General features: G+C 71.0%; 105 protein-coding genes, 7 tRNA genes and 4 pseudogenes (2 of these 116 running past the window's edge). 86 read left to right on the top strand and 30 right to left on the bottom strand.

Going from position 1 to position 113,742, the window contains the following annotated elements; genetic code table 11:
* Positions 1 to 268: the beginning of a serine/threonine-protein kinase gene (locus V2W30_RS06985; RefSeq protein ID WP_338703513.1), read on the bottom strand. The gene continues 1,028 nt to the left of window position 1, outside the view; the window shows 268 of its 1,296 coding nt (coding positions 1-268); its start codon is at positions 266 to 268; its stop codon lies beyond the left edge, outside the window.
* Positions 269 to 467: 199 nt separating this feature from the next.
* Here V2W30_RS06985 and V2W30_RS06980 point away from each other — a divergent pair, with 199 nt between their 5' ends.
* The 4 genes from V2W30_RS06980 (at position 468) to V2W30_RS06965 (ending at position 2,668) form a co-directional block, all read left to right on the top strand.
* Positions 468 to 740, top strand: coding sequence for a hypothetical protein (locus V2W30_RS06980; protein ID WP_255974475.1), 273 nt, complete (start codon positions 468 to 470; stop codon positions 738 to 740).
* Positions 741 to 959: 219 nt separating this feature from the next.
* A complete protein-coding gene (locus tag V2W30_RS06975; RefSeq protein ID WP_338694513.1) occupies positions 960 to 1,166 on the top strand; it encodes a hypothetical protein in 207 nt (68 codons plus the stop codon).
* Between the two features lie 194 nt (positions 1,167 to 1,360).
* Positions 1,361 to 2,311 (top strand): aminoglycoside phosphotransferase family protein, encoded by a 951-nt coding sequence (locus V2W30_RS06970; RefSeq protein WP_338694511.1) that lies wholly within the window; start codon positions 1,361 to 1,363, stop codon positions 2,309 to 2,311.
* 69 nt (positions 2,312 to 2,380) lie between these two features.
* The gene (locus V2W30_RS06965; RefSeq protein WP_338694509.1) at positions 2,381 to 2,668 is read left to right on the top strand and encodes a zf-TFIIB domain-containing protein; all 288 of its coding nucleotides are present in this window, start codon (positions 2,381 to 2,383) and stop codon (positions 2,666 to 2,668) included.
* A 55-nt stretch (positions 2,669 to 2,723) separates the two neighbouring features.
* On the opposite strand, the gene V2W30_RS06960 is transcribed toward V2W30_RS06965, so the two are convergent.
* The 5 genes from V2W30_RS06960 to V2W30_RS06940 form a co-directional block, all read right to left on the bottom strand.
* Positions 2,724 to 2,798 (bottom strand) — tRNA-Val (locus tag V2W30_RS06960).
* A gap of 63 nt (positions 2,799 to 2,861) precedes the next feature.
* Positions 2,862 to 2,933 (bottom strand) — tRNA-Val (locus tag V2W30_RS06955).
* A 40-nt stretch (positions 2,934 to 2,973) separates the two neighbouring features.
* Positions 2,974 to 3,045, bottom strand: a tRNA-Val gene (locus V2W30_RS06950).
* A gap of 1 nt (position 3,046) precedes the next feature.
* Positions 3,047 to 3,120: transfer RNA gene (locus V2W30_RS06945), tRNA-Cys, on the bottom strand.
* A 37-nt stretch (positions 3,121 to 3,157) separates the two neighbouring features.
* Positions 3,158 to 3,230: transfer RNA gene (locus V2W30_RS06940), tRNA-Gly, on the bottom strand.
* 178 nt (positions 3,231 to 3,408) lie between these two features.
* Here V2W30_RS06940 and V2W30_RS06935 point away from each other — a divergent pair.
* From V2W30_RS06935 to V2W30_RS06925, 3 genes are read left to right on the top strand one after another with little or no spacing between them, the layout of a single operon-like run.
* Positions 3,409 to 4,452, top strand: coding sequence for a chorismate-binding protein (locus tag V2W30_RS06935; protein WP_338694507.1), 1,044 nt, complete (start codon positions 3,409 to 3,411; stop codon positions 4,450 to 4,452).
* Between the two features lie 28 nt (positions 4,453 to 4,480).
* Positions 4,481 to 5,302: an aminodeoxychorismate lyase gene (locus V2W30_RS06930; protein ID WP_338703512.1), complete on the top strand. Its 822-nt coding sequence runs from the start codon at positions 4,481 to 4,483 to the stop codon at positions 5,300 to 5,302.
* A 52-nt stretch (positions 5,303 to 5,354) separates the two neighbouring features.
* The gene (locus tag V2W30_RS06925) at positions 5,355 to 6,179 is read left to right on the top strand and encodes a GNAT family N-acetyltransferase (RefSeq protein ID WP_338694505.1); all 825 of its coding nucleotides are present in this window, start codon (positions 5,355 to 5,357) and stop codon (positions 6,177 to 6,179) included.
* An 18-nt stretch (positions 6,180 to 6,197) separates the two neighbouring features.
* On the opposite strand, the gene V2W30_RS06920 is transcribed toward V2W30_RS06925, so the two are convergent.
* Positions 6,198 to 6,701, bottom strand: a complete 504-nt coding sequence (locus V2W30_RS06920) for a DsbA family protein (RefSeq protein ID WP_338694503.1) — start codon at positions 6,699 to 6,701, stop codon at positions 6,198 to 6,200.
* 176 nt (positions 6,702 to 6,877) lie between these two features.
* Between V2W30_RS06920 and V2W30_RS06915 the strand changes: the two genes are divergently transcribed.
* Positions 6,878 to 7,333, top strand: a complete 456-nt coding sequence (locus tag V2W30_RS06915) for a hypothetical protein (protein ID WP_338694501.1) — start codon at positions 6,878 to 6,880, stop codon at positions 7,331 to 7,333.
* A gap of 205 nt (positions 7,334 to 7,538) precedes the next feature.
* Complete coding sequence (locus V2W30_RS06910) at positions 7,539 to 7,748, top strand: hypothetical protein (protein ID WP_425244499.1); 210 nt, start codon at positions 7,539 to 7,541, stop codon at positions 7,746 to 7,748.
* A gap of 6 nt (positions 7,749 to 7,754) precedes the next feature.
* On the opposite strand, the gene V2W30_RS06905 is transcribed toward V2W30_RS06910, so the two are convergent.
* Both V2W30_RS06905 and V2W30_RS06900 read right to left on the bottom strand, forming a co-directional pair.
* Positions 7,755 to 8,315 (bottom strand): CGNR zinc finger domain-containing protein, encoded by a 561-nt coding sequence (locus V2W30_RS06905; protein ID WP_338694499.1) that lies wholly within the window; start codon positions 8,313 to 8,315, stop codon positions 7,755 to 7,757.
* Between the two features lie 285 nt (positions 8,316 to 8,600).
* Positions 8,601 to 9,014, bottom strand: coding sequence for an SsgA family sporulation/cell division regulator (locus V2W30_RS06900; protein WP_004002642.1), 414 nt, complete (start codon positions 9,012 to 9,014; stop codon positions 8,601 to 8,603).
* Between the two features lie 190 nt (positions 9,015 to 9,204).
* On the opposite strand from V2W30_RS06900, the gene V2W30_RS06895 reads away from it, so the two are divergent.
* The 9 genes and pseudogenes from V2W30_RS06895 to V2W30_RS06855 all read left to right on the top strand — a co-directional run bounded on the left by V2W30_RS06895 (position 9,205) and on the right by V2W30_RS06855 (position 17,188).
* The gene (locus tag V2W30_RS06895; RefSeq protein WP_338694497.1) at positions 9,205 to 9,639 is read left to right on the top strand and encodes a TIGR02611 family protein; all 435 of its coding nucleotides are present in this window, start codon (positions 9,205 to 9,207) and stop codon (positions 9,637 to 9,639) included.
* Positions 9,640 to 9,714: 75 nt separating this feature from the next.
* Positions 9,715 to 9,786: transfer RNA gene (locus V2W30_RS06890), tRNA-Val, on the top strand.
* A 212-nt stretch (positions 9,787 to 9,998) separates the two neighbouring features.
* Positions 9,999 to 11,321 (top strand): ABC transporter substrate-binding protein, encoded by a 1,323-nt coding sequence (locus V2W30_RS06885; protein ID WP_338694495.1) that lies wholly within the window; start codon positions 9,999 to 10,001, stop codon positions 11,319 to 11,321.
* Positions 11,322 to 11,353: 32 nt separating this feature from the next.
* A complete protein-coding gene (locus V2W30_RS06880; RefSeq protein WP_338694493.1) occupies positions 11,354 to 12,319 on the top strand; it encodes a sugar ABC transporter permease in 966 nt (321 codons plus the stop codon).
* Positions 12,316 to 13,188 carry a carbohydrate ABC transporter permease gene (locus tag V2W30_RS06875; RefSeq protein ID WP_338694491.1) on the top strand — a complete coding sequence of 291 codons (873 nt, stop codon included), beginning with the start codon at positions 12,316 to 12,318 and terminating at the stop codon, positions 13,186 to 13,188. Before V2W30_RS06880 ends, V2W30_RS06875 begins: the two co-directional genes overlap by 4 nt.
* Positions 13,188 to 13,762 (top strand): annotated as a pseudogene (locus V2W30_RS06870) (hypothetical protein). The gene V2W30_RS06875 and the pseudogene V2W30_RS06870 overlap by 1 nt, the downstream one beginning before the upstream one ends.
* Before the next feature lie 74 nt (positions 13,763 to 13,836).
* Positions 13,837 to 16,578 carry a Tat pathway signal sequence domain protein gene (locus tag V2W30_RS06865; RefSeq protein ID WP_338694489.1) on the top strand — a complete coding sequence of 914 codons (2,742 nt, stop codon included), beginning with the start codon at positions 13,837 to 13,839 and terminating at the stop codon, positions 16,576 to 16,578.
* 40 nt (positions 16,579 to 16,618) lie between these two features.
* Positions 16,619 to 17,077, top strand: coding sequence for an SRPBCC family protein (locus V2W30_RS06860; protein ID WP_338694488.1), 459 nt, complete (start codon positions 16,619 to 16,621; stop codon positions 17,075 to 17,077).
* A gap of 39 nt (positions 17,078 to 17,116) precedes the next feature.
* Positions 17,117 to 17,188 (top strand) — tRNA-Val (locus tag V2W30_RS06855).
* Between the two features lie 79 nt (positions 17,189 to 17,267).
* Here the strand turns inward: V2W30_RS06855 and V2W30_RS06850 are convergent.
* The gene (locus V2W30_RS06850) at positions 17,268 to 17,993 is read right to left on the bottom strand and encodes a 3'-5' exonuclease (protein WP_338694486.1); all 726 of its coding nucleotides are present in this window, start codon (positions 17,991 to 17,993) and stop codon (positions 17,268 to 17,270) included.
* Positions 17,994 to 18,207: 214 nt separating this feature from the next.
* On the opposite strand from V2W30_RS06850, the gene V2W30_RS06845 reads away from it, so the two are divergent.
* The 3 genes from V2W30_RS06845 to thrS all read left to right on the top strand — a co-directional run bounded on the left by V2W30_RS06845 (position 18,208) and on the right by thrS (position 22,180).
* Positions 18,208 to 18,774: a DUF4365 domain-containing protein gene (locus V2W30_RS06845; protein WP_338694485.1), complete on the top strand. Its 567-nt coding sequence runs from the start codon at positions 18,208 to 18,210 to the stop codon at positions 18,772 to 18,774.
* 36 nt (positions 18,775 to 18,810) lie between these two features.
* A complete protein-coding gene (locus tag V2W30_RS06840) occupies positions 18,811 to 20,043 on the top strand; it encodes a hypothetical protein (protein ID WP_338694483.1) in 1,233 nt (410 codons plus the stop codon).
* Positions 20,044 to 20,200: 157 nt separating this feature from the next.
* On the top strand, positions 20,201 to 22,180 hold the full coding sequence (thrS, locus tag V2W30_RS06835) for a threonine--tRNA ligase (protein ID WP_338694481.1): 1,980 nt from the start codon (positions 20,201 to 20,203) through the stop codon (positions 22,178 to 22,180).
* A gap of 5 nt (positions 22,181 to 22,185) precedes the next feature.
* Here thrS and V2W30_RS06830 read toward each other — a convergent pair whose 3' ends face one another.
* Positions 22,186 to 22,890 carry a potassium channel family protein gene (locus V2W30_RS06830; RefSeq protein WP_338694479.1) on the bottom strand — a complete coding sequence of 235 codons (705 nt, stop codon included), beginning with the start codon at positions 22,888 to 22,890 and terminating at the stop codon, positions 22,186 to 22,188.
* Positions 22,891 to 22,957: 67 nt separating this feature from the next.
* Between V2W30_RS06830 and V2W30_RS06825 the strand changes: the two genes are divergently transcribed.
* Positions 22,958 to 23,521: an HIT domain-containing protein gene (locus V2W30_RS06825; RefSeq protein WP_338694478.1), complete on the top strand. Its 564-nt coding sequence runs from the start codon at positions 22,958 to 22,960 to the stop codon at positions 23,519 to 23,521.
* 49 nt (positions 23,522 to 23,570) lie between these two features.
* Here V2W30_RS06825 and V2W30_RS06820 read toward each other — a convergent pair whose 3' ends face one another.
* A complete protein-coding gene (locus tag V2W30_RS06820) occupies positions 23,571 to 25,037 on the bottom strand; it encodes a PLP-dependent aminotransferase family protein (protein WP_338694476.1) in 1,467 nt (488 codons plus the stop codon).
* A gap of 144 nt (positions 25,038 to 25,181) precedes the next feature.
* Between V2W30_RS06820 and V2W30_RS06815 the strand changes: the two genes are divergently transcribed.
* Positions 25,182 to 25,913 carry a hypothetical protein gene (locus tag V2W30_RS06815; protein ID WP_338694474.1) on the top strand — a complete coding sequence of 244 codons (732 nt, stop codon included), beginning with the start codon at positions 25,182 to 25,184 and terminating at the stop codon, positions 25,911 to 25,913.
* Here the strand turns inward: V2W30_RS06815 and V2W30_RS06810 are convergent.
* Positions 25,858 to 27,603, bottom strand: a complete 1,746-nt coding sequence (locus tag V2W30_RS06810; RefSeq protein ID WP_338694472.1) for a hypothetical protein — start codon at positions 27,601 to 27,603, stop codon at positions 25,858 to 25,860. The two genes, V2W30_RS06815 and V2W30_RS06810, sit on opposite strands and share 56 nt — an antisense overlap.
* 179 nt (positions 27,604 to 27,782) lie before the next feature.
* Positions 27,783 to 29,978, bottom strand: a complete 2,196-nt coding sequence (locus V2W30_RS06805) for an elongation factor G-like protein EF-G2 (RefSeq protein ID WP_338694471.1) — start codon at positions 29,976 to 29,978, stop codon at positions 27,783 to 27,785.
* Positions 29,979 to 30,225: 247 nt separating this feature from the next.
* Here V2W30_RS06805 and pgsA point away from each other — a divergent pair, with 247 nt between their 5' ends.
* The 16 genes from pgsA (at position 30,226) to V2W30_RS06725 (ending at position 46,635) form a co-directional block, all read left to right on the top strand.
* Positions 30,226 to 30,894 carry a phosphatidylinositol phosphate synthase gene (gene pgsA / locus V2W30_RS06800; protein ID WP_338694469.1) on the top strand — a complete coding sequence of 223 codons (669 nt, stop codon included), beginning with the start codon at positions 30,226 to 30,228 and terminating at the stop codon, positions 30,892 to 30,894.
* A complete protein-coding gene (locus V2W30_RS06795) occupies positions 30,891 to 31,814 on the top strand; it encodes a phosphatidylinositol mannoside acyltransferase (RefSeq protein ID WP_338694468.1) in 924 nt (307 codons plus the stop codon). The genes pgsA and V2W30_RS06795 overlap by 4 nt, the downstream gene beginning before the upstream one ends.
* On the top strand, positions 31,811 to 32,971 hold the full coding sequence (locus tag V2W30_RS06790; protein WP_338694466.1) for a glycosyltransferase family 4 protein: 1,161 nt from the start codon (positions 31,811 to 31,813) through the stop codon (positions 32,969 to 32,971). The genes V2W30_RS06795 and V2W30_RS06790 overlap by 4 nt, the downstream gene beginning before the upstream one ends.
* A gap of 74 nt (positions 32,972 to 33,045) precedes the next feature.
* Positions 33,046 to 33,591 carry a hypothetical protein gene (locus tag V2W30_RS06785; RefSeq protein ID WP_338694464.1) on the top strand — a complete coding sequence of 182 codons (546 nt, stop codon included), beginning with the start codon at positions 33,046 to 33,048 and terminating at the stop codon, positions 33,589 to 33,591.
* Between the two features lie 101 nt (positions 33,592 to 33,692).
* Positions 33,693 to 34,649 carry an IS481 family transposase gene (locus tag V2W30_RS06780; protein ID WP_338694463.1) on the top strand — a complete coding sequence of 319 codons (957 nt, stop codon included), beginning with the start codon at positions 33,693 to 33,695 and terminating at the stop codon, positions 34,647 to 34,649.
* A gap of 203 nt (positions 34,650 to 34,852) precedes the next feature.
* Positions 34,853 to 35,767: a pyridoxal 5'-phosphate synthase lyase subunit PdxS gene (gene pdxS / locus V2W30_RS06775; protein ID WP_425244498.1), complete on the top strand. Its 915-nt coding sequence runs from the start codon at positions 34,853 to 34,855 to the stop codon at positions 35,765 to 35,767.
* Positions 35,768 to 35,775: 8 nt separating this feature from the next.
* Positions 35,776 to 36,384, top strand: coding sequence for a pyridoxal 5'-phosphate synthase glutaminase subunit PdxT (gene pdxT, locus V2W30_RS06770; RefSeq protein ID WP_338694461.1), 609 nt, complete (start codon positions 35,776 to 35,778; stop codon positions 36,382 to 36,384).
* A 76-nt stretch (positions 36,385 to 36,460) separates the two neighbouring features.
* Positions 36,461 to 37,213 (top strand): YebC/PmpR family DNA-binding transcriptional regulator, encoded by a 753-nt coding sequence (locus tag V2W30_RS06765; RefSeq protein WP_338694459.1) that lies wholly within the window; start codon positions 36,461 to 36,463, stop codon positions 37,211 to 37,213.
* A gap of 113 nt (positions 37,214 to 37,326) precedes the next feature.
* Positions 37,327 to 37,875 carry a crossover junction endodeoxyribonuclease RuvC gene (gene ruvC / locus V2W30_RS06760; RefSeq protein ID WP_338694458.1) on the top strand — a complete coding sequence of 183 codons (549 nt, stop codon included), beginning with the start codon at positions 37,327 to 37,329 and terminating at the stop codon, positions 37,873 to 37,875.
* Positions 37,872 to 38,483 carry a Holliday junction branch migration protein RuvA gene (ruvA, locus tag V2W30_RS06755; RefSeq protein ID WP_338694456.1) on the top strand — a complete coding sequence of 204 codons (612 nt, stop codon included), beginning with the start codon at positions 37,872 to 37,874 and terminating at the stop codon, positions 38,481 to 38,483. The genes ruvC and ruvA overlap by 4 nt, the downstream gene beginning before the upstream one ends.
* Before the next feature lie 45 nt (positions 38,484 to 38,528).
* Entirely contained in the window at positions 38,529 to 39,608 is a 1,080-nt protein-coding gene (gene ruvB, locus V2W30_RS06750) for a Holliday junction branch migration DNA helicase RuvB (protein ID WP_338694455.1), read from the top strand.
* A gap of 173 nt (positions 39,609 to 39,781) precedes the next feature.
* Positions 39,782 to 40,246: a preprotein translocase subunit YajC gene (gene yajC, locus V2W30_RS06745; protein WP_338694454.1), complete on the top strand. Its 465-nt coding sequence runs from the start codon at positions 39,782 to 39,784 to the stop codon at positions 40,244 to 40,246.
* Between the two features lie 136 nt (positions 40,247 to 40,382).
* Positions 40,383 to 42,140, top strand: coding sequence for a protein translocase subunit SecD (gene secD / locus V2W30_RS06740; protein ID WP_338703509.1), 1,758 nt, complete (start codon positions 40,383 to 40,385; stop codon positions 42,138 to 42,140).
* Position 42,141: 1 nt separating this feature from the next.
* Positions 42,142 to 43,263 (top strand): protein translocase subunit SecF, encoded by a 1,122-nt coding sequence (secF, locus tag V2W30_RS06735; RefSeq protein WP_338694452.1) that lies wholly within the window; start codon positions 42,142 to 42,144, stop codon positions 43,261 to 43,263.
* Between the two features lie 140 nt (positions 43,264 to 43,403).
* Positions 43,404 to 43,943 (top strand): adenine phosphoribosyltransferase, encoded by a 540-nt coding sequence (locus V2W30_RS06730; RefSeq protein WP_338694450.1) that lies wholly within the window; start codon positions 43,404 to 43,406, stop codon positions 43,941 to 43,943.
* 169 nt (positions 43,944 to 44,112) lie between these two features.
* Positions 44,113 to 46,635 (top strand): RelA/SpoT family protein, encoded by a 2,523-nt coding sequence (locus V2W30_RS06725; protein ID WP_338694448.1) that lies wholly within the window; start codon positions 44,113 to 44,115, stop codon positions 46,633 to 46,635.
* Positions 46,636 to 46,702: 67 nt separating this feature from the next.
* Here the strand turns inward: V2W30_RS06725 and V2W30_RS06720 are convergent, their stop codons facing one another.
* The gene (locus V2W30_RS06720; protein WP_338694446.1) at positions 46,703 to 47,935 is read right to left on the bottom strand and encodes a DUF349 domain-containing protein; all 1,233 of its coding nucleotides are present in this window, start codon (positions 47,933 to 47,935) and stop codon (positions 46,703 to 46,705) included.
* A gap of 135 nt (positions 47,936 to 48,070) precedes the next feature.
* Positions 48,071 to 48,868, bottom strand: a complete 798-nt coding sequence (locus V2W30_RS06715) for a peptidylprolyl isomerase (protein WP_338694444.1) — start codon at positions 48,866 to 48,868, stop codon at positions 48,071 to 48,073.
* Positions 48,869 to 49,016: 148 nt separating this feature from the next.
* Between V2W30_RS06715 and V2W30_RS06710 the strand changes: the two genes are divergently transcribed.
* The 6 genes from V2W30_RS06710 to rpsD all read left to right on the top strand — a co-directional run bounded on the left by V2W30_RS06710 (position 49,017) and on the right by rpsD (position 55,056).
* Positions 49,017 to 49,730 (top strand): MBL fold metallo-hydrolase, encoded by a 714-nt coding sequence (locus tag V2W30_RS06710; RefSeq protein WP_338694442.1) that lies wholly within the window; start codon positions 49,017 to 49,019, stop codon positions 49,728 to 49,730.
* Between the two features lie 13 nt (positions 49,731 to 49,743).
* Positions 49,744 to 51,006: a histidine--tRNA ligase gene (gene hisS, locus V2W30_RS06705; protein ID WP_338694440.1), complete on the top strand. Its 1,263-nt coding sequence runs from the start codon at positions 49,744 to 49,746 to the stop codon at positions 51,004 to 51,006.
* Between the two features lie 166 nt (positions 51,007 to 51,172).
* Positions 51,173 to 51,826 carry a vitamin K epoxide reductase family protein gene (locus tag V2W30_RS06700; RefSeq protein WP_338694438.1) on the top strand — a complete coding sequence of 218 codons (654 nt, stop codon included), beginning with the start codon at positions 51,173 to 51,175 and terminating at the stop codon, positions 51,824 to 51,826.
* A gap of 45 nt (positions 51,827 to 51,871) precedes the next feature.
* Entirely contained in the window at positions 51,872 to 53,230 is a 1,359-nt protein-coding gene (locus V2W30_RS06695) for a replication-associated recombination protein A (protein WP_338694436.1), read from the top strand.
* A gap of 155 nt (positions 53,231 to 53,385) precedes the next feature.
* Entirely contained in the window at positions 53,386 to 54,105 is a 720-nt protein-coding gene (locus V2W30_RS06690; RefSeq protein ID WP_338694434.1) for an HNH endonuclease family protein, read from the top strand.
* A 336-nt stretch (positions 54,106 to 54,441) separates the two neighbouring features.
* A complete protein-coding gene (gene rpsD / locus V2W30_RS06685) occupies positions 54,442 to 55,056 on the top strand; it encodes a 30S ribosomal protein S4 (protein WP_018534860.1) in 615 nt (204 codons plus the stop codon).
* A gap of 54 nt (positions 55,057 to 55,110) precedes the next feature.
* Here the strand turns inward: rpsD and V2W30_RS06680 are convergent, their stop codons facing one another.
* Positions 55,111 to 57,327, bottom strand: coding sequence for an ATP-binding protein (locus V2W30_RS06680; protein ID WP_338694431.1), 2,217 nt, complete (start codon positions 57,325 to 57,327; stop codon positions 55,111 to 55,113).
* 186 nt (positions 57,328 to 57,513) lie between these two features.
* On the opposite strand from V2W30_RS06680, the gene V2W30_RS06675 reads away from it, so the two are divergent.
* From V2W30_RS06675 to V2W30_RS06605, 15 genes and pseudogenes are all read left to right on the top strand, one after another.
* Positions 57,514 to 57,969 carry a DUF948 domain-containing protein gene (locus V2W30_RS06675; protein WP_338694429.1) on the top strand — a complete coding sequence of 152 codons (456 nt, stop codon included), beginning with the start codon at positions 57,514 to 57,516 and terminating at the stop codon, positions 57,967 to 57,969.
* An 8-nt stretch (positions 57,970 to 57,977) separates the two neighbouring features.
* Entirely contained in the window at positions 57,978 to 58,331 is a 354-nt protein-coding gene (locus tag V2W30_RS06670) for a DUF6167 family protein (protein WP_338694427.1), read from the top strand.
* Complete coding sequence (gene alaS / locus V2W30_RS06665; RefSeq protein ID WP_338694425.1) at positions 58,331 to 61,003, top strand: alanine--tRNA ligase; 2,673 nt, start codon at positions 58,331 to 58,333, stop codon at positions 61,001 to 61,003. The genes V2W30_RS06670 and alaS overlap by 1 nt, the downstream gene beginning before the upstream one ends.
* The gene (gene ruvX / locus V2W30_RS06660) at positions 61,003 to 61,467 is read left to right on the top strand and encodes a Holliday junction resolvase RuvX (protein WP_338694423.1); all 465 of its coding nucleotides are present in this window, start codon (positions 61,003 to 61,005) and stop codon (positions 61,465 to 61,467) included. The genes alaS and ruvX overlap by 1 nt, the downstream gene beginning before the upstream one ends.
* Positions 61,468 to 61,595: 128 nt before the next feature.
* Entirely contained in the window at positions 61,596 to 63,254 is a 1,659-nt protein-coding gene (gene mltG, locus V2W30_RS06655) for an endolytic transglycosylase MltG (protein WP_338694421.1), read from the top strand.
* Positions 63,254 to 64,075, top strand: coding sequence for a shikimate dehydrogenase (locus V2W30_RS06650; RefSeq protein ID WP_338694420.1), 822 nt, complete (start codon positions 63,254 to 63,256; stop codon positions 64,073 to 64,075). The genes mltG and V2W30_RS06650 overlap by 1 nt, the downstream gene beginning before the upstream one ends.
* Positions 64,076 to 64,239: 164 nt before the next feature.
* Positions 64,240 to 65,424: a chorismate synthase gene (gene aroC / locus V2W30_RS06645; RefSeq protein WP_338694419.1), complete on the top strand. Its 1,185-nt coding sequence runs from the start codon at positions 64,240 to 64,242 to the stop codon at positions 65,422 to 65,424.
* A complete protein-coding gene (locus V2W30_RS06640) occupies positions 65,421 to 65,939 on the top strand; it encodes a shikimate kinase (protein WP_338694417.1) in 519 nt (172 codons plus the stop codon). The genes aroC and V2W30_RS06640 overlap by 4 nt, the downstream gene beginning before the upstream one ends.
* Entirely contained in the window at positions 65,936 to 67,027 is a 1,092-nt protein-coding gene (aroB, locus tag V2W30_RS06635; RefSeq protein ID WP_338694416.1) for a 3-dehydroquinate synthase, read from the top strand. Before V2W30_RS06640 ends, aroB begins: the two co-directional genes overlap by 4 nt.
* Positions 67,028 to 67,161: 134 nt before the next feature.
* Positions 67,162 to 67,976 (top strand): annotated as a pseudogene (locus tag V2W30_RS06630) (Pro-rich N-terminal domain-containing protein).
* An 85-nt stretch (positions 67,977 to 68,061) separates the two neighbouring features.
* Positions 68,062 to 69,179 (top strand): annotated as a pseudogene (locus tag V2W30_RS06625) (aminopeptidase P family protein).
* A 60-nt stretch (positions 69,180 to 69,239) separates the two neighbouring features.
* The gene (gene efp, locus V2W30_RS06620; RefSeq protein ID WP_338694415.1) at positions 69,240 to 69,806 is read left to right on the top strand and encodes an elongation factor P; all 567 of its coding nucleotides are present in this window, start codon (positions 69,240 to 69,242) and stop codon (positions 69,804 to 69,806) included.
* Between the two features lie 2 nt (positions 69,807 to 69,808).
* The gene (gene nusB / locus V2W30_RS06615) at positions 69,809 to 70,243 is read left to right on the top strand and encodes a transcription antitermination factor NusB (RefSeq protein WP_338694413.1); all 435 of its coding nucleotides are present in this window, start codon (positions 69,809 to 69,811) and stop codon (positions 70,241 to 70,243) included.
* A 100-nt stretch (positions 70,244 to 70,343) separates the two neighbouring features.
* Positions 70,344 to 71,720, top strand: a complete 1,377-nt coding sequence (locus V2W30_RS06610; protein ID WP_338694412.1) for an MFS transporter — start codon at positions 70,344 to 70,346, stop codon at positions 71,718 to 71,720.
* On the top strand, positions 71,717 to 73,162 hold the full coding sequence (locus tag V2W30_RS06605) for a pyridoxal phosphate-dependent decarboxylase family protein (RefSeq protein ID WP_338694410.1): 1,446 nt from the start codon (positions 71,717 to 71,719) through the stop codon (positions 73,160 to 73,162). The genes V2W30_RS06610 and V2W30_RS06605 overlap by 4 nt, the downstream gene beginning before the upstream one ends.
* A gap of 81 nt (positions 73,163 to 73,243) precedes the next feature.
* On the opposite strand, the gene bldD is transcribed toward V2W30_RS06605, so the two are convergent.
* Positions 73,244 to 73,744, bottom strand: a complete 501-nt coding sequence (bldD, locus tag V2W30_RS06600) for a transcriptional regulator BldD (RefSeq protein WP_338694408.1) — start codon at positions 73,742 to 73,744, stop codon at positions 73,244 to 73,246.
* A 243-nt stretch (positions 73,745 to 73,987) separates the two neighbouring features.
* Between bldD and pyrR the strand changes: the two genes are divergently transcribed.
* The 14 genes and pseudogenes from pyrR (at position 73,988) to V2W30_RS06530 (ending at position 90,658) form a co-directional block, all read left to right on the top strand.
* Complete coding sequence (gene pyrR / locus V2W30_RS06595) at positions 73,988 to 74,560, top strand: bifunctional pyr operon transcriptional regulator/uracil phosphoribosyltransferase PyrR (RefSeq protein ID WP_338694406.1); 573 nt, start codon at positions 73,988 to 73,990, stop codon at positions 74,558 to 74,560.
* Between the two features lie 116 nt (positions 74,561 to 74,676).
* Positions 74,677 to 75,654: an aspartate carbamoyltransferase catalytic subunit gene (locus V2W30_RS06590; protein WP_338694404.1), complete on the top strand. Its 978-nt coding sequence runs from the start codon at positions 74,677 to 74,679 to the stop codon at positions 75,652 to 75,654.
* Between the two features lie 5 nt (positions 75,655 to 75,659).
* A complete protein-coding gene (locus V2W30_RS06585; protein ID WP_338694403.1) occupies positions 75,660 to 76,949 on the top strand; it encodes a dihydroorotase in 1,290 nt (429 codons plus the stop codon).
* Positions 76,946 to 77,515, top strand: a complete 570-nt coding sequence (locus V2W30_RS06580) for a hypothetical protein (protein ID WP_338694402.1) — start codon at positions 76,946 to 76,948, stop codon at positions 77,513 to 77,515. Before V2W30_RS06585 ends, V2W30_RS06580 begins: the two co-directional genes overlap by 4 nt.
* Positions 77,512 to 78,654 carry a glutamine-hydrolyzing carbamoyl-phosphate synthase small subunit gene (gene carA, locus V2W30_RS06575; RefSeq protein WP_338694400.1) on the top strand — a complete coding sequence of 381 codons (1,143 nt, stop codon included), beginning with the start codon at positions 77,512 to 77,514 and terminating at the stop codon, positions 78,652 to 78,654. Before V2W30_RS06580 ends, carA begins: the two co-directional genes overlap by 4 nt.
* Positions 78,647 to 81,955, top strand: a complete 3,309-nt coding sequence (carB, locus tag V2W30_RS06570) for a carbamoyl-phosphate synthase large subunit (RefSeq protein ID WP_338694398.1) — start codon at positions 78,647 to 78,649, stop codon at positions 81,953 to 81,955. The genes carA and carB overlap by 8 nt, the downstream gene beginning before the upstream one ends.
* 80 nt (positions 81,956 to 82,035) lie before the next feature.
* A complete protein-coding gene (locus V2W30_RS06565; protein WP_338694396.1) occupies positions 82,036 to 83,145 on the top strand; it encodes a quinone-dependent dihydroorotate dehydrogenase in 1,110 nt (369 codons plus the stop codon).
* Positions 83,142 to 84,008 carry an orotidine-5'-phosphate decarboxylase gene (pyrF, locus tag V2W30_RS06560; protein ID WP_338694395.1) on the top strand — a complete coding sequence of 289 codons (867 nt, stop codon included), beginning with the start codon at positions 83,142 to 83,144 and terminating at the stop codon, positions 84,006 to 84,008. Before V2W30_RS06565 ends, pyrF begins: the two co-directional genes overlap by 4 nt.
* Positions 84,009 to 84,348: 340 nt before the next feature.
* Complete coding sequence (locus V2W30_RS06555) at positions 84,349 to 84,672, top strand: integration host factor (protein ID WP_026246651.1); 324 nt, start codon at positions 84,349 to 84,351, stop codon at positions 84,670 to 84,672.
* A gap of 61 nt (positions 84,673 to 84,733) precedes the next feature.
* A complete protein-coding gene (gmk, locus tag V2W30_RS06550; RefSeq protein ID WP_338694390.1) occupies positions 84,734 to 85,291 on the top strand; it encodes a guanylate kinase in 558 nt (185 codons plus the stop codon).
* A gap of 53 nt (positions 85,292 to 85,344) precedes the next feature.
* Positions 85,345 to 85,617 (top strand): DNA-directed RNA polymerase subunit omega, encoded by a 273-nt coding sequence (gene rpoZ / locus V2W30_RS06545; protein WP_005319902.1) that lies wholly within the window; start codon positions 85,345 to 85,347, stop codon positions 85,615 to 85,617.
* A gap of 96 nt (positions 85,618 to 85,713) precedes the next feature.
* Complete coding sequence (gene coaBC / locus V2W30_RS06540; RefSeq protein WP_338694389.1) at positions 85,714 to 86,949, top strand: bifunctional phosphopantothenoylcysteine decarboxylase/phosphopantothenate--cysteine ligase CoaBC; 1,236 nt, start codon at positions 85,714 to 85,716, stop codon at positions 86,947 to 86,949.
* Positions 86,950 to 87,200: 251 nt separating this feature from the next.
* Positions 87,201 to 88,409, top strand: coding sequence for a methionine adenosyltransferase (gene metK, locus V2W30_RS06535; RefSeq protein WP_338694388.1), 1,209 nt, complete (start codon positions 87,201 to 87,203; stop codon positions 88,407 to 88,409).
* A gap of 104 nt (positions 88,410 to 88,513) precedes the next feature.
* A pseudogene (locus V2W30_RS06530) lies at positions 88,514 to 90,658 on the top strand (primosomal protein N').
* A 229-nt stretch (positions 90,659 to 90,887) separates the two neighbouring features.
* Here V2W30_RS06530 and V2W30_RS06525 read toward each other — a convergent pair.
* On the bottom strand, positions 90,888 to 91,454 hold the full coding sequence (locus tag V2W30_RS06525) for a hypothetical protein (protein ID WP_338694386.1): 567 nt from the start codon (positions 91,452 to 91,454) through the stop codon (positions 90,888 to 90,890).
* Between the two features lie 268 nt (positions 91,455 to 91,722).
* Between V2W30_RS06525 and fmt the strand changes: the two genes are divergently transcribed.
* Both fmt and V2W30_RS06515 read left to right on the top strand, forming a co-directional pair.
* The gene (gene fmt / locus V2W30_RS06520) at positions 91,723 to 92,652 is read left to right on the top strand and encodes a methionyl-tRNA formyltransferase (RefSeq protein WP_338694384.1); all 930 of its coding nucleotides are present in this window, start codon (positions 91,723 to 91,725) and stop codon (positions 92,650 to 92,652) included.
* 105 nt (positions 92,653 to 92,757) lie between these two features.
* The gene (locus tag V2W30_RS06515; protein ID WP_338694383.1) at positions 92,758 to 94,206 is read left to right on the top strand and encodes an RsmB/NOP family class I SAM-dependent RNA methyltransferase; all 1,449 of its coding nucleotides are present in this window, start codon (positions 92,758 to 92,760) and stop codon (positions 94,204 to 94,206) included.
* On the opposite strand, the gene V2W30_RS06510 is transcribed toward V2W30_RS06515, so the two are convergent.
* Positions 94,180 to 96,384: an MMPL family transporter gene (locus V2W30_RS06510; RefSeq protein ID WP_338694381.1), complete on the bottom strand. Its 2,205-nt coding sequence runs from the start codon at positions 96,382 to 96,384 to the stop codon at positions 94,180 to 94,182. The genes V2W30_RS06515 and V2W30_RS06510 overlap by 27 nt on opposite strands.
* A gap of 149 nt (positions 96,385 to 96,533) precedes the next feature.
* Between V2W30_RS06510 and rpe the strand changes: the two genes are divergently transcribed.
* The 4 genes from rpe to V2W30_RS06490 all read left to right on the top strand — a co-directional run bounded on the left by rpe (position 96,534) and on the right by V2W30_RS06490 (position 99,124).
* On the top strand, positions 96,534 to 97,220 hold the full coding sequence (gene rpe / locus V2W30_RS06505; protein WP_338694380.1) for a ribulose-phosphate 3-epimerase: 687 nt from the start codon (positions 96,534 to 96,536) through the stop codon (positions 97,218 to 97,220).
* A 157-nt stretch (positions 97,221 to 97,377) separates the two neighbouring features.
* The gene (locus V2W30_RS06500) at positions 97,378 to 98,358 is read left to right on the top strand and encodes a sugar-binding domain-containing protein (RefSeq protein ID WP_338703508.1); all 981 of its coding nucleotides are present in this window, start codon (positions 97,378 to 97,380) and stop codon (positions 98,356 to 98,358) included.
* Positions 98,359 to 98,429: 71 nt separating this feature from the next.
* Positions 98,430 to 98,783 (top strand): ribonuclease domain-containing protein, encoded by a 354-nt coding sequence (locus tag V2W30_RS06495; RefSeq protein WP_338694379.1) that lies wholly within the window; start codon positions 98,430 to 98,432, stop codon positions 98,781 to 98,783.
* A complete protein-coding gene (locus V2W30_RS06490; protein ID WP_338694377.1) occupies positions 98,780 to 99,124 on the top strand; it encodes a barstar family protein in 345 nt (114 codons plus the stop codon). Before V2W30_RS06495 ends, V2W30_RS06490 begins: the two co-directional genes overlap by 4 nt.
* Here the strand turns inward: V2W30_RS06490 and V2W30_RS06485 are convergent.
* Positions 99,117 to 99,854, bottom strand: coding sequence for a hypothetical protein (locus V2W30_RS06485; protein ID WP_338694375.1), 738 nt, complete (start codon positions 99,852 to 99,854; stop codon positions 99,117 to 99,119). The two genes, V2W30_RS06490 and V2W30_RS06485, sit on opposite strands and share 8 nt — an antisense overlap.
* Positions 99,855 to 100,071: 217 nt before the next feature.
* Between V2W30_RS06485 and V2W30_RS06480 the strand changes: the two genes are divergently transcribed.
* Complete coding sequence (locus V2W30_RS06480; protein ID WP_338694373.1) at positions 100,072 to 101,514, top strand: GuaB1 family IMP dehydrogenase-related protein; 1,443 nt, start codon at positions 100,072 to 100,074, stop codon at positions 101,512 to 101,514.
* A 318-nt stretch (positions 101,515 to 101,832) separates the two neighbouring features.
* Here V2W30_RS06480 and V2W30_RS06475 read toward each other — a convergent pair whose 3' ends face one another.
* The 7 genes from V2W30_RS06475 to V2W30_RS06445 form a co-directional block, all read right to left on the bottom strand.
* Entirely contained in the window at positions 101,833 to 102,198 is a 366-nt protein-coding gene (locus tag V2W30_RS06475) for an ATP-binding protein (protein WP_338694371.1), read from the bottom strand.
* Positions 102,199 to 102,207: 9 nt separating this feature from the next.
* Complete coding sequence (locus V2W30_RS06470) at positions 102,208 to 102,612, bottom strand: STAS domain-containing protein (protein ID WP_338694370.1); 405 nt, start codon at positions 102,610 to 102,612, stop codon at positions 102,208 to 102,210.
* Positions 102,609 to 103,874, bottom strand: coding sequence for a PP2C family protein-serine/threonine phosphatase (locus V2W30_RS06465; RefSeq protein ID WP_338694369.1), 1,266 nt, complete (start codon positions 103,872 to 103,874; stop codon positions 102,609 to 102,611). Before V2W30_RS06465 ends, V2W30_RS06470 begins: the two co-directional genes overlap by 4 nt.
* Positions 103,871 to 104,392 carry a SpoIIE family protein phosphatase gene (locus V2W30_RS06460; RefSeq protein WP_338694368.1) on the bottom strand — a complete coding sequence of 174 codons (522 nt, stop codon included), beginning with the start codon at positions 104,390 to 104,392 and terminating at the stop codon, positions 103,871 to 103,873. Before V2W30_RS06460 ends, V2W30_RS06465 begins: the two co-directional genes overlap by 4 nt.
* 487 nt (positions 104,393 to 104,879) lie before the next feature.
* Positions 104,880 to 105,338 (bottom strand): ATP-binding protein, encoded by a 459-nt coding sequence (locus tag V2W30_RS06455; RefSeq protein ID WP_425244497.1) that lies wholly within the window; start codon positions 105,336 to 105,338, stop codon positions 104,880 to 104,882.
* Entirely contained in the window at positions 105,322 to 105,723 is a 402-nt protein-coding gene (locus V2W30_RS06450; RefSeq protein WP_338694367.1) for an STAS domain-containing protein, read from the bottom strand. Before V2W30_RS06450 ends, V2W30_RS06455 begins: the two co-directional genes overlap by 17 nt.
* Complete coding sequence (locus tag V2W30_RS06445; RefSeq protein ID WP_338694366.1) at positions 105,720 to 106,604, bottom strand: STAS domain-containing protein; 885 nt, start codon at positions 106,602 to 106,604, stop codon at positions 105,720 to 105,722. The genes V2W30_RS06450 and V2W30_RS06445 overlap by 4 nt, the downstream gene beginning before the upstream one ends.
* 415 nt (positions 106,605 to 107,019) lie before the next feature.
* Here V2W30_RS06445 and V2W30_RS06440 point away from each other — a divergent pair, with 415 nt between their 5' ends.
* From V2W30_RS06440 to V2W30_RS06425, 4 genes are all read left to right on the top strand, one after another.
* Positions 107,020 to 108,501, top strand: coding sequence for an amino acid permease (locus V2W30_RS06440; protein WP_425244496.1), 1,482 nt, complete (start codon positions 107,020 to 107,022; stop codon positions 108,499 to 108,501).
* Between the two features lie 10 nt (positions 108,502 to 108,511).
* On the top strand, positions 108,512 to 108,964 hold the full coding sequence (locus V2W30_RS06435) for an Lrp/AsnC family transcriptional regulator (RefSeq protein WP_338694364.1): 453 nt from the start codon (positions 108,512 to 108,514) through the stop codon (positions 108,962 to 108,964).
* Positions 108,965 to 109,180: 216 nt separating this feature from the next.
* Positions 109,181 to 109,984, top strand: coding sequence for a carbon-nitrogen hydrolase family protein (locus V2W30_RS06430; protein WP_338694362.1), 804 nt, complete (start codon positions 109,181 to 109,183; stop codon positions 109,982 to 109,984).
* Between the two features lie 67 nt (positions 109,985 to 110,051).
* A complete protein-coding gene (locus tag V2W30_RS06425) occupies positions 110,052 to 111,746 on the top strand; it encodes an NAD(P)/FAD-dependent oxidoreductase (protein WP_338694361.1) in 1,695 nt (564 codons plus the stop codon).
* A 17-nt stretch (positions 111,747 to 111,763) separates the two neighbouring features.
* Here V2W30_RS06425 and V2W30_RS06420 read toward each other — a convergent pair whose 3' ends face one another.
* Complete coding sequence (locus V2W30_RS06420; protein ID WP_338694360.1) at positions 111,764 to 112,693, bottom strand: LLM class F420-dependent oxidoreductase; 930 nt, start codon at positions 112,691 to 112,693, stop codon at positions 111,764 to 111,766.
* 139 nt (positions 112,694 to 112,832) lie between these two features.
* Positions 112,833 to 113,549 carry a DUF5995 family protein gene (locus tag V2W30_RS06415; protein WP_338694359.1) on the bottom strand — a complete coding sequence of 239 codons (717 nt, stop codon included), beginning with the start codon at positions 113,547 to 113,549 and terminating at the stop codon, positions 112,833 to 112,835.
* 170 nt (positions 113,550 to 113,719) lie between these two features.
* Here V2W30_RS06415 and V2W30_RS06410 point away from each other — a divergent pair, with 170 nt between their 5' ends.
* Positions 113,720 to 113,742: the start of a glycoside hydrolase family 6 protein gene (locus V2W30_RS06410; RefSeq protein ID WP_338703505.1), read on the top strand. 1,099 nt of this gene lie beyond the right edge of the window; the window shows 23 of its 1,122 coding nt (coding positions 1-23); its start codon is at positions 113,720 to 113,722; the stop codon falls past the right edge of the window.

The raw sequence follows: 113,742 nt of genomic DNA, 5'->3' as shown, positions 1-113,742 counted from the left end.
GCTCCGCGTCCAGATCGGCGGCGACGAGCCGCGCGGTGCACCCGCCCCGGATCCGCCGCGCGGCGGACACCTCGCGCGCGAACCGCGACCTGAACTCCTGATCCTCCGCCAGGTCGGGCCTGATCACCTTGAGGGCGACCCGCTGCCCACGGCGGTCGGAACCGAGATAGACGACGCCCATCCCGCCGGCGCCCAGCCGTCTGTGAAGCCTGAACGAGCCGACGACGCGCGGGTCCTCGCGCCTCAGGCGCATCATCGCCATGTTCATCCCCGCTGCTGCCCGGTCCGTCTGACGAGCCACAGCTTACGTTTCCGCGCCCGGGTGCGCGCAGAGGCCGCGCCCTCTCGTCCCATTCGATTGTCAGTGCCGGGTGGGAAACTTGAAAGGTGGTCAGGGAGCGCGGAAACAGGGCGGCTTGAGGGCGCGCGCATCCTCAACCACCCGTCGCAGAAGGGGGATTGAGCCCATGAAGGGCGATCGGGTCGAGATAGTCGTGGACGCCGGTGACACGACGCGTACGTACGAGGTGGTGGCCAGCAGGGCGGGCCGCAGAGTGGAGACGGCGGTGCGCAGGGGAGTCGTGGAAGTGAGCGAAGTCACCCGCTCCGGCTCTGTGGTGCGCACCGCGCGCTTCATGGCGACGCGGGTCCTCGCACTGGTAGAGCAGCCCGTTCCGCGGGAGGAGGCGTCGGAGGCGGCGGAGAAGAGCCGCCCCCTCCGGGAAGACCCCGAGACCTAGGACCCCGTCTCCACCCAGGGGAGTACACGGCGTGGGAGCGCTCATCCTCGGGGAGGCCCGGCAATCGGTACGAGGGCATGACGACCCGGGTCGTCGCCGCCCATAGATTTGAGGTCAAGCGGCGGGTGCAGCACTCGTCCCCCGAGGTCAGGCACCCGCCGCTGCCACCAGATCAAGGACACAGACTTTAGAACTCAAGAGTTTGACCGGGAGAGGACCATGGCGGACACGGCATCGCGGACGACAGCGCTCCGCGCACGCATCGGCAGGGCCGACGCGTTCGGCAGCCCCGCGGCCGGCCGCCGTCACCCCTTGGTGGCCACGGCCATGGTCCTCCCCCTCGCGGCCCTTCTCGTCGTCGTCTTCGGCGGCTGGGACGCGATGGTCACACAAGCGTCGTCCGTGGGCGTGATGCTGGGGCGCTGAGCGGCGCCTCCAGGCCCGGAAGAGCGGTCCGGGCGGGGACATCCGGCCAGGAAACCCCGTGGGGACGGGGGTGCGGCGGACGGCACAAATGCCGCGTGCAGCTGGGGAGCTGCACGCGGCATTGCCTTTTCCCCCGGACGGCGGAGCCCGGCGCCGTAGGCTCGGCACGACCACGCATCACACCAGGGGACACTGTGACCACGCCCATCCTTCCCGCGCTCCGTGCCCGAGTGAGAGGCCAGGCCCACCCCACGGGCATCTCCTGCGTCTGCGGCGCCACCACCCTCGCCGACCGCGCCGACGCCACCGTGGTCCGGCACGGCGACACCGTCGCGAAGGCCCACGCCCCGGACACGGACCCCGCCGAACTCGCCCTGCGCGTCGCGGTGGCCGCCCACCCGGCCCTCTCCGGCGTCCTCCTGCCACCCCTGCGCCCCACGGCGTCGCCGCTCCACGACCGCCTGGTCACCTTCTGGCCCCACGGCACCCCCGTCGACCCGGACCACCCCGAGGACGCGCCCTGGGAAGCCGCCGCCACCCTCCTGGCCCGCCTCCACACCACCCCCACCGTCGAACTCCCGCACGCGCTGCCCCCGATGCGCGGCCCGGCGAAGGCGGCCCGCGCCCTCGCCCGCCTCCGCGCGACGGCCCCCGACCACCCGGCCGCGGACTCGATCCGCCGGGCCTGGCGCTCGCTGCCCGCCTGGGCCCGCGACGAGGCCCCGTACGACCACGCGCGGGCCCTGTGCCACGGCGATCTCCACCTGGGCCAGCTGGTCCGCCACCCGGCCGACTCCGCGCAGTGGCTCCTGATCGACGTCGACGACCTCGGGATCGGCGATCCCGCCTGGGACTTGGCCCGCCCGGCGGCCTGGTTCGCCTGCGGCCTGCTGCCCGCCGAGGACTGGACGCGCTTCCTCGGCGCGTACCGGCGCACGGGCGGCGCGAAGGAACTGGGCCTGCCCGACCCCTGGCCGGCCCTCGACGTCCCGGCCCGCGCCCTCACCGTCCAGACCGCCGCGCTCGCCGTGACGAAGGCCACCGAGGCGGACCGCGCGCTCGACGAGGTGGAGGAGGCCGTGATCGACGCCTGTGTCCGAATGGTCTCCGTACCGCCCCAGTTGGGACACGGCGACGCCAAGTAGGGTGCGGGAGACGGAAGCCGGGAAGTGTTCCGGCGAAGCAGTGCCGAACGGCGAGGAGTTGACCGGACCATGCAGTGCCCCAAGTGTCACGCACCGATGCACACGTACAACCGCAATGGCGTCCAGATCGAGCAGTGCAGCGGTTGCCGCGGGATATTCCTCGACTACGGCGAGCTGGAGTCGCTGACCCGCCTCGAGTCGCAGTGGCAGCAGCAGGCCCCGCCGGCCCCGCCCGCTCCACAGGCCTACCCGTCCGCCCCGGCCCCGGCGTGGGGAGCCCCGCACCAGGGCGGCCACTACGGACACCAGGGCCACCACCGCAACAAGGGCTTCGGCCGGATGCTCTTCTCCTCCTGAGCATCCCCGAGCATGAAGAAGCCCCCGGCCGCATCATCGACCGGGGGCTACTTGCTGGTGCGCGATACTGGGATTGAACCAGTGACCTCTTCCGTGTCAGGGAAGCGCTCTCCCGCTGAGCTAATCGCGCGGGAACAGGCCAGACTCTATCAGGCTCCGCGAGGGGTACTGCCAGGTACTACCAGGTGCTGCGTGCGCGATACTGGGATTGAACCAGTGACCTCTTCCGTGTCAGGGAAGCGCTCTCCCGCTGAGCTAATCGCGCGGGACGGATCTGTGGAACGAACCGGAGTCCGAAGATCCAGTGCGCGATACTGGGATTGAACCAGTGACCTCTTCCGTGTCAGGGAAGCGCTCTCCCGCTGAGCTAATCGCGCATGGAGGTGGAGACGGGATTTGAACCCGTGTAGACGGCTTTGCAGGCCGTTGCCTCGCCTCTCGGCCACTCCACCAGGAGCGTAGGGGTTCGGGAAGATCCCCCACATCCTGAGCGAACGACCGGGTTCGAACCGGCGACCTCAACCTTGGCAAGGTTGCGCTCTACCAACTGAGCTACGTTCGCGTGTCTTTCCGTTTCGCTTCCGCGTCCCGGCGACGTGTTGAACTCTAGCGGATTCCCGGGGGAGGTCCAAAACGCGTTTGCGCAGCGTGCTGCGGTGCGATCGTCGGCGTACGCACTCGATGACCTGCGCACCCGCACCCCAGGTCACCCTCCGGTCACCGGCCATAGACTCAAAACCGTGCACGGCTCCTCCGCTCTTCCTCCGCTCGCCCGCTTCGGCGACCTCCTCGCGACCGACCTCCGCGACGTGACCAGCGACCCCGCGGCCCTGGACTCCACCGGCTTCTGGGCGGTCTCCGCCGACTTCGAGGGCCGGCTGGTGTGCGCGCGCTTCGGCGACGTACGGGAGCGGCCCGTGCCCGCGCCCGTCCCCGGCGCCTGGCACGGGCCCGCGGCCGTGGACTGGGTGTCCTCGCTCGGCCACGCCGCGTACACGGACGGCGTGCGCCGTATACGGGACCGCATCGCGACCGGCGAGGTCTACCAGGCCAACCTCTGCCGGGTCCTCTCCGCGCCGGTCGCGGACGACGCCGACGTGGACGCCCTCACCGCTCTCCTCGCGCGCGGGAACCCGGCCCCCTTTGCGGGAACGATTCGGCTGCCCGAGCACGGCGTGGAGATCGCGACAGCTTCCCCCGAGCTGTTCCTGCGCCGACGGGGGAGGGTCGTCGAGTCGGGCCCCATCAAGGGCACCGGCCGCACCGAGGCGGACCTTCTGGAGAAGGACTACGCCGAGAACGTGATGATCGTCGACCTGGTCCGCAACGACCTGGGCCGCGTCTGCGCCACCGGCACGGTCACCGTGCCCGACCTGTGCGTGGTCGAGAAGCACCCGGGCCTCGTCCACCTCGTGTCGACGGTGCGCGGCGAGCTGCCCGAGCGGGCCGGCTGGGCCGAGCTGCTCGGCGCCGCCTTCCCGCCGGGCTCCGTCACCGGCGCACCCAAGTCCAGCGCCCTGCGCATCATCGACGAGCTGGAGACGGCGCCGCGCGGCCCGTACTGCGGCGGCATCGGCTGGGTCGACGCGGACCGGGGCACCGGGGAACTCGCCGTCGGCATCCGCACCTTCTGGATCGATCGCGGTGCGGGCGGGGCCTTCCTGCGGTTCGGGACCGGCGCCGGCATCACCTGGGGTTCCGACCCCGAGGGGGAGTGGCGGGAGACCGAGCTGAAGGCATCGCGGCTGTTGGCTGTAGCGTCGGGAACGTACAGGGACGCATAGTCCGCGCACGGTGGAGGGACTGACGGAAGTGAAGATCTGGCTCGACGGCGGGCTCCAGGACACCGAGACCGCCCGCGTCTCCGTCTTCGACCACGGGCTGACCGTGGGCGACGGCATCTTCGAGACCGTGAAGGCGGTCGACGGACGGCCCTTCGCCCTCACCCGTCACCTCGACCGGCTCGCCCGCTCGGCGCAGGGACTCGGCCTGCCCGCGCCCGACCTCGACGAGGTACGCCGCGCCTGCGCCGCCGTGCTCGACGCCAACCCGATGCCGCTCGGCCGGCTGCGCATCACCTACACCGGCGGCGTCTCCCCCCTCGGCTCCGACCGCGGCGACCAGGGCACCACGCTCGTCGTCGCCCTCGGCCAGGTCACCCGGCGGCCCGACACCACCGCCGTGATCACCGTCCCGTGGACCCGCAACGAGCGCGGCGCGCTCACCGGCCTGAAGACCACCTCGTACGCGGAGAACGTCGTCGCCCTCGCCCGCGCCCACGAACTCGGCGCGTCCGAGGCCCTGTTCGCGAACACGGTGGGGCAGCTGTGCGAGGGCACGGGCTCGAACGTCTTCGTCGTCCTGGACGGCGAGATCCACACCCCGCCGGTCGCCTCCGGCTGCCTCGCCGGGATCACGCGCGCCCTGGCCGTGGAGTGGACGGGCGCCAAGGAGACCGACCTGCCGCTGACCGTGCTCGCCGAGGCCGACGAGATCTTCCTGACGTCGACCCTGCGCGACGTCCAGGCCGTGCACCGGGTCGACGACCGCGACCTGGGCGACACCCCGGGACCCGTCACCGCCAAGGCGATGCGGGTGTGGGACGAGCGCGCCACGGACCACATCGACCCGTGAGTCCGGCGGATCGGCTGTCGTCCGCGGGGCGCGGGCGGGTAGAACACCCCTGATGACCACGACCCTGCGGCCGACCGAGCCGCTCCAGCGCACCACCGACGGTGCACGCTCGCGCCACTACGCGGTGTGCGTGAACAGCCGTCCCGTCGGCACGCTCCACCTCGCCACGCACCCGGTGTTCGGCCCGTCCGTGGCCCAGATACTGGACCTGTTCATCGACGAGCGGGACCGGGGGCGCGGCCGCGGCACGGTCGCCGCGCTCGCCGCCGAGGAGGTGGCCCGCGGCTGGAACTGCCGCCGCCTCGAGATCACCGTCCCCGCGCGGCAGCACGCGCTGCTGCGTCTCGCGGGCGCCCTCGGATACGTCGAGCGCAACCGGAACATGGCGAAGACGCTGCCCGCGCGGCCACCGGCGCTCCCCGCGGGCAGCGTGGGGCGGCGCATGACGGAGGCCGAGTTCGGGCCGTGGCTCGCGCATGCCAAGGAGCACTACGCGCGCTCCGTCGTCGAGCGCGGTGCCACCGAGGAGGACGCCCGCGCGAAGGCCGAGCGCGACCACGCGGCGCTGCTGCCCGACGGCATCGCGACCCCGGACGTCTACCTCGGCGTACTGGAGCACGACGGCGAACGCGTCGGGACGCTGTGGGTCGCCCAGCGCTCCGACGGCGCGTACGTCTACGACGTGGAGGTCGCGCCCGACCACCGGGGACAGGGGCACGGGCGCTCCCTGATGCTGCTCGCCGAGGCCGATGCCCTCGCCGGGGGCGCCACCCGGCTCGGCCTCAACGTCTTCGCGGACAACGTGCCCGCGCAGCGCCTGTACGAGTCGCTCGGTTACGAGCCGACCCTCCACCACCTCTACAAACCGCTGCTGTGAGCGGCGTGCGGCGGAGCGCTAGCCGGCCAGCAGCCGGTCCGCGATCTCCTCGATGCGCTCCCGCAGCCCGTCCTGGCTCTTGCCGCCGTCGAGGCGCTCGCCCCCGATGACGTAGGTCGGCGTGCCGGTCACGCCGATCGCCTTCCCCTCGGCCTGGTCGGCGTCGACGATCAGGATGTGCCGCCCGTCGACCAGCGCGGTGTCGAACTCCTCGGCGTCCAGGCCGAGTTCACGCGCCACCTCGACCAGGAACGGCTCGCCCGCCGCGTCGAACTCCTCGACCCGGCCGAGCACGGCCTCCACGTAGGGCCATCCCTTGCCCTGCTCGAACGCCTCCTCGGCGGCCTGTGCCCCGGCGAAGGAGTGCTTGTGCTTCTCCAGCGGGAAGTGGCGCAGGCGCAGCTCGAGACGATCGCCGTAGCGCTCACGCAGCGCGCGGACGTCGTCCAGGGCCGATCGGCAGTCGGGACACTGGAGCTCGCACCACACATCAAGGACGGGGGCCGGGTTCGGGGCGTTCATGGGGTCAGTCTCCCAGGCCCGGTCGCGGTGCCCAACCTGGACCTGCGGAGGAGGCGCGACCCCTAGATGTCCCTGAGGTCGGCCTCGGCCATGGCCCGTGGACCCCCGGGCGGTGCAGGATGGAAGGGGACGGACCGCCCGCCCGCGACCAGAACGCCCGAACCCAGGAGGACCGGATGATTGCCGAGACCGTCTGCTCCGCCGTGTCCGTGGCGGGCCTGGGCATCGCCGCCGTCACCGCGTACCGCAAGCGCTTCCTCGCGGCCGCCCGGCTGGCCGCCTACTCCCTGGTCCCGCTGGGCCTGGTGATGACCGGGGCGGTCGAGTGGGTCGTGGACACCGCGTTCAGCCCCACCGCCTGGGCCGGCTTCGGTGTGCTCGGCGCGGCCTGGCTGATCTTCATGGTGACCCGTGCCGTCGAGCGCCGTACCGGCGGCACCCGCAAGGAGCGCAGGGCGGCGAAGGCGGCCGCACGGCGCGAGGCCGTGGCCCCCGCCGCGTCCGCCCCCTCGCTCGGTCAGAGCACCCGCGCGACCCCCGCCCCCACCCCCGCCGCCCAGCCGAAGCCGAAGGCGGCGGCGAGCGAGGACTTCAGCGACATCGAGGCGATCCTGAAGAAGCACGGCATCTGACGTCACAAACGGGCCACCGGAGAAGGGCGGTGGACGAAGGGTGTCATGGAGCCCTTCCAACACCCTTTGTCAGTACGGGAGTTCGACGCGGGCCGGGAATTCGCGCAGATGCCCGTGCGCGGTGTCACGTAATCCGGCGAACTGCCGCTGTGGGCGGGCGTATTGAGGCTCCGTCACCTGGGGGCTGCGTAGTCTTCGGGGCGAGATGCTCGACACACCGCAGCTGGACGACCAGCTGGACGCCGAACAGGGGCAGGCGCCGTCGCCGTGCGAACCCGCGCCGCCCGCACCCGCACACTCCACCGAGCCGCGAGGCTGTCTCTTCGCGCTCTCCCAGCCACCGCTGATGATCTTCCTGGCGGTGATCGGCTGCCTGCTCATGATGGCGGCCCTGCACGACCTCCTGCTGCTGTGATCCGGCTCAGCCCGCGGCTTCCTTGCGGCGCGCCCGGTACGCGGCCACGTGCAGCCGGTTCCCGCACGTACGGCTGTCGCAGTAGCGGCGCGAGCGGTTGCGCGACAGATCCACGAACGCGTGCCGGCAGTCCGGAGCCTCACAGCGCCGCAGTCGCTCCTGTTCCCCGGCGACCACGAAGAACGCGAGGGCCATCCCGCAGTCGGCCGCCAGGTGGTCCGCGACGGACGCACCGGGCGCGAAGTAGTGCACGTGCCAGTCGTAGCCGTCGTGGTCCGTCAGACGGGGCGTGGTGCCCGCCGCGGCGATCAGTTCGTTGATCAGCGACGCGGCGCCGCGCGGATCCGGAGCCGCGAACACCTCGGCGAACCGGTCACGCACCGTGCGCACCCCGCGCAGGTCACGCTCCGTGAGAACGCCGACGTCACTGATGTCGTTCTTTCGTACGAAATCCTCCAGAGCCGCCACGCTCGCGAGCCCGTCGGCCGCGCCGTCGTCCTCCGGTGCGGTGTTCACCAGATCGACCACGGTGTCCAGCGCGCACCGGGTGTCGTGGGTGATCAGCACGATTCGCTCCCTGCCCTGGGGGGGTCGGGCCCTCGCCCGTCGATGCTGGCCGAGCCTAATGCCTGAGCGGCGCGGAGAAGGCCGGAGAGGGCCGGAGAAGGTCACGGAAGGGCACCGAGCGCGCATCGGCGCCGCCCCCGTGGAAAGTCCCACGGTGGCGGCGCCGGTGTATGCCGTATGCGGTTGTTGAACCTGGCTGACCCCGTGCCGTCTCCCCGAGTCGACGGCACGGGCGCTCTCGCCCTGCTCACGGCGGCTGGCTGCCGACGCGCGCCTCCTGCGCGGTTAGCTCTCCGCGAGGATGTGCGAGAGCTCCTGGTCGAGATCGAAGTGGCGATGCTCCGTGCCCGGGGGCACGGCGGCGTCGGTCCGCTTGAGGAACGACTCCAGGGCCCGTGCCGGGGCCTCCAGCAGAGCTTCGCCCTCTGGGGAGCTCAGGGCGATGCAGACAACGCCCTGACCGTGGCTCCGGGACGGCCAGACTCGGACGTCTCCGGTGCCCGTAGGCCGGTGAAGACCTTCGGCGAGGAGATCGCGGGCAAACACCCACTCGACCGTCTCCTCGGCTCCGGTGTGGAAGGTGGCGTGCACGGCATACGGATCGGCCGTGTCATACCGCAGTCCTGCGGGAACAGGCAGTGAGGACTCGCTCGACACAACGAGGCGCAGGTGCAGCTCGCAGCTGACCGTGGTGTTCATAAGCGCCAGGGCCTTTCGCTCAGTGTGCGCTCGGGGATTCGCACGTCGGCGAAATCGACATGCCACCTACGGTGCCGTTGTAAACCCCTCTGAGGGTTTTGGGCGTCTTTAGGTAGCTCGTACGGCGGAGTCTTTCTTGACGGGGAACGGCCATTCCGGTGACGCGAATCGTTCGGGTAGGTTTGGCTGTATGAATACGGGGAGTGACGGGGCGGCCGACGCGGTCGCCGACGCGGACGACGGGAAGACCGAGAAGCCGCTGGGCTCGCGAGCGCCGGAGTTCGTCCAGGCCCGCAGGGCCCTGCACCTGAGCTGGCAGGTGGGCGTCTTCGTCGTGGGGCTCGCGGTCGTCGGCGCGGGCGTGGTCATGCTGCCGCTGCCGGGGCCGGGCTGGCTGGTGATCTTCGGGGGCATGGCGATCTGGGCGACCGAGTTCGTCTGGGCGCAGCTGGTGCTGCGCTGGACGAAACGCAAGGTCACGGAGGCCACGCAGCGCGCCCTCGATCCGAAGGTGCGGCGCCGGAACATCATCCTGACGACGATCGGCCTGGTGATCATCGCGGTGCTCGTGGGGATCTACGTCTGGAAGTTCGGGCTCGAGATGCCGTGGAACATCAAGGAGTGATCCGGGGCGGCGCGGGAGGGTCCGCGGGATGGTCCCAGGCACCCGCTGACATGGGGTAATGTTCTTTCTGCGCCCGGGCGATTAGCTCAGTGGGAGAGCGCTTCGTTCACACCGAAGAGGTCACTGGTTCGAACCCAGTATCGCCCACCCGGAACCGAAGGCCCCGGAGACACCACGTCTCCGGGGCCTTCGGCGTTCCCGGTTCCTGTGTAACGGTTCAATCACTGCTCTGACCTGCGGGTTCGAAGCGCTTCGACCCAATTCTTGCCCGAACCGTTGACGCGCCCCCGCCCCGTCTCTACCTTGGCCCGGCAAGCGCTTTCCTAAAACGATTCAATGCGCAGGTGGAGGGGCGAACTGTGCCTACGAACAGGGATCTTGACCGGCGTGGCCTGCTGAAGGTCACGGGGGCGTCGCTCGCGACGGTCGGTCTGGCAGCAGCCGGCTGTGGCGGCGACGACGGAGGTTCGGGCGGGACGAACGCGGACGGTCCGGCGACGCTCCGGTTCGCCTGGTGGGGCGGCGAACCGCGCGCCGTGAAGATCAAGAAGGCGATCGCCCTCTTCGAGAAGAAGAACCCGAAGATCAAGATCAAGCCCGAATTCACCGACTACCAGGCGTTCTGGGAGAAGTTCCAGACGCAGGCCTCCGGAGGCAATCCGCCGGACGTATTCCTCAACTCCGTTGCATTTCTTGCGAAGTACGACAAGCGGGGTGTGCTGCTCGACCTCAAGTCCCAGATAGACGCGGGAAATCTGAGCCTCAAGAACTTCCGGGGCGGCGTCGAGTCCGCGGGTCAGGTCACCGGCGGCAAGCAGGTCGCGGTGCCGGTCGGCGCCAACACCATGTCGCTCGTCATCGACAAGAAGGCCTTCGCGAAGGCGGGCGTCGAGCCCAAGTTCGGCTGGACCTGGGACGAGTACTTCAAGACGCTCCAGACCATCCAGGACAAGCTCAAGATCTCCGGTGACACGGGCTACGCCGGGATCATGTACCTGTACGACCTGTATCTCCGTCAGAACGGAAAGGCGTTCTTCAAGGACGGCAAACTCGGTTTCACCGAGGACGACCTGACGCAGTGGTGGTCCGACTACTACAAGCGCGTGAAGTCCGGGATCGTCGCCGACCCCAAGAAGATCGAGCAGGTCAAGCCGAAGTCCGGGCTCTCCGCCGGGCTCGCCGCCGGCGAGTTCACCTGGGACAACTTCTCGGTGCGCTACGAGGGTGAGGGCGACTCGGACTACGGGCTCGCGCCGATCCCCACCACCGACGGCAAGGACACCGGCCAGTACCTCGGCTCGCTGATGCTGTCGATCTCCACCAAGTGCAAGGCCCAGGCGCAGGCCGCCAAGTTCATCGACTTCATGGTCCACGACCCCGAGGTCGGCAAGATCCTGGGCTACGACATGGGGGTGCTCGCCACCACCGACCAGTTCGACGCCTACAAGCCGGGCGAGGAGGCCGACAAGGCCGTCGCCGAGGCCAACGAGGGCATCGCCGCCTACGAGACCGCGGTCGACAAGGCCGGGGTCCTCGGCAAGATCACGCCGCACCCGTCCGGTGCGGACGTCGTCGAGGCCGCGTTCCTGCGCATCGCCGGCGACGTCGCGAACGCGAAGCAGAAGGTACCGGCCGCCGTGAAGCAGTTCTTCAGTGAGGCCGAGGCAGCCTTCCAGGGCTGACGCCCCCGACGTTTCCGAGGGGAAACAGCACCATGTCGCTCGTCAAGGACGCCACCGGCGCCACTTCCTTGGCCGACAAGAACACGTCCGTCCGCCCCGTCGCCCACCGGCGACGGGGCAGGCGCGACAACCTTGCCGGCTATCTGTTCATGTCACCCTGGCTGGCAGGGTTCCTGCTGCTCACGGCAGGGCCGATGATCGCGTCGCTCTACTACGCGTTCACGAACTACAACCTGTTCGCGCCGCCGCAGTGGGTCGGTTTCGACAACTTCACGGCCATGTTCGACGACCCGCGCTGGCAGAAGTCGGTGCAGGTCACGCTGAAGTACGTGGTCATCGGCACACCGCTGAAGCTCGCCCTCGCGCTCGCCGTCGCCCTGCTGCTCAACCAGAGCCGCCGCGGCCAGGGCCTGTACCGGGCCGCCTTCTACGCGCCGTCGCTGATCGGCGCCAGCGTCTCGGTCGGCTTCGTCTGGCGGGCGATCTTCTCGGACAACGCCGTCGTCGACAAGGGACTCGGCGCCCTGGGCCTGAACCTGGGGGGCTGGATCGGCGACCCCGACCTGATCCTCTACTCCCTCGTGGCGCTCACCGTCTGGCAGTTCGGCGCCCCGATGGTCATCTTCCTCGCGGGCCTCAAGCAGGTCCCGAAGGAGCTGTACGAGGCCGCCGCGGTAGACGGCGCGGGACCGCTGCGCCGCTTCTGGAACATCACCCTGCCGATGATCTCGCCGGTGCTCTTCTTCAACGTCCTGCTGGAATCGATCCACTCGTTCCAGATCTTCGGCTCGGCGTACGTCGTCTCCAACACCTTCTGCGGACCGGCCGACGCCACGCTCGTCTACACCTGCTACCTGTACCAGAAGGGCTTCCAGCAGTCGCAGATGGGCTTCGCCTCCGCGATGGCCTGGATGCTGCTGCTCGCCGTGGCCCTCGTCACCGCCGTCCTTTTCTGGTCCCAGAAGAAGTGGGTGCACTACGAGGAGGACGTCAAGTGACCACCGTGACCCCGCAAGTCAGCCAGAGCGCCGACCCGCGCAAGCGCACCGGATCGATCGTCTGGCACGTGTTCGCGATCGCCGTGCTCTGCGTCGTCCTCTACCCCGTCGTCTGGGTGATCGGCGCCGCCTTCAAGCCCGGCAAGACGATCGTCGGCTCGGCCCAGCTCTTCCCGACCTCGCCCATCATGGACAACATCAAGGGCCTGGGCGACGGCATCGCGGGCATCTCCATCAGCTCGTTCTTCCTCAACTCGCTGTTCTACGCGGGCATGGCCGTGGTCGGCGTCGTCATCTCCAGCTCGCTGACCGCGTACGCCTTCTCGAAGATCCCCTTCAAGGGCCGCAAGTTCTTCTTCGCGATGATGATCGGCACCCTGCTGCTGCCGTACCACGTACTGCTCATCCCGCAGTACGTGATGTTCCAGAAGCTGGACCTCATCAACACGTACGTGCCGCTGCTCGCCGGCAAGTTCCTGGCCACGGAGGCGTTCTTCGTCTTCCTGATGGTGCAGTTCATGCGCGGACTGCCCCGCGAGCTCGACGAGGCCGCCAAGCTCGACGGGTGCGGACACCTGCGCACCTACTGGTCGATCGTGCTGCCGCTGAGCCGGCCCGCCCTCATCACCAGCGCCATCTTCACGTTCATCAACGCCTGGAACGACTTCATGGGACCGCTGATCTACCTCAACGAGCCCTCCAAGTACACCGTCTCGCTCGGCCTGATGATGTTCCGCGACCAGCAGGGCATCTCCGACTACGGCGGCCAGATCGCCATGGCGATGGTCGCGCTCATCCCGGTCGTCGCGTTCTTCATGGCGTTCCAGCGCTACCTGATCGACGGCATGGCCACCTCGGGGCTCAAGTGATGAGCGCCCCGGTGGAGTCGCGACGACGGGTCGGGTTCGGCGTCTTCGCCGAATGCCTGCTGACCGGGGTGTGGATCGCCGTCCTGTCCGTGCCCGTCGTCACCGCTCCGGCCGCCTTCGCGGCCGGGGCCCGGCACCTGCGCCGGCACCTCCGCGGGCAGAGCGGTGGCTGGCGCGAGTGCTTCGCGGACTTCCGGCTCGCGGCGCGCCGCGGCTGGCTGGTCGGCACCGGCGGACTCGCCGGGTTCGTCGCCGTCCTGATCGACGTCCGGGTGGCCCGCGCCGGACTGCCCGGCGGTCAGCTCGCGGCGGCCATCGGCCTGCTCACACTGCTCGCGGCCGCCGTCGCCGTCCTGCGGGCCGCCACCGTGTGGACCCCGGCGCCTCCTGGCGGGCGCTGCTCACCGCCGCCGCCCTGCGCACCGTCCGCGCCCCCGCCGGGTCGCTGCTGCTCGTGTGCGGGCTCGCGCTCGTGGCGCTCACCGCCGAATTCCTGACGCCGCTCGCGGTCCCGGTCCTCGGCGTCCTCGCCGCCGCGGCCGTCGCCGTGGAGGAACGCGGCCGGGCCCGCTGAGGCCCCGCACCACCTCGACTTCCCCCGATCCCCTTCTCGTACAGCACGTTTGGCATGCACGGAAAGGAACAACGATGTCCCCCATTCCTCGCAGATCCCTCCTCAAGGCCGCCGCGGTCGCCGGCGCCGCCGCCCAGTTCAGCTGGGCCCTCGGCAGCAAGAACGCGCAGGCCGCGACCGGCGCCGACACCGCCGAGGCCACGCCCGTCACCCTGAGCTGGCTGGAGGACGGCGGCCTCGGCGCCGCCCCCGGCTCCACCGTCGGCGTGCCCTGGCCGAAGGGCGCGTACGACAAGGGCCAGGAGTTCGCCCTCACGGACGCCGACGGCAAGCAGGTCCCCGTGCAGACCTGGCCGCTGGCCCAGTGGCCCGACGGCTCGCTGAAGTGGACCGCGCACGCGGTCGGACCCGGCGCGGGCGACGGCAAGCTCACCTTGGCCGCCGGGAACGCCGCCGCGCCCCAGAAGAAGGTCAGCGTCTCCACCAGCGGTGGTGTCGTCACCGTCGACACCGGTGTCGTCGTCACCAAGCTCGGCAAGAGCGGATCGAGCCTGGTCAAGAGCGTCACCCGGGGCTCCACCGAGATCGCCAAGGACGGGCGGCTCGTGCTGCTGCGGCAGGCCGAGATCGAGGACGACGAGCAGGGCACCGTCAAGACGGAACGCTTCGAGTCCGTCATCGAGGAGACCACCGTCGAGCAGGACGGCCCGGTCCGCGCCGTCGTCAAGATCGACGGCAAGCACCGCAAGGGCAACCGCAGCTGGCTCCCCTTCTCCATCCGGTTCTACTTCTACGCCGGTGCCGACTCCTTCCGCATGGTGCACACCATCACCTATGACGGCACCCAGGACCCCGGCAAGGCGTCCGGCGACTTCATCCGCGGCCTCGGCGTGCGCTTCACCGTGCCGATGCGCGACGCCTCGTACGACCGTCACGTCCGCATCGGCGGCGAGGACACCGGCATGATCCGGGAGGCCGTCAAGGGCATCACCGGTCTGCGCCGCGACCCCGGCGCGTCCGTACAGGCCGCGCAGTTCGCGGGCGAGAAGCTCGCCGACCCCTCCACCTGGGACCAGCGCGTCACGACCCGCCTCCAGTACATCCCCGAGTGGGGCGACTACACCCTCTCCCAGCTCTCCGCTGACGGCTTCACGCTGCGCAAGCGCACGAAGGCCGGGCACGGATGGATCGCCGCGGGCGGCGGCAAGCGCGCCAGCGGCTTCGGCTACCTCGGCGGACCGAGCGGCGGATTCTCCTTCGGCCTGCGCGACTTCTGGGAGAAGCACCCCACCGGCCTCGACATCCGCGGCGCCCACACCGACGAGGCCGAGGTCACCCTCTGGCTCTGGTCGCCCGAGGCGCAACCCATGGACCTGCGCTTCTACCACGACGGCCTGGGCCAGGACACGTACCCGGAGCAGGCCGAGGGCATCCAGATCACCTACGAGGACTACGAGCCCGAGTTCGGCACCCCGTACGGCATCGCCCGCACCAGCGAGCTGATGTTCTGGGCCAACGGCTCGACGCCGAAGCCCGAGACGCTCGCCCAGCAGGTCGAGGCCGTGCGCGTGGCCCCGCAGCTGACCGCGCCGCCCAAGCAGCTCATCAAGGCCGGCGTCTTCGGCCCCGGCCTGTACTCCGAGCCGGACCGCTCCACCCCCGCCAAGGCCAAGATCGAGGACCACCTCGACTTCCTCTTCACCTATTACAAGGACCAGGTGGAGATGCGGCGTTGGTACGGCTTCTGGGACTACGGCGACGTCATGCACTCCTACGACCCGGCACGCCACCAGTGGCGCTACGACGTCGGAGGCTACGCCTGGGACAACTCGGAGCTGTCGCCCGACATCTGGCTGTGGATGGCCTACCTGCGCTCGGGCCGCTCCGACATCTTCCGGTTCGCCGAGGCCATGACCCGGCACACCGGCGAGGTCGACGTCTACCACCTCGGCAAGTGGGCCGGGCTCGGCACCCGGCACGGCGTCCAGCACTACGCGGACTCCGCCAAGCAGCAGCGCATCGCGAACACCACGTACCGCCGCTACTACTACTTCCTCACCGGTGACGAGCGCGTCGGCGACCTCATGCACGCCAACGTCGACTCCGACGAGACGTTCCTCGTGCTCGACCCGCTGCGCAAGATCCGCACCGAGCCGTACACCCCGGACCGCAACGCCCTGTCGATCGGCTTCGGCACCGACTGGAGCGGGCTCGTCTCCGCGTGGCTCACCGAGTGGGAGCGGCGCGGACCCAAGTGGGAGAAGGCGAAGGCCCGGGTCCTGTCGACCATGGAGACCATCGCCGCGCAGCCCAACGGATTCGTGCAGGGCAGCGGGCTCTACGACCTCGACACCGGCAAGTTCGCCATCGCCACGGAACCGGTCGTCGGCGTCTCCCACCTGTCGGCCGTCTTCGGCCTGAACGAACTGTGCGCCGAACTCATCGACATCGTCGACATGCCGAAGTTCGAGGAGGCGTACTACGACTACTGCCGCTACTTCAACGCCACCAAGGCGGAGCAGGCGGCACGCTACGGCTCCAACTTCGGCACCCTGCTCCTCTTCCAGGGCCACTCGCGTCTCGACGCGTACGCGGCGGTGCGCACCGGCGACGACAAGCTGGCGGCGCGCGCCTGGGCGAAGTTCTACAAGAGCGACGGCTACACCGAGTCCTCGCCGTGGAAGACGGAGAAGGTCAGCGGCCCGGTCACGCTCGTCGCGGGCACCGAGGCGAACTGGGTCTACACCAACGACACGGCCCTGTACGGACTCGCCGCCATCGAGAACCTGGCACTCGTCGGCGACAAGATGCCGTGACGTCCACCTGAACGTCATGTTCCGCGGGCAGACTCGGCCCATGGACCTCAGTGCCTGGAGTCACTACCGGTTCCGTAGCGTCTGGGACCTGCCCGCACCGCCCGCCGCGGTCTTCGCCGTCCTCGAACGGGCGGAGGAGTACCCGGCGTGGTGGCCGCAGGTACGCGCGGTGACGCCGCTGGACGACACCAGCGGCGTCGCCGTCTTCCGGTCCTTCCTGCCGTACGAGCTCACGGTCACGGCACGCGAGAAGCGCCGCGACCCGGCCGCCGGGATCCTGGAGGTCGAGATGAGCGGGGATCTCGACGGCTGGGCGCGCTGGACCCTGCGGCCCGTCCCGGGCGGCGGCACGCGCGCCGTCTACGACCAGGAGGTCGAGGTGCGCAAGGCCCTGATGCGGCGCTTCGCCGTGCCCGGTCGGCCGGTGTTCCTCGCCAACCACGCGTGGATGATGCGCGGCGGACGGCGCGGCCTCGCGGCCTCCCTGCAACCGGTTTGAACACAGGGCGCCACGACCTGTATTGTTCAACCCGTTCCCGGGCGATTAGCTCAGTGGGAGAGCGCTTCGTTCACACCGAAGAGGTCACTGGTTCGAACCCAGTATCGCCCACCCGGAGAATGACCGGTCCGCCAGACATGGCGGGCCGTTTTTTCGTTTCCGCCCGCACTGCCCCCCGGCGTCGCAACGATCAGGCGGCCGCCGGGAGTTCCGGGCGCAGCGGCCATGACTGATCCACTGTTTCCGGAGTGCCGCTGCGGGCGAACCAGGCCTGGAGGCCGCGGGCCTGCGCCGCGTGCCAGACCGCCTGGAGCGTGTGCAGCTCCGCCGGCGCGAGGCGCTCCAGACGCGTCGCGAAGCGGCGGCCGATCGCCCGGACCACGTCGAGGGACGCCTGCGCGTCCGCGCCCGCGTCGTGCGCGCCCGCCAGCTCCACCTCGTAGTGCGCGCACAGATCCGTCAGGGTGCGCCGGCCCTTGCGATAGCGGTCCAGGTGCTTGTCCAGGACCCGCGGGTCGAGGACGTTCAACGGCGAGGTCTCCAGATAGCGCGCCAGCGACGAGTTGCGGTGGCGCTTCAACTCGCGGTCCAGGAGCGTCAGATCGAAGGGAGCGTTCATCACGACCAGGGGGCGTCCCGCCGCCGCCTGCTCCGCGAGCTCGCGGCCTATCTCCTCCATGACGGGCGCGGGCCAGCGGCCGTTGCGCTGAAGATGTTCGTCGGTGAGCCCGTGGATCTCCGTGGCTCCGGCCGGTACCGGCACCCCCGGGTTCACCAGCCAGCGTGTCACCCGGGGGCGGGTGCCCGTGGCGTCCTGCACCACGATCGCCGCCGAGACGATGCGGTCGTTCTCCACGTCCACGCCCGTGGTCTCTGTGTCGAAGGCGGCCAGGGGGCCCTCGTACCAGCACGTCATGTCAATGCAACTCCTCGTTCACGCACGGCGGATGACGGCCCATCAGCCCTTGTGTCCCGCCCCGTTTCCGTGATACCCGGGCCGTTTGCGTCGTACGCCGAGCGGTGACAACACAGGTACGAGTCATGGCAGTTCAGCGGGGCGCCATTGACTCGGGGTTGATCAAAATCTTGATCTCCGCGGGGATTCACCGTTCCGAAAGGCCAGTTGCACCATGGCGCTCGCGCAGCCCGAACAGGGCGGGCTGCTGCCCGAGCGGTTCGCACCGTCGCGCGGCACACTCGCCACCACCGCCTGCATGGAGACCTTGCAGGTGGCCTATCTGCACGCCGTGGCCGCCGCCGCCGGCTGCTCGCTCTCGCAGCCCTTTCCCGACAACGGCATCGACTGGCACGTCAGCCACAGCGCCCCCGGGCACACGGTCGACGACGAGGTCACCATCAAGGTGCAGTTGAAGGCGACCTATCAGATACCGCCGAACCCGCCGGGCCCCTTCTTCTCCTTCACGCTCGACAACCCCCACCTGGAGAAGCTCGCCCGGTCCCCGGTCTCGGTGCACAAGATCCTTGTCGTGATGCTCGTGCCGCGCTCCCAGGACGACTGGCTGCGCGCCAGTCACGACCGGCTCGACCTGCGGCACTGCTGTTACTGGACCAACCTCGCCGGAGTCCCGGTCACCGGCCGGCGCAGGACCACCGTGCGCATCCCGACCTCGCGGATCTTCGACGACCGCGCACTGTGCGAGATCATGACCCGCGTCGGGACGGGCGGGCGGCCCTGACCCGTCGATCCGGCGGGCCCGGAAGGGAGTTACGTGATGCAGCAGCACCGCCCCGTCGGTGAGCCCGGACGCCCGTTCGGCGTGGCCCGCGCCCACCCCGTCGACCTCGAGGGACCCGACCCCGGACAGGTCGACCCGGCCGTCCTGAGCGCCCTGCTCGACCGGCACGGCTGGGAGCGCCGCGGCGGCGCCGCCGGCCGGTACGCCCGCTGGATCCTGCCGGGACCCGGCGCGCGGACGAGCCTGCTCGTGCCGGAGAGCCGGGCCTTTCCGGACAGCGAGGAACTGCTCGGCGAGGCGCTGACCGCACTCGAACGCAGCGGCACCGCCTCCGCGCGCGAGGTGCTCGTCTCGCTCGCCGTGCCCAGCGACGAGATCCGGTGGTGGCGGGACGTACCGGCCGGTCCCACCGGCGCCTCGACCTGGACCGCGGAGGAACAACTGCGGTCCGCCGCGCGGCGCGTCCTGCTCGCCGGGGCGCTCGCCGCGCGCGGCCGCGCCGGGTACTACGGTGCCCGGTTCCGGCGGCCCGCCGCCGCGGCCCTGGAGAACGTCCTCGTCCAGTCCGCGCCGGGCGGCCGCAGGCTCACCGCGTTCGTCCCGGTCGCGGGCGGCCGGGAGCTCGCCGTCCGGCTGCACCAGGCGCTGTACGCGGTCCGCGAGGCCGTCGACTACCGGCGGGCCACGGGCGGCATGGACGCGTTCGACGGCGCCGTCGAGGCGGGCGTCAGCCATGAACTCACCGAGGCGCTCGTCGCGTTGGTGCGCGGCACCGAGGGCGCCCGGATCGGCGTCGCGTGGGCACCGGCCGCCGGCGTGCCCGAGGAGTGCACCGACGGGGACGCGCCCGTCGAGTTCTCACCCGGCGACCTGGACGTGCTGCGCGAGGCCGGCGCCCGCTACCGGCACACCGAGCCCGCTGTCTCCGTCCGCGTCACCGGCACCGTCGTCCGGATGCGGCGCAGCGGACCGCGCGGCGAGGGCACGGTGCGGCTGCACGTCATCGCCGGCGCCGAGATCCCCCACGTACGCATGACGCTGGACGAGGAGGCGTACCGGACCGCCGGGCACGCGCACCTCGTCGGCCTGCCGATCCGGGTGCACGGGCGGCTGGAGAGCCGCGGCGGGTTCCGTCGGCTGACCGGGGCGTCCGGCGTCGTCCCCGTCCAGGTGGAGGAGGCCGAGCGGGACCGCCTGATGAAGTCGCTCCAGGAGAACCTGGACTTCTTCGAGGAGGCGTGCGCGGGGGAGGAGCAGCCGCCGCTGTGACCGGCACGGGCGCCGGGACCGGGGGACCCGGCCCGCGGCCGGCCGCGCGAGCTGCGCGACAATCGTTTCGCGAGCGGTCCCCGTGACTCGGTACGATCGCACTTGCGCGCGTCACAGGTAATGGCGCGGCGTTCCATCTTCAGGTAGGAGAAGACCGGTGTCTGACGTCCGTGTGATCATCCAACGCGATTCCGAGCGGGAAGAACGCGTGGTGGCGACGGGCACTACGGCCGCCGAGCTCTTCGCCGGGGAGCGCACCATCGTCGCCGCCCGCGTGGCCGGCGAGCTGAAGGACCTCGCGTACGCCGTCCAGGACGGCGAGGAGGTCGAGCCCGTCGAGATCTCGTCCGAGGACGGTCTCGACATCCTGCGGCACTCCACCGCGCACGTGATGGCGCAGGCCGTCCAGGAGCTGTTCCCGGACGCCAAGCTCGGCATCGGCCCGCCCATCAAGGACGGCTTCTACTACGACTTCGACGTCAAGGAGCCGTTCACCCCCGAGGACATCAAGCGCATCGAGAAGAAGATGCAGGAGATCCAGAAGCGGGGGCAGCGCTTCTCGCGCCGCGTGACCAGCGACGACGCCGCGCGCGTCGAGCTGGCCGACGAGCCGTACAAGCTGGAGCTCATCGGCCTCAAGGGCAACGCGGCGCAGGCCGCCGACGGCGCCGACGCCGAGGTCGGCGGCGGCGAGCTGACCATCTACGACAACCTCGACGCCAAGACCGGCGACCTGTGCTGGAAGGACCTCTGCCGAGGCCCGCACCTGCCCACCACCCGGAACATCCCGGCGTTCAAGCTGATGCGCTCCGCCGCCGCCTACTGGCGCGGCAGCGAGAAGAACCCGCAGCTCCAGCGCATCTACGGCACCGCGTGGCCGACCAAGGACGAGCTGAAGGCGTACCTCGACTTCCTCGTCGAGGCCGAGAAGCGCGACCACCGCAAGCTCGGCGCCGAGCTGGACCTGTTCTCCTTCCCGGAGGAGCTCGGCCCGGGTCTCGCCGTGTTCCACCCCAAGGGCGGCGTGGTCCGCAAGGTCATGGAGGACTACTCGCGGCGCCGCCACGAGGTCTCCGGCTACGAGTTCGTGAACACCCCGCACATCTCGAAGGAGCACCTCTTCGAGACCTCGGGCCACCTGCCGCACTACGCGGAGGGCATGTTCCCGCCCATCCAGTTCGACGAGCAGAACTACCGCCTCAAGGCGATGAACTGCCCGATGCACAACCTGATCTTCAAGTCCCGCGGGCGTTCCTACCGTGAGCTGCCCCTGCGGCTCTTCGAGTTCGGCACCGTGTACCGGTACGAGAAGTCCGGTGTCGTGCACGGCCTGACCCGCTCGCGCGGCTTCACCCAGGACGACTCGCACATCTACTGCACCAAGGAGCAGATGCCGCAGGAGCTCGACACGCTCCTGACCTTCGTGCTCGACCTGCTGCGCGACTACGGCCTGACCGAGTTCGAGCTGGAGCTGTCCACCCGCGACGACTCCGACAAGTTCATCGGCACGGACGAGGACTGGGCCGAGGCCACCGAGGCGCTGCGTCTCGCCGCCGAGAAGCAGAACCTGCCGCTGGTTCCGGACCCGGGCGGCGCCGCGTACTACGGCCCGAAGATCTCCGTCCAGGCCAAGGACGCCATCGGCCGGTCCTGGCAGATGTCGACCCTCCAGGTCGACTTCAACCAGCCCAAGCGGTTCGGTCTGGAGTACACCGCGGCGGACGGCTCGCGCCAGCAGCCGGTCATGCTGCACCGTGCCCTGTTCGGCTCGATCGAGCGGTTCTTCGGCGTGCTCCTGGAGCACTACGCGGGCGCGTTCCCGGCGTGGCTGGCCCCGGTCCAGGCCGTCGGCATCCCGATCGGCGACGCGCACATCCCGTACCTCCAGGAGTTCGCCGAGAAGGCGCGCGCCCAGGGTCTGCGGGTCGAGGTCGACGCGTCCTCGGACCGGATGCAGAAGAAGATCCGCAACCAGCAGAAGGCCAAGGTGCCCTTCATGGTCATCGCGGGCGACGAGGACATGAACGCGGGTTCGGTGTCCTTCCGCTACCGCGACGGCTCGCAGGAGAACGGCATCCCGGTCGACGAGGCCATCGCGAAGATCGTGAAGGTCGTGGCGGAGCGGTCGCAGGTCTGACCCGTTCAGTCCGTACGGTCACAGGCCCCCGGGGAGTTCCCCGGGGGCCTGTCGGCCTCCGGGGGGTAGGGGTTCTCGCCCTCCCGCGCGAACACTTGCAACATCCACGACGAGAACGAGCCGGTCACCGCGCCGAGCAGCGCCAGCCCGCACCCCATCAGGCCCACCGCCACCAGCCGTCCCACCGGGGTCACCGGCGCCATGTCCCCGTAGCCGACCGTCGACAGCGTGGTGCAGGCCCACCACACCGAGTCGCCGTACGTACGGATGCTCGCCCCGGGCGCCACGTGCTCGTACGCGTACACCGTGAGGGAGGCGGCGAAGCCGAGCAGAGCCGCGGACAGGCTCGCGTACGCGATCACCCGGGCGTGCAGCGACAGCCGCGGCTCGTCGCGGCGGCGCTGCACGTGCTCGTAGGTCTGCACGACGCGGACCGGGCGCAGCAGCGGCAGGATCAGGACAAGGGTGTCCAGCCAGTGGGTGCGCAGGAAGCGCAGCGGGCGCTGACGGCTCAGGCGCAGGCGGACCAGGTAGTCCACGAGGAACACGGCCCACGTCGCGAACGTCACCGCGAGGCACAGGTCGTGGAGGACACCGGGCAACCCGTTCGCGAGGACTCTGATCGCGTACGCGGCGAGGTACAGCAGGGAGGCGACCGCGAGAACGGTGCCGTTGCGGCGTTCCCAGCGGGCGAGGGGGCTGTCGGTCATCCCGACAGCATCACCCGAGCCGACCTGGGCCGGTACCCGCCGACACGCCATGCCGAGGTGACGCCATATGCTGCACTTCATGACGAGTGAGCCGGAGCAGCAGGTCGGTCCAGTGGGTGAGCCGGACGGATTCGGGCGTCTGTGGACCCCGCACCGCATCGCCTATATCCAGGGTGAGGGCAAACCGACGGGCCCCGGGGCCGACGACGGCTGTCCCTTCTGCACCGCTCCCGGCAAGTCCGACGAGGACGCGCTGATCGTGGCCCGCGGCGAGCACGTCTTCGCGATCCTGAACCTGTACCCGTACAACGGCGGTCACATGATGGTGCTGCCGTACCGGCACGTCGCCGACTACACCGACCTCGACGAGGCCGAGACCGCCGAGCTCGCGCTGTTCACCAAGCGCGCGATGACCGCGCTGCGGTCCGCGTCCGGGGCGCACGGCTTCAACATCGGCATGAACCAGGGTGCGGTCGCCGGCGCCGGGATCGCCGCCCACCTGCACCAGCACATCGTCCCGCGCTGGGGCGGCGACACCAACTTCATGCCGGTCGTCGGCCACACGAAGGTGCTGCCGCAGCTCCTCGGCGACACCCGCACGATCCTGGCGAAGGCGTGGCCGAGCGCCTGAGGAGTCGTCGGTACGTGTGCTCCGGCGCGCGTACGCCGATGATCGCGGCCTACGCGATCCAGTGCCGGCGCCGTGCCGACGGCGGGGTCGAGGCGTCCCCGCTCTCGGCGCGGGCCAGCCGCTGGACCGCCTCCGTGAGCGTCTGCGCGGGCAGTGTGTACGGCAGGCGCAGCCGGTGCTCGAACAGGCCGGGGTCCGTCGCGAAGTAGCCGCCGCCTTCCACGCGGACGCCGTGCTCCAGGCCGCGTTCCGCCAGCTCCGAGGCGTGCGGGCCGCCCAGGTCGACCCAGAGCGAGAGGCCGCCGGGCGGCAGCCGCCAGGACCAGTGCGGGACGTGGCGGGTCAGCGCCTCGGTGAGCGCGGCCCGACCCTCCCGCAGGGTGGTGAGGCGCTCCGCCGGCAGCCGGTCCGTGTCGGTCAGGAGCGTCAGCGCGAGGAGCTGGTCCACGACCGAGCCGCCCATGTCGGTCGCCACGCGCTGCGCCGCGAACTCCTCGACCAGCCGGGCCGGTGCGCGCAGCCAGCCGATGCGCAGGCCCGCCCAGTGCGTCTTGCTCATCGAGCCGAGCGTGACGACCCGCCCGGACTCGCCGTGCGCGGCGAACGGCTCCGGGGCGGGGACGTCCAGGGCGAGTTCGGTGAGCGTCTCGTCGACCACCAGCCAGGTGCCCGCACGCTGTACGGCGCGCAGCGTCCTGGCCCGCTCCGCCGGAGGCATCACCCCGCCCGTCGGATTGTGGAAGTCCGGGATCAGATGGGCGAGCCGGGGCACGGAGCGGCGCAGTGTCGACTCGATGATCTCGATGTCCCAGCCGCCGTCGTCCGTCACCGGTACGGACACGGGGCGCAGCCGGGCCCGCCGCATCGCCTCCAGGGCGTTCGGGTACGACGGGTTCTCGACCATGATCCGGTCGCCCGGCCCGGAGAGCAGGCCGAGGACCAGGTTCAGCGCGTGCTGGGCGCCGGCCGTCACCAGGATCTGCTCGGGGGTCGTCGCGAGGCCCCGCGCGGTGAAGCGGGCGGCGAGCAGCGACCTCAACTCCGGGAGCCCGTACGGGTGGTAGCCGGGGCTCGCGGAGTGCAGGGCCAGCCGCGGGGCCACCTCGGCGAGCGCGTCGGCGAGGACCTCCTGGGGCAGCGCGGGGGCCGCCCTGGCCAGGTCGATCGCGGTGTCGGCGGGGCCGAGCAGCCGGCTGACGCCCTTGGTGGCGCGGCTCGGCGGCAGGGAGGTCCAGGTGCCGGAGCCCTGGCGGCTGTGCGCGAAGCCGTCCTGGCGCAGCAGGTCGTACAGGGCCGTCACGGTCGTCCGGCTGGTGCCGAGGGCGGTGGCCAGCTCCCGCTCGGCGGGCAGTCGGACATGCAGGGCGAGACGGCCGTCGAGGATCAACTCGCCGATGGCGTGGGCGAGATGGCGGTACGCCGGACGGGCCAGGGCGGGGGAGGGGAGCATCGCGGCGAGCTGCTTGCTGCCCACGGTGCGGGGTGTCCGGTCGCGGTGACCGCCTGCGTCGACCACACCATTCTCCTCGGATTGGCCATGTAGTACGGGCCGATCAATCTACAGAGTGGCCGTATTGGCATCAAAGGCGGCCGACCGGACCGGTGGGCCGCCTGTCCCGGCGGGCCGTTCGTTCCGCCCGACCTCTGGAGACCGCATCTCGTGATCCTCACGTACGTCCCGCTGCGCGAACGCCCCGCCCGCCGTCTTCCGCAGCTCCTTCTCGGCCTCGCCCTGTACGGCTTCAGTCTCGGGCTGATGGTCCGCGCGGGCCTCGGTCTCAGCCCGTGGAGCGTCCTCAACGAGGGCCTCGCCCATCACGCCGCGCTCAGCTTCGGCACGCTCACCACGCTGGTCGGCGCGGGTGTGCTGCTGCTGTGGATCCCGCTGCGCCAGCGCCCGACGTTCGGCACGTTCGCCAACATCCTCACGGTGGGCTGGATGTCCGACCTCGGCCTGTGGCTCCTTCCGGCGCACCCCGGCCTGCCGCTGCGCGTCGCCCTGCTGCTCGGCGGCATCCTCCTCAACGGCGTCTCGATCGCCGTCTACGTGGGCGCCCGGTGCGGGCCAGGACCGCGCGACGGCCTGATGACCGGGCTCACGGCGGCATCGGGCCGCTCCCTGCGCCTGATCCGCACCGCCATCGAGCTCACGGTCCTGGCCGCGGGCTGGCTCCTGGGCGGCTCGGTCGGCCTCGGCACCCTCCTGTACGCCCTGACCGTGGGCACGATCACGCAGTACTGCCTGCCCCGGTGCGTGTACCGGGCGCGCGGTGACGGCGGCGCCGTGCCGGGCGATGGACCCGCGCGCGGGCGGGTGGCTCACCGCACCGGCCGGGCTACGCGTCGTACACGTCCGCCTGTCGCGGTGACGCGTCCTGGACGAGACCGCTGAGCACGCCGGAGCGGTTGCCGAACTTCTCCGTGTTCACGCCGTGGTCCTCCAGGACCCTCAGGGCCGACGCGTGGACCACGCGCAGCACCGGCGTCGCGGTGCGCAGCGCGTCGTCCGCCATGAAGCGGTGGCGCCAGGGCTTGTCCGCCCAGGCGTGCCGCAGGCCGAACGGCTCCGGCAGGACCAGCTTGCCGCCCAGGTAGTCGAGGACCGGCGGGTACCAGGTGAGGGGGGCGCGCACCGCCAGGCGGACGACCTCGTCGGACTCGATCAGCGGGAGCGTCTTCTCCGTGGTCTCCCAGAAGCGGATGCTCTTGGCGACCTCCTTGGTCTTCGGCTCCGGCTTCGACGTGAACAGGGAGTGCACCGGGCCGAGCGCGTGGCCGGTGACCTCGATGCGCAGCGTCTCGTGCAGCACGGTCACCGTGATGAGCATCGTGATCACCAACTGGCCGTCCCAGAGCGTGAACTGGACGCCGAGGTAGTGCCGGTTGCCCCCGCTGAACTGCTGTTCGTTGCAGATCCGCTGTATCTCGTGCGGCCTGATCTGGTAGGTGTCGACGTCCGCGCCGGTCGGCCGCGCCACCTTCTTCGCGTTCTCCCCGATGGGGGCGACGATCCAGTGCTTGATCGACGGCGTCGGGAAGCCGCCCGTGTGCAGCGGGCCCCGCTCCAGGAGCTTGAGCTGGTCGTGGATCGCCCGTATGACGTCCCAGCTGCGGAACGGGTGGATCTCCGCGCCCTCGTCGCGCGGCACGAGGTCCTCCGCGAGCTGCCAGCTGCCCCACCGCGTGCCCATGCCCAGGATGCCCTTGGGCCCCGCGTAGAAGACCGAGTTCGCCTGCTGTTCCGCGCTCAACTTGGCCAGGCCCTGGCGCAGTTGCTCGGCGGCGGTCTCGCCGGGGCTGCCGGGCACGGCCTCCGGGACCTTGGCGCCGATGCCGCCGCCGGACAGCAGTCCGTCCCACCGGTCCCGCAGGTCCTTCGCGGTGCCCTCGCAGATCCGCCGCGCCCAGAGTCCGCCGATGACGGGCGCGACGAACGAGGCCCGCAGGTACCAGGCCAGTACGCCGGTGAACGGCAGGCGGATCAGCAGGATCACGATGGCCACGCCGATGATCGCCATGATCGCCGTCGTCACGGCCGCCCGGCCGCGGGCCTCGCGCTCCTTCTTCTTCGCCTCGCGCTTCTCCTTGGACGACTTGCCCGCGGCTTCATTGACGTCCTTCTCGGCGTCCCTCACCTTGTTGTTGTTCGTCCGGCGGATCTGGAACGCGACCAGCCAGAGCAGGAACCCGGGCAGGAACAGGATGCCGAACACCGTCGTCACGATCGTCAGGAGCGCGTCGCGCTGCCGGCGGATCCGCGTGGCGGCGAGGCAGTGCTCCACGATGACCTGGGGCTCCGTGCCGAACGACTGGATGAGCGGGTTGCGCCCCCCGCCCAGCATCCGCACCTGCACGGCCCGCGAGAACGCCTCACCGAAATCCGGGGAGAAAAGGGACCAAAGCCCCTTCTTCATCTCGGACTTGTGCCACTCGCTGTTCGCCTCTTCGATCTTCGAGGCCGGGCCGTCCCGATAGGCGGCCGAGGCGATGGCGAACGTCGCCGCGGTCTGTCCCGCGGACCCCTGCAACGGGACCTGAGCCCCAGGACTGAAATCGAATCCGTCCGCCACTGCCGCCCCCATCGCCACACGTCATCGCTGCTGCGGCTTTTCCCGACTTCCCTGCCCCGCACACCTGTTGATCAGTTCATCGTCCTGATCCCGCTGATCGTCGACCAGCGTATCCGCCCCCACCGACATCCGTCCCGGGACGGCCGAAACCACCCGTCCCCAGGGACGGGCGGCCGACCGGTCCTCAACTCCTAGGCTTTCTGCGCCTGTTCGCGGATCCGCTCGCCGATCTGGGCCGGCATCGGCTCGTGCCGCGCGTACCTGCGGCTGAAACGCGCCGTACCGTGCGACAGCGACCGCAGGTCCACCGCGTACCGCCCGATCTCGATCTCCGGCACCTCCGCCCGTACGAGCGTGCGTTTGCCCGGCGCCTGTTCGGTGCCGACGACACGGCCGCGCCGCCCGGACAGATCGCTCATCACGGCGCCCACGTAGTCGTCGCCGACCAGCACCTGCACCTCGGCCACCGGCTCCAGGAGATGGATCCGGGCGTCCGCGGAGGCCTCCCGCAGCGCGAGCGCCCCCGCCGTCTGGAAGGCGGCGTCGGACGAGTCCACCGAGTGCGCCTTGCCGTCGAGGAGCGTCACGCGCACGTCGATGAGCGGATACCCGGCCGCGACCCCGCGCGCCGCCTGCGCCCGTACGCCCTTCTCCACGGACGGGATGAACTGCCGCGGCACCGCGCCGCCGACGACCTTGTCCACGAACTCGATGCCCGAACCCCCGGGCAACGGCTCCACCTCGATCTCGCAGATCGCGTACTGCCCGTGGCCCCCGGACTGCTTCACGTGCCGGCCGCGCCCCGCCGACTTCCCGGCGAACGTCTCCCGCAGGGAGACCTTGTGCGCCACGACGTCGACCTGCACCCCGTACCGGCTGCGCAGTCGCTCCAGGGCCACGTCCGCGTGGGCCTCGCCCAGACACCACAGCACCACCTGGTGGGTGTCCTGGTTCTGTTCGAGCCGCATCGTCGGGTCCTCGGCGACCAGCCGCGACAGGCCCTGCGACAGCTTGTCCTCGTCGGCCTTGCTGTGCGCCTGGATGGCCAGCGGGAGCAGCGGGTCCGGCATGTCCCAGGGCGCCATGAGGAGCGGGTCGTCCTTCGCGGAGAGGGTGTCACCGGTCTCCGCCCGGTTCAGCTTCGCCACGCACGCCAGATCACCAGCGATGCAGTGCGTCAGCGCCCGTTGCTGTTTGCCGAACGGGGCCGACAGCGCGCCGATCCGCTCGTCCACGTCGTGGTCCTCGTGCCCGCGGTCCGCGAGCCCGTGCCCCGACACGTGCACCGTCTCGTCGGGGCGCAGGGTGCCCGAGAAGACCCGTACGAGAGAGACGCGCCCGACATACGGGTCGGACGCGGTCTTCACCACCTCGGCCACGAGCGGGCCGTCCGGGTCGCAGGCGCTGATCGCGCGGGCCTTGCCGCCGGGCGTGCTCACGACCGGCGCCGCGCGCTCCAGCGGCGTGGGGAATCCGCCCGTGATCAGTTCGAGAAGCTCGACCGTGCCGATGCCCTGCCGTGCGCCCTCGGCGGCCGGGGCCGCGGCGAGGACCGGGTGGAAGACGCCGCGCGCGACCGCCCGTTCCAGGTCCTCGACGAGTGTCTTGACGTCGATGTCCTCGCCGCCGAGATAGCGGTCCATGAGGGTCTCGTCCTCGCTCTCCGCGATGATCCCCTCGATGAGCCGGTTGCGGGCGTCCTCGATCGACGGCAGCTGCTCGGCGCCCGGTTCGGACTCCTTGCGTTCGCCCGACGTGTAGTCGTACACGCGCTGCGAGAGCAGCCCCACCAACCCCGTGACGGGCGCGTGCCCGTCCGGACCCTGCTCGCCGCGCAGCGGCAGGTAGAGCGGGAGCACGGCGTCGGGGTCGTCGCCCCCGAAGGCCGCCGCGCAGGTCCGCGTCATGTCCTCGAAGTCGGACCTGGCCGCCTCCAGATGCGTGATCACGATGGCCCGCGGCATGCCGACCGCCGCGCACTCGTCCCACACCATGCGGGTCGCGCCGTCGATGCCGTCCGCCGCCGAGACGACGAAGAGGGCCGCGTCCGCCGCGCGCAGACCGGCCCTCAGTTCCCCGACGAAATCGGCGTAGCCGGGGGTGTCCAGGAGATTGATCTTGTAGCCGCCCCAGTCCACCGGGACGAGGGAGAGCTGGACCGAGCGCTGCTGGCGGTGCTCGATCTCGTCGTAGTCGGAGACGGAGGTCCCGTCCTCGACGCGGCCGGCCCGGTTCACCGCCCCCGCGGTCAGCGCGAGGGCCTCCACCAGAGTCGTCTTGCCCGATCCGCTGTGGCCGACCAGCACCACATTCCGTACGGACGCGGGATGGTCGGCCGCCGTTGCCCTGCCGGCGGCTCCGGGGTGTGTGTTCGCCTTGTCGCCCATGCCTGTGCCTCCCGGTTGATTGCTCGGTGAGGTCCTCGGGGGCGCGGACACGCGAATCCGCGTGCGGAGGCGGCTTCGGCGACGCCCGCGGTGTCTTCGAGCTTTCCACTCCGGTCACTGTGCGTCCATACGTCGTACGCGATCGCACGCGCGCGTGGTGGCCCGGCGGCCGATCCCGGGCGCGCGTGGCTACGATGGGCCAGCCGGTGGCCAGAGGGGCCGCGCGGCACCGACCCTCGGGAAGGCCATGCTGAACAAGTACGCGCGTGCATTCTTCACGCGTGTCCTCACACCGTTCGCCGCGTTTCTCATCCGTCGCGGGGTCAGCCCCGACACGGTCACGCTCCTGGGCACCGCGGGAGTCGTGGCGGGAGCGCTGGTCTTCTACCCGCGCGGAGAGTTCTTCTGGGGCACCGTCGTCATCACGCTGTTCGTCTTCTCGGACCTCGTCGACGGCAACATGGCGCGCCAGCTCGGCCGGACGAGCCGCTGGGGCGCGTTCCTCGACTCCACGCTCGACCGTGTCGCCGACAGTGCCATCTTCGGCGGCCTCGCCCTCTGGTACGCGGGCTCGGGGAACGACAACGTGCTCTGCGCCGTGTCGATCTTCTGCCTCGCCAGCGGCCAGGTCGTGTCGTACACGAAGGCACGTGGAGAATCGATCGGCCTGCCCGTCGCCGTGAACGGTCTCGTGGAGCGCGCCGAGCGGCTCGTCATCTCGCTGGTCGCCGCGGGCTTCGCCGGACTGCACAAGTTCGGCGTGCCGGGCATCCAGTACCTGCTGCCCGTCGCCCTGTGGATCGTCGCCGTCGGCAGCCTCGTCACGCTGATCCAGCGTGTGGTCACCGTGCGCCGCGAGTCCGCCGAGGCCGACGCGGCCGCGTCGGCCGGCGCCCAGGAGGAGGCCGCCTCGTGAGCGGCGCGCAGGAGAAGGTCAGCGACGCGCTCTACGGGCTCGGCTGGGCCACCGTCAAGAAGCTCCCCGAGCCGGTCGCGAACCGGCTGGGCCGCACCATCGCGGACATCGCGTGGAAGAAGCGCGGCAAGGGCGTGCTGCGCCTGGAGTCCAACCTCGCGCGCGTGGTGCCCGACGCCACGCCCGAGCGGCTCAAGGAGCTCTCCAAGGCGTGCATGCGCTCGTACCTGCGCTACTGGATGGAGTCCTTCCGGCTGCCCGCGTGGAGCAAGCAGCGCATCAAGGACGGCTTCACGCCCAAGGACCTCCACTACCTCACCGAGGGCCTGGACGCCGGCAAGGGCGTCGTCCTCGCCCTGCCCCACATGGGCAACTACGACCTCGCGGGCGCGTGGGTCACCACCAAGCTGGAGACCCCGTTCACGACGGTCGCCGAGCGGCTCAAGCCGGAGACCCTGTACGACCGTTTCGTCGCCTACCGGGAAGGGCTCGGCATGGAGGTGCTGCCCCACACGGGCGGCGTCGCCTTCGGGACCCTCGCGCGGCGGCTGCGGGCCGGCGGGCTCGTGTGCCTGGTCGCCGACCGCGACCTGTCCGCGTCGGGCGTCGAGGTGAAGTTCTTCGGCGAGGCCACGCGGATGCCGGCCGGACCTGCCATGCTCGCCCAGCAGACCGGCGCGCTGCTCCTTCCTGTCACCCTCTGGTACGACTCGTCCTCCATAATGCGAGGCCGGGTCCACCCGCCCGTCGACGTACCGGAGACAGGCACGCGGGCCGAGAAGACGTCTGTCATGACGCAGGCGCTGGCCGATGCCTTCGCCACGGGGATCGCGGACCATCCGGAGGACTGGCACATGCTGCAACGACTGTGGCTCGCGGACCTCGAGAAAGCACCGAACTTCGAGGAGCGGCCGGCGTGAGGATCGGAATCGTCTGCCCGTACTCGTGGGACGTGCCGGGCGGCGTCCAGTTCCACATCCGCGATCTGGCGGAGCACCTCATCGCCCTGGGGCACGAGGTCTCCGTCCTCGCCCCGGCGGACGACGAGACCCCGCTGCCGCCGTACGTGGTGTCGGCGGGCCGCGCGGTCCCGGTGCCCTACAACGGCTCGGTGGCGCGCCTCAACTTCGGCTTCCTGAGCGCCGCGCGTGTGCGGCGCTGGCTGCACGACGGCACGTTCGACGTGATCCACATCCACGAGCCGGCCTCCCCGTCGCTCGGCCTCCTGACGTGCTGGGCGGCGCAGGGCCCGATCGTGGCCACGTTCCACACGTCGAACCCGCGCTCGCGGGCCATGATCGCCGCGTACCCGATCCTCCAGCCCGCCCTGGAGAAGATCAGCGCGCGCATCGCGGTCAGCGAGTACGCCCGCCGTACGTTGGTCGAGCACCTGGGCGGCGACGCGGTCGTCATTCCGAACGGCGTCGACGTGGACTTCTTCGCGCGGGCCGAGCCCAAGCCCGAGTGGCAGGGAGAGACGCTCGGCTTCGTCGGGCGCATCGACGAGCCCCGCAAGGGCCTGCCGGTCCTCATGAAGGCGCTGCCGAAGATCCTCGCCGAGCGGCCGCGGACGCGGCTGCTCGTGGCGGGGCGCGGCGACGAGAAGGAGGCCGTCGCGTCGCTGCCGAAGGAGATGCGCGAGCGCGTCGAGTTCCTCGGCATGGTCAGCGACGAGGACAAGGCCCGCTTCCTCGCCAGCGTCGACGTGTACGTCGCCCCGAACACCGGCGGCGAGAGCTTCGGCATCATCCTGGTGGAGGCCATGTCCGCGGGCGCCCCGGTGCTCGCCTCGGACCTGGACGCCTTCACCCAGGTCCTCGACCAGGGCGGCGCGGGCGAGCTCTTCACGAACGAGGACGCGGACGCCCTCGCCACGGCCGCGATCCGCCTCCTCGGCGACCCCGAGCGCCGTGCGGAACTGCGCGAGCGCGGCAGCAAGCACGTACGCCGCTTCGACTGGTCGACCGTCGGCGCGGACATCCTGAGCGTGTACGAGACGGTGACGCAGGGCGCGGCAGCCGTGGCGGCGGACGAGCGGACGGGGCTGCGGGCCCGGTTCGGCCTCGCCCGCGACTGACACCGGCGCGGGACCGGCCGCGGCCCGCCACGGGCTGACCGGGGCGGGCCGCGCCGACGGTAGCCTTGCCGCCCGTGACCGTCACCCTCATCTGGATCGCCGTAGGCCTCTTCGCGATCGGGCTCTACCTGAGCTGGACCGCGGGCCGCCTCGACCGCCTGCACGCCCGCATCGACGCGGCCCGCGCCGCCCTCGACGCCCAACTCCTGCGCCGCGCCTCCGTCGCCCAGGAACTGGCCACGTCGGGCGTCCTCGACCCGGCCGCCTCGATCGTCCTGTACGAGGCCGCGCACGCCGCGCGGCAGACGGAGGAGGAGCAGCGCGAGGTCGCCGAGAGCGAGCTCAGCCAGGCGCTCAGGGCGGTCTTCAACGAGCCGGACCAGGTCGAGGCCGTCCGCGCGGCCCGCGGCGGCGAGGAGGCCGCCGAGGAACTGGCCCAGGCGGTGCGCCGGGTCCCCATGGCCCGCCGCTTCCACAACGACGCCGTCCGCGCGGCCCGCGCCCTGCGACGGCACCGCGCGGTGCGCTGGTTCCGGCTCGCCGGACACGCCCCGTTCCCGCTCGCCTTCGAGATGGACGACGAGCCGCCGACGGCCCTGGCCGACCGGCCCACGAGCTAGATGTATTGATCACGAGCGTTGTTGACACTGGCGGGTCTTGATCATGGCGAAGACCTCCGGTGTGGTGGAGCTGTCTAGGACTGCACCACACGGAGGTCTTCGTGTCCCACCGTAATGCCCGGCTGACCGTGCACGGCAGGCGCCTGCTGGTCGAACGTGTCGCGTCCGGCCGTCCCGTCGCCCATGTCGCCGCCGAGATGGGCATCTCGCGGGCGACCGCCCATAAATGGCTCCGGCGGTGGCGAGCCGAGGGCGGGGCGGGCCTGGCCGACCGCTCCAGCAGGCCTTTGACGACACCGCATCGGACCCCGGCGAGTATCGAGGCCGACGTCTGCCGGCTGCGGACCGACCGCAAGCTCGGGCCGGCCCGGATCGGCCCGATCCTGGGACTGCCCGCCTCGACCGTGCACCGCGTTCTGACCCGCCACCGGCTGAACCGGCTGTCCTGGATCGACCGGCCGACCGGCACCGTGATCCGCCGTTACGAACGCGACCGGCCCGGCGAACTGATCCACATCGACGTGAAGAAACTCGGCCGGATTCCCGACGGCGGCGGCCACAAGGCCCTGGGCCGCCAGGCCGGCCGCGTCACCCGCAACAACATGGGTTACGACTACATCCACTCGGCCGTCGACGACCACTCCCGCCTCGCCTACAGCGAGATCCACCCGGACGAGAAGGCCGCGACCTGCGCGGCCTTCCTCACCCGCGCGGCCGCGTTCTTCGCCGAGATGGGCATCACCCGCATCGAACGCGTGCTGACGGACAACGCCTGGGCCTACCGCAAGGGCCTGGCCTGGAAGAACGTCCTGGCCGAACTCGGCGCGAGTGGCAAGCTCACCCGCGCCTACCGGCCCCAGACCAACGGCAAGGTCGAACGCTTCAACCGCACCCTGCTCGAGGAATGGGCCTACCTGCGGCTCTACACCTCAAACGACGAACGCACCGCGGCCCTGGCAGACTTCCTGCACACCTACAACCACCACCGCAGCCACACCGCACTCGGCGGCCAGCCACCCATCACCCGCGTCAACAACCCTGCGGGTCAATACAGCTAGAGCGGGCCGGGCCGGGCCGGGTGGGGTCGGGCCTGGTCGGTTCGATCGGGGCAGGTCAGCACGCGGCAGGCTCAGGATCACAGGCCAAAAGGAGCCACCGCCTACCCATTGGCCCTTGTAGTGGCCTGGTGCACAGGCGTTTCCTCGGTGCAGTACCAAATGCTCTCCCCAGAGTTCACCGCGTTCACCGAGTGAGGTCACCCGTGTCCACCAGCACCCAGTCCACGTCCGCCGCTCCCGCCACCGGCACCGCCCGCGTCAAGCGAGGCATGGCCGAGCAGCTCAAGGGCGGCGTGATCATGGACGTCGTCAACGCCGAGCAGGCGAAGATCGCCGAGGACGCCGGCGCCGTCGCCGTCATGGCGCTGGAGCGGGTCCCCGCCGACATCCGCAAGGACGGCGGCGTGGCGCGCATGTCCGACCCGAACATGATCGAAGAGATCATCGGCGCCGTCTCGATCCCGGTCATGGCCAAGTCGCGCATCGGCCACTTCGTCGAGGCCCAGGTCCTCCAGTCGCTCGGTGTCGACTACATCGACGAGTCCGAGGTCCTCACCCCGGCCGACGAGGTCAACCACAGCGACAAGTTCGCGTTCACGACCCCGTTCGTCTGTGGCGCCACCAACCTGGGCGAGGCACTGCGCCGCATCGCCGAGGGCGCGGCCATGATCCGCTCCAAGGGCGAGGCCGGCACCGGCAACGTCGTGGAGGCCGTGCGCCACCTGCGCCAGATCAAGAACGAGATCGCCAGGCTGCGCGGCTTCGACAACAACGAGCTGTACGCCGCCGCCAAGGACCTGCGCGCCCCGTACGAGCTCGTCAAGGAGGTCTCCGAGCTGGGCAAGCTGCCGGTGGTCCTCTTCTCCGCCGGTGGTGTCGCCACCCCGGCCGACGCCGCGCTCATGCGCCAGCTCGGCGCCGAGGGCGTTTTCGTCGGCTCCGGCATCTTCAAGTCGGGCGACCCGGCCAAGCGCGCCGCGGCCATCGTGAAGGCCACCACCTTCTACGACGACCCCAAGATCATCGCGGACGCCTCCCGCAACCTCGGCGAGGCCATGGTCGGCATCAACTGCGACACCCTGCCCGAGGCCGAGCGCTACGCGAACCGGGGCTGGTGACCCGCTCCATGAGTGCCACCCCCGTCATCGGAGTCCTGGCGCTCCAGGGCGACGTACGGGAGCACCTCATCGCCCTGGCCACGGCCGACGCCGTGGCCAGGCCGGTGCGGCGCCCCGAAGAACTGGCCGAGGTCGACGGTCTGGTCATCCCCGGCGGCGAGTCGACCACGATCTCCAAGCTGGCCCACCTGTTCGGCCTGATGGAGCCGCTCCGCGCGCGCGTGCACGCCGGAATGCCCGTCTACGGGACATGCGCGGGACTGATCATGCTCGCCGACAAGATCCTCGACCCGCGCTCGGGTCAGGAGACCATCGGCGGCATCGACATGATCGTGCGCCGCAACGCCTTCGGCCGTCAGAACGAGTCCTTCGAAGCGGCGGTCGACGTAGCGGGCGTCGAGGGCGATCCTGTAGAGGGTGTCTTCATCCGCGCTCCCTGGGTGGAGTCCGTGGGCGCCTCCGTGGAGGTGCTCGCCGAGCACGGGGGACACATCGTCGCCGTACGGCAGGGAAGCGCCCTGGCGACGTCGTTCCACCCGGAACTCACGGGCGACCACCGGATCCACAGCCTGTTCGTGGACATGGTGCGGGCGAAGGCCGCGTCGGGATCCTTGTAGGATCTCGAGGGGTCCCCCCGCCCTTCAGGCAGGGGGAGTTCGTTCTAGAGGATGCTTACGCGAAGGAGACAGGCAGATGTCCGGCCACTCTAAATGGGCTACGACGAAGCACAAGAAGGCCGTGATCGACGCCAAGCGCGGCAAGCTCTTCGCGAAGATGATCAAGAACATCGAGGTCGCGGCCCGCACCGGCGGCGCCGACGTGTCCGGTAACCCGACGCTGTTCGACGCCATCCAGAAGGCGAAGAAGAGCTCGGTCCCGAACAAGAACATCGACTCCGCGGTCAAGCGTGGCGCCGGTCTCGAAGCCGGCGGCGCCGACTACGAGACGATCATGTACGAGGGCTACGGCCCGAACGGTGTCGCGGTGCTCATCGAGTGCCTCACCGACAACCGCAACCGCGCCGCCTCGGACGTGCGCGTCGCGATGACCCGCAACGGCGGCAACATGGCCGACCCGGGCTCCGTGTCGTACCTGTTCCACCGCAAGGGCGTCGTCGTCGTCCCCAAGGGCGAGCTGACCGAGGACGACGTCCTGGGCGCGGTGCTCGACGCCGGTGCCGAGGAGGTCAACGACCTGGGTGAGTCCTTCGAGGTGCTCTCCGAGGCCACCGACCTGGTCGCGGTCCGCACCGCGCTCCAGGAGGCCGGCATCGACTACGACTCGGCCGACGCCAACTTCGTCCCGACCATGCAGGTCGAGCTGGACGAGGAGGGCGCGCGCAAGATCTTCAAGCTGATCGACGCCCTCGAGGACAGCGACGACGTCCAGAACGTCTTCGCGAACTTCGACGTCTCCGACGAGGTCATGGAGAAGGTCGACGCCTGACGTCACCTCAGCGACGGGCCGACGGGACACACTCCGTCGGCCCGTCGCTTTGTCGGTTTGTCAGAGGTCCCCGATACCCTGCACAAACAGGTGAGCGAAGTTGGGGGCGAGGCGTGCGCGTACTGGGCGTGGACCCGGGTCTGACCCGGTGCGGTGTGGGCGTGGTCGAGGGGATCGCCGGCCGCCCCCTGACGATGCGCGGCGTCGGTGTCGTGCGGACCCCGCCGGACGCCGAGTTGGGCCACCGCCTCGTCGCGATCGAGCAGGGCATCGAGCAGTGGCTCGACGAGCACGACCCCGAAGTCCTCGCCGTGGAGCGGGTGTTCAGCCAGCACAACGTGAGCACGGTGATGGGCACCGCCCAGGCCAGTGCGGTCGCCATGCTGTGCGCGTCACGCCGCGGCATCCCCGTCGCCCTGCACACGCCCAGCGAGGTCAAGGCCGCCGTCACCGGCAGCGGACGCGCCGACAAGGCCCAGGTCGGCGCCATGGTGACCCGGCTCCTGCGGCTCGACGCGCCCCCCAAGCCGGCCGACGCCGCCGACGCGCTCGCCCTCGCCATCTGCCACATCTGGCGCGCCCCCGCGCAGAACAGACTCCAGCAGGCCGTGGCCCTGCACGCCGCTCAAGCATCCAAAGCACTGAAAGGCCGTACCGCATGATCGCCTTCGTCAGCGGCCCGATCGCCGCACTCGCACCCGACGCCGCGGTGGTCGAGGTCGGCGGTGTCGGCATGGCCGTCCAGTGCACGCCGAACACGCTCTCCACGCTCCGCCTCGGCCAGCAGGCCAAGCTCGCCACCTCCCTCGTCGTACGGGAGGACTCGCTCACCCTGTACGGCTTCGCGGACGACGACGAGAAGCAGACGTTCGAGCTGCTCCAGACCGCGAGCGGCGTCGGCCCGCGCCTGGCCCAGGCCATGCTCGCCGTGCACAGCCCCGACGCCCTGCGCCGCGCGGTCTCCACCGGTGACGAGAAGGCGCTCACCGCCGTCCCCGGCATCGGCAAGAAGGGCGCCCAGAAGCTCCTCCTCGAACTGAAGGACCGGCTCGGCGAGCCCCTCGGCACCGGCGGCCCCGCCATCGGCACCGCCGTCACCAGCGGCTGGCGCGAGCAGCTGCACGCCGCGCTCATCGGCCTGGGATACGCGACCCGAGAGGCCGACGAGGCCGTCTCCGCGGTCGCCCCGCAGGCCGAGGCCATGGAGGGCACCCCCCAGGTGGGCCCGCTCCTCAAGGCGGCCCTCCAGACCCTCAACCGCACCCGCTAGCCGCCGCCCCCCTCCCCTCCAGACCCGTAACGCGAGGCACACCACATGAACTGGGACGAGACGACCGACGAAGGCGCCCCCCAGGCCGCCGACCGGCTCGTCGGTGCGTCGGCCGACGGCGAGGACCAGGCCGTCGAGGCGGCCCTGCGCCCCAAGGACCTGGGCGAGTTCATCGGCCAGGAGAAGGTCAGGGAGCAGCTCGACCTCGTGCTGCGCGCCGCCCGCGCGCGTGGCGCCACCGCCGACCACGTCCTGCTCTCCGGCGCCCCCGGCCTCGGCAAGACCACCCTCTCCATGATCATCGCCGCGGAGATGGGTGCCCCGATCCGCATCACCAGCGGCCCGGCGATCCAGCACGCGGGCGACCTGGCCGCGATCCTCTCCTCCCTCCAGGAGGGCGAGGTCCTCTTCCTCGACGAGATCCACCGGATGTCGCGGCCCGCCGAGGAGATGCTCTACATGGCGATGGAGGACTTCCGCGTCGACGTCATCGTCGGCAAGGGCCCCGGCGCCACCGCCATCCCGCTCGAACTGCCCCCCTTCACCCTGGTCGGCGCCACCACGCGCGCGGGCCTGCTGCCGCCCCCGCTGCGCGACCGCTTCGGCTTCACCGCGCATATGGAGTTCTACGAGCCGGCCGAGCTGGAGCGGGTCATCCATCGCTCCGCGAGCCTGCTCGACGTGGAGATCGACACGGTGGGCGCGGCGGAGATCGCCGGGCGCTCCCGCGGCACGCCCCGTATCGCCAACCGACTGCTGCGCCGGGTGCGCGACTACGCCCAGGTCAAGGCCGAGGGCCGGATCGACCGCGACATCGCCTCCGCCGCGCTCGCCGTGTACGAGGTGGACGGCCGCGGCCTCGACCGCCTCGACCGGGCCGTCCTGGAAGCCCTGCTCAAGCTGTTCGGCGGGGGACCGGTGGGCCTGTCGACGCTCGCCGTGGCCGTGGGGGAGGAGCGCGAGACCGTCGAGGAGGTGGCCGAGCCCTTCCTCGTACGCGAGGGTCTGCTGGCCCGAACCCCCCGGGGCCGGGTCGCCACTCCGGCCGCCTGGGCCCACCTGGGGCTCACTCCGCCCCAGGGGAGAACGGGCGCAAGCGGACAACAGGACCTCTTCGGGGCGTGACGGCGCGGGTACTCGCGGGGCCTGGAACCCCGGTGCCATGCTGAGCGTTGTTCCCAGATGGCGGACTCGCTTAGACTCCGCCGACGTCGTCGTTACCGTTTACGGTCGACGGCCGCCCCCAGAACCCAACAAGGCCGCTCCCCGGCGCGGTCGTATGAAGGAAGTTCCCACCCGTGAGTCTCGTGACCCTCCTCCCGTTCATCGTGCTCATCGGGGCCATGTTCCTGATGACCCGGTCGGCCAAGAAGAAGCAGCAGCAGGCCGCCACGATGCGCAATGAAATGCAGCCCGGTTCCGGCGTCCGCACGATCGGGGGCATGTACGCGACGGTCAAGGAGGTCCACGACGACGCGGTCCTCCTCGACGCCGGCCCCGGCGTCCACCTCATGTTCGCGAAGAACGCGATCGGTGCCGTGCTCTCCGACGACGAGTACAACCGCATCGTGCACGGCGAGGAGGCCGGCGACGACGAGCTGACCGACGACGCCGTCGTTCCGGACGACGCGTCCTCCCTCACCGAGACCGACGAGACCGCCGCTGACGACTCGCGCATCGACCTCGGCAAGAAGGACGTCGAGGCCGAGAAGGCCGACGACGCCGAGGCGAAGAAGACCGACGGCGAGTCCGACGCGAAGTAGTCACGGCAGGAACCGCGGGCGACGCTCGTCCCCCCGCGGTTCCCGTTCGTGAGTGCCCCGCGCGGAGTGTCGACCATTTCATGGCCGTCCGAGCACGAATCCCGATGCCGGACGGATGGAGAGGGAGTACGAGAAGGTGGCCACACCTAAAAAGAGCCGAGGGGCAGGTGCCCCGAGCAAGCCGGGCCGTGCTCTGAGCCTCATCGTGATCATCATGGTGGCGCTCGTCGGTGGGATGTTCATCTCGGGGACGTTCACCCCGCGACTGGGCATCGACCTCGCGGGCGGCACCAGCATCACGCTGGAGGCCAAGAACGAGCCGGGCAAGCCCAACGCGATCAACAAGACCAACATGGACACGGCGGCGGACATCATCAACCGCCGTGTCAACGGCATGGGTGTCTCCGAGGCCGAGGTCCAGACGCAGGGCAACAACAACATCATCGTCAACATCCCCAAGGGCACGAACCAGAAGCAGGCGCGCGACCAGGTCGGTACGACCGCGCAGCTCTACTTCCGCCCGGTGTTGACGGTGGCCGCCGGCGCGCCCGCCGCGGACTCCTCCACGAGCCCGTCGCCGAGCGCCTCGTCGAGCAGCAAGGCGACCGACAAGGCCACGGACAAGGCGACCGACACGGCGTCCTCCTCGGCCACGCCGTCCGCCTCCGCCACCTCGCAGGGCCGCGCCGTCAGTGACGGCCTCAAGGCCGACTCCACGCCGAGCGCGTCCGCGAGCGCCGACGCCAAGGCGTCCGCGACGCCGTCCGCGAGCGCCTCCGCCGACCCGGCCACGGCCGCGCTGGAGAAGAAGTTCACGGCTCTGGACTGCACCGACTCCAAGGCCCGTACCGCGGTCAACGAGGGCGCCAAGGCGACCGACACCATCGTCGCCTGCGGCAAGGACTCGTCCGGCGCCTGGGAGAAGTACATCCTCGGCGCGTCCGAGGTGAACGGCAAGGACGTCAAGAAGGCCTCGGCGGGCATCAACCAGCAGTCCGGCCAGTGGGTCGTCAACATGGAGTTCACGGGCTCCGGCTCGAAGAAGTTCGCCACGACGACCAGCAAGCTCAAGGACCAGCAGTCGCCGATGAACCAGTTCGCCATCGTGCTCGACGGCGACGTGGTCTCCGCCCCCAGCGTCAGCTCCACCCTGAGCCAGAGCGCCGAGATCTCCGGCAGCTTCAACCAGGAGTCCGCCAAGGACCTGGCCAACGTGCTCTCGTACGGCGCCCTGCCGCTGACCTTCCACGAGCAGAGCGTCACCTCGGTGACCGCCACGCTCGGCGGTGAGCAGCTGGAAGCCGGTCTGATCGCCGGCGCCATCGGTCTCGCCCTGGTCGTCATCTACCTGGTGGTCTACTACCGCGGTCTGTCGGTCGTGGCCCTCGCCTCGCTGCTGACCTCCGGCATCCTCACGTACACGCTGATGACGCTGCTCGGCCCGACGATCGGCTTCGCGCTGAACCTGCCGGCCGTCTGCGGCGCGATCGTGGCCATCGGCATCACCGCGGACTCGTTCATCGTGTACTTCGAACGGATCCGGGACGAGATCCGGGAGGGCCGTTCCGTGCGGCCCGCCGTGGAGCGTGCCTGGCCGCGTGCCCGGCGCACCATCCTGGTCTCCGACTTCGTGTCGTTCCTCGCGGCCGCGGTGCTCTACGTCGTGACGGTCGGCAAGGTGCAGGGCTTCGCGTTCACGCTCGGCCTGACCACCCTGCTCGACGTGGTCGTGGTCTTCCTCTTCACGAAGCCGCTGATGACGGTCCTGGCCCGCACGAAGTTCTTCACGAGCGGCCACAAGTGGTCCGGCCTCGACCCCAAGCGCCTCGGCGTGCAGCCCCCGCTGCGCCGCACCCGCCGTGCCTCCGCTCCCGTCGACCCGAAGGAGGCGTGAGATGTCGAAGCTCGGCAATCTCGGCGCCAAGCTGTATCGCGGTGAGGTCGGCTACGACTTCATCGGCAAGCGCAAGATCTGGTACGGCGTCTCGATCCTGATCACCATCACGGCCATCCTCGGCTTGTCGGTGCGCGGCCTGAACATGGGCATCGAGTTCGAGGGCGGCGCGACCTTCACGACGCCCAAGACGAGCGTCTCCGCCTCGCAGGCGGAGGAGTACGCCACGGAGGCGTCCGGCCACGCCGCGACCGTGCAGGAGCTCGGCACGGGCGGTCTGCGCATCCAGGTCGCCGGCATCGACACCGGCGAGTCGGACAAGATCAAGGCCGAGCTGTCCAAGGACATGGGCATCCCCGCCGACAAGATCAACGCCGAACTGGTGGGTCCCAGCTGGGGACAGTCGATCGCCAACAAGGCATGGCAGGGCCTGGCCATCTTCATGGTCCTCGTCGTGATCTACCTGGCGATCGCCTTCGAGTGGCGGATGGCACTGGCGGCCCTGGTCGCGCTCATCCACGACATCACCATCACCGTCGGGATCTACGCCCTGGTGGGCTTCGAGGTCACGCAGGGCACGGTGATCGGTCTGCTGACGATCCTCGGTTACTCGCTCTACGACACGGTCGTCGTCTTCGACTCCCTCAAGGAGCAGACGAAGGACATCGAGAAGCAGACCCGCTGGACGTACAGCGACGTCGCCAACCGGTCGATCAACTCCACCCTGGTCCGCTCGATCAACACCACGGTCGTGGCGCTCCTGCCGGTGGCGGGCCTGCTGTTCATCGGCGGCGGCTTCCTCGGCGCCGGCATGCTGAACGACATCTCGCTGTCGCTCTTCGTCGGCCTCGCCGCCGGCGCGTACTCGTCGATCTTCATCGCCACTCCGCTGGTCGCCGACCTCAAGGAGCGCGACCCGAAGATGAAGGCGCTCAAGAAGCGGGTGCTCGCCAAGCGGGCCGCCGCTGCCGCCAAGGCCGACACGGCCGCCGTCGTCGGCCACCAGGCCGCCGGCGCGGAGCTGGACGAGCCGGACGACGACGCCGCCCCCGCGGGCGCGGGGCCGCGCAGCCAGCCGTCCCGCAACCGTGGTCGTGGCCGCCCCTCGGGCAAGCGCCGCTGACCCGGAACGACACGCGCGCGGGCGCCAGGAGCCGTCGAGGCCCTGGCGCCCGCGTCGTTGCGTCACCGGCCCTGCTGCTAGGGTTGACGACCGCGCAGGACCCCTCAAAATTTCACCGACACACACGCTGAGGTGCAGAAGTGACCGACATCAAGGAGCTGCTCCTCAGCCGCATCCGCGACGTGCAGGACTACCCGGAGCCCGGTGTCCTCTTCAAGGACATCACGCCGCTGCTCGCGGACCCGGCGGCCTTCACGGCCCTCACCGACACCCTCGCGGAGCTGTGTGTCCGGCACGGCGCCACCAAGGTCGTCGGCCTGGAGGCGCGCGGTTTCATCCTCGGCGCCCCCGTCGCGGTCCGCGCGGGCCTCGGCTTCATCCCCGTACGCAAGGCGGGCAAGCTCCCCGGGGCGACGCTCGCGCAGTCGTACGACCTGGAGTACGGGTCCGCCGAGATCGAGGTGCACGCCGAGGACCTCAGCGCCGACGACCGCGTCATGGTCATCGACGACGTGCTGGCCACCGGCGGCACCGCCGAGGCCGCCCTGCACCTGATCCGCCGGGCCGGCGCCCAGGTCGCGGGCGTGGCCGTTCTGATGGAGCTGGGCTTCCTGCCGGGCCGCGCACGCCTGGAGCCGGCGCTCCAGGACGCCCCGCTCGACGCCCTGCTCGTGGTGTAGAACACCAGCTCACAGCCGTATCGGCGGGCCCGGAGGAATCCGGCGCCCGCCTCTGGTGTTTCTTCCGTACGAAGGCGTCTCACCGGCCGAATGCGGTGGGTGGGCGCCGGATCGATACCATGGGCTCTCCGGGAACCGAACGGGGACCCGTCGCGCACGAGGAGCGCCGTTGCCAGACGAGGCCAAGCCACTCATCGCCGCCAAGCCCGACCAGCAGGCCGATCAGGCCGCGGCTCCCACCGGCACGCCCGCGAAGAAGGCGCAGCCGGCCTCGCCGAGCGGCCCGGCGGCCGAGCAGCCACGGCCCAAGCCCTCCGCCGAGAAGCCGGCGCCCGAGCCGTCGCGCGCCACACCCGCGCCGGCGATCCGCGCCGCGGCGAACCAGCCTGCGGCCCGCTCCGGCTCCTCCAACCGCGTCCGCGCCCGTCTCGCCCGTCTCGGCGTGCAGCGCTCGAACCCGTACAACCCGGTCCTCGAGCCGCTGCTGCGGATAGTGCGCAGCAACGACGCCAAGATCGAGACGTCGACGCTGCGCCAGATCGAGCGCGCCTACCAGGTCGCCGAGCGCTGGCACCGCGGTCAGAAGCGCAAGAGCGGCGACCCGTACATCACGCACCCGCTCGCCGTCACCACGATCCTCGCCGAGCTCGGCATGGACCCGGCGACGCTGATGGCCGGTCTGCTGCACGACACCGTCGAGGACACCGAGTACGGCCTGGACACCCTGCGCCGCGACTTCGGCGACCAGGTCGCCCTGCTCGTCGACGGCGTCACCAAGCTGGACAAGGTCAAGTTCGGCGAGGCCGCGCAGGCCGAGACCGTGCGCAAGATGGTCGTCGCCATGGCCAAGGACCCCCGCGTCCTGGTCATCAAGCTCGCCGACCGCCTGCACAACATGCGCACCATGCGGTACCTCAAGCGCGAGAAGCAGGAGAAGAAGGCGCGCGAGACCCTGGAGATCTACGCGCCGCTCGCCCACCGCCTGGGCATGAACACCATCAAGTGGGAGCTGGAGGACCTCGCGTTCGCGATCCTCTATCCCAAGATGTACGACGAGATCGTGCGGCTCGTGGCCGAGCGCGCGCCCAAGCGCGACGAGTACCTGGCCATAGTGACCGACGAGGTGCAGTCCGACCTGCGCGCGGCCCGCATCAAGGCGACCGTCACCGGCCGCCCGAAGCACTACTACAGCGTCTACCAGAAGATGATCGTCCGCGGCCGTGACTTCGCGGAGATCTACGACCTGGTGGGCATCCGTGTCCTCGTCGACACGGTCCGCGACTGCTACGCGGCCCTCGGCACCGTGCACGCGCGATGGAACCCGGTCCCCGGCCGGTTCAAGGACTACATCGCGATGCCGAAGTTCAACATGTACCAGTCGCTGCACACGACGGTCATCGGCCCCAACGGCAAGCCCGTCGAGCTCCAGATCCGTACGTTCGACATGCACCGCCGCGCCGAGTACGGCATCGCCGCGCACTGGAAGTACAAGCAGGAGGCCGTCGCCGGCGCCTCCAAGGTGCGCTCCGACGCGCCCAGGACGACCGGCAAGGACGACCACCTCAACGACATGGCGTGGCTGCGCCAGTTGCTCGACTGGCAGAAGGAGACCGAGGACCCGGGCGAGTTCCTGGAGTCCCTGCGCTTCGACCTGTCGCGCAACGAGGTCTTCGTGTTCACCCCGAAGGGCGACGTCATAGCGCTCCCGGCCGGGGCGACACCGGTGGACTTCTCGTACGCGGTCCACACGGAGGTCGGCCACCGGACCATAGGAGCACGCGTCAACGGACGCCTCGTGCCCCTCGAATCCACCCTGGACAACGGCGACCTGGTGGAGGTCTTCACCTCCAAGGCCGAGGGCGCGGGCCCGTCCCGCGACTGGCTCGGCTTCGTCAAGTCGCCCCGCGCCCGCAACAAGATCCGCGCCTGGTTCTCCAAGGAGCGCCGCGACGAGGCGATCGAGCAGGGCAAGGACGCCATCGTCCGCGCCATGCGCAAGCAGAACCTGCCGATCCAGCGGATCCTCACCGGCGACTCGCTCGTGACGCTCGCGCACGAGATGCGCTACCCCGACATCTCGTCGCTGTACGCCGCCATCGGCGAGGGCCATGTCACGGCGCAGTCCGTCGTGCAGAAGCTCGTCCAGGCGCTCGGCGGCGAAGAGGCCGCCAACGAGGACATCGCCGAGAGCACCCCGCCCTCGCGCGGCCGCTCCAAGCGGCGCTCCAGCGCCGACCCGGGCGTCGTCGTCAAGGGCGTCGACGACGTGTGGGTCAAGCTCGCGCGCTGCTGCACGCCCGTGCCCGGCGACCCGATCATCGGCTTCGTCACGCGCGGCAGCGGCGTATCGGTTCACCGCAGCGACTGCGTCAACGTGGACTCGCTGTCCCGTGAACCGGAGCGCATCCTCGAGGTCGAGTGGGCGCCCACCCAGTCCTCGGTCTTCCTGGTCGCCATCCAGGTCGAGGCCCTGGACCGCTCGCGGCTCCTGTCCGACGTGACCCGGGTCCTGTCGGACCAGCACGTGAACATCCTGTCCGCGGCCGTCCAGACGTCCCGCGACCGGGTGGCCACCTCGCGGTTCACCTTCGAGATGGGCGACCCGAAGCACCTCGGCCATGTGCTGAAGGCCGTGCGCGGCGTCGAGGGCGTCTACGACGTCTACCGCGTGACATCGGCCCGCAGGCCCTGACGGCTCACGTGCAGGAGGCCCCCGGCAGCATCTGCCGGGGGCCTCCTGCACGTACGGGAGAGGGCGGTCAGCCGCCGAACTCCTCCAGTCCCTTCAGCGCCGAGTCGAGCAGCGCCTGGCGGCCGTCCAGCTCGCGCTGGAGCTTGTCCGCCTTCGCGTTGTTGCCCTGCGCGCGGGCCTGCTCGATCTGGCCCTTGAGCTTGTCGACCGCGGCCTGCAACTGACCGGTCAGACCCGCGGCACGCGCGCGTGCCTCCGGGTTCGTCCGGCGCCACTCGGCCTCCTCGGACTCCTGGAGGGCGCGCTCCACGGCCTGCATCCGGCCCTCGACCTTGGGACGGGCGTCGCGCGGGACGTGGCCGATGGCCTCCCACCGCTCGTTGATCGAGCGGAAGGCGGCGCGGGCCGCCTTCAGGTCCCCGATCGGCAGGAGCTTCTCGGCCTCGTCGGCCAGCTCCTCCTTGAGCTTCAGGTTCTCGCCCTGCTCGGCGTCCCGCTCCGCGAAGACCGCGCTGCGCGCCGCGAAGAACACGTCCTGGGCGCCGCGGAAGCGGTTCCACAGGTCGTCCTCGAACTCGCGCTGGGCCCGGCCCGCCGCCTTCCAGTCCGTCATCAGCTCGCGGTACCGGGCCGCCGTGGCGCCCCAGTCCTGCGAGTTCGACAGCGCCTCGGCCTCGGCGACCAGCTTCTCCTTGGTCTTGCGGGCCTCCTCGCGCTGCGCGTCGAGGGACGCGAAGTGCGCCTTGCGGCGCTTGGAGAACGCCGAGCGGGCGTGCGAGAAGCGGTGCCACAACTCGTCGTCCGACTTGCGGTCGAGCCGCGGCAGGCCCTTCCAGGTGTCCACCAGGGCGCGCAGCCGCTCGCCGGCCGCCCGCCACTGCTCGGACTGGGCCAGCTCCTCCGCCTCGACGACCAGCGCCTCCTTGGAGTGCCGGGCCTCGTCGGACTGCTTGGCCTTCTGGACCTTGCGCTCCTCGCGCCGGGACTCGACGCTCTCCACCAGCTTGTCGAGCCGCTTGCCGAGCGCGTCCAGGTCACCGATGGCGTGCGCGTCGGTCACCTGGTCCCGCAGGTGCTCGATCGCGGTCATGGCGTCCTTGGACGACAGGTCGGTCGTCTGCACCCGGCGCTCGAGGAGCCCGATCTCGACGACCAGACCGTCGTACTTGCGCTTGAAGTAGGCAAGAGCCTCGTCGGGCGAACCAGCCTTCCACGAACCGACTTCACGCTCAGTGCCGTCGGCCGAACGCACGTACACGGTCCCCGTCTCGTCGACGCGGCCCCACGGGTCGCTGCTCACAGCGCCTCCTCCACATGATGCCTGCGGGCGGCTCGTGGCCCCCGGGCATCGTCCACAGTTTCGTCACCGCCAACATAGGCGACCGGCGGGGCGGCTGTCCGCATCCCGCGCGACCGAAGTTTGGCAGCAGGCAGGTCAGTTCTTGGTCACGGTCGCGGTCGTGACGTCGACGCCCTTCTTCGGGGCACCGTCGGACGCGCTCTGGCCACCGGCGGCCACACCCGACTTCGCGACGTCCTTGACCGCCGTGAGCCCGGCCGCGTCCAGCGTGCCGAACGGCGTGTACGACGGCGGGAGCTTGCTGTCCTTGTAGACGAGGAAGAACTGGCTGCCGCCGGTGTGCGCCTGGCCCGTGTTCGCCATCGCGACGGTCCCGGCCGGGTACGTCACCGAGCCGTCCTTGCCGGCCTTGCCGAGCGCCTTCAGGTTCTCGTCCGGGATCGTGTAGCCCGGACCGCCCGCGCCGGTGCCCTCGGGGTCGCCGCACTGGAGGACGTAGATGCCCTCGGTGGTGAGGCGGTGGCACTTCGTCTTGTCGAAGAAGCCCTTGTCGGCGAGGTACTTGAACGAGTTGACCGTGTGCGGCGTCTTGGCCGCGTCCATGGCGATCGCCATGGCGCCGCGGTTCGTCTTCAGCGTGAAGGTGTACTTCGCCTTCTTGTCGACGGTCATCTTCGGCTCGGGCTTCTCCGACGCGGAGGCGCTCGGGCTCGGGCTCGCGCTCGCGTCGGCGCCGGCCGTGCTCGACTTGTCGTCGCTCTTGAAGGCTCCGGCGGCATACGCGGCGCCCGACCCCAGGACGGCCACCGCGAGCACCGAGGCGATCACGATGTTGCGGGTGCGCGCCTTGCTGCGCGCGGCCTCGCGCCGCTGCTGCTGGCGCAGGAACTTCTCCCGGGCGAGCTGACGCTGCCGCTGATCCTTGCTGACCACCGGGTGTTCTCCTCGTACGTCTCGTGACCTTGTGTGCGGGCCGTCTGATGGTGCCCCGTACCGTATATGGGTTCGCTGTGGAATCGGCAGCGCCGGTAGGCTCTGATCTGCCGCATTCCCTTGTTACGACGACATACGAAGGACGATCGTGCTGATTGCCGGGTTCCCCGCAGGGGCCTGGGGCACCAATTGTTATCTGGTCGCCCCCGCCGCGGGTGAGGAGTGCGTGATCATCGACCCCGGCCACCAGGCCACCGAAGGCGTCGAGGAAGCGCTCAGGAAGCACCGGCTCAAGCCGGTCGCGGTCGTTCTCACGCACGGGCACATCGACCACGTCGCCTCGGTCGTCCCGGTCTGCGGAGCGCACGACGTGCCGGCGTGGATCCACCCCGAGGACCGCTACATGATGAGCGACCCGGAGAAGGCCCTCGGCCGCTCGATCGGGATGCCGCTCATGGGCGAGCTGACCGTGGGGGAGCCCGACGACGTACGGGAGCTGAGCGACGGCGCCGCGCTGAGGCTCGCCGGACTCGACTTCTCCGTCGCGCACGCGCCCGGCCATACCAAGGGGTCGGTGACGTTCCGGATGCCCGAGGCGTCGGACATCCCGTCCGTCTTCTTCTCGGGCGACCTGTTGTTCGCCGGCTCCATCGGACGCACCGACCTTCCCGGCGGCTCCATGGACGACATGCTCGAATCGCTGGCCCGCGTGTGCCTGCCGCTCGACGACTCGACCGTGGTCCTGTCCGGACACGGCTCCCAGACGACCATCGGCCAGGAGCGCGCCACCAACCCGTATCTGCGGCAGGTGGCCGCCACCGGCCAGGGGGACTCGCCCAAGGCCCCCCGACGAGGAATGTGAAGAGACAGTTTCCGTGAGCACCTTTCAGGCCCCCAAGGGCACGTACGACCTGCTGCCGCCGGTCTCCGCGACGTACCTCGCGGTGCGCGACGCGATCTCCACGCCGCTGCGCAACTCCGGCTACGGCTACGTCGAGACGCCCGGCTTCGAGAACGTCGAACTGTTCGCACGCGGTGTCGGTGAGTCCACCGACATCGTGACCAAGGAGATGTACGCGTTCGAGACCAAGGGCGGCGACAGGCTCGCCCTGCGCCCCGAGGGCACCGCCTCCGTGCTGCGCGCGGCTCTGGAGGCCAACCTGCACAAGGCGGGCAACCTCCCGGTCAAGCTCTGGTACTCGGGCTCGTACTACCGCTACGAGCGCCCCCAGAAGGGCCGCTACCGCCACTTCTCGCAGGTCGGTGCCGAGGCGATCGGTGCCGAGGACCCGGCCCTGGACGCCGAGTTGATCATCCTGGCCGACCAGGCGTACCGCTCGCTCGGCCTGCGCGACTTCCGCATCCTGCTGAACTCGCTGGGCGACAAGGAGTGCCGTCCCGTCTACCGGGCCGCGCTCCAGGAGTTCCTGCGCGGGCTCGACCTCGACGAGGAGACGCTGCGCCGCGCGGACATCAACCCGCTGCGCGTCCTCGACGACAAGCGGCCGGACGTCCAGAAGCAGCTCGTCGGCGCGCCCTCGCTGCGCGACTACCTGTGCGACGCGTGCAAGGCGTACCACGAGCAGGTGCGTGAACTGCTCGTCGCCGAGGGCGTTGTTTTCGAGGACGACGAGAAGCTGGTCCGCGGCCTCGACTACTACACCCGTACGACCTTCGAGTTCGTCCACGACGGTCTCGGTTCGCAGTCCGCGGTGGGCGGCGGTGGCCGCTACGACGGTCTCTCCGAGATGATCGGCGGCCCCTCGCTGCCGTCGGTCGGCTGGGCGCTCGGCGTGGACCGCACGGTCCTGGCCCTGGAGGCGGAGGGCGTGGAGCTTCGGCTCCCGTCCACCACGAGCGTGTTCGCGGTGCCGCTCGGCGACGAGGCGCGCCGAGTCCTGTTCTCCAAGGTGACCGAGCTGCGCCGGGCGGGCGTCTCCGCGGACTTCTCGTTCGGCGGCAAGGGCCTCAAGGGCGCCATGAAGAACGCCAACCGCAGCGGCGCGCGCTTCACGCTCGTCGCCGGTGAGCGGGATCTCGCCGAGGGGGTCGTGCAGCTCAAGGACATGGAGTCCGGCGAGCAGGTGGGCGTGCCGGTGGACGAGGTCGTCGAGGTGCTCCGCGCCAGGCTGGGCTGAGGCTCCGGCCGGTCGCGCGGCTCCCCGCACGGGGACGGAACCGCGCGACCGGCCGAACACCGCGGGGCCCGCGGGCGTACCTCCTTATGTCCATCGAACGGTGGACACCTGGGTGCGTACGGCAGAATGACCGTGCCCAAGGCCCCCTCAGCGACGGATCGGCGTGATGAGCAAGACGACGACAGCAAGCGACAGCCTGTCCCGCGACGCCGGGAGCGACGACAGCCCTCGGACCGTCGGCGGGAGCCGAGCGTTCGGGCTGCTGCTGGTGATCACCGGAGCGGCGGGGCTGCTCGCCGCGTGGGTCATCACGCTCGACAAGTTCAAGATCCTCGAATACAAGGTCGAGGGGAAGACCTTCACGCCGGGGTGCAGCATCAACCCGGTCATCTCCTGCGGCAGCATCATGGAGAGCAAGCAGGCCGCCGCCTTCGGCTTCCCGAACCCGATGCTCGGCCTCGTCTGCTACGGCATCGTGATCTGCGTCGGCATGAGCCTGCTGGCCCGCGCCCGCTTCCCGCGCTGGTACTGGCTCACCTTCAACGCGGGCTGCCTGTTCGGCGTCGGCTTCGTGACCTGGCTGATGTTCCAGTCCCTGTACCGGATCAACGCGCTGTGCCTGTGGTGCTGCCTGGCCTGGGTCGCCACGATCCTGATGTTCTGGTACGTCACGTCGTTCAACATCCGCAACGACTTCCTGCCGGTGCCCCGCCCCGTCAAGACGTTCTTCGAGGACTTCACCTGGGCGCTGCCGGTCGTGCACATCGGCATCATCGCCGTACTGATCTTCACGCGCTGGGGCGACGCCCTCTGGGCGTGACCTGCGCCCGCGGCGTTGTCAGTGGCGTGACTTAGGGTTTTGGGCGTGGAACCCGATCTGTTCACCGCCGCAGCCGAAGAACGCCAGGAGAAGGACCCGTCCGCGAGCCCCCTGGCCGTACGGATGCGCCCCCGCACCCTCGACGAGGTGGTGGGCCAGCAGCACCTCCTGAAGCCGGGAGCGCCGCTGCGCCGCCTCGTCGGCGAGGGCGCCTCCGGCCCGGCGGGTGTCTCGTCGGTGATCCTGTGGGGCCCGCCCGGCATCGGAAAGACGACTCTCGCCTACGTGGTCTCCAAGGCCACGAACAAGCGGTTCGTGGAGCTGTCCGCGATCACCGCGGGCGTCAAGGAAGTACGCGCCGTCATCGAGGGCGCCCGCCGCGCGCTTGGCGGTCACGGCAAGGACACCGTCCTCTTCCTCGACGAGATCCACCGCTTCAGCAAGGCCCAGCAGGACTCCCTGCTGCCCGCGGTGGAGAACCGCTGGGTGACGCTGATCGCGGCGACGACGGAGAACCCGTACTTCTCGGTGATCTCTCCGCTGCTGTCCCGCTCCCTGCTCCTCACCCTCGAACCGCTCACGGACGACGACCTGCGGAGCCTGCTCGCGCGGGCGCTCACCGAGGAGCGCGGCCTGGACGGCGCGCTGGGGCTCGACACGGACGCCGAGGAGCACCTGCTGCGGGTGGCCGGCGGCGACGCCCGCCGGGCCCTCACCGCCCTGGAGGCGGCGGCCGGAGCGGCCTTCGACAAGGGCGAGGAGTCCATCAGCCTCGAAAGCGTCGAGGAGTCGGTCAACCGCGCGGCGGTCACGTACGACCGTGACGGCGACCAGCACTACGACGTGGCGAGCGCCCTCATCAAGTCCATCCGGGGCTCGGACGTCGACGCGGCCCTGCACTACCTGGCCCGCATGATCGAGGCCGGTGAGGACCCGCGCTTCATCGCGCGCCGACTGATGATCTCCGCGAGCGAGGACATCGGCCTCGCCGACCCCACGGCCCTGCCCACGGCGGTCGCCGCCGCCCAGGCCGTCGCGATGATCGGCTTCCCGGAGGCCGCGCTGACCCTCAGCCACGCGACGATCGCCCTCGCCCTGGCCCCGAAGTCGAACGCGGCGACGACGGCGATCGGCGCCGCCATGGAGGACGTCCGCAAGGGCCTCGCCGGTGCGGTCCCGGCCCATCTGCGCGACGGCCACTACAAGGGCGCCGCCAAGCTCGGCCACGCGCAGGGGTACGTGTACCCGCACGACGTCCCCGGTGGCATCGCGGCGCAGCAGTACGCGCCGGACGCGATCGCCGGGCGCCGCTACTACGAGCCGACGCGGTACGGGGCGGAGGCGCGGTACGCGGATGTGGTGGAGCGGGTCCGCGAGCGGCTGCGCGGCGACGGGGGCGCGTGAGCGTCCGCCCGCCCCGCTGGTGTCTCGCCGGCGGCCGCGGGTCGCGTCGTGGCCGGTCGCGCAGTTCCCCGCGTCCCTGTGGGAGCGGCGCTCAGCCTTCGTCCGGCTCCGAGACTCGACGGGCGCTCCCCACGCCGCGGGCCTACGCTCACCGCATGGGCGCGCCGCACGCGACACACATCGCCGGGGCCCTGCTCGTCATGGCCGTCGCGGCGTGCACCCCGCCCCAGCTGGACCGCGCAGCGCCCCGGAGCACCGGCAGCACCGCGCCCCCGCGGGCCCTCGCCGGCAAGGGATTCCCGCCGGACGCCGCCACCGCCCGCGACCAGCTCGCCGCCCTCACCGTCGCCCGGGGCAAGAACTGGCAGACGTACCGGCGCAGCGCGTTCGGCGACGGATGGAGCGACGACGTGGACGCCCCGGGCGGGCGCAACGGCTGCGACACCCGGGACGACGTCCTGCGCCGCGACCTCAGCGACCTGCGCGAGGGCGACCGCAACCCGTGCGTGGTGATCTCCGGCACGCTCCACGACCCGTACACCGGCAAGGACCTGCCGTACTCCTACCGCCGCGCGTCGCAGATCCAGAGCGACCACGTCGTGGCCCTCGGCGCCGCCTGGCGCGCCGGGGCCTGGGCCTGGACACCTCGGAAGCGGCTCACGTACGCCAATGACCTGGACGTGCTGCTCGCCGCCGACAAGACGGCCAACTACGAGAAGAGCAGCTGGACGCCCGACCGGTGGAAGCCGCCGAACCGGGGCTTCTGGTGCGAGTACGGCCGCCGCTGGACCGGGATCAAGCACAAGTACGCGCTCACCGTCACGGCCCCCGAGAAACTGGCGCTCCAGGACCTGCTGGCGACCTGCCCCCGATAGATCCGGTAGACTTCCGCGAGTGCTGTGATCCGTGCCCGGTGTCCCGAAAGGGAGACAGGGCGTCACCAGAGCGGATCATTCAGCCGGATCCCCCGAACCGCAAGGCACAGGGGATCCAGGAGCGTCGCGCACCTTCGAAGGTGTCGCGGGCAGCCCACCACCCTCCCGGTTCCCGGGAATCGGTCGGTGGGCCACTCGCGTGCTGCACGTATGTGCCCAGATCCGGGAGCGGCTGCCTCTCCATCCTCGCGATGGACGGGTTTCCCGGGCTGCGGATGCGACCTCCCAAACCCTGGTGAAGCCGTATTCGCATCAGAAATATGAGGTGTTTGGTTCATGGCGAACCAGTCCCGCCCCAAGGTCAAGAAGTCGCGTGCCCTCGGCATCGCGCTGACCCCGAAGGCCGTCAAGTACTTCGAGGCCCGCCCCTACCCGCCGGGCGAGCACGGCCGTGGCCGCAAGCAGAACTCGGACTACAAGGTCCGTCTGCTCGAGAAGCAGCGTCTGCGCGCGCAGTACGACATCAGCGAGAAGCAGATGGCCCGTGCCTACGACCGCGCCAAGAAGGCCGAAGGCAAGACCGGCGAGGCCCTGGTCATCGAGCTCGAGCGTCGTCTGGACGCGCTGCTGCTGCGTTCGGGCATCGCCCGCACGATCTACCAGTCGCGCCAGATGGTCGTCCACGGCCACATCGAGGTCAACGGCCAGAAGGTCGACAAGCCCTCGTTCCGTGTCCGTCCCGACGACGTCGTGATGGTCCGCGAGCGCAGCCGCGAGAAGCCGCTGTTCCAGGTCGCGCGTGAGGGTGGCTTCGCCCCCGAGGGCGAGACCCCGCGTTACCTCCAGGTGAACCTGAAGGCCCTGGCCTTCCGTCTGGACCGTGACCCGAACCGCAAGGAGATCCCCGTGATCTGCGACGAGCAGCTCGTCGTCGAGTACTACGCCCGCTGATCTCCCTCACCGGAGTCTCCTTCACCGGAGAGCGGACGTAGTCTCACCTGCGTTTCAGCCCGTCGTCTCCCCGCCCTTGCGGGTGGGGGAGGCGGCGGGTTCGCGTTTTCCCGCCGCACTCGGCCGGGCCGCCCGCGGGACCTTCGCCACGTGCTGCCGCTCGCCGCGGCCCAGCGCGCGGGCCACGGCCTCGTCGTGCCCCAACCGCTCGCCGGTGCGCGCCAGTTCGTCGAAGCGGGCGTCGCCCAGATCCTCCCGGGCCCGCTCCTCGCACCGCTCGTGCGGCACGCTGTAGTAGCCCGAGCCGAACAGCGGCAGCCCCACCGAGGGCCAGATCCGGCCCGCCGCGCCCTGAAGCACCGCGGCCTCCGCCGCGTCGCCCTCCACGGTCGTCACCAGCGCGAGCAGCTCGACGGCCAGGACCGTGCCCAGCAGATCGTGGAACTGGTGCCCGATCACCAGGCACTCCTCAAGGAGCTTGCGCGCCCGCGCGAGATCGCCGTCGGCCCACGCCGCGTAGGCGAGGACATAGAGCGCGTACGCCCGGGTCCAGCGCTCCCCGTGGTCCTCGCACACCTGCCGCACGTCCTCGCACAGCGCCACGGCCTCCGTCAGATCGCCCTGGAACGCGACGGCCATCGCCAGCTCCACCTGCCCCATCAGCACATTGCTGTTCAGCTCGCCGATCTCGCGGTAGCGGGCGAGGGCGTCGCGCAGCAGCTGCTCGGCGCGCGGCATGTCGTCCGTGACCAGGGCCAGACAGCCGGTGCGGTGCACGGCGTACGCCAGTGCCGTCGGGTTCGCGGTGCGCTCCGCCTCGTCGTGGCACTCCTGGAGCGCGGCGAGCGCGGGCACGGCGTCGCCCTGGAGGATCGCCACGTAACCGAGCACCCACAGCGCCTTGAGCCGGGAGTCCGCGTACTCGCCGGGTTCGCCCGCGAGGTCCCGGTCCAGGTCGACGCTGCGGTCCAGCCAGTGGCGGCCCTCCGCGAGGCGCCCGCAGCCCGCCCAGTAGAACCACAGCGTCCCCGCCAGGTACTGGCCCAGATGCGCCTCTCCCGGTTCGGTGAGGCAGTACTCCAGGGCCGCTCGCAGATTCGGCAGCTCCGCGTCGATCCGGGCCGCCACCTCGGCCTGCCGCGCGGAGAACCAGTCCAGCTCGCACCAGGTGGCGAGCCCCATGTACCAGTCGCGGTGCCGGCGCCGCATCCGGTCCGTGTCGCCGACACTGTCCAGCCACTCCGCCCCGTACGCCCGGACCGTGTCCAGCATGCGGTAGCGGACCCCGGCGGCCGACTCCTCGCGGATCACCACGGACTGCGCGAGCAGTTCGTGCAGCACGTCCAGGACCTGCTCCGTGTGCAGACCCTGGCCGCCGCAGATGTACTCGGCCGCCTCCAGGTCGAACTGGCCGGAGAAGACCGAGAGGCGCGCCCACAGCAGCCGCTCCTGCGCCGTGCACAGCTCATGGCTCCAGCCGATCGCCGTCCGCAGCGTCTGATGGCGCGGCAGCGCGTCCCGGACCCCGCCCTTGAGCAGCCGGAACCGGTCGTCGAGCCGCTCCATCAGCTGGGCGGGCGACAGGGCCCGCAGCCGCGCCGCCGCCAGCTCCACCGCGAGCGGCAGCCCGTCCAGGCGCCGGCACACCTCCAGGACGTCCACCAGGTTGTCGCCGCTCAGCCGGAAGCCGGGCAGCAGCGCCGCCGCCCGGTCCGCGAACAGCTCGGCCGCGTCGGCGACCGGCAGCGGCGCGAGCGGGAACAGGCGCTCACCGTCGAGCCGCAGCGGCCTGCGGCCCACCGCGACGACCCGCAGACCCGGCGCCGCGCGCAGCAGGTCCCGTACGAGAGGGGCGCACGCGTCGACGACGTGCTCGAACCCGTCGAGGACGAGCAGGAGTTGACGCTCGGCGAGATGGTCCACCAGGACCCGGCGCGGCGGGCGCGTGGTGTGGTCGGTGAGGTCGAGCGCCTCGACGAGCGTGTGCTCGACGAGTTCCGGCTGGCGCACCGTCGACAGGTCCACCCGCCACACGCCGTCCCGTCGCAGATCGGCGGGCACCTGTGCGACGGCGTGCGCCGCGAAGCGTGACTTGCCCACGCCACCCGCCCCGGTCACGGTGAGCAGACGGGCGGAGCCGAGCGCGCCGACCAGTTCGGCGACCTCGGCGGCACGACCGACGAAACGGTTCAGTTCGTGGGGGAGGTTGCCGGGCCGCGGGGGGCCGGTCCGGACGTCGTGGGGGTCGTCGGGGCGCAAAGAGCGTCGCATGAGGTACGGAGCGTACTCATCCGTACGCAGTCCGTACAATCGCTCCGGTCGAAGTGCGCCCGCGCGCGAGCAGAATGCGGTAAGAAGCGCGGGGCGGGGCGCGATAGGGTCGGAGGACGACTTTTTCGATGGTCGACAAGCGGTGAACAGGCAAGCAAGAACGGCAAGAACAGGGAGCGGTGCCAAGTGTCCGGTGGAGAGGTGGCCGGGATCCTGGTGGCTGTCTTCTGGGCGATCCTGGTCTCCTTCCTCGCGGTGGCGCTCGCGAGGCTGGCCCAGACGCTCAGGGCGACCACCAAGCTCGTCGCGGACGTGACCGAGCAGGCCGTCCCGCTCCTGGCCGACGCCTCCGACGCCGTGCGCTCCGCGCAGACCCAGATCGACCGCGTCGACGCCATCGCGTCGGACGTCCAGGAAGTCACGTCGAACGCCTCGGCGCTCTCCTCCACCGTGGCCTCCACCTTCGGCGGCCCCCTGGTCAAGGTGGCCGCGTTCGGCTACGGCGTGCGCCGGGCCATCGGTGGCCGGGGCAAGGACGTGCCCGCCAAGCAGACCCGTCGTACCGTGATCGTGGGCCGCGCGGTCCCGCAGTCGCGCCGCGCGAAGCGGAACGGCCGGGCCGACCGGAATAAGAGGGACTGAACCCAGCGATGTTCCGCCGTACGTTCTGGTTCACCGCGGGCGCAGCCGCCGGCGTATGGGCCACCACCAAGGTCAACCGCAAGCTCAAGCAGCTGACGCCGGAGAGCCTCGCCGCCCAGGCCGCCACCAAGGCGGTCGAAGCGGGCCACAAGCTCAAGGACTTCGCCCTCGACGTCCGCGACAACATGGCGGAGCGCGAGGCCCAACTCGGCGACGCGCTGGGCCTGAACGGGGCGGTGGATCCCGAACTCCCCGCACCGCGCCGCCTCGCGGCCGTCGAGAGCGCCTTCACCGCGAAGCACCCCGAGAACACCAAGCAACCCACGTACATCGAGTACAACAACCGGAATGAGGACCACTGATGGAGTCGGCTGAAATCCGTCGCCGCTGGCTGAGCTTCTTCGAGGAGCGTGGCCACAAGGTCGTGCCCTCGGCGTCGCTCATCGCGGACGACCCGACTCTGCTGCTCGTCCCCGCGGGCATGGTCCCGTTCAAGCCGTACTTCCTCGGCGAGGTCAAGCCGCCCGCGCCGCGAGCCACCTCGGTGCAGAAGTGCGTGCGCACGCCGGACATCGAAGAGGTCGGCAAGACGACCCGCCACGGCACGTTCTTCCAGATGTGCGGCAACTTCTCCTTCGGCGACTACTTCAAGGAAGGCGCCATCAAGTACGCCTGGGAGCTGCTCACCAGCTCCGTGGCGGACGGTGGCTACGGCCTGGAGCCGGAGAAGCTCTGGATCACCGTGTACCTGGACGACGACGAGGCCGAGCGCATCTGGCACGAGGTCGTCGGCGTCCCGAAGGAGCGCATCCAGCGCCTGGGCAAGAAGGACAACTTCTGGTCCATGGGCGTCCCGGGCCCCTGCGGTCCCTGCTCCGAGATCAACTACGACCGCGGCCCGGAGTTCGGCGCCGAGGGCGGCCCCGCCGTCAACGACGAGCGGTACGTGGAGATCTGGAACCTGGTCTTCATGCAGTACGAGCGCGGCCAGGGCATCGGCAAGGAGGACTTCGAGATCCTCGGCGACCTGCCGTCGAAGAACATCGACACGGGTCTCGGCCTCGAGCGTCTCGCGATGATCCTCCAGGGCGTACAGAACATGTACGAGACGGACACCCTGCGCGTCGTCATCGACAAGGCCACCGAGCTGACCGGTGTCCGCTACGGCGCCCAGCACGACTCGGACGTCTCGCTGCGCGTCGTCGCCGACCACATGCGGACGTCGACGATGCTCATCGGCGACGGCGTCACGCCCGGCAACGAGGGCCGCGGCTACGTGCTGCGCCGCATCATGCGCCGCGCCATCCGCAACATGCGCCTCATGGGCGCCACCGGTCCCGTCGTGCAGGAGCTGCTCGACGTCGTGATCGACACGATGGGCCTCCAGTACCCGGAGCTGATCTCCGACCGCAAGCGCATCGAGACGGTCGCGCTCGCCGAGGAGGCCGCGTTCCTCAAGGCCCTCAAGGGCGGCACGAACATCCTGGACACCGCCGTCACCGAGACGAAGGCCGCCGGCAAGTCGGTCCTCGCCGGTGACAAGGCGTTCCTGCTCCACGACACGTGGGGCTTCCCGATCGACCTCACCCTGGAGATGGCCGCCGAGCAGGGCCTGTCCGTGGACGAGGACGGCTTCCGGCGCCTGATGAAGGAGCAGCGGGAGCGCGCCAAGGCGGACGCCCAGGCCAAGAAGACCGGTCACGCCAACGTCGGCGCGTACCGCGAGATCGCGGACGCCGCGGGTGCCACCGACTTCATCGGCTACACCTCGACGGACAGCGAGTCCCGTGTCGTCGGCCTGCTGGTCAACGGCGTCTCCTCGCCCGCCGCCACCGAGGGCGACGAGGTCGAGGTCGTCCTCGACCGCACCCCCTTCTACGCCGAGGGCGGCGGCCAGATCGGCGACACCGGCCGCATCAAGCTGGACAACGGCGCGGTCGTCGAGGTCCGCGACTGCCAGAAGCCGGTCCCCGGCGTCTACGTCCACAAGGGCGTCGTCCAGGTCGGCGAGGTCACGGTCGGCGCCCCGGCCCAGGCGATCATCGACGTCACCCGGCGCCGCGCCATCGCCCGCGCCCACTCCGCCACGCACCTCACGCACCAGGCGCTGCGCGACGCGCTCGGCCCGACGGCCGCGCAGGCCGGTTCGGAGAACCAGCCGGGCCGCTTCCGCTTCGACTTCGGTTCGCCGTCCGCCGTGCCCACGGCCGTGATGACGGACGTCGAGCAGAAGATCAACGAGGTCCTGGCGCGCGAGCTCGACGTGCAGGCCGAGGTCATGTCGATCGACGACGCCAAGAAGCAGGGCGCCATCGCCGAGTTCGGCGAGAAGTACGGCGAGCGCGTCCGCGTCGTCACCATCGGCGACTTCTCCAAGGAGCTGTGCGGCGGCACGCACGTGCACAACACCGCCCAGCTCGGCCTGGTGAAGCTGCTCGGCGAGTCGTCCATCGGCTCGGGCGTGCGCCGTATCGAGGCCCTGGTCGGCGTCGACGCGTACAACTTCCTCGCCAAGGAGCACACGGTCGTCGCCCAGCTCCAGGAGCTGGTCAAGGGCCGCGCCGAGGAGCTGCCCGAGAAGATCTCGTCGATGCTCGGCAAGCTCAAGGACGCCGAGAAGGAGATCGAGAAGTTCCGCGCGGAGAAGGTCCTCCAGGCCGCCGCCGGTCTCGCCGACTCCGCCAAGGACGTACGCGGCGTCGCCCTGGTCACCGGCCAGGTGCCGGACGGCACGGGCGCCGACGACCTGCGCAAGCTGGTCCTCGACGTGCGGGGCCGCATCCAGGGCGGCCGCGCCGCCGTGGTCGCGCTCTTCACGACGGTCAACGGCAAGCCGCTCACGGTCATCGCGACGAACGACGCGGCCCGCGACCGCGGTCTCAAGGCCGGTGACCTGGTCCGCACCGCGGCCAAGACCCTCGGCGGCGGTGGCGGCGGCAAGCCGGACGTCGCGCAGGGCGGCGGCCAGAACCCGGCCGCCATCGGCGACGCCATCGACGCGGTCGAGCGCCTGGTCTCCGAGACGGCCAACTGATGCGCAGAGGCCGCCGGTTGGCGATCGACGTCGGGGACGCCCGGATCGGGGTCGCGTCCTGCGACCCCGACGGGATCCTCGCGACGCCGGTGGAGACCGTGCCGGGACGCGATGTCCCGGCCGCCCACCGGCGGCTGAAGCAGCTCGTCGAGGAGTACGAACCGATCGAGGTCGTCGTCGGACTCCCTCGCTCCCTCAAGGGGGGCGAGGGTCCGGCCGCCGTCAAGGTCCGCGGCTTCGCCCAGGAGCTCGCCCGGGGCATCGCGCCCGTGCCGGTGAGGCTCGTGGACGAGAGGATGACCACAGTGACGGCCAGTCAGGGCCTGCGCGCCAGCGGCGTTAAGTCCAAAAAGGGCCGGTCTGTCATCGACCAGGCGGCCGCCGTCATCATCCTTCAGCAGGCCCTGGAGTCCGAACGGGCGTCAGGTAATTCACCGGGCGAGGGCGTCGAAGTGGTCATCTGATCGCGATACGGTAACGTTCCGCGCGACCGGTGGCGTTCGAACAGCCGCCGCACAGCATCAAGAGGCGGAACGGTTGCCCTCCCGATCGGACACGGGCTCTGCCCCGCCTCGCGGCTTGTAGGGGACCGATGACTGAGTATGGCCGGGGCCAAGGCTCCGAACCGTGGCACCCTCAGGACCCGTTGTACGGGGACCAGGGGTGGGGGCAGCAGGCCGAGCACGGCCAGCCTGCCTACGGCGGCCAGGGGCAGTACGACCCGCAGCAGCCGCAGCAGGCCTACAGCGGTGACTGGGGCACGGGTCAGCAGCCCGGCTACGGGCAGGATCCGGGCCACGGTTACGGGCAGGACCCCGGCCACGGCCAGGACCCCGGCTACGGGCAGCAGTCGTACGGCGGACAGCAGGGCCAGGGCTGGGACAACACCGGCGCGCACGGTCAGGTCCCCTACGGCTCCGACCCCATGGACCCGTACAACACCGGCCAGAACGCCGCGTACGGCGGCGAACAGCCGGACTACTACAACACCCCCGGCGCCTATCCGCCGCCGGAGCCGCCCGGCCGTCGCCGTGCGCCCGAGCCGGAGCAGACGGAGTGGGACGCGGGCCCCGACCAGGGCGAACACGCGTTCTTCGGCGGTGGCGGCGACGAGGACGACGATGACGAGGGCCGGGGCGGCCGTCGGGGCCGCGGCGGCAAGAAACCGAAGAAACGTCGCAGTGGCTGCGCGTGCCTCGTGCTCACGGTGATCTTCGCGGGCGGTGTCGGCGGGGTCGGGTACTTCGGTTACCAGTTCTACCAGGATCGTTTCGGCGCGGCGCCGGACTACGCGGGTGCGGGCAACGGTGAGACCGTCACCGTCGTCATCGACAAGGGCGCCGACGGCTACACCATCGGCCAGCGGCTCAAGGCCGCCGGCGTCGTACAGAGCGTCGACGCCTTCGTGGCCGCGCAGTCGTCTAACCCCGACGGCAAGTCGATCCAGGCCGGCGCCTACGTGCTCCAGAAGGAGATGTCCGCGTCGAGCGCGGTGGATCTCCTACTCAGTCCGAAGAGCCGCGCCAACCTCACCATCCCCGAGGGCACGCGCAACGCCGCGATCTACAAGCTCATCGACGCCAAGCTGAAGGTGCCCGAGGGCACCACGGCCGACGTGGCGAAGAAGGAGTACAAGAACCTCGGCCTGCCCGACTGGGCCGAGAAGCACGCCAACCTGAAGGACCCGCTCGAAGGCTTCCTCTACCCGTCGAGCTACGCGGCCGCCAAGGGCATGAAGCCCGAAGCCGTCCTGAAGGACATGGTCGAGCGTGCCGACGACAAGTACGAGGAACTCGACCTCGGGTCCAGGGCGAAGAGCCTGGGCCTCGACGGGCCGTGGCAGCTGCTCACCGTCGCCAGCCTCGCGCAGGCCGAGGGCACCAGCCACGACGACTTCCGCAAGATGGCCGAGGTCGTCTACAACCGCCTCAAGCCGGGCAACGCGCAGACCAACGGCATGCTGGAGTTCGACTCCACGTACAACTACGTGAAGGGCCAGAGCAAGATCGATCTGGGCCTCTCGGAGCTGCGCAAGTACGACAACCCTTACAACACGTACTACTACAAGGGCCTGCCGCCCGGTCCGATCGGCAACCCCGGCGAGGAAGCCCTCAAGGGCGCCCTCGATCCGACGGACGACGGCTGGTACTACTTCATCTCGATGGACGGCAAGACCAGCAAGTTCACCAAGACCAACGCCGAACACCAGAAGCTGGTCGACGAGTGGAACGCGTCGAGGAACAACGACTGATGGCACACAAGCGCAGGGCGGCCGTACTCGGGTCGCCCATCGCCCACTCCCTCTCGCCCCAACTGCACACGGCCGCCTACGCGGCGCTGGGGCTCGACGGCGACTGGACCTACGACCGGTTCGACGTCGACGAGGACGCGCTGCCCGGGTTCTTCGCCGGACTCGGGCCCGAGTGGGCCGGGCTCTCGCTGACGATGCCGCTCAAGCGGGCGGTGATCCCGCTGCTCGACGGGATCACGGACACCGCGGCGTCCGTCGAGACCGTGAACACCGTGGTGTTCCACGCCGACGGGCGCAGGACCGGCGACAACACCGACATCCCCGGGCTCGTCGCCGCGCTGCACGAGCGCGGTGTCGAGAAGGTCGAGTCCGCGGCGATCCTCGGCGCGGGCGCCACCGCGTCCTCGGCGCTCGCCGCCCTCGCACGGGTCTGCACCGGCGAGGTCGTCGCGTACGTACGCAGCGAGCGGCGGGCCGACGAGATGCGGGGCTGGGGCGAGCGACTCGGTGTGCCCGTGCGCACGGCGAGCTGGTCCGACGCGGCGGGGGCCTTCGAGGCTCCGCTGGTGATCTCGACGACGCCCAAGGGCGGTACCGACCACCTGGTCGCCGAGGTGCCCGCGCGGGTGGGCACGCTCTTCGACGTGGTCTACGACCCCTGGCCGACGCCGCTCGCCGCGGCCTGGCAGGCGCGGAGCGGCCCGGTGCTCAGTGGCCTCGACCTGCTCGTGCACCAGGCGGTCTTCCAGTTCGAGCAGTTCACCGGCGACACGCGGCCGGTGCTCGCCGCGATGCGCGCGGCGGGTCTCGCGGCGCTCTGAGCGCACGTCCCGCGTGTTCCCCGTCTCACCGCACGTCCGCACACCGGACAGCGCGACGGCCGCCCCGCGCGGCATGGGAGGATCAGGGGATACACGGTGGGCCGGGCCGCGCACCCGTAGCCGCGCCCGCCGAGCCGTACAGAGCGCGAGCATGAGGAGCACCGTTGAGCAGGTTGCGCTGGCTGACCGCGGGGGAGTCGCACGGCCCCGCACTCGTCGCGACGCTGGAGGGACTTCCCGCCGGCGTTCCGATCACCACGGAGATGGTGGCGGACCACCTGGCCCGGCGGCGCCTCGGCTATGGCCGCGGGGCGCGGATGAAGTTCGAGCAGGACAAGGTCACCTTCCTGGGTGGCGTGCGGCACGGCCTGACGATGGGTTCCCCGGTCGCGGTCATGGTGGGCAACACCGAGTGGCCGAAGTGGGAGCAGGTCATGTCGGCCGACCCCGTCGACCCCGAGATCCTCGACGGCCTCGCCCGCAACGCGCCGCTGACCCGGCCGCGGCCCGGTCACGCCGACCTGGCGGGCATGCAGAAGTACGGGTTCGACGAGGCGCGACCGGTCCTGGAGCGGGCCTCGGCCCGTGAGACGGCCGCCCGCGTGGCGCTGGGCGCGATCGCGCGGTCGTACCTGAAGGAGACCGCCGGGATCGAGATCGTCTCCCACGTCGTCGAGCTGTGCTCGGTGAAGGCGCCGCAGGGCGTGTACCCGACGCCGGCCGACGTGGAGAAGCTCGACGCCGACCCGCTGCGCTGCCTGGACGCGGACGCGTCGAAGCAGATGGTGGCCGAGGTCGACCAGGCCCACAAGGACGGCGACACGCTGGGCGGCGTCGTCGAGGTGCTCGCCTACGGCGTGCCGGTGGGCCTCGGCTCGCACGTGCACTGGGACCGCAAGCTCGACGCCCGTCTCGCCGGCGCCCTCATGGGCATCCAGGCGATCAAGGGAGTCGAGATCGGTGACGGCTTCGAGCTGGCCCGGGTGCCGGGCTCGCAGGCGCACGACGAGATCGTGAACACCCCCGAGGGCATCCGCCGCGTCTCCGGGCGCGCGGGCGGCACCGAGGGCGGGCTCACCACGGGTGAGCTGCTGCGGGTGCGGGCCGCGATGAAGCCGATCGCGACCGTGCCGCGCGCGCTCAAGACGGTCGACGTGACGACGGGCGAGGCGGCGCAGGCGCACCACCAGCGCTCGGACGTCTCCGCCGTTCCGGCCGCGGGCATCGTGGCCGAGGCCATGGTCGCGCTGGTCCTCGCGGACGCCGTGGCCGAGAAGTTCGGTGGCGACAGCGTGCCGGAGACCCGGCGCAACGTCACCTCGTACCTCGACAACCTCCAGATCCGGTGAGCGGCGGACCGGAAGTCGTCCTCGTAGGCCCGATGGGCGTGGGCAAGTCGACCGTGGGCGAACTGCTCGCGGAGCGTCTCGGCTGCGCGTTCCGGGACACCGACGGCGACATCGTCACCGCGCAGGGCCGGACGATCGCGGACATCTTCGTCGACGAGGGCGAGGCGCACTTCCGCGCCCTGGAGAAGGCCGCCGTCGCCGCCGCGATCGCCGAGCACGAGGGCGTCCTCGCGCTCGGCGGCGGCGCGATCCTCGACGCCGACACCCGCGCACTGCTCGCCGGTCACCACGTCGTCTACCTGTCGATGGACGTCGAGGAGGCCGCCAAGCGGACCGGTCTGAACGCCGCGCGGCCGCTGCTGGCCGTCAACCCCCGTAAGCAGTGGCGGGAGTTGATGGACGCGCGCCGGCATCTGTACACCGAGGTCGCCCGGGTGGTCGTCGCCACCGACGGCCGCACCCCCGACGAGGTCGCCCAAGCCGTCCTCGACGCACTGGAGTTGAAGCAGGCATGAGCGAGAACGTCACGCGCATCCAGGTCGGCGGCACCGCCGGCACCGACCCGTACGAGGTCCTGGTGGGGCGTCAACTCCTGGGCGAACTGGGCGCGTTGATCGGCGACCGGGTGAAGCGGGTCGCCGTCGTGCACCCCGAGGCCCTCGCCGAGACCGGCGAGGCGCTCCGTGCCGACCTCGCCGACCAGGGCTACGAGGCCATCGCCATCCAGATCCCGAACGCGGAGGAGGCGAAGACCGCCGAGGTCGCCGCCTACTGCTGGAAGGCGCTCGGGCAGTCGAACTTCACGCGCTCCGACGTCATCGTCGGTGTGGGCGGCGGCGCCAGCACGGACGTCGCCGGGTTCGTCGCGGCGACCTGGCTGCGCGGCGTGCGCTGGATCGCCGTCCCGACCACCGTGCTCGCCATGGTGGACGCGGCCGTCGGCGGCAAGACCGGCATCAACACCGCCGAGGGCAAGAACCTCGTCGGCGCCTTCCACCCGCCGGCCGGCGTCCTGTGCGACCTGGCCGCCCTCGACTCGCTCCCGGTCCACGACTACGTGTCCGGGCTCGCCGAGATCATCAAGGCCGGCTTCATCGCCGACCCGCGGATCCTGGAGCTGATCGAGGAGGACCCGCAGGCGGCCCGCACGCCCGCGGGGCCGCACACCGCGGAGCTCATCGAACGGTCCATCAAGGTCAAGGCCGAGGTGGTCTCCGGCGACCTGAAGGAAGCCGGACTGCGCGAGATCCTCAACTACGGGCACACCCTCGGCCACGCCATCGAGAAGAACGAGCGCTACAAGTGGCGGCACGGCGCGGCCGTCTCCGTCGGCATGCACTTCGCCGCCGAACTGGGCCGCCTCGCAGGGCGGTTGGACGACGCGACCGCCGACCGGCACCGCGCCGTCCTGGAGTCCGTCGGTCTCCCGCTGAGCTACCGCTACGACCAGTGGCCCAAGCTCCTGGAGAACATGAAGGTCGACAAGAAGTCACGCGGCGACCTGCTGCGCTTCATCGTGCTCGACGGCCTCGGCAAGCCGACCGTCCTGGAGGGTCCCGACCCGGCCGTCCTCCTCGCCGCCTACGGTGAAGTGGCCGAATAGCACCGCTCGTTCAGCTTCGGGCACTTTGCGACCTCCCCGGCCGTTCACACAACGTCGGCCGGGGACGGTACCGTTCGGTAGCGCCCTGTTCGTCGGCGCCCCAGCGACGGTTGTACGAGACGGAGTGGCACCGGATGCAGCACGCAGTGGGGTCTCCGCTGCCACCGCCCCATCAGCCCGGGCACGGCCCTGGCACCCCGTGGACGGCAGCGCACCAGGCGCAGCAGCCCCCGGGCGCACCGGGTTTCAACGGCGCACCGCACCACCCCCGGTCTCGCCGCACGCGCCCCCGCGTCCGGCGCGTGACACCACGGGTCATGTGCAGCTCCCGCCCGGCGGCCCCGTCGCCGTGCCGAGCCCGCCGCACGCGCAGGCCCCCGCCGACCCGACCGCGACCACCCTCGCGGTGCTGCTCATCGGCCCGGCCGGCGCCGGCAAGACGAGCGTCGCCAAGTTCTGGGCGGAGCGCCGCCGCGTCCCGACGGCCCACATCAGCCTCGACGACGTACGCGAATGGGTCCGCTCCGGATTCGCCGACCCGCAGACGGGGTGGAACGACAACAGCGAGGCCCAGTACCGCCTGGCCCGCCGCACCTGCGGCTTCGCCGCCCGCAACTTCCTGGCGAACGGGATCTCCTGCATCCTCGACGACGCCGTCTTCCCCGACCGGCCCGTCGTCGGGCTCGGCGGCTGGAAGCGGCACGTCGGCCCCGGGCTGCTCCCCGTGGTCCTGCTCCCCGGGCTCGAGGTCGTCCTCGAACGCAACGCGCAGCGCAGCGGCAACCGCCGCCTCACCGACGAGGAAGTCGCCCGGATCCACGGCCGCATGGCGGGCTGGTACGGCTCGGGGCTGCCCATCATCGACAACTCGGGCCTCGACGTGCCCGGCACCGCGCAGGTCCTCGACGAGGTCCTCGCCCGCGCCATCGCCAGCCCACCCCAGTGGTGACCGCACCCCGGGGAACGAACGCCCCGACGCCCGTCCGGACGCGCTGAACCGGCCGGTTCCCGCGCCCGCTCGTACGCTCGGCCTCATGTCAGAGGTGTACGCGGCCCGCCGGGACCGGCTCAGAGAGCGCGCGACAGCGGGTGGCAGCGCGGCCGCCCTCGTGTCGCGGTCCGCCAATGTCCGCTATCTCGCCGGCGCGGCGCCGCCCGGCGCGGTCCTGCTACTGGGCCGGGAGATCGGCGGCAGCGGCGACGTCCTGCTGTGCGCGCGTCCGCCCAGCGGCCAGACCGACGAGGGCCGGGCCGACGAGGAGCTGCGGTGCAGCTGCTCGCCGGGTCCGCCGGTGATCCGGCCGTGGCCGCCGCCGACGTGGCCGCGGCCCAGGGCATCGACTCGCTCGCCGTCGAGGAGCACCACCTGACGGTGGCCCGCCACCGCCAGCTCGGCTCCGTCGCGCCACGGCTGCGCCTCACCGACCTGAACAAGGCCGTCGAGCAGCTGCGGCTCGTCAAGGACGAGGAGGAGATCTCCTGCCTCAGGATCGCGGCCGAGATCGCCGACCAGGCACTCGGTGAGCTCCTGGAGTCGATCCTCGTCGGCCGGACCGAGCGGCATCTCGCCCTGGAGCTGGAACGTCGACTTGTCGACCATGGTGCCGACGGGCCCGCCTTCCCGACGTCGGTGGGAACGGGACCGAACTCCGGACGATCCGCGCACCGGCCCAGCGACCGCCGGGTCGAGGAGGGCGACTTCCTGTCCGTGTGTCTGGGCGCCACCTATCGCGGATACCGCAGCGAGATCGGTCGCACCTTCGTCATCGGGACCTCGCCCGCGGACTGGCAGATCGAGCTCTACGACCTTGTCTTCGCAGCTCAGCGGGCCGGTCGGGAGGCCCTGGTGCCCGGTGCCGAGTGCCGTGAGGTGGACCGGGCCGCCCGCCACGTACTGGACTCCGCGGGGTACGGTGACGGGCTCGCCCAGCTGACCGGACACGGGGTGGGACTCGAAATCGACGAGGACCCGCAGCTCGCCCCCGCGGCCATGGGTAAACTTGACGCTTGTGTGCCGGTCACCGTCGAACCGGGGGTCCACCTCCCGGGCCGGGGCGGTGTCCGGATCGATGACACGCTCGTCGTCCGCCCAGAGGCGGACGGCGGACCCGAGCTACTCACCATCACGACCAAGGAGCTGCTCGCGCTCTAGCCTTCGGGCTGCTCGCGTGCCCCCGGGGTCGTCCACGTCAGTCCAGGAGATTCCGCAACCGTGGCTTCCACGAACGACCTCAAGAACGGCCTGGTGCTCAAGCTCGAAGGCGGCCAGCTCTGGTCCGTCGTCGAGTTCCAGCACGTCAAGCCCGGCAAGGGCCCGGCCTTCGTGCGCACCAAGCTGAAGAACGTGCTCTCCGGCAAGGTCGTCGACAAGACGTTCAACGCCGGCGTCAAGGTCGAGACGGCCACGATCGACAAGCGCGACATGCAGTTCTCCTACATGGACGGCGAGTACTTCGTCTTCATGGACATGGAGACCTACGACCAGCTGCACGTCGACAAGAAGGCGGTCGGCGACGCCGCCAACTTCCTGATCGAGGGCTTCAACGCCTCCGTCGCGCAGCACGAGGGCTCGGTGCTCTTCGTCGAGCTGCCGGCCGCCGTCGAGCTCGTCATCCAGGAGACCGAGCCGGGTGTCCAGGGCGACCGCTCCACCGGTGGCACCAAGCCCGCCACGCTGGAGACCGGCCACCAGATCCAGGTGCCGCTCTTCATCACCACGGGCGAGAAGATCAAGGTCGACACCCGTGACAGCAGCTACCTCGGCCGGGTGAACAGCTAACCGTGGCTGCCCGTAATACGGCCCGTAAGCGCGCCTTCCAGATCCTCTTCGAGGCCGACCAGCGCGGCGAGTCCGTCGATGTCGTCCTCGCGGACTGGATCCGGCACTCCCGCAGCGACACGCGCCAGCCGCCCGTCAGCGAGTACACGATGGAGCTCGTCGAGGGGTACGCCACCAAGGTGCGCCGTATCGACGACCTCATCTCGCAGTACGCCGTCGGCTGGACCCTCGACCGGATGCCGGTCGTGGACCGCAACATCGTGCGGATCGGCGCCTATGAGCTGGTCTGGGTCGACGGGACCCCGGACGCCGTGGTGATCGACGAGGCCGTCTCGCTGGCCAAGGAGTTCTCCACCGACGATTCACCGGCGTTCATCAACGGACTTCTGGCCCGCTTCAAGGACCTGAAGCCCTCGCTGCGCCGCGACGAGGCCTGAGCTTCTCGCCCACAGCACCTTCGCAGGCCCGAAGCAGAACATGAACATTGTTCTGCTTCGGGCCTGGTGCGTTCCCGGGGATCATGACTAGGTTCTGGCCATGTCCCCAACAGGTCTCCCGTCGAGGGTGCGGATCGGCTACGGCCTCGGCTCCTTCGCCACCGGCACCTTCGGCACCGTCCCCGGCCTGCTGCTGCTCTACTACCTCACCGACGTCCTCGGGGTGAGCGCGGGCATCGCCGGCCTGCTCGTCTTCCTGCCCAAAGCGTGGGACGTCCTGCTCAACCCGTGGATAGGCAGCCTCTCCGACCGCAGCACCGGCGCCCGCCTCGGCCCGCGCCGCTCCTGGATGCTGCTCGGGGCGCTCACCCTGCCCCTCTGCTTCGCCGCCATGTTCGCGGCGCCCGCGGGCCTCGAAGGCGGGGCCGCCGCCGCGTACGTCGCCGTGCTCTTCCTGCTCACGGCCTCCGCGTACGCCTGCTTCCAGGTGCCGTACGTGGCCCTGCCCGCGGAACTCACCGCCGATCCCGACGAGCGCGCCCGCGTCATGTCCTGGCGGGTGGCCTTCCTCGGGGTCGCGATCCTGCTGTCCGGGGCGCTCGCGCCGCTGCTCGCCGGGGCCGACGGCGACGACCGGGGGAGTGCGGGCGGATACCGGCTGATGGGCGTGGTCGTCGGCGCGATCCTCGCCGTGGGGATGTGCGCCGCCGTCGTCGCGACCGCCGGCGCGAAGAGCGCCGTACGGACCACGAGCGAGCCGAGCCTGCGCGCGCAACTGCGCGCCGCCCGCGGCAACGCCCCCTTCGCCTGGCTGCTCGGCGCCTTCGTCGTACAGGCCGCCGCGACCGGCCTGATGCTCGCGGGCACCCAGTACTTCGCCACGTACATCCTCGACCGGCCGTCCGCCACGACCTGGCTGTTCGCCTGCCTCATCGTCCCGTCCCTCCTCGCGATGCCGCTCTGGCTCGCCGTCGGACGCCGCACGGGCAAGCGCAACGCGGCGGTCGGGGCGTCGCTGTGTTTCCTGGCCGGGGCGCTGGGCGCGGCGGCGGGCCGGGAGCTGCCGCCCTCGCTCGTGTACGTCGCCGTGGCCCTGGCCGGTGTCGGGTACGCGGGCATGCAGATGCTGCCGATGGCGATGCTGGGCGACGCGATCGCCGCCGACGCCTACCGGAGCGGGCGGCGCAGGGCCGGCGTCTTCACCGGACTGTGGACCGCGGGCGAGACGCTCGGCCTCGCCCTCGGGCCCGGCCTGTTCGGGCTCGTGCTCGCCCTCGGCGACTTCGTGTCCTCCGACGCCGACGAGCGGGTCGCCCAGCCGGGCTCGGCGCTCACCGCGATCGTCGTCGGCTTCGGCGCCCTGCCGGCGCTGCTCCTTGTCCTGAGCATTCCGTTGCTGGCCCGCTACCGCCTCACCGAGGCCGAGCTGGTCCGGCTGCGCCACGAGTCCACCGAGCGAGACGAGGAATCCGTATGACGACCGACGACCCGATCCTCCAGCGGCTGGCCGCCCTGCGCGCCGGCGATCTGCCCGTACGCGGCGGACGCACGATGGCCTATGTGTACGACTCCGGGCTCGACGGGCTCGAAGAACTGGCGAGCGCCGCGCAGGCCGCCTTCGCGGGGGTCAACGGGCTCGACATGACCGCGTTCCCGAGCGTCGTGGAGCTGGAGAACGACCTGGTGCGCAGGGCGACCGCACTTCTCGGCGGCACCGCGGGGACCTTCACCAGCGGCGGTACCGAGAGCTGCCTCCTCGCCGTCCTCACGGCACGTCGGCACGCGCGCGCCGTCCGGGGTGTGACCGAGCCCGAGCTGGTCCTGCCCGAGACCGCGCACGCCGCGTTCCACAAGGCCGCCGAACTCTTCGGCCTCCGGGTCGTGTCCGTGCCCGTGGACCCGGTCACCTTCAAGGCGGATCCCGAAGCCATGGGCGCCGCGCTCACCGACCGCACCGCGCTCGTCGTGGTCTCCGCGCCCTCCTACGCGCACGGCGTCATCGACCCGGTGCGCGAGGTGGCGGCCGAGGCGGCGCGGCGCGGGGTGCTCTGCCACGTCGACGCGTGCATCGGGGGGTGGTATCTCGGCCATCTGCGGACGAGCACCGAGGCTTTTGCCCAGGACGCGCCGGAGATACCGGAGTTCGACCTGAACGTGCCCGGTGTCACGTCCCTCTCCGTCGATCTCCACAAGTACGCGTACACGGCGAAGGGCGCCTCGCTCCTGCTCTTCCGGGACGCCGAGCTGCGCCGCCACGGCTGGTTCGCGCACGCGTCCTGGCCCGGCTACCCCGTCGTCAACTCCACCCTCCAGGGCACCAAGTCGGCCGGACCGCTCGCGGCGGCCTGGGCGGTGACGGAGCGCGTCGGCTCCGAGGGTTACGCGGCGCTGTCGACGCGCGTACACCGGGCGACCCACACCCTCGCCGACGGCGTCCGGCGGATCGAGGGGCTGCGCCTGCTCGCCCGCCCCGAGGCGTCGCTGCTCGCCGTCGCCTCCGACGACCCGGACCTCGACGTCTTCGTCGTGGCGGACGAGATGCGGGGGAGCGGCTGGTACCTCCAGCCGCAGCCGGCGTTCGGCTCCTCCCCGGCGAACCTGCATCTGACGGTGACCGCGGCCGTCGCCGGCGAGGAGACCGTACGGCTGCTGCTCGCCGAACTGGAGAAGGCGGTGGGGCGGGCGCGCGAGGCCGGGCCGGTGCGGGTCGACCCGGCGATCGTGGAGGCCGCCGCCGGGCTCGATCCCGACGCGCTGACGCCGGAAGAGGTCGAGGTGGCCCTGGCCCTCGCGGGCGTCGGCGAGGGCGGCCGGCTGCCCGAGCGGATGGCACCGGTGCTCGCGGTTCTCCAGGCACTGCCGCCGCGACTGAGCGAACGGCTGTTGCCCGAGGTCATCGGGCGGCTCTACCAGACGTGAGTCGTCACCGGGGAACGCCGAAGGGGTGGAGCCGGACGGCTCCACCCCTTCGGCTGTGACGTTTCTTCGCTACAAGCTCGCTCAGACCTCTTCGTGCGCCACCGCACGCCGCGCGTCCGCGTCCAGCACGCCCCAGCTGATCAGCTGCTCGGTGAGGACCGACGGCGACTGGTCGTAGATGACCGCGAGGGTGCGCAGGTCGTCCTGGCGGATCGACAGCACCTTGCCGTTGTAGTCACCGCGCTGCGACTGGATCGTCGCCGCGTAGCGCTGCAACGGGCCCGCCTTCTCCGGCGGCACGTGGGCCAGGCGCTCCAGGTCGAGCACGAGCTTCGGCGGCGGCTCGGCGGCCCCGCCCGGGGTGGTGCCCGGCAGCAGCTCCTGCACCGGCACGCCGTAGAAGTCCGCCAGCTCGGCAAGGCGCTGCACGGTCACGGCACGGTCACCGCGCTCGTACGACCCGACCACGACCGCCTTCCAGCGTCCCTGGGACTTCTCCTCGACGCCGTGGAGGGAAAGGCCCTGCTGGGTGCGGATCGCACGGAGCTTCGCCCCGAGCTGTTTGGCGTATTCGCTGGACATATAGCTCCCCGGACACTGCATCACTGTGCGGCTCCGCCGCGTGGCTGGTAACTCACTGTGAGGTTACGCAGCGTTACTTGGCCGCGTCAAGCCGAATGGTCCGTACCGACCATCTCCCAAAACGGGCGTTCTCGCACCTCCAGGGGGGTGATCAGCGATGTTGAGGGCCTGGTAACGTGGATGGCGCAATTCCGACGTCCTTTAAGGTCCGTCCCGTGAGGCGGAGAAGGGGGTCCGTTTCTTATGGACACGCAGAATTCCGGAGCCAGGTCCGTTCTCGAGGGACCTGACATCGCGCGGGTGCTGACCCGTATCGCCCACGAGATCGTCGAGCGCGCCAAGGGCGCCGAGGACGTGGTCCTCCTGGGCATCCCCACGCGAGGCGTCTTCCTCGCCCGCCGCCTGGCCGAGAAGCTCGAAGAGATCACCGGCCGCGCCATCCCCGTCGGCTCGCTCGACATCACGATGTACCGCGACGACCTGCGCATGCACCCGCCGCGCGCACTCGCCCGGACCGAGATCCCCGGCGACGGCATCGACGGCCGCCTCGTCGTCCTCGTCGACGACGTGCTCTTCTCCGGCCGCACCATCCGCGCCGCACTGGACGCCCTGAACGACATCGGGCGGCCGCGCGCCGTGCAGCTCGCGGTCCTCGTCGACCGGGGCCACCGCGAACTCCCCATCCGTGCCGACTACGTCGGCAAGAACCTCCCCACGTCGCTGCGGGAGACGGTCAAGGTCCAGCTCGCCGAGGAGGACGGCCGCGACGCCGTGCTGCTCGGTGCCAAGCCGGACACCCAGGCAGCCGAGCGGTAGCACTCCCTTCCGCCGTACGCGTACCTCCGTGCGGCCCGAAGGCGTGCCCTCGCGCGCCCGTATGCCCCACATCACCCGACTTCCTTACGGTTGAACTTCCTTACGGAGCACCCCCGATGATGCGACACCTCATCTCGGCCGCCGACCTCACCCGCGACGACGCCGTCCTCATCCTCGACACCGCGGAGGAGATGGCCCGCGTCGCCGACCGGCCCATCAAGAAGCTGCCCGCGCTGCGCGGGCGGACCATCTGCAACCTCTTCTTCGAGGACTCGACCCGCACGCGGATCTCGTTCGAGGCCGCCGAGAAGCGCCTCTCCGCCGACGTCATCAACTTCGCCGCCAAGGGCTCCAGCGTCTCCAAGGGCGAGTCCCTGAAGGACACCGCGCAGACCCTGGAGGCCATGGGCGTCGACGCCGTCGTCATCCGGCACGGCGCGTCCGGCGCCCCGTACCGGCTCGCCACCTCCGGCTGGATCGACGCCCCCGTCATCAACGCCGGTGACGGCACCCACCAGCACCCCACGCAGGCGCTGCTCGACGCCTTCACCATGCGCCGCCGCCTCGTCGGCCGCGACGCCGGGATCGGCAAGGGTCTCGACGGCAAGCGCGTCACGATCGTCGGCGACGTGCTGCACAGCCGCGTCGCCCGCTCCAACGTCGACCTGCTGCACACGCTCGGCGCCGAGGTCACCCTCGTCGCGCCGCCCACCCTGGTGCCCGTCGGGGTCGAGTCCTGGCCCTGCGAGGTCTCGTACGACCTGGACTCCACGCTCACCAAGTCCGACGCCGTGATGATGCTCCGGGTGCAGCGCGAGCGCATGAACGCCGCCTTCTTCCCGACCGAGCGCGAGTACTCGCGCCGCTACGGACTCGACGGCGACCGCATGGCGAAGATGCCGGACCACGCCATCGTCATGCACCCCGGCCCGATGGTCCGCGGCATGGAGATCACCGCCGAGGTCGCCGACTCCGAGCGCTGCACGGTCATCGAGCAGGTCGCCAACGGCGTCCACACGCGGATGGCCGTCCTCTACCTGCTTCTGGGCGGCAACGAGCCCGCCGTCACGCACACCCGTACCGAGGGGAACTGAACGACATGAGCAAGATCCTGATCCGTGGTGCGAAGGTGCTCGGCGGCGAGCCGCAGGACGTCCTGATCGACGGTGCCGTCATCGCCGAGGTGGGCGGTGGCCTGTCCGCCGAGGGCGTCGACGAGGTCGTCGAGGCCGACGGCAAGATCCTCCTGCCGGGCCTCGTGGACCTGCACACCCACCTGCGCGAGCCGGGCCGCGAGGACTCCGAGACCGTCCTCACCGGCACGCGGGCCGCCGCCTCCGGCGGCTACACCAGCGTCTTCGCCATGGCCAACACCTTCCCGGTCGCCGACACCGCCGGCGTCGTCGAGCAGGTCTACCGGCTCGGCAAGGAGTCCGGTTACTGCGACGTGCAGCCCATCGGCGCCGTCACCGTCGGCCTGGAGGGCCAGAAGCTCGCCGAGCTGGGCGCCATGCACGAGTCCGCCGCCGGCGTCACCGTCTTCTCCGACGACGGCAAGTGCGTCCACGACGCCGTGATCATGCGCCGCGCCCTGGAGTACGTGAAGGCCTTCGGCGGCGTCGTCGCGCAGCACGCCCAGGAGCCGCGCCTCACCGAGGGCGCACAGATGAACGAGGGCACCGTCTCCGCCGAGCTGGGCCTGGGCGGCTGGCCGGCCGTCGCCGAGGAGTCGATCATCGCCCGCGACGTGCTGCTCGCCGAGCACGTCGGTTCGCGCGTGCACATCTGCCACCTGTCGACCGCCGGGTCCGTCGAGATCGTGCGGTGGGCGAAGTCCCGCGGCATCGACGTCACCGCCGAGGTCACCCCGCACCACCTGCTCCTCACGGACGAGCTCGTGCGGTCGTACAACCCGGTCTACAAGGTGAACCCGCCGCTGCGGACGGAGAAGGACGTCATGGCGCTGCGCGAGGCGCTCGCCGACGGCACCATCGACATCGTCGCCACCGACCACGCCCCGCACCCGCACGAGGACAAGGACTGCGAGTGGGCCGCCGCCGCCATGGGCATGGTGGGCCTGGAGACCGCGCTCAGCGTGGTCCAGCAGACGATGGTGGAGACCGGGCTGCTCGACTGGGCCGGGGTCGCCGACCGGATGTCCGTGAAGCCCGCCGAGATCGGACGGGCGCAGGGTCACGGCCGTCCCGTCTCGGCAGGTGAGCCCGCCAACCTCGTCCTCGTGGATGCCGACTACCGTGGAGCCGTTGACCCCGCGGGCTTCGCCTCCCGCAGCCGCAACACCCCGTACGAGGGCCGTGAGCTGCCGGGGCGCGTCACCCACACCTGGCTGCGGGGCAAGGCCACCCTCGCCGACGGGAAGCTCGCGTGACACCTCTGCACCTGGTCCAGCTGGCCGCCGATCAGAAGTCGGCGGACGTGACGGACTGGCCCGACCGGATCGGCTGGATCGTCGGTCTGCTGCTCTTCATCGCGCTCGTCTACTGGCTGATGCGCCAGGGCTGGAAGTGGCGCGGCACGCTCCAGGGCGACCTGCCGCCGCTGCCCAGCGCGCCGGACGGGCGCGGTCCGGCCAGACTTGAGCTGAGCGGCCGGTACCACGGCTCCACCACCGCGGGGCAGTGGCTCGACCGCATCGTGGCGCACGGCCTCGGAACCCGCAGCCGTGTCGAGCTGGCGCTGACGGACGCGGGACTCGATGTCGTACGCCCCGGAGCCGCCGACTTCTTCATCCCGCTGGACGCGGTGCGCGAGGCCCGGCTCGACAAGGGCATCGCGGGCAAGGTCCTCACGGAGGGCGGTCTGCTGATCGTCACCTGGGCCCACGGCGACCGGCTGATCGACTCCGGGTTCCGCTCCGACCACGCCGCCGAGCAGGCCGCATGGGTCGAGACCCTCAACAAGATGACCAAAACGACGGAAGGCACCGCACGATGACCACCTCCACCAGGGGAGCCACGAAGGCTCCTGCCGTTCTCGTCCTGGAGGACGGCCGGGTGTTCCGCGGCCGCGCCTACGGGGCCGTGGGGGAGACCTTCGGCGAGGCCGTGTTCTCCACCGGCATGACCGGCTACCAGGAGACCCTCACCGACCCGTCGTACGACCGCCAGATCGTGGTCGCCACCGCCCCGCAGATCGGCAACACGGGCTGGAACGACGAGGACGACGAGTCGAGCCGCATCTGGGTCTCGGGCTACGTCGTGCGCGACCCCGCCCGCATCCCGTCCAACTGGCGCGCGAAGCGTTCGCTGGACGACGAGCTGGTCGCCCAGAACATCGTGGGCATCAGCGGCATCGACACCCGCGCGCTCACCCGCCACCTGCGCGAGCGCGGCTCCATGCGCTCCGGGATCTTCTCCGGCGAGGCGCTGGCCACCGACGCCGAGCTCGTCGAGAAGGTCCAGGCCCAGCCCCTCATGAAGGGCCTGAGCCTGTACGAGGAGGTCGCCACCAAGGAGGCCTACGTCGTCCCGGCGATCGGCGAGAAGAAGTTCACCGTCGCCGCCGTCGACCTCGGCATCAAGGGCATGACCCCGCACCGCATGGCCGAGCGCGGCATCGAGGTGCACGTGCTCCCGGCGACCGCCACCGAGGACGACCTGTACGCCGTGAACCCCGACGGCGTCTTCTTCTCCAACGGCCCGGGCGACCCGGCCACCGCAGAGGGCCCGGTCGCGCTGATGACCGCCGTCCTCGCCCGCAGGACGCCGCTGTTCGGCATCTGCTTCGGCAACCAGATCCTCGGCCGCGCCCTCGGCTTCGGCACGTACAAGCTCAAATACGGCCACCGCGGCATCAACCAGCCGGTGCAGGACCGCACCACCGGCAAGGTCGAGGTCACCGCGCACAACCACGGCTTCGCCGTGGACGCGCCGCTCGACAAGGTGAGCGAGACCCCCTTCGGCCGCGCCGAGGTCTCCCACGTCTGCCTGAACGACCAGGTCGTCGAAGGCCTCCAGCTGCTCGACCAGCCGGCCTTCTCCGTCCAGTACCACCCCGAAGCTGCTGCCGGCCCGCACGACGCCGCGTACCTCTTCGACCGCTTCGTTTCCCTGATGGAGGGCCAGCGTGCCTAAGCGCACCGATATCCAGTCCGTCCTGGTCATCGGCTCCGGTCCGATCGTCATCGGCCAGGCCGCCGAGTTCGACTACTCCGGTACCCAGGCCTGCCGCATCCTGCGCGCCGAGGGCCTGCGGGTCATCCTCGTGAACTCCAACCCGGCGACGATCATGACCGACCCGGAGATCGCCGACGCCACGTACGTCGAGCCGATCACCCCCGAGTTCGTCGAGAAGATCATCGCGAAGGAGCGCCCCGACGCGCTCCTGCCGACCCTCGGTGGCCAGACCGCGCTCAACACCGCGATCTCCATGCACGAGCAGGGCGTCCTCGAGAAGTACGGCGTCGAGCTCATCGGCGCCAACGTCGAGGCGATCAACAAGGGCGAGGACCGCGACCTCTTCAAGGGTGTCGTGGAAGAGGTCCGCAAGAAGATCGGGCACGGCGAGTCCGCCCGGTCCGTGATCTGCCACTCGATGGACGACGTCCTCAAGGGTGTCGACACCCTCGGCGGCTACCCCGTCGTCGTCCGCCCCTCCTTCACCATGGGCGGCGCCGGTTCCGGCTTCGCGCACGACGAGGAGGAGCTGCGCCGCATCGCCGGTCAGGGCCTCACGCTCTCCCCGACCACCGAGGTGCTCCTGGAGGAGTCCATCCTCGGCTGGAAGGAGTACGAGCTGGAGCTGATGCGCGACAAGAACGACAACGTCGTGGTCGTCTGCTCCATCGAGAACTTCGACCCGATGGGCGTGCACACCGGTGACTCGATCACCGTCGCCCCGTCGATGACCCTCACCGACCGCGAGTACCAGCGCCTGCGTGACATCGGCATCGCGATCATCCGCGAGGTCGGCGTCGACACCGGCGGCTGCAACATCCAGTTCGCGGTGAACCCCGACGACGGCCGCATCATCGTCATCGAGATGAACCCGCGCGTCTCCCGCTCCTCGGCCCTCGCCTCGAAGGCCACCGGCTTCCCGATCGCCAAGATCGCCGCGAAGCTGGCCGTCGGCTACACGCTCGACGAGATCCCGAACGACATCACGGAGAAGACGCCGGCCTCCTTCGAGCCGACGCTCGACTACGTGGTCGTGAAGGCCCCGCGCTTCGCGTTCGAGAAGTTCCCGTCCGCCGACTCCACGCTGACCACGACCATGAAGTCGGTCGGCGAGGCCATGGCCATCGGCCGCAACTTCACCGAGGCGTTCCAGAAGGCGCTGCGCTCCCTGGAGAAGAAGGGCTCGCAGTTCACCTTCGTCGGCGAGACCGGCGACAAGACCGCCCTCCTCGAAGAGGCCGTGCGCCCGACCGACGGCCGGATCAACACCGTCATGGAGGCGATCCGCGCCGGCGCCACCCCGCAGGAGATCTTCGACTACACGAAGATCGACCCGTGGTTCGTGGACCAGCTCTTCCTGATCAAGGAGGTCGCCGACGAGCTGGCGGCCGCCGAGCGCCTCGACGCCGACCTGCTCGCCGAGGCCAAGCGCCACGGCTTCTCGGACCACCAGATCGCCGAGATCCGCGGCCTGCGCGAGGACGTCGTCCGCGAGGTCCGGCACGCGCTCGGTGTCCGCCCGGTCTACAAGACGGTCGACACCTGCGCCGCCGAGTTCGCCGCCAAGACGCCGTACTTCTACTCCTCGTACGACGAGGAGACCGAGGTCGCGCCGCGCACCAAGCCCGCCGTGATCATCCTGGGCTCCGGCCCGAACCGCATCGGCCAGGGCATCGAGTTCGACTACTCCTGCGTCCACGCCTCCTTCGCGCTCAGCGAGGCGGGCTACGAGACCGTGATGGTCAACTGCAACCCGGAGACCGTCTCCACGGACTACGACACCTCCGACCGCCTGTACTTCGAGCCGCTGACGCTCGAGGACGTGCTGGAGATCGTCCACGCGGAGTCGCTGGCCGGCCCGATCGCGGGCGTCGTCGTCCAGCTCGGCGGCCAGACCCCGCTGGGCCTGTCGCAGGCGCTCAAGGACAACGGCGTGCCCGTCGTCGGCACCTCCCCGGAGGCGATCCACGCCGCCGAGGACCGCGGCGCCTTCGGCCGGGTCCTCGCCGAGGCCGGACTGCCCGCCCCCAAGCACGGCACGGCCACGACCTTCGCCGAGGCCAAGGCCATCGCCGACGAGATCGGCTACCCGGTCCTGGTCCGCCCGTCCTACGTGCTCGGCGGCCGCGGCATGGAGATCGTCTACGACGAGACCCGCCTGTCCTCGTACATCGAGGAGTCGACCGAGATCAGCCCCTCGCGGCCGGTCCTCGTCGACCGCTTCCTCGACGACGCGATCGAGATCGACGTCGACGCCCTGTACGACGGCGAGGAGCTCTACCTCGGCGGCGTCATGGAGCACATCGAGGAGGCCGGCATCCACTCCGGCGACTCGGCGTGCGCCCTGCCCCCGATCACCCTCGGAGGCTTCGACATCAAGCGCCTGCGCGCCTCGACCGAGGCCATCGCCAAGGGCGTCGGCGTCCGCGGCCTGATCAACATCCAGTTCGCGATGGCGGGTGACATCCTCTACGTCCTGGAGGCCAACCCGCGCGCCTCGCGCACCGTCCCCTTCACCTCGAAGGCGACCGCGGTGCCGCTCGCGAAGGCCGCCGCCCGCATCTCGCTGGGCGCCACCGTCGCCGAGCTGCGCGCCGAGGGCCTGCTCCCGAAGACCGGCGACGGCGGCACGCTGCCGCTGGACGCGCCGATCTCCGTCAAGGAGGCCGTCATGCCGTGGTCGCGCTTCCGCGACATCCACGGCCGCGGCGTCGACACCGTCCTCGGCCCGGAGATGCGCTCCACCGGCGAGGTCATGGGCATCGACTCCGTCTTCGGCACGGCGTACGCCAAGTCGCAGGCCGGCGCGTACGGCCCGCTGCCGACGAAGGGCCGGGCGTTCATCTCCGTCGCCAACCGCGACAAGCGCTCGATGATCTTCCCGGCGCGCGAGCTGGTCGCCCACGGCTTCGAGCTGCTCGCCACGTCCGGCACGGCCGAGGTGCTCAAGCGCAACGGCATCAACGCCACCGTCGTGCGCAAGCAGTCCGAGGGCGAGGGCCCCAACGGCGAGAAGACGATCGTCCAGCTCATCCACGACGGTGACGTCGACCTGATCGTCAACACCCCGTACGGCACCGGCGGCCGTCTCGACGGCTACGAGATCCGCACGGCGGCGGTCGCCCGCTCCGTGCCGTGCCTGACGACGGTCCAGGCCCTCGCGGCCGCCGTCCAGGGCATCGACGCTCTGAACCACGGGGACGTGGGCGTCCGTTCCTTGCAGGAACACGCGGAACACCTGACCGCGGCCCGCGACTAGCAGCCCAAGAGGGGGACACCGGAACGGTGTCCCCCTCTTCATGAGCCCACCGCCTCATGAGCACCTATAGGACGTCAGCCATGTACAAGCTGTTCTTCAACCTCGTCTTCAAGCGCATGGACCCCGAGAAGGCCCACTACCTGGCCTTCCGCTGGATCCGCCTCGCGGCCCGCACCCCCGTTCTGCGCACCTTCGTGGCGGCCGCGCTCGCGCCGCGCTACAAGGAGCTGCGTACCGAAGCCCTCGGCCTTCGTATGCACGGTCCTTTCGGCCTCGCCGCGGGCTTCGACAAGAATGCCATCGCGATCGACGGCATGGCCATGCTCGGCTTCGACCACATCGAGATCGGCACCGTCACCGGCGAGCCGCAGCCCGGCAACCCCAAGAAGCGCCTGTTCCGCCTCGTCCAGGACCGCGCGCTGATCAACCGCATGGGCTTCAACAACGAGGGCTCGCTGGCCGTCGCCGCCCGTCTGGCCTCCCGCAGCCCCGTCTTCAGGACCACGGTCGGCGTCAACATCGGCAAGACCAAGGTCGTCCCCGAGGCCGAGGCCGTCGGCGACTACGTGAAGTCCACCGAGCGCCTCGCCGCCTTCGCCGACTACCTCGTCGTGAACGTGTCGTCGCCGAACACGCCCGGCCTGCGCAACCTCCAGGCCACGGAGGCGCTGCGCCCGCTGCTCACCGCCGTGCGCGAGGCCGCCGACCGCTCGGTCCGCTCCCGCCGCGTCCCGCTCCTGGTGAAGATCGCCCCCGACCTCGCGGACGAGGACATCGACGCGGTCGCCGACCTGGCCGTCGAGCTGGGTCTGGACGGCGTCATCGCCACGAACACCACGATCTCCCGCGAAGGTCTCGTCACGAAGGGCGATGTCGTCGACGAGACCGGCGGCCTGTCCGGGGCGCCGCTCAAGGAACGCTCCCTGGAGGTCCTCAGGCGCCTCTACGCGCGCGTGGGGGACCGGATCACCCTCGTGGGCGTCGGAGGCATCGAGAACGCCGAGGACGCCTGGCAGCGCATCCTCGCCGGCGCCACCCTCGTCCAGGGCTACTCGGCCTTCATCTACGAGGGCCCGTTCTACGCCCGCGCGATCCACAAGGGCCTCGCCGCCCGCCTCCGTACGAGCCCGTACGCCACCCTCGCCGACGCGATCGGCGCCGATGTCCGGAAGAAGGCTGACGCCGCATGACCGCCCTCCCGTCGTCCGACCAGAATCTCTCGGGTGAACCCTTCGGCGCCCGTCTGCGCCGCGTCATGGACGAGCGCGGTCCGCTTTGCGTCGGCATCGACCCGCACGCCGCCCTGCTCTCCTCCTGGGGCCTGGACGACGACATCGCGGGCCTGGAATCCTTCACGCGCACGACGGTCGAGGCGCTGGCCGACACGGTCGCCGTGGTCAAGCCGCAGATGGCGTTCTTCGAGCGGTTCGGCTCGCGCGGCATCGCCGTCCTGGAGCAGGCCGTCGCGGAGCTGCGCGCCGCGGGCACCCTCGTCGTCATGGACGCCAAGCGCGGCGACATCGGCTCGACCATGGCCGCGTACGCGGAGACGTACCTGCGCAAGGACTCCCCGCTGTTCGTGGACGCCCTGACGGTCTCGCCCTACCTCGGCTACGGGTCGCTGAAGCCCGCCGTGGAGCTCGCGCGCGAGTCCGGCGCCGGACTCTTCGTCCTCGCGCTCACCTCCAACCCCGAGGGCGGCGAGGTCCAGCACGCGGTCCGTGCCGACGGCCGCAACGTCGGCGCGACGATGCTCGCGCACCTCGCCGCGGAGAACGCGGGGGAGTCCCCGATGGGCTCCTTCGGCGCTGTCGTGGGCGCCACGCTCGGGGACCTGTCCTCGTACGACCTCGACATCAACGGTCCCCTCCTCGCCCCCGGTATCGGCGCGCAGGGTGCGACGGCCGCCGATCTCCCGACGGTGTTCGGCGCCGCCGCGCGCAACGTCGTACCGAACGTGAGCCGGGGCGTTCTCAAGGAGGGCCCCTCGGTCGCCGCCCTGCGCGACGCGGCGGTGCGCTTCGCGGACCAGGTGCGGGAAGCGGTCGCGTAGCTCCGCCGAGCGGCCCGCGACGTCGCTCGGAGGTCCGCCGGAGGTCGGCCGGAGGCCGGTGCGGGGTCGGTACGGGGGTGGCACTCCGTGCCGACCTTTGGCCAGGCGTCCGAATCCTGACCGAATTACCGGTCGTTATGTCCGAAATGTAGGGCTCGAGCGAGGCTGACCAGGACTTTTCCTCTGTTCTCGCTGACTCAGGCGGCCTTGGCCGCTAGTCTCCGACGAGAGCGAAGAGGCCAGCGCAGGTAATCGCGTTGCTCGTTGCTCACCAGGTGTGGGGCGACTAGGTTCCTCACCGGTCCGTATCCGACAGTTCGACATCCGAGGTGACGTAGGCGTGGCTCTTCCGCCCCTTACCCCTGAACAGCGCGCAGCCGCGCTCGAAAAGGCCGCCGCGGCTCGCCGGGAGCGGGCCGAGGTCAAGAATCGACTCAAGCACTCCGGCGCCTCCCTGCACGAGGTGATCAAGCAGGGTCAGGAGAACGATGTCATCGGAAAGATGAAGGTCTCCGCCCTCCTCGAGTCCCTGCCGGGCGTGGGCAAGGTCCGCGCCAAGCAGATCATGGAGCGTCTCGGGATCTCCGAATCCCGCCGGGTGCGCGGTCTCGGTTCCAACCAGATCGCCTCCCTGGAGCGCGAGTTCGGCAGCACCGGCGCCTGAGTGACCGCGGCCGGTCGCGAGACTGGTCCGGGCACTCCGGAACAACTGGAATAATCGCTGCATGAGTGAACGTCCGCGGCTGACCGTGCTCTCCGGCCCCTCTGGAGTCGGCAAGAGCACGGTCGTCGCTCATATGCGCAAGCAGCACCCCGAGGTCTGGCTCTCGGTGTCGGCGACGACCCGCAAGCCGCGCCCCGGCGAGAAGCACGGAGTCCAGTACTTCTTCGTCACCGACGAGGAGATGGACAAGCTGATCGCCAATGGCGAGCTCCTCGAGTGGGCCGAGTTCGCGGGGAACCGCTACGGCACCCCGCGGCGTGCCGTGCTCGACCGCCTCGAAGCGGGCGAGCCGGTGCTCCTCGAGATCGACCTCCAGGGTGCCCGCCTGGTCCGGGAGTCGATGCCCGAGGCGCAGCTGGTCTTCCTCGCCCCGCCGAGCTGGGACGAGCTGGTCCGCCGGCTCACCGGGCGCGGTACCGAGGCACCGGAGGTCATCGAGCGTCGTCTCGGGGCCGCGAAGGTGGAGCTGGCGGCCGAGGCGGAGTTCGACACGACCCTTGTCAACACCTCCGTCGAGGACGTAGCGCGTGAGCTGCTAGCCTTGATGAAAGTTCTTTGATCTTTACCCCAGTCGGGACCTGTCGGTCCCGGCCCCCCATCGGAAGGCAGAGCGTGTCCTCTTCCATCACCGCGCCCGAGGGCATCATCAACCCGCCGATTGATGAGCTCCTCGAGGCCACCGACTCGAAGTACAGCCTGGTCATCTACGCCGCCAAGCGCGCGCGTCAGATCAACGCGTACTACTCGCAGCTCGGTGAGGGTCTGCTCGAGTACGTCGGCCCGCTGGTGGACACCCACGTCCACGAGAAGCCGCTCTCGATCGCTCTCCGCGAGATCAACGCGGGCCTGCTGACGTCCGAGGCCATCGAGGGCCCGGCGCAGTAACGCTCGTCGTATCGCAGTCATCACGTCATCACAGGCCCGGCAGGAGGCACCTCTCAGCGTCAGCTGGGAGAACGACTGCCGGGCCTGTGGTGTGTCATGGAGTCGTACGTTTTCGAAGTCAGGGGAGATCCGGTGTCGTCGAAGCCCAAGGTCGTACTGGGGGTCAGCGGTGGAATCGCCGCCTACAAGGCGTGTGAACTGCTGCGACGCCTGACGGAGTCCGGACACGAGGTGCGGGTCGTGCCCACCGACTCGGCACTGCACTTCGTCGGCGCCGCCACCTGGTCCGCCCTGTCCGGCAACCCGGTCTCCACCGAGGTCTGGGACTCCGTCCACGAGGTCCCGCACGTGCGCATCGGGCAGCACGCCGACATCGTCGTCGTCGCCCCGGCCACCGCCGACATGCTCGCCAAGGCGGCCCACGGCCTCGCCGACGACCTCCTCACCAACACCCTCCTCACCGCCCGCTGTCCGGTCGTCTTCGCGCCGGCCATGCACACCGAGATGTGGGAGCACCCGGCCACCCAGGAGAACGTCGCGACGCTGCGCCGCCGCGGCGCCCTCGTCATCGAGCCCGCGGTCGGCCGCCTCACCGGCGTGGACACGGGCAAGGGCCGCTTCCCCGACCCGGTCGAGATCTTCGACTACGTACGCCGGGTCCTCGCGGGCGGCGGCGAGCGGGACCTCGCCGGCAAGCACGTCGTGGTCAGCGCGGGCGGCACCCGCGAGCCCCTCGACCCGGTCCGCTTCCTCGGCAACCGCTCCTCCGGCAAGCAGGGCTACGCGCTGGCCCGCAGCGCGGTGGCGCGCGGCGCCCGCGTCACCCTGTTGTCCGCGAACGCCGCCCTGCCGGACCCGGCCGGCGTCGACGTCGTGCATGTGGGAACGGCCGTCCAGCTGCGCGAGGCGGTCCTCAAGGCGGCCGCCGACGCCGACGCGGTCGTCATGGCCGCCGCCGTCGCCGACTTCCGCCCCGAGACGTACGCCACCGGAAAGATCAAGAAGAAGGACGGCCAGGAGCCCGCGCCGATCGCGCTCGTCCGCAACCCGGACATCCTGGCCGAGATCTCCGCCGACCGGCCGCGCCCCGGCCAGGTCGTCGTGGGCTTCGCCGCCGAGACCGACGACGTCCTCGCCAACGGCCGCGCCAAGCTCGCCCGCAAGGGCTGCGACCTGCTCGTCGTCAACGAGGTCGGGGAGCGCAAGACGTTCGGCTCCGAGGAGAACGAGGCCGTGATCCTCGGCGCCGACGGCAGCGAGATCCCGGTCCCCTACGGGCCGAAGGACGCGCTCGCCGACCGGATCTGGGACGAGGTCGTCCGGCGCGGGTGAAAATCCACATTCGCCCCTTCGGGTGCCCCGAACCCCCCAAAACAAGGGAATTCCGGGCGCCCGGTACTCTTCCGGAAGTCGATGGTCGTATCGCAGAATGCGGTGTCGCAGGTCACAGCGCTCCCAAGTAGCGAGACGCGTGGTCCGGCGGCCGAGCACGACCGATAAACTGTTCCCGGATGTCGTCGGGCGCAGCCCCCGTACCGTCCGTCAATGATCAGCCAGCAGCCGCTGCAACCACAGGGAGCGTTGTGTCCCGTCGCCTGTTCACCTCGGAGTCCGTGACCGAGGGTCACCCCGACAAGATCGCTGACCAGATCAGCGACACCATTCTTGACGCCCTGCTGCGCGAGGACCCCACGTCCCGCGTCGCCGTCGAGACGCTGATCACCACGGGCCTCGTGCACGTGGCCGGCGAGGTCACCACCAAGGCGTACGCGCCGATCGCGCAGCTCGTGCGCGACAAGATCCTCGAGATCGGCTACGACTCGTCGAAGAAGGGCTTCGACGGCGCGTCCTGCGGCGTCTCGGTCTCCATCGGCTCGCAGTCGCCCGACATCGCGCAGGGCGTCGACACCGCGTACGAGAAGCGCGTCGAGGGCGATGACGACGAGCTCGACAAGCAGGGCGCGGGCGACCAGGGCCTGATGTTCGGCTACGCGTGCGACGAGACGCCGGAGCTCATGCCGCTCCCGATCCACCTCGCGCACCGCCTGTCGCGCCGCCTCTCCGAGGTCCGCAAGAACGGCACGATCCCTTACCTCCGTCCGGACGGCAAGACCCAGGTCACCATCGAGTACGACGGCGACAAGGCCGTGCGTCTCGACACCGTGGTCGTCTCGTCGCAGCACGCGTCGGACATCGACCTGGACTCGCTGCTCGCCCCCGACATCCGCGAGTTCGTCGTCGAGCCCGAGCTGAAGGCTCTCCTCGACGACGGCATCAAGCTGGAGACCGAGGGCTACCGCCTCCTGGTGAACCCGACCGGCCGCTTCGAGATCGGCGGCCCGATGGGCGACGCCGGCCTCACCGGCCGCAAGATCATCATCGACACTTACGGCGGCTACGCCCGGCACGGTGGCGGCGCCTTCTCGGGCAAGGACCCGTCGAAGGTCGACCGCTCCGCCGCGTACGCCATGCGCTGGGTCGCCAAGAACGTCGTGGCCGCGGGTCTCGCCTCGCGCTGCGAGGTCCAGGTCGCGTACGCCATCGGCAAGGCCGAGCCGGTCGGTCTCTTCGTCGAGACCTTCGGTACGAACACGGTCGACACCGACAAGATCGAGGCCGCGATCTCCGAGGTCTTCGACCTCCGCCCGGCCGCGATCATCCGTGACCTCGACCTGCTCCGCCCGATCTACTCCCAGACGGCCGCCTACGGCCACTTCGGGCGCGCGCTGCCCGACTTCACCTGGGAGCGGACGGACCGCGTGGACGCGCTGCGCAAGGCCGCCGGTCTGTAGGTCCCGGTTCTGGCGCTCTCGGGCCCGGGTCTCCTTCGGGAGGCCCGGGCCCCGGCGTTTTCCCGGCCCTTCGGCTGTCCGTGCCCTCTGGTAGGAATGCACCTGTGAGCAGCGAGAACGACACCCCCGCGCAGCCCGACGGCGGCGAGCCGGAGCAGCTTGCGTTGATCCGGGAGACCGTGCGCAAGGCCAAGAAGCCGAAGGCCAAGCCGCGGACGTGGCGGGGGGCGCCGCTGGCCGGCGAGCTGCCGGTCGCCCGGGTGCTCGTCGACAAGGGCGTGCTCCACCTCGACCGGTACTTCGAGTACGCGGTGCCGCAGGAGCTGGACGCCGTCGCGCAGCCGGGGGTGCGGGTGCGGGTGCGGTTCGGCGCGGGCAGCCGCCAGGTGCGGGACGGGCGGCGCGAGGGCGGCGGCCTGATCGACGGGTTCCTGGTGGAGCGTGTCGCCGAGGCCGACTACCAGGGGCCTCTCGCCGCGCTCGCCCAGGTCGTGTCGCCGGAGCCCGTGCTCGGGCCCGAACTGCTCGGGCTGACCCGGGCCGTGGCCGACCGGTACGCGGGCAGCCTCGCCGACGTACTGCAACTCGCCGTCCCGCCCCGGCACGCCAAGGCCGAGGCGAAGGAGTTCCCGGCGCCGCCCGCGCTGCCCGCCGCACCCGACGCCGGATCGTGGCGCCGGTACGAGCGGGGGCCGACCTGCTGGCCTCGCTGGCCTCGGGCGGTGCGCCGCGTGCCGTGTGGACCGCGCTGCCGGGCCCCGAGTGGGCCGTCGAGATCGCGCTCGCCGTTCAGGCGACGCTGGCGTCCGGGCGCGGGGCGCTGGTGGTCGTGCCCACCGTGCGGCTCGCCTCCCGGGTGGACGCCGCGCTGCGGGACGTCCTGGGGAGGGGCAGCACGCACTGCTCACCGCGGAGGCCGGACAGCAGCGGCGCTACGAGGAGTGGCTCGCCGTGCGGCGCGGCGCCGTGCGGGCGGTGGTGGGGACGCGGGCCGCCATGTTCGCCCCCGTGAGAGACCTGGGACTCGTCGTCGTCTGGGACGACGGGGACGGGCATCACAGCGACGACCATGCGCCGTTCCCGCATGTGCGGGAGGTCCTGGAGCTGCGTGCCACCCGGGACAAGTGCGCCTTCCTGCTGGGCAGTTGGGGCTGCACGGTCGAGGCCGCGCAGTTGGTGCACAGCGGCTGGGCCGCCGCCGTTGCCGCTCCCCGGGAAGCGGTACGGCGGGTCGCTCCGCGCGTGCGGACCGTCGGCGATCTGGACCTGGCCAGGGACGAGGCGGCGCGGGCCGCGCGGCTGCCGAGCATCGCCTGGGACGTCGCCAGGGACGCGCTGCGCACCGGGCCCGTCCTGGTGCAGGTGCCGCGCCGCGGGTACGTGCCCCGGCTCGCCTGCCAGCGGTGCCGGGAGCCCGCCCGGTGCCGGCACTGCGCCGGTCCGCTGGAGGCGCGGGAGGCCACCGGCGTGCTCGCCTGCGGCTGGTGCGGACGCGAGGAGGGCAACTGGCGGTGCGGCGAGTGCGGCGGCGTGCGGCTGCGGGCTCAGGTCGTCGGGGCGCGGCGCACCGCCGAGGAGCTGGGCCGGGCCTTCCCCGCGGTTCCGGTGCGGACGTCCGGCCGTGAGCAGGTGCTCGACACCGTCCCGGGTGCCCCCGCGCTCGTCGTCAGTACGCCGGGCGCCGAGCCCGTCGCCGAGGGCGGGTACGCGGCCGCGCTGCTGCTCGACGGATGGGCGATGCTGGGGCGGCCCGACCTGCGGGCCGGGAGGACGCGCTGCGCCGCTGGATCGCCGCGTCCGCGCTGGTCCGCCCCCAGGAGGCCGGCGGCATCGTCGTGATCATGGCCGAGCCGACGCTGCGGCCGGTGCAGGCGCTGGTCCGCTGGGACCCGGTGGGGCACGCGGTGCGCGAGCTGGCCGACCGGGCCGAGCTGGGCTTCCCGCCGGTCTCCCGGATGGCGTCGGTGACCGGCACCGCGGAGGCGCTCGCGAGCTTCCTCGGCGCGGTCGAACTGCCGGCGGACGCGGAGGTCCTCGGGCCCGTCCCCGTGCCGGAACCCGCGCCCGGGGCCGCCCGGCGGACGGGGGCGCCGCCACCCGGGGAGCAGTGGGAGCGGGCGCTCGTGCGGGTGCCGCCCGGCAGCGGGGCGGCGCTGGCCACCGCCCTCAAGCAGGCGCAGGCCGCGCGGATGGCACGTGGCGGGGTCGAGCCGGTGCGGGTACGGGTGGATCCGCTGGACATCGGCTGACCGAACGTCAAGCGGCGCTGACAGCGGAGGGTCAACCCGAGGACACACGGGAAGCCGTGCGAAACCTCCGGGGAAGTCCGGGGAAGTCCGGGGAAGCCCGAGAAACCCCGGGAAGCCGTCGGAAGTCGTCACTCCCTGGAAGCCGACGTGCCCCCCGGCGCGTCAACACACCACTGCCTCCCCGTACGTGGCGTACGAGGAGGCAGATGGCGGTGGGGGTAAGGCCCGCTCAGCCGTTGCGCGGGCCGGGGAAGACGCCCGGCCGGGCCTCGTCGCGCAGGCCCGGACTGCCCGCGGTCGGCTGGGTCGGCATGGAGCGGGCGGCGGGCACCGCCGGGAGCGGACCCGCGCCCATCGGCAGGGCGGGACGCGGCGCCGTGGAGGTCACGGTGGTGGGGGACGCGGGCGTCTCCGCACCGCGCTCGGCGTCGGCGGCCGCCTGGGTGACGGCCCTGCGGGCCCCGTACCTGCGGTGCACCGCCTGCTTGGTGACTCCGAGCGCGGAGCCCACCGCGTCCCACGAGAAACCCAGCGAACGGTCGAAGTCCACGGCGGCGGTCACCAGTGTCTCGACGCTGTCCCGCAGCTCCTGGGCGAGACGGACGGTCGGGGCGGGGGCCCTTCCGTAGACGACGAAGCCCGCGGAGGGGCCGGAGCGGCGCGGGCGGTAGACGTTGCCGAGCTGCGCGGTGAGGGTGCGCAGCGCGTCCACCTGCCGCCGGACCCGCTCGATGTCCCGCACCAGCAGGTGCAGACTGGCCCGTGCCTGGGCGTCGTGGGTTGCGTGGTCGGCCATGAACAAGCCTCTCGAACCGGCGATGTAACGGATGGGGTCGCGCCCGCGTCGACCGACGTTCTCAGGTGACGATGGCGCGGTCGCGGCCCATGGGGTGGTCAACTCTTTCTTGACCAACGCGCCATGGCGTGAGGGGTCACGCTGCGAGGGCGTATCCGCATATGCGAGGGGCGCACGTCGTGGCGTGCGCCCCATGTGTGGCGGGGACGGCGCACCCATAGACTGGTGCGCTGCCCGTGACCCTGCCCCGAGAGGCCGTAAGCCACCGATGAAGCTCGTCTTCGCAGGCACCCCCGAGGTCGCCGTTCCCGCCCTGGACGCCCTGATCGCCTCCGACAAGCACGAGGTCGTCGCGGTCGTCACCCGGCCCGACGCCCCCGCGGGGCGCGGCCGCCGCCTCGTCGCGAGCCCGGTCGCGGAGCGGGCCGAGGAGGCCGGCATCGAGGTGCTCAAGCCCGCCAAGCCGCGCGACGAGGAGTTCCTCGCCCGGCTGCGCGAGATCGGCCCGGACTGCTGCCCGGTCGTCGCCTACGGGGCGCTGCTCCCGAAGACCGCGCTCGACGTGCCGGCCCGCGGCTGGGTCAACCTGCACTTTTCGCTGCTTCCCGCCTGGCGCGGGGCCGCCCCCGTCCAGCACTCGGTCATGGCGGGGGACGAGATCACCGGGGCGTCGACCTTCCTCATCGAGGAGGGGCTCGACTCGGGTCCCGTCTACGGCACGGTGACCGAGGCGGTCCGGCCCACCGACACCAGCGGCGACCTGCTGACCCGGCTCGCGTTCGCGGGCGCCGGGCTGCTCGTGGCGACGATGGACGGCATCGCGGACGGCTCGCTCCAGGCGGTGCCGCAGCCCGCCGACGGCGTCTCCCTCGCCCCGAAGATCACGGTCGAGGACGCCCGGATCGACTGGAACGCGCCCGCGCTGCGCGTCGACCGTGTCGTGCGCGGCTGCACGCCCGCGCCCGGCGCCTGGACCGAGTTCCGCGGCGAGCGGCTCAAGGTGCGCACGGCCGTGCTCGCGCCGGACCGCACGGACCTGGCCCCCGGTGAGCTGAGCGTCGGCAAGAAGAACCTGTACGTCGGCACCGGCTCGCACGCCGTGGAGCTGCTGTGGGTGCAGGCCCAGGGCAAGAAGCCGATGGCGGCGGCGGACTGGGCGCGCGGCGTGCGGATCGGCGCGGGGGAGCGCCTGGGCTGACGGGCCCGCCCGGCCCCCGGGCCGTCGCGGGACGTACCCTGGGAGGGTTCATCCCGGCGTACGACCTGTGCGTAGCGCCCGTACGATCCCACCAGCGGAGCACCTTTGAGCGACCAGCCGACCTCGTCGAACCGCGGCCCCCGCAAGCCGGGCAAGCCCCACCGGCGTCCGAAGAAGGACCCCGTCCGCATCCTCGCCTTCCAGGCGCTGCGGGCGGTCGACGAGCGGGACGCGTACGCGAACCTCGTGCTGCCGCCGCTGCTGCGCAAGGCGCGCGAGAAGGAGGGGCCCGACAAGTTCGACGGCCGGGACGCGGCCCTCGCGACGGAGCTCGTGTACGGGACGCTGCGCCGGCAGGGCACGTACGACGCGATCGTCGCGGCCTGCATCGACCGGCCGCTGCGGGAGGTCGATCCGCCGGTCCTGGACGTGCTGAACCTCGGCGTGCACCAGCTGCTCGGGACGCGGATCCCCACGCACGCGGCCGTGTCCGCGTCCGTCGAGCTGGCACGGGTCGTGCTCGGCGACGGGCGCGCCAAGTTCGTCAACGCCGTGCTGCGGAAGGTCTCGCAGCACGACCTCGACGCGTGGCTGGAGAAGGTCGCGCCGCCGTACGACGAGGATCCCGAGGACCATCTCGCCGTCGTGCATTCGCATCCGCGATGGGTTGTCTCCGCGCTCTGGGACTCGCTGGGCGGCGGCCGTGCCGGGATCGAGGACCTGCTGGAGGCCGACAACGAGCGGCCCGAGGTCACCCTTGTCGCGCGCCCCGGACGGACCACGGCCGAGGCCGTGCTGCAAGAGGTCGGCGAGGAATCTGGGCTTCCGGGCCGCTGGTCCCCGTACGCCGTGCGGCTCGCGGAAGGTGGCGAGCCGGGCGCGTTCGACATCGTGCGGACCGGGCGTGCCGGAGTGCAGGACGAGGGAAGTCAGCTGGTCGCGATCGCGTTGGCGAACGCTCCGGTCGAGGGCCGTGACGAGAAGTGGCTCGACGGGTGCGCGGGCCCCGGCGGCAAGGCCGCGATGCTCGCGGGCCTCGCCTCGCAGCGCGGGGCGACGCTGCTCGCCTCCGAGAAGCAGCCGCACCGCGCCGGGCTCGTCGCGAAGGCGCTGCGCGGGAACCCGGGCCCCTACCAGGTGATCGCGGCCGACGGCACGCGCCCGCCGTGGGCCCCCGGGACGTTCGACCGCATCCTGATGGACGTGCCCTGTACGGGACTTGGCGCCCTGCGGCGTCGGCCCGAGGCACGCTGGCGGCGCAGGCCCGAGGACCTGGACGGGTTCGGCCCGCTGCAACGCTCCCTGCTGCGCACGGCACTTGAATCCGTACGCGTCGGCGGAGTCGTGGGCTACGCGACCTGTTCGCCGCACATGGCGGAGACACGGGCCGTCGTCGACGACGTCATGAAGTCCTTCGACGGGGCCGAACTCATCGACGCGCGGCCCCTGTTGGAGGGCGTGCCCGCGCTCGGTGACGGGCCCGACGTCCAGCTGTGGCCCCATCTGCACGGCACGGACGCGATGTACCTAGCGCTGATCCGGCGCACCGCCTGACGTACCGGTAGGGGACGCCGGGCCGATCGCCGCGCCGTCCGACGCCTTCGCGAGCGCGTGGGGCCACCACACCCGTGGCCCCACGTCCAGGAAGAGCGCCGTCACCAGGACCGAGCGGACCACGAACGTGTCCAGGAGCACGCCGAGCGCGACCGCGAAGCCGATCTCCGCGAACGCCACCATCGGCAGCGTGCCCAGGGCCGCGAACGTGCCCGCCAGCACCAGGCCGGCCGACGTGATCACCGCGCCGGTCGCGGCCAGGCCCGTCACGACGCCCGGCCGGGTGCCCTGGCGGATCGCCTCCTCACGGATGCGGGTCGTGAGGAAGATGTTGTAGTCGATGCCGAGCGCGACCAGGAACACGAAGACGAACAGCGGGAAGTCCGTGGACTCGCCCGCGTAGTCGAAGAGATGGCGGAAGGCGAGCGCGCTCACGCCGAGGGCCGCGGCGAAGGACAGGACGACCGTCCCGATCAGCAGCAGCGGCGCGACCAGGGCCCGGAGCAGCACCCCGAGGATCAGCAGCACGACCACCAGGACCAGCGGGATCACCAGTTTGTTGTCATGGGCCGTCGCGCGGTCCATGTCGAGCAGCGCCGCGGGGCCGCCGCCCACCTTGGCGTCCGCGCCGTCGACCTCGCGCACGGCGTCGCGCACCCGCTCCACGGTGTCCCGCGCCGCCCGACTGTCGGACGGGTCCGACGTCGTCGCCTCGAACAGGACCCGGCCCGCGTGCTCGGGCGCGGTGTTCGGGGGGACGCCGATGCTCCGCGCCACCACGCCGTCCGTCCGGGCGACGGCGCGGGTCACCGCGCCGCGCCGCTCGCTGTTCGCCACGATGACGAGCGGGTCGCCGGTGCCCGCGGGGAAGTACTTCGCCGAGACCTCCTGCCCGACGATCGAGTCCGGCTTGTCCGTGAACGAGTCGGCGTTGCTGATGCCCGCGGCCTTCAGCTGGATCAGGCCGAGCGAGCACACGGCGAGGGCCACCGCGGTGACCGCCCACACCAGGCGCGGGCGGTGCGCGATCCTGCGGCCGGTGCGCGCCCACACCCCGCGCTCGGTCGGCTCCGGGCTGCCCACGTGCGGGATCACCGGCCAGAACATCCACCGCCCGAAGATCACCAGCAGGGCCGGGAACAGCGTGAGCATCGCGAGCAGGGCGACCGCGACGCCGATCGCCGCGACCGGGCCGAGGCCGCGCGTCGAGTTCATGTCGGCCGTGAGCAGCACCAGCATGCTCAGCACGACCGTCGCGCCGGACGCGACGACGGCGGGGCCCGCCCGGTGCAGGGCCAGCGCCATCGCCTCGTGCCGGTCGTCGTGCCGGCGCAGCTCCTCCCGGTAGCGGGCGACCAGGAGCAGCGCGTAGTCCGTCCCCGCGCCGAACACGAGCACCGTCAGGATGCCCGCGCTCTGCCCGTTGACGGTCAGGCCCGCGTGCTGGGCGAGGAGGTAGATCAGCGCCTGCGCGGTGAACAGCGCCGCCACCACGCTCAGCACCGGTACGAGCAGCAGCGTGGGACTGCGGTACGTGAACAGCAGGATCACGATCACGATGCCGAGCGCGGACAGCAGCAGCGTCGAGTCGATCCCCTCGAACGCCTCGGAGAAGTCCGCCGAGGTGCCGCCGGGACCCGTGATGTGGATGGCCAGCCCGCCCGTCGATTCGCCCGTACGGTCCCGGATGGAGTCGACGGCGGGTGCGATCCGCTCCCAGCCCTTCTCGTCCATCGTCACCGGCACGTAGATCTGCGCCGCCGACGCGCGCACCTTCTTGTCGAAGACCGGGCCGCGGGCCTCGTCGCCGCGCAGCCCGTGGTCGCTGAGCGCCTTGATCTGGCGTACGTCCTGGGCGATCCGGGCGCGGTCGGCGACGGTGAGGCCGCCGTCGCGCGCGTAGACCACCACGGCCGGGAGGGTCTCGGGCCTGAAGTCCTTGGAGAGGTCGAGGACCTGGGTCGACTCGGCGGATCCCGGCAGCCAGGACTGCGCGTCGTTGTCCTGCGCGTCCGTCAGCTTCTGGGCCAGCGGCGCCGTCCCCACGATGATCACCAGCCACAGCAGCAGCACCAGCCACTTGCTGCGCCGCCCGCACACCAGCCACGCGACCCCGTGCCGCCGTCCCGGTACCGGTGCTGTGCCCCGTACGTCGTCCTCGCTCCGTACGTCCGCCATGGCGCCCCCCGCTGCGTCCTTTGCGGTCGATCCTGTCGGCCTGTCGTGGGCCGCCCACAATGGCACGGGAGGGCACGGCTCGGCATCGGTATCGGGCACCGGTCAGGACCGGGGCGGGCAACGGGCCGTGGGCATGGCAGGCTTGGGGCATGGCCGTTCAGATCAACCCCAGCATCCTCTCCGCGGACTTCGCCCGCCTTGCCGCCGAGGCACAGGCCGTCGAAGGCGCCGACTGGCTCCATGTCGACGTCATGGACAACCACTTCGTCCCGAACCTCACCCTGGGGGTCCCGGTCGTAGAGTCGCTGGCGCGCGCGACGGACACCCCGCTGGACTGCCATCTGATGATCGAGGACCCCGATCGGTGGGCTCCCCAGTACGTCGAAGCGGGTGCCGGTTCCGTCACCTTCCACGCGGAGGCGGCCGCCGCCCCGGTCCGGCTCGCCCGCGAGATCCGCGCCAAGGGCGCCCGCGCCTCCATGGCCCTCAAGCCGGCCACGCCCATCGAGCCGTACGAGGATCTGCTCCCCGAGCTCGACATGCTGCTGATCATGACGGTCGAGCCGGGCTTCGGCGGGCAGGCGTTCCTCGACATCATGCTGCCGAAGATCCGCCGGACGCGGGACCTGATCTCGAAGCACGGTCTGGAACTCTGGTTGCAGGTCGACGGCGGCGTCTCCGCCTCGACGATCGAGCGGTGCGCTGAGGCCGGGGCCGACGTCTTCGTCGCCGGTTCGGCGGTATACGGGGCGAAGGACCCGGCCGAGGCGGTACGTGCATTGCGCACCCAGGCGGCGCAGGCCACGTCCGGCGCCTCCTGGGCGTGCGACCACTGAGCCACGGATATGTGAACGCCGTCCATCAGGGCTGATCAAGCCCGCCGGATCTGCAAGGATGAACGGCGTATCCAGGTTGTGAACGCAGTGAGTCGTGCAGAAGAGAAGTGAGGAGATCGCCGTGTCCGCATCATCGGCGGGACGGGCAGCCCTGCGGATGGGACCCGCGGAGCTGGTGCAGGCGGCGGCCATGGCCCGTCGCTTCTACCTCGAGGGCAAGTCCAAGATCCAGATCGCCGAGGAGTTCGGCGTGAGCCGCTTCAAGGTGGCCCGGGTCCTGGAAACCGCCCTCGAGCGAGATCTCGTACGTATCGAGATCCGGGTCCCGGCCGAGCTGGACGCCGAGCGCTCCGACGCGCTGCGCGCCCGCTACGGCCTGCGGCACGCGGTCGTCGTCGAGTCTCCGGCCGAGGCCGAGGAGTCGCCCGACCCTGAGAACCTCGGCGAGGTGGCGGCCGACCTGCTCGGCGAGCTCGTCACCGAGGGCGATGTGCTCGGCCTCGCGTGGGGCCGTTCCACCATCCACATGGCCGCGGCCCTCGACCGGCTGCCGCCGTGCACCGTCGTGCAGCTGACCGGCGTGTACGACGCGGGGACCGCGGAGCGCGGCTCCGTGGAGGCCGTGCGGCGGGCCGCCCAGGTCTCCGGTGGCGACGCGCACCCCATCTACGCGCCGATGCTGCTGCCGGACGAGGCGACGGCCGCGGCGCTGCGCAACCAGACCGGCATCGCCCGCGCCTTCGAGTACTTCGACAAGGTCACCGTCGCGTGTGTGTCGATCGGCTCGTGGGAGCCGGGGATCTCGACCGTGCACGACATGCTGAGCGACGAGGAGCGGGCGCACTACGCCTCGCTCGGCGTCGCCGCCGAGATGTCCGCGCACCTGTTCGACGCGCAGGGGCGTCGGGTCGGGCGTGACCTGGGGGAGCGGTGCATCACCGTCGAGGCGGACCGCCTCCGGCGGATACCTGAGGTCGTGGCCATCGCGGGCGGGCAGCGCAAGGCTGCCGCCATCGACGCGGTCCTGCGGTCCGGGCTCGTGACCAGCCTGGTCACCGACACGGCCGCGGCTGATTTTCTGCTGACCGCGGGGGCCGCACCTCGGCCTGCTCTGCAGCGGGCCGACCCCGACGACTGACCGTCGGCCGCGGCTGATGTCCCGGGGCTTCCGCCCCGGACCCCCGCTCCTCCCTCGCCGGAAGGGCTCGAATGAGGTTGCGGCTGTTCGCTGCGGTGCTGCTCGTCCTCGGTGTGCTGATCACCGGGTGCGGCGGCGGGGACGACGGCACGGCCACCGTGCGGGTGGCGCAGCTGCCCGTCGAGGCGCGCCGCACGCTGGAGCTCATCGACGCCGGTGGGCCGTTCCCGTACGAGAAGGACGGGAGCGTCTTCGGGAACTTCGAGGGGGAGCTGCCGAAGCAGGCGCGCGGCTACTACCGCGAGTACACCGTGCCCACGCCGGGGGAGCGCGGCCGCGGGGCGCGGCGCCTCGTCACCGGCCGCGAGGGGGAGACGTACTACACCGATGACCACTACGAGTCGTTCAGGGCGGTGCTGAGATGAGCGGGCTGCACGAAGCCGTCGCCGAGGCCGGATGGGCGGTGCGGGTCGTCGACCTCGCGGGGGCCGCGGACAAGGCCGCCCTCATGGACCGTTGCGCCGCCGCCCTCGACCTGCCCGGCTGGTTCGGGCGGAACTGGGACGCGCTGGCCGATGTGCTGAGCGACCCCGGTGTGTGGCCGCGGGCCGCGACGGCCGGGCTCGTGGTCGTCGTGACCGGCTGGTCGGAGTTCGGCGGGCGGTGCCCCGTGGAGTGGGAGACCGCCCGTGAGGTGTTCGAGGAGGCCGTCGAGCGGCGCCGCGCGAGCGACACCGCCCTGACCGTGCTGCTCGGCCTCAGTTGAGCCTGGCCCAGCTGCCCGGGGTCCCGGCCTTGCGGCACAGGTAGAGGTTGGCGTTGGAATCCAGGACGAGTTCCCCCACATCGTGGGAGCCCGTGGTGGGCGCTCCTGCGTACGGGGACTGGCCGAGCCGTATCGCGGCCCGCTCCCCGGAGGCGTAGAGCCCGGTCCCCTTGACCTGGCCGAGGGCGATCACGCCGAAGCCGCCGTACTGGCCGTTGTTGTCGGCGACGAGACCGGCGCCGTTGCCGGAGACGACCGCGCCGGTGTTGCCCGTGCTGCTCGCCGAGAAGGCCGTCCCCGACTGGCTTACCGCCCGGACGCCGGTGCCGCTGTTGGACATGCCGAGGACGCCGGACTGGGCTCCGCTGTACCCGAGCACGCCGTCGTTCTGCTGCCCCACGGAGGTCAGGCCGCGCACGTCGCCGACCAGGTACAGGGCCGCCGAGTTGGTCTGGGTCGCGTACAGCTGGGTCGGTGACGTGGCGCTGTTGGACGCGCCCGCGATGATCGCCTGGCCGGTGGCGCGGGGTGCGGCCGTCGCCTGCTTCTGTGTCTGTTCCTGAGCCTGCTTCGACGCTTGCTGCCCGGCCTGCGCCGGTGCCGTGTCGCCGCTGTGCTGGAGCTCCCCCAGCTCCTTGAGGAGTGCCTCGGTCTCCGCGCGCAACTCCGTCAGGCGGTGCTCGCACTCGGTCAGTCGCTGTTGTGCGGTGGTCTGTGCGTCGTCGGACATGTCGGACCCCCGTCCGTGCGTATCGGTGGCGGGGAAGCTAGGCGCCCGCGCGGGATCCGGCAAGACGTGATTGGGTGATCGTCCAAGGAGGGCACGGCGACCTTGGGACGTTCGGCCCGGAGACGGAGTCGTCGGCCGCATGGGAAAATGAAGTACGTGCTTTGTGCTCCGGCGGCACTCTTCCGGGGCCCCCTTCTACCGACTGGGATGTCCGCACGTGCGTTTCCTCAATGACATCAAGCCCGCGTACGACCTGACGTACGACGACGTCTTCATGGTGCCGAGCCGGAGCGCCGTCGGCTCCCGCCAGGCCGTGGACCTCGCCGCGCCGGACGGTACGGGGACCACCATTCCGCTGGTCGTCGCCAACATGACCGCGATCGCCGGGCGCCGGATGGCCGAGACGGTCGCCCGTCGCGGCGGGCTCGTCGTGATCCCGCAGGACATTCCGATCGAGGTCGTCACCGAGGTCATCTCCTGGGTCAAGACGCGCCACCTGGTGCTCGACACCCCGATCGTCCTGGCCCCGACGCAGACGGTCGCCGACGCCCTGGCCCTGCTCAACAAGCGCGCGCACAACGCCGGCGTGGTCGTCGACGACGAGCGGCGCCCGGTCGGTGTCGTCACCGACCAGGACCTGACCGGCGTCGACCGCTTCACGCAGCTGTCCGAGGTCATGTCCAAGGACCTGCTGCTGCTCGACGCGGACATCGACCCGCGCGACGCCTTCAACAAGCTGGACGGCGCCAACCGCCGCTACGCCCCGGCCGTCGACCAGGACGGCAAGCTCGCGGGCATCCTCACGCGGACCGGCGCCCTGCGCGCCACGCTCTACACCCCGGCCACCGACGCCGAGGGCAGGCTGCGCATCGCCGCCGCCGTCGGTATCAATGGCGACGTGGCCGGCAAGGCCAAGCAGCTGCTCGACGCGGGCGCCGACACGCTCGTCATCGACACGGCCCACGGCCACCAGGAGTCGATGATCAGCGCGATCAAGACCGTGCGCGCGCTCGACCCGCAGGTGCCGATCGTGGCGGGCAACATCGTCGCCGCCGACGGCGTCAAGGACCTCATCGAGGCCGGCGCGGACATCATCAAGGTCGGTGTCGGACCCGGCGCCATGTGCACCACCCGCATGATGACCGGCGTCGGCCGGCCGCAGTTCTCCGCCGTCCTGGAGTGCGCCGCCGAAGCCAAGAAGTACGGCAAGCACGTGTGGGCCGACGGTGGCGTCCGGCACCCGCGCGACGTCGCCATGGCGCTCGCCGCCGGTGCGTCCAACGTGATGATCGGGTCCTGGTTCGCGGGCACCTACGAGTCGCCGGGCGACCTCCAGCACGACGCTCAGGGCCGCGCGTACAAGGAGTCCTTCGGCATGGCGTCCGCCCGCGCCGTGAAGAACCGGACCTCCGACGAGTCCGCGTACGACCGCGCCCGCAAGGCGCTCTTCGAGGAGGGCATCTCCACCTCGCGGATGTTCCTCGACCCGCAGCGTCCGGGCGTCGAGGACCTGATCGACTCGATCATCGCGGGCGTCCGCTCCTCCTGCACCTACGCCGGTGCCAGCTCGCTCGCCGAGTTCGAGGAGAAGGCCGTCGTCGGCATCCAGTCCGCCGCCGGTTACGCGGAGGGCAAGCCGCTGCACGCCAGCTGGAGCTGATCTCCGGCCGCGCGGGACACGTGCGCCGACAGCCGACAGCCGATAGCCGACGTCGTGTCGGATTCCCTTGGTGTCCAGGGGATCCGACACGACGTTCCGCGTAGGACGACACCTCAGGGAATCGAAGCGGGTCACGCGCTGCGGACCGCCGTCGCCCGCCGCGACGGGCTGCGCACCCGGGACTCGCTCGCCGGGGCCGGAAGTGGTCAGGAGGCCCTGGACCGGGCCGCGTTGCTCGAACTGCTCGCGCTCATGGGGGCCGTGGCCCGGAAGGCCGCGTACGGGCGGCGGTCGACCGTCAGGTCCGCGCGGGCCGGCTCAGCCGACCGGGGCCGCCCAGGCCGCCTCGATGCACTTGCCGCCGGGAGCCGGGCGCACCGCGACCCGCTCCGAGAGACGCTCCACCATGGGCCAGCCGAAGCCTCCGCCGCCGCCGAAGTCCGGGGCGCGGGGCACGGGAGCGCGCGGGTCGCCGTCCTCCACCGACACGCAGAGGCCACCGGCGTCCACCCGCAGCCGTAGTCGCGCGAGCGCGCCGGTGTGCCGGGCCGCGTTCGTGACCAGCTCGGTCACGACCAGCAGGACCGCGTCCGCATCGGCCCAGGGGCAGTGCTCGGCGAGGAACCGAGCGGCGGTGCGTCGGGCCTGTGTCCCGGTGACGGGACCATCCACCACGATGTCCATGGTGACCGGTTACCCCGCCGTCGGATCTTCATCGCCTCCGGTCGGGTGCGGAGCGCCCGGGACGAACACCGTGTCCAGGCCGGTGATCCGGAAGATGCGCTCCACGACCGGCGACAGCCGGCGGACCACCAGCTCGGCGCCTCGTTCGTGCAGCGTCGTGCGGGACCGCAGCAGCGCGTTGATGCCGCCCGAGTCGAAGAACCGTACGCCCCAGAGGTCGAGGGTCACGGTGGTACCGCCCGTGGCGGCAAGGGCGTCCACCGCCGCGAGCAGCTCCGGCGCGCTCTCGTAGTCGAGGTCGCCGGTGAGCGAGACGACGGGCCCGGTGGGGCCCGCCGCCGTGGCGATGTCCAGGGTGCCGTGGGCGGGGTTCGAGGCGTCGTCGGGTATGAACCCGGCCGTGGCGGGGCTCATCGGGTTCTCCGTACGGTCAGGGCCAGGGTGTCGTCCGGATGCAGGATCACGGTGTGCATCTCCTCCGCGAGGGCGCCGGGGATCTCTTCGGTCGGGCGGTGCCGGTGACGGACGGTCGCCGACGTGAGCCGGCGCTCGCCCTCATAGGGGTCGCGACGGCTCTCGGTGAGGCCGTCCGTGTACAGGACGAGCAGATCACCGGGCGCGAGTTTCTCGTGCCACAGTCGTTCACTGCCCGCCATCGGGTAGCCGATGCCCCTGCCGCGCACTTCGAGGAAGCGGGCGGAGCCGTCCTCGGAGACCAGCAGGGGTGGCGGATGACTGCCGTTGGCGAGCGTGAGGTGCCCGGAGACCGGGTCGATCCGGGCGAGCAGCACGGTCGCCATCAGCTCACGGTCGTACGGCATCAGGATCTCGTCGGTGCGCGCGACCACCGTCTCCAGCGGATGCCCCTCCAGGGCGAGCGTGCGCACGGCGTGCGTCACGTTGAGGGCGCTGCGGGTGGAGGTCAGGCCGTGGCCGAGGGCGTCGACGACCGTGATGTGCACGGTGCCGTCCGGCAGTTGGAACCAGTCGTAGAGGTCTCCGCCGGTCGGGGCGTCCGTGCCGGCGGGCGCGTAGTGGATGGCCAGTTCGAGGCCGTCCACCTTCATCGGACCGGGACGCAGCGCGTCCTCCAGCTCGCGCAGCATCTGCCCGTGCGCGCGGCGCAGTTGCTCGTCGCGCTCCTCCAACTGCACGTACAGCGCGAGCACTCCGCTGTTGGTCTCGTCCAGCTCATGGGTGAGGCGGCGCCGGTCGGTCTCCAGCGCCTCGGCGCGGGCGACGGCCACCCGCAGCTCCTCCTCCAGGAGTTCCACGCTGTCGTGGGGGTCGGGCTCGCGCCGGGGCGCCGCGCCCTCCCGCTGCGCGGGCAGCGGCAGCTGCCACACCAGGGTGTCCTCCTCGCGCTGCGCCGGGAGCGGCAGCCCCTGGGAAGGAGCGGGCCACGGGGCGTACGGCGTCCGCAGCCGCAGGGTCATCGTCCGCTCGCGCGCGCCCTGTTCGGGGTCGGACTCCAGCGTGACGATCCGCCCCGCCCGCAGTTCGGGCTCGGCGACCCGGGTCACCGACAGGGTCAGCCGTGTGCGCAGCTCGGCCGGAAGGCGCAGCGAAGCCGCCAACGACCTTACGGCCGAACGCAGTTCGGGCAGCGAGCGGTGGGTGGTGCGGTGCGGGCGCTCGGGCCCGGGGTGCCGCGCCGCCGCGGCCTGGTCCGTCATGTGCTCCTCCTGGCGGCCCCGGTGACCAGGGCTGTCGCGTCGTCGCGTGCCGAGCGGTGGCCGTGCCCGAGGGCCGCGGCGAGCAGCCGGGGCGGCAGCCCCAGCAGGAAGGGTGTGGCGGTGTCCGGCCAGCGTGTCGCGATGCCGTCGCTGTGCAGGACGGCCGCGCACTCGTCGGGCATGGCCAGGGTGCGGGGCAGCGGCCGGGGCATGTTCCAGCCGACCACGCCCGGCTGGCCCACGGCCCGCGCGCGTACGCCGTCGTGCGCGACGAGCAGCAGTCGTACGTTGCCGACACCGCAGTGCTCCGCGGTGCCCGGCCGCAGCCGCAGCAGGCCGACGGCGGCGCCGCGCCCCGCGCGCAGCGCCCGGTCCATCGCCGCGAGGAGCTCGGGCAACGGCCGGTCGGGCGCGGCGTGGAAGGCGGCCACGGCGGCGGCGCTCGCCTCGGCGGCCTCCGGGCCGTGCCCGAGGCCGTCCACGACGACGGCGGTGCGGCCGCCCGGGGCGTCCACCACCGCCGCGCTGTCCCCGCACTGCTCCTCGCCACGTACCGGCAGGCACAGCAGCCCGATGTCGGCGCGCGGGGAGTGCTGCCGGGCGCAAGGAACCGGGCGCAGATCAGCGTGCCCACGCCGGGCAGCGTGCGCAGCGCCAGCTCGTCCGCGAGGCGCCGGACCGCGCCCATGCCGGAGCCGAGGGACCCCGCCGTGCTGAATCCGTCGACCATCGCCCGGTCCGGCTGGGCCATGCCGGGCCCCCGGTCGACGGCGACCACGTCGAGGCCGCCGCCCTGCGGGAGGCGCTGGACGTAGACGGCGCCGCCCACCGCGTGCCGCAGCAGGTTCCCGGCGAGCTCGCTGGTGAGCACCGCGGTCCGTTCGGCGACGGCGATACCGAGGCCGCCCGCGAGCGCCGACGCCCTGGCCAGCGCGGCCGCGTGGTGCACCGCGCTGGTGTGGTCGACGATCACGTGCGAGGTGACGGCGGTGTCGGCCGGTGGCCTCATGGCGTCGTCCAGCGCGTCGCGGTCACCGTCGTTCCGGCGCCGGGACGGGTGTCCAGGTGGAACTCCTCCATCAGCCGCCGCGCCCCGCCCAGGCCGTGGCCGAGGCCGTTGCCCGAGGTCCAGCCGTCCGTCATCGCCGCGGCGATGTCGGGGATGCCGGGGCCCTCGTCCTTTATGACGAGGCGGATGCCGCCCGCGCCGGGCCGGGTCAGCAGTTCCACGGTGAGCGTGCCGCCCCCGCCGTGGATGTAGGCGTTGCGGGCGAGTTCGCTCGCGGCCGTCACCACCCGGGTCTGGTCGACGAGGCCGAAGCCGCACTCGACCGTGGCCGCGCGCACGGCATGACGCACCGTCAACAGGTCGTCGTCGGATCGCACGTCGTAGCTGCGGCTGACCGTCACCTGCGTTCCGGTCGGCCGTGCTCGGTGCAGGATGCGCTCATCGGACATGGTCACGGCCTGGGCCCTCCGGTGTCCGCTGCCAGCCGAGCGCGATCAGACCCTGCTCCGCGTTGAGCGCGGTCTCCACGCCCGTCAGCTGGATGCCGAGCTCGACCAGGGTGATCGCGACCGCGGGACGCATGCCCGCGACGATGACGCGGGCACCCAGCAGCCGCGACATCGTGGTCAGTTCCATCAACGTACGGGCCACGAACGAGTCGATGATCTCCAGGCGGGAGATGTCGATCAGCACCCCGCGGGCGCTGTCGGCCACGATCCGCTCGGTCAGCTCGTCGGTGAAGGCGACCGCGGACCGGTCGTCCAGCTCGTTGAGCAGCCCTGTCACCAGGACGTCGCCGAGCCGCAGGATGGGAACGCCCGTAGGGCGCGGCGAGTTCACCGCTGCGCCGACTCGGCGACGGCGAGACCGACAGCGGGCTGGTCGGTGAGCTTGACCGCCGCGGTCAGGGCGTCCGCCAGGGTGGCGCGGGTCAGGATGGTGGACAGGTCGATCCCCAACTGGGCGATGGTCTGGGCGATGGGCGGCCTGATGCCGCTGATGACGCAGTCCGCGCCCATCAGGCGGACCGCGTTGACGGTGTGCATGAGGTGCTGGGCGACGGCCGTGTCGACCGTGAGCACCCCGGTGATGTCGATGATGGCGACCTTGGCCTCGTGGTCCTGGATGGCCTGGAGCAGCGACTCCATGACGATCTGGGTGCGGGCCGTGTCCAGGGTGCCGATGAGCGGCACCGCGAGGACGTGCCGCCACAACCGCACGACGGGTGTGGACAGCTCCATCAGCTGGCGGCTCTGCCGCTGGATGATCTCCTCGCGGCCCTCGACGTACGTCTCGAAGGAGAGCGCGCCGGCCGCGTCGAGCATCCGGTTCACGAGCACGGCGGCGGAGAACAGCTCGCTCGTGTCGCGCGTCGTGTGCTGCACCGCGGCGAGCAGTGCCTCCTTGAGGGAGAGCACGGCGAGCGAGGTGTCGGTGGGGGTGGCCCCGGCCCGCACTCTGCGCAGGGACAGCTCGGTGACCGTCGTGCGCAGATTGTGGTGCGACGTCACGAGCCGCTCCACCGGGGTGTCACTGGCCAGCGCTTCGGTCAGCGCGTCGATCAGGAGCAGCGCCTCTTCACGCAGCTCGCTCTCACTCATGTCCGTACCGAGTGCCGCCTGTTCCAGCTGGAGCGTCGTCCAGCGGTCGGCGATCTGTTCCTCCTGGCCCCTCAGTGCCTCGAGCAGCAGATTGCGGATGTCCGTTTCGCTGGTACTCACAAGCCCCTCTCATCGTCCATCTCGGCATATGCGACCTGTCCATCATGCACAGGTTCGAATTGCCGCGGTCCTCTGCCGGGTCGACGGCAGACCGTCCCGGGGATCAACGGCTGGGACGGCCCCAACGAATACCCCTGGTCGGGGGTTTCACTCCTGCGCGTGAGGTGTGACTCCCGTCACTGTGGGCGCAACAGACGAAACGGGCACCGCAACGAACGTGCGTCCCATGACGATCCGCGCAACGATCATGCGGCGGTGCGCAAGGTTGCTGCATTACAGCCGGGAAGCCCTCTCCTCTAGAGTCGTCCGCTGTACGTGGCGTGGCGGGGGACGGCCTGCTCGGCGGTCCCCCGGTCAGGGCGTGGGCCGCCGCGTTCCCCGCAGCCTCAACTGGCAGCGATGAAGGAGCCGGCCCGTGCTCGATCACGGCGCACCCCCGCGCACCCCACCCGTCGACACCGCACCTCCCGGGTTCGGTACCCGCCTCATGCGACGCAAGCCGGTGGAACGGCTGGTCGCCGAGGGTGGTCAGGGTGAGGGCGGTTCGCTGCGGCGCTCCCTCGGCCTCTGGCAGCTGACCATGATCAGCATCGGTGCCACGCTCGGCACCGGTATCTTCGTGGTCCTCGGCGAGGCCGTGCCGAAGGCGGGGCCCGCCGTCACCCTGTCCTTCGTGATCGCCGGGCTCACCGCCCTCTTCTCGGCCCTCTCGTACGCCGAGTTGGCCGGTACCATCCCGGTCGCCGGGTCCTCGTACTCGTACGCATACGCAACGATGGGTGAGCTGATCGCCTGGGTGTGCGGCTGGTGCCTGGTCCTGGAGTACGGCGTCTCGGTCGCCGCCGTGGCGGTCGGCTGGGGCGAGTACCTCAACGAGCTGCTCGACGGCACGATCGGCGTCACCATCCCGGACGCGCTCTCCGCGCCGCCCGGCGACGGCGGGATCTTCAACCTGCCCGCCCTGATAGTGGTACTGCTCGCCATGGTGTTCCTGCTGGGCGGCGCCAAGGAGTCCGCCCGCGCCAACACGATCATGGTCGCCGTGAAGATCGCGGCCCTGCTGCTCTTCTGCGCCATCGGCATCAAGGGCTTCCAGTCCGGCAACTACGAGCACTTCATGCCGCTCGGCATGGCGGGCGTCAGCGCCGCGGGCGCCACCCTCTTCTTCTCGTACATCGGGTTCGACGCCGCCTCCACCGCCGGCGAGGAGGCGAAGAACGCGCAGCGCGACCTGCCGCGCGCCATCATGCTCTCGCTCGTCATCGTCACCGCGCTGTACGTCCTCGTCGCCGCGGTCGCCGTCGGAGCCAAGCCCTGGAAGCAGTTCACCGACTCGGAGGCCGCGCTCGCCGGGATCATGAAGGACGTCACGGGGCAGTCGTTCTGGGCGACGCTGCTCGCCGCCGGGGCCGTCATCGCCATCGCGTCCGTCGTGCTCACCGTGCTCTACGGCCAGACCCGCATCCTCTTCGCGATGTCCCGCGACGGGCTCGTGCCCAAGGTGTTCTCCAAGGTCCACCCGAAGACGGGCGCGCCGCGCGCCAACACCGTCATCGTGTCCCTGTTCTGCGGCGTCCTCGCGGCCGCCATTCCGCTCGGCCAGCTCGCCGACGCCACCAGCATCGGCACGCTCTTCGCGTTCGCCCTGGTCAACATCGCCGTGATCATGCTGCGCCGCACCCGGCCCGACATGAAGCGCACCTTCCGGGTGCCGCTGTCGCCGGTCCTCCCCCTGATCGGCTTCGCCCTGTGCGTCTGGATGATGGGCAGTCTGTCCGTGATCACCTGGATCGTCTTCGGTGCCTGGATGGTCGTCGGGCTCGTGTTCTACTTCTGCTACGGGATGCGTCGCTCCCGTCTCGCCGCTCCCGCGGCACCCGTGCCCGCACAGAAGTGAAGCGCCTGCCTTGCTGAACGATCTCGACGAACGCATCGTGCACGCCCTCGCGGAGGACGCCCGCCGCTCCTACGCCGACATCGGCCAGCTCGTCGGCCTGTCCGCGCCCGCCGTGAAGCGGCGCGTGGACCGGCTGCGCGCCACCGGCGCCATCACCGGGTTCACCGTGCGGGTCGACCCGGCCGCGCTCGGCTGGGAGACCGAGGGCTTCATCGAGATCTACTGCCGCCGCAACACCTCGCCGGACTCGATTCGCCGAGGTCTGGAGCGTTACCCCGAGGTCGCGTCCGCCTCCACCGTCACCGGTGAGGCGGACGCCCTCGTCCAGGTCTTCGCCTCCGACATGCGGCACTTCGAGCGGGTCCTGGAGCGGATCGCGGGGGAGCCGTTCGTCGAGCGGACCAAATCGGTGCTCGTGCTCTCCCCGCTGATGCGCCGCTTCACCTCCGGATCGCCCGCCTGAGCTGCTGATCCACCGGGTCGTCGCCCCGGGGGAGACGGATCCGTACGGACCGCGACCAAGGACTCACGCGAGCGCGCAACGAATCGCCGTTCCCGGCCCCGCGCACGCAACAGATCGCACGCTGAGACGCAACGGTCCTCTCTTGTCGCGCCGACCGGCGGAAACGTACCGTCATGTCGATCCCTCCCACCCTTTCGTACGACTCCGAGGACAGTCATGCCGTCGTTGCCGCTGCGCACCGCCCTGCTCCAGAGCTCGGGCCGTCCCGGCGTCGTCGCCGAGAACCTCGCGGCGCTCGACGTGGCCGCGGGCCGCGCCGCCGCGGCCGGCGCCCGGCTGCTCGTCGCGCCGGAGATGTTCCTCACCGGGTACGCGATCGGTGCCGACCTGCGCCGCCTCGCCGAACCCGCGGACGGCCCCTCGTCCGACGCCGTCGCCCGGATCGCCGCCCGGCACGACCTGGCCGTGGCCTACGGCTGGCCGGAACGCGACGGCGCCGACGTCTTCAACGCGGCCCAGCTGATCGGCCCCGACGGCAGCCGCCTCGCCGCCTACCGCAAGACCCACCTCTTCGGCGACTTCGAGCGGGCGCACTTCAGCGCCGGGCAACAGGCCGTCGTACAGGCCGAGTTCGACGGCGTACGGATCGGGATCATGATCTGCTACGACGTCGAGTTCCCGGAGAACGTCCGCGCCCACGCCCTCGCCGGCACCGACCTCCTCCTCGTGCCGACCGCGCAGATGCACCCCTTCGAGTTCGTCGCCGAGTCCGTCGTGCCGGTGCGCGCCTTCGAGAACCAGATGTACGTCGCCTACGCCAACAGGGTCGGCAGGGAAGGGGAGTTCGACTTCGTCGGGCTGTCCGTGCTCGCCGGACCCGACGGGGTCGCGCGGGCCCGCGCGGGACGCGCCGACGAGCTGGTCACCGGTGACGTCGACCCGGCCCTGCTCGCCGCGTCGCGCACCGCGAACCCGTACCTCACCGACCGCCGCCCGGGGCTCTACACGTCCCTGACGTGACCCAGCCCCCGCCCTTCCCTCCCCTTCCCGCCCTCACCGCCCTGTATCCGCAAGGAGTCCGCACCCCATGACGTCCACGGTGCCCACCGCCGTCCAGCACACCGACGCGCAGCCCCCGATCACCATGTTCGGGCCGGACTTCCCGTACGCGTACGACGACTTCCTCGCCCACCCGGCGGGCCTCGGCCAGATACCCGCGACCGAGCACGGCACCGAGATCGCCGTCATCGGCGGCGGCCTGTCCGGCATCGTCGCCGCGTACGAGCTGATGAAGATGGGTCTCAAGCCCGTCGTCTACGAGGCCGACCGGATCGGCGGCCGGCTGCGCACGGTCGGCTTCGACGGCTGCGACCCGTCGCTCACCGCCGAGATGGGCGCGATGCGCTTCCCGCCGTCCTCGACGGCGCTCCAGCACTACATCGACCTGGTGGACCTGAAGACCAGCCCGTTCCCCAACCCCCTCGCGGAGTCGACGCCTTCGACGGTCGTCGACCTCAAGGGCGAGTCGCACTACGCCGAGACGATCGACGACCTGCCGCAGGTCTACCGCGACGTCGCCGCCGCCTGGAACAAGTGCCTCGACGAGGGCGCCGACTTCTCCGACATGAACCAGGCGATGCGCGAGCGCGACGTGCCGCGCATCCGCGAGATCTGGGGCAAGCTCGTCGAGAAGCTCGACAACCAGACCTTCTACGGGTTCCTGTGCGAGTCCGAGGCGTTCAAGTCGTTCCGGCACCGGGAGATCTTCGGGCAGGTCGGCTTCGGGACCGGTGGCTGGGACACGGACTTCCCGAACTCCATCCTGGAGATCCTGCGCGTCGTCTACACCGAGGCCGACGACCACCACCGCGGCATCGTCGGCGGCTCGCAGCAGCTGCCGCTGCGCCTGTGGGAGCGCGAGCCCGAGAAGATCGTGCACTGGGCGTACGGGACCTCGCTCGCGTCGCTGCACGCGGACGGCACCCCGCGCCCGGCCGTGACCCGGCTCGCCCGCACCGCGGGCAACCGGATCACCGTCACCGACGCCGACGGCGACATCCGCACGTACAAGGCCGCGATCTTCACCGCGCAGTCCTGGATGCTGCTCTCCAAGGTGGCGTGCGACGACGAACTGTTCCCGATCGACCACTGGACGGCGATCGAGCGCACCCACTACATGGAGTCCAGCAAGCTGTTCGTCCCCGTCGACCGGCCGTTCTGGCTGGACAAGGACGAGGAGACGGGCCGTGACGTGATGTCGATGACGCTCACCGACCGGATGACGCGCGGCACCTACCTCCTCGACGACGGCCCCGACAAGCCCGCCGTCATCTGCCTCTCCTACACGTGGTGCGACGACAGCCTGAAGTGGCTGCCGCTGTCGGCCAACGAGCGCCTCGAAGTCATGCTGAAGTCGCTCGGCGAGATCTATCCCAAGGTCGACATCCGCAAGCACATCATCGGCAACCCGGTGACCGTGTCCTGGGAGAACGAGCCCTACTTCATGGGCGCGTTCAAGGCGAACCTGCCCGGCCACTACCGCTACCAGCGCCGCCTGTTCACGCACTTCATGCAGAAGGACCTGCCGGCCGACCGCCGAGGCATCTTCCTCGCCGGTGACGACATCTCGTGGACGGCCGGCTGGGCCGAGGGCGCCGTGCAGACCGCCCTGAACGCGGTGTGGGGCGTCATGCACCACCTGGGTGGGGAGACCGACGCGGCCAACCCCGGCCCGGGTGACGTGTACGACGAGATCGCTCCGGTCGAACTGCCGGAGGACTAGGGCAGGTCGGAGCGGGGTCAGATACCGGCGGCGCGGGCCTTCTCGTAGACCTCCGCCGCCACGGCCTTCAGCTCCTGCGCGTCGCGGACCAGGCCCTGGAGGTCGATGAGGATCTCCTCCAGGCCCACCTCGTCGTGCGCGACCAGGTCCTCGACGATCTGGTCGACGCTGCCCTGGAACGGCCTGCGGTCGTCGCCCGTGTACGGGTCGCGCGTGTACGTCGTGTTCACGCGCAGCACGCTCTGCAACGGTGCCGTGCGACCGCGCTCCTCCGCCAGGGCCTGGAGATCCGCCCACTGCTGCTTGAGCTGCTCGGCGCCCATCGCCGCGGGCATCCAGCCGTCCGCGCGGTCGACCAGACGGCGCGCGGCCTTCGGGCTGTTCGCCGGGAGCAGGATCGGCAGCGGACCGGCCGGCTTGGGGCCGACCTCGGACGGCGCGATGGTCGTCAGCGCGCCCTCGTACGCGACCGGGTCGGGACCCCACACCGCCCGGCACACGTCGATCAGCTCGTCCAGGACCTTGCCGCGCTGCTCGAAGGGGGCCACCGCGGCCGCCGCGTACTCGTCGTGCGACCAGCCGGTGCCGATCCCCGCGACGACGCGGCCGCCGCTCGCCGCGTCCAGCGAGGCCAGGGAGCGGGCGAGCTGGAACGGGACGTGCAGCGGCGCCACCAGGACGCTGGTGCCGAGCCGGGCCCGGGACGTGGCCGACGCGGCGAGGGTGAGCGAGACCAGCGGGTCGGCCACCGATCGGTACTGCTCCGGCCAGGGCAGTCCCGGAATCCCGTACAGGCCCTGGGTGGCGGGGTCCGGGAACAGGATCCGCTCGAACACCCACAGGCTCTCGTACCCGGTGGCCTCCGCGGCGCGTGCCACGTCGGGGATGTCGCGGCCGATGTCGTACTGCTTCATCTGCGGGAGGCTCAGACCGAGTCGGGTCGCCATGCGGTGCTCCTTCGTGATCGGTGTCGTCATCGCGTCGGCGTCGTCCGCGCTGGCCGCTGGCCGCGCACACGCGCATCAGGCGCCGCAGGCTTCAACGTACAGAGATCACACGGGAGTTCCGGGTGCCACGGGGTCGATTTCAGTCAGGGAGCGGGGTGAGCAGCATGCGGCTCACCAGGCCCACGGAGGCGTCGAGGCGGTGACTGAACTCGGCTGCCAGGGACGGCAGTTCACGCAGCGCCCACAGCGCCTGGGCCGCCGCCCACGCGCCGTCGCGGGCACGCTCCAGGGTCCAGGCGCCGAGCAGATGGGTCAGCGGATCGGCGACCTGGAGGAGGTCGGGACCCGGCATCAGCTCCTCGCGGATGCGCTCCTCCAGCGTGACGAGGAGATCGCCCACGCGCTCGAACTCGTCCTCCAGGGCGCTCGGTTCGCAGCCGAGCGTACGACAGGAGTCCACCACCGCCAGCGCGAGATCGTGGCCGATGTGCGCATTGATGCCCGCGAGCGCGAACTGCAACGGGCGTACGCCGGGATGGCGCCGGAACTGGAACAGCGGACGCCAGCACGCCGGCCCGCGCACGCCGTGGGACGCCGCGTCGACGGCCGCGAGGTAGCGCTCCGCGAAGCGGACGTCCAGCGTGGCCGCCGCCGTCCGGTCCCCGAAGCCGCCCGCCCGACCGGTGCCGATGGCCCGGTCGAGCGCCTCCGTGACCGAGAGGTAGACGCGGTTGAAGACCGCCACGCCGTCCCTGGGCGGCAGATCCGCGCCGAGTGCCCGCATCCTCGCGATCACCGAGTCGACCTCGTGGACGGCGGGTGCGTGGGGTTGTGTGATCCATTCCAACTGCGCCATGCACGAAGGGTCCCAGTCGTAGGCTGACGCGGGTGTCGGCTGGCCGGGGGCTTCCCCAGAACGAGGGAACGGCGGGCCAGGACGAGGGGGAGAACACGGTGTCAGGGTTACGTGCGCGGCGGCTCGCCGAGCGCCGGGCCGCACGGCGGAGGGCGGCGCGACGCGGCGCGATGGTCGCGGCCGCCTCGGCCGT

This window comes from Streptomyces sp. Q6 (genome assembly GCF_036967205.1).
Lineage (GTDB): Bacteria > Actinomycetota > Actinomycetes > Streptomycetales > Streptomycetaceae > Streptomyces > Streptomyces citrinus.
The sequence above is the reverse complement of the archived record's forward strand: the minus strand, read 5'-3'. Positions and strand labels throughout refer to the sequence as shown.

Bases quoted from the DNA above. Each gene is read 5' to 3' on its own strand.
- V2W30_RS06980 (WP_255974475.1), top strand. From the start codon at position 468: ATGAAGGGCGATCGGGTCGAGATAGTCGTGGACGCCGGTGACACGACG.
- V2W30_RS06975 (WP_338694513.1), top strand. From the start codon at position 960: ATGGCGGACACGGCATCGCGGACGACAGCGCTCCGCGCACGCATCGGC.
- V2W30_RS06965 (WP_338694509.1), top strand. From the start codon at position 2,381: ATGCAGTGCCCCAAGTGTCACGCACCGATGCACACGTACAACCGCAAT.
- V2W30_RS06925 (WP_338694505.1), top strand. From the start codon at position 5,355: ATGACCACGACCCTGCGGCCGACCGAGCCGCTCCAGCGCACCACCGAC.
- V2W30_RS06920 (WP_338694503.1), bottom strand. From the start codon at position 6,701: ATGAACGCCCCGAACCCGGCCCCCGTCCTTGATGTGTGGTGCGAGCTC.
- V2W30_RS06915 (WP_338694501.1), top strand. From the start codon at position 6,878: ATGATTGCCGAGACCGTCTGCTCCGCCGTGTCCGTGGCGGGCCTGGGC.
- V2W30_RS06910 (WP_425244499.1), top strand. From the start codon at position 7,539: ATGCTCGACACACCGCAGCTGGACGACCAGCTGGACGCCGAACAGGGG.
- V2W30_RS06900 (WP_004002642.1), bottom strand. From the start codon at position 9,014: ATGAACACCACGGTCAGCTGCGAGCTGCACCTGCGCCTCGTTGTGTCG.
- V2W30_RS06895 (WP_338694497.1), top strand. From the start codon at position 9,205: ATGAATACGGGGAGTGACGGGGCGGCCGACGCGGTCGCCGACGCGGAC.
- V2W30_RS06880 (WP_338694493.1), top strand. From the start codon at position 11,354: ATGTCGCTCGTCAAGGACGCCACCGGCGCCACTTCCTTGGCCGACAAG.
- V2W30_RS06865 (WP_338694489.1), top strand. From the start codon at position 13,837: ATGTCCCCCATTCCTCGCAGATCCCTCCTCAAGGCCGCCGCGGTCGCC.
- V2W30_RS06860 (WP_338694488.1), top strand. From the start codon at position 16,619: ATGGACCTCAGTGCCTGGAGTCACTACCGGTTCCGTAGCGTCTGGGAC.
- V2W30_RS06850 (WP_338694486.1), bottom strand. From the start codon at position 17,993: ATGACGTGCTGGTACGAGGGCCCCCTGGCCGCCTTCGACACAGAGACC.
- V2W30_RS06845 (WP_338694485.1), top strand. From the start codon at position 18,208: ATGGCGCTCGCGCAGCCCGAACAGGGCGGGCTGCTGCCCGAGCGGTTC.
- V2W30_RS06840 (WP_338694483.1), top strand. From the start codon at position 18,811: ATGCAGCAGCACCGCCCCGTCGGTGAGCCCGGACGCCCGTTCGGCGTG.
- V2W30_RS06830 (WP_338694479.1), bottom strand. From the start codon at position 22,890: ATGACCGACAGCCCCCTCGCCCGCTGGGAACGCCGCAACGGCACCGTT.
- V2W30_RS06825 (WP_338694478.1), top strand. From the start codon at position 22,958: ATGCTGCACTTCATGACGAGTGAGCCGGAGCAGCAGGTCGGTCCAGTG.
- V2W30_RS06810 (WP_338694472.1), bottom strand. From the start codon at position 27,603: ATGGGGGCGGCAGTGGCGGACGGATTCGATTTCAGTCCTGGGGCTCAG.
- V2W30_RS06805 (WP_338694471.1), bottom strand. From the start codon at position 29,978: ATGGGCGACAAGGCGAACACACACCCCGGAGCCGCCGGCAGGGCAACG.
- pgsA (WP_338694469.1), top strand. From the start codon at position 30,226: ATGCTGAACAAGTACGCGCGTGCATTCTTCACGCGTGTCCTCACACCG.
- pdxT (WP_338694461.1), top strand. From the start codon at position 35,776: ATGAGTGCCACCCCCGTCATCGGAGTCCTGGCGCTCCAGGGCGACGTA.
- V2W30_RS06765 (WP_338694459.1), top strand. From the start codon at position 36,461: ATGTCCGGCCACTCTAAATGGGCTACGACGAAGCACAAGAAGGCCGTG.
- ruvA (WP_338694456.1), top strand. From the start codon at position 37,872: ATGATCGCCTTCGTCAGCGGCCCGATCGCCGCACTCGCACCCGACGCC.
- ruvB (WP_338694455.1), top strand. From the start codon at position 38,529: ATGAACTGGGACGAGACGACCGACGAAGGCGCCCCCCAGGCCGCCGAC.
- secF (WP_338694452.1), top strand. From the start codon at position 42,142: ATGTCGAAGCTCGGCAATCTCGGCGCCAAGCTGTATCGCGGTGAGGTC.
- V2W30_RS06700 (WP_338694438.1), top strand. From the start codon at position 51,173: ATGAGCAAGACGACGACAGCAAGCGACAGCCTGTCCCGCGACGCCGGG.
- V2W30_RS06690 (WP_338694434.1), top strand. From the start codon at position 53,386: ATGGGCGCGCCGCACGCGACACACATCGCCGGGGCCCTGCTCGTCATG.
- rpsD (WP_018534860.1), top strand. From the start codon at position 54,442: ATGGCGAACCAGTCCCGCCCCAAGGTCAAGAAGTCGCGTGCCCTCGGC.
- V2W30_RS06680 (WP_338694431.1), bottom strand. From the start codon at position 57,327: ATGCGACGCTCTTTGCGCCCCGACGACCCCCACGACGTCCGGACCGGC.
- V2W30_RS06670 (WP_338694427.1), top strand. From the start codon at position 57,978: ATGTTCCGCCGTACGTTCTGGTTCACCGCGGGCGCAGCCGCCGGCGTA.
- alaS (WP_338694425.1), top strand. From the start codon at position 58,331: ATGGAGTCGGCTGAAATCCGTCGCCGCTGGCTGAGCTTCTTCGAGGAG.
- ruvX (WP_338694423.1), top strand. From the start codon at position 61,003: ATGCGCAGAGGCCGCCGGTTGGCGATCGACGTCGGGGACGCCCGGATC.
- mltG (WP_338694421.1), top strand. From the start codon at position 61,596: ATGACTGAGTATGGCCGGGGCCAAGGCTCCGAACCGTGGCACCCTCAG.
- V2W30_RS06650 (WP_338694420.1), top strand. From the start codon at position 63,254: ATGGCACACAAGCGCAGGGCGGCCGTACTCGGGTCGCCCATCGCCCAC.
- aroB (WP_338694416.1), top strand. From the start codon at position 65,936: ATGAGCGAGAACGTCACGCGCATCCAGGTCGGCGGCACCGCCGGCACC.
- V2W30_RS06610 (WP_338694412.1), top strand. From the start codon at position 70,344: ATGTCCCCAACAGGTCTCCCGTCGAGGGTGCGGATCGGCTACGGCCTC.
- V2W30_RS06605 (WP_338694410.1), top strand. From the start codon at position 71,717: ATGACGACCGACGACCCGATCCTCCAGCGGCTGGCCGCCCTGCGCGCC.
- bldD (WP_338694408.1), bottom strand. From the start codon at position 73,744: ATGTCCAGCGAATACGCCAAACAGCTCGGGGCGAAGCTCCGTGCGATC.
- pyrR (WP_338694406.1), top strand. From the start codon at position 73,988: ATGGACACGCAGAATTCCGGAGCCAGGTCCGTTCTCGAGGGACCTGAC.
- V2W30_RS06590 (WP_338694404.1), top strand. From the start codon at position 74,677: ATGATGCGACACCTCATCTCGGCCGCCGACCTCACCCGCGACGACGCC.
- V2W30_RS06585 (WP_338694403.1), top strand. From the start codon at position 75,660: ATGAGCAAGATCCTGATCCGTGGTGCGAAGGTGCTCGGCGGCGAGCCG.
- carA (WP_338694400.1), top strand. From the start codon at position 77,512: ATGACCACCTCCACCAGGGGAGCCACGAAGGCTCCTGCCGTTCTCGTC.
- V2W30_RS06565 (WP_338694396.1), top strand. From the start codon at position 82,036: ATGTACAAGCTGTTCTTCAACCTCGTCTTCAAGCGCATGGACCCCGAG.
- pyrF (WP_338694395.1), top strand. From the start codon at position 83,142: ATGACCGCCCTCCCGTCGTCCGACCAGAATCTCTCGGGTGAACCCTTC.
- gmk (WP_338694390.1), top strand. From the start codon at position 84,734: ATGAGTGAACGTCCGCGGCTGACCGTGCTCTCCGGCCCCTCTGGAGTC.
- coaBC (WP_338694389.1), top strand. From the start codon at position 85,714: ATGGAGTCGTACGTTTTCGAAGTCAGGGGAGATCCGGTGTCGTCGAAG.
- V2W30_RS06525 (WP_338694386.1), bottom strand. From the start codon at position 91,454: ATGGCCGACCACGCAACCCACGACGCCCAGGCACGGGCCAGTCTGCAC.
- fmt (WP_338694384.1), top strand. From the start codon at position 91,723: ATGAAGCTCGTCTTCGCAGGCACCCCCGAGGTCGCCGTTCCCGCCCTG.
- V2W30_RS06510 (WP_338694381.1), bottom strand. From the start codon at position 96,384: ATGGCGGACGTACGGAGCGAGGACGACGTACGGGGCACAGCACCGGTA.
- rpe (WP_338694380.1), top strand. From the start codon at position 96,534: ATGGCCGTTCAGATCAACCCCAGCATCCTCTCCGCGGACTTCGCCCGC.
- V2W30_RS06500 (WP_338703508.1), top strand. From the start codon at position 97,378: ATGGGACCCGCGGAGCTGGTGCAGGCGGCGGCCATGGCCCGTCGCTTC.
- V2W30_RS06495 (WP_338694379.1), top strand. From the start codon at position 98,430: ATGAGGTTGCGGCTGTTCGCTGCGGTGCTGCTCGTCCTCGGTGTGCTG.
- V2W30_RS06490 (WP_338694377.1), top strand. From the start codon at position 98,780: ATGAGCGGGCTGCACGAAGCCGTCGCCGAGGCCGGATGGGCGGTGCGG.
- V2W30_RS06485 (WP_338694375.1), bottom strand. From the start codon at position 99,854: ATGTCCGACGACGCACAGACCACCGCACAACAGCGACTGACCGAGTGC.
- V2W30_RS06475 (WP_338694371.1), bottom strand. From the start codon at position 102,198: ATGGACATCGTGGTGGATGGTCCCGTCACCGGGACACAGGCCCGACGC.
- V2W30_RS06470 (WP_338694370.1), bottom strand. From the start codon at position 102,612: ATGAGCCCCGCCACGGCCGGGTTCATACCCGACGACGCCTCGAACCCC.
- V2W30_RS06465 (WP_338694369.1), bottom strand. From the start codon at position 103,874: ATGACGGACCAGGCCGCGGCGGCGCGGCACCCCGGGCCCGAGCGCCCG.
- V2W30_RS06430 (WP_338694362.1), top strand. From the start codon at position 109,181: ATGCCGTCGTTGCCGCTGCGCACCGCCCTGCTCCAGAGCTCGGGCCGT.
- V2W30_RS06425 (WP_338694361.1), top strand. From the start codon at position 110,052: ATGACGTCCACGGTGCCCACCGCCGTCCAGCACACCGACGCGCAGCCC.
- V2W30_RS06420 (WP_338694360.1), bottom strand. From the start codon at position 112,693: ATGGCGACCCGACTCGGTCTGAGCCTCCCGCAGATGAAGCAGTACGAC.
- V2W30_RS06415 (WP_338694359.1), bottom strand. From the start codon at position 113,549: ATGGCGCAGTTGGAATGGATCACACAACCCCACGCACCCGCCGTCCAC.